100 protein-coding genes, 7 pseudogenes and 1 riboswitch (1 of these 108 cut by a window edge) are annotated in these 114,559 nt (G+C 63.7%); of the genes and pseudogenes, 64 read left to right on the top strand and 43 right to left on the bottom strand.

Annotated elements, in window-relative coordinates; all coding sequences use genetic code 11:
- Nucleotides 1-224 carry the 5' end (the start) of a GcvT family protein gene (locus IT775_RS06130; RefSeq protein ID WP_212700207.1) on the bottom strand. Its footprint begins 2,182 nt before the window's first position, so only the first 224 of its 2,406 coding nucleotides appear in the window; it begins with the start codon at nt 222-224; its stop codon lies off the left edge, out of view.
- A 182-nt stretch (nt 225-406) separates the two neighbouring features.
- Between IT775_RS06130 and IT775_RS06125 the strand changes: the two genes are divergently transcribed.
- The 4 genes from IT775_RS06125 to IT775_RS06110 all read left to right on the top strand — a co-directional run bounded on the left by IT775_RS06125 (nt 407) and on the right by IT775_RS06110 (nt 4,846).
- Nucleotides 407-1,078 carry a TetR/AcrR family transcriptional regulator gene (locus IT775_RS06125; protein ID WP_212700206.1) on the top strand — a complete coding sequence of 224 codons (672 nt, stop codon included), beginning with the start codon at nt 407-409 and terminating at the stop codon, nt 1,076-1,078.
- A gap of 594 nt (nt 1,079-1,672) precedes the next feature.
- On the top strand, nt 1,673-2,650 hold the full coding sequence (locus IT775_RS06120) for an ABC transporter substrate-binding protein (RefSeq protein ID WP_212700205.1): 978 nt from the start codon (nt 1,673-1,675) through the stop codon (nt 2,648-2,650).
- An 86-nt stretch (nt 2,651-2,736) separates the two neighbouring features.
- Entirely contained in the window at nt 2,737-3,786 is a 1,050-nt protein-coding gene (locus IT775_RS06115) for an ABC transporter permease (protein ID WP_212700204.1), read from the top strand.
- A 10-nt stretch (nt 3,787-3,796) separates the two neighbouring features.
- On the top strand, nt 3,797-4,846 hold the full coding sequence (locus tag IT775_RS06110) for a quaternary amine ABC transporter ATP-binding protein (RefSeq protein WP_212700203.1): 1,050 nt from the start codon (nt 3,797-3,799) through the stop codon (nt 4,844-4,846).
- A gap of 98 nt (nt 4,847-4,944) precedes the next feature.
- On the opposite strand, the gene IT775_RS06105 is transcribed toward IT775_RS06110, so the two are convergent.
- The 7 genes from IT775_RS06105 to IT775_RS06075 form a co-directional block, all read right to left on the bottom strand.
- Nucleotides 4,945-6,216, bottom strand: a complete 1,272-nt coding sequence (locus IT775_RS06105; protein ID WP_212700202.1) for a DEAD/DEAH box helicase — start codon at nt 6,214-6,216, stop codon at nt 4,945-4,947.
- A 632-nt stretch (nt 6,217-6,848) separates the two neighbouring features.
- Nucleotides 6,849-7,835, bottom strand: coding sequence for an NAD(P)H-dependent flavin oxidoreductase (locus tag IT775_RS06100; RefSeq protein ID WP_212700201.1), 987 nt, complete (start codon nt 7,833-7,835; stop codon nt 6,849-6,851).
- A gap of 7 nt (nt 7,836-7,842) precedes the next feature.
- Nucleotides 7,843-8,613 (bottom strand): enoyl-CoA hydratase/isomerase family protein, encoded by a 771-nt coding sequence (locus tag IT775_RS06095; RefSeq protein ID WP_212700200.1) that lies wholly within the window; start codon nt 8,611-8,613, stop codon nt 7,843-7,845.
- Between the two features lie 10 nt (nt 8,614-8,623).
- A complete protein-coding gene (locus IT775_RS06090; RefSeq protein ID WP_212700199.1) occupies nt 8,624-9,751 on the bottom strand; it encodes a CaiB/BaiF CoA transferase family protein in 1,128 nt (375 codons plus the stop codon).
- Nucleotides 9,748-11,895, bottom strand: coding sequence for a 3-hydroxyacyl-CoA dehydrogenase NAD-binding domain-containing protein (locus IT775_RS06085; RefSeq protein ID WP_212700198.1), 2,148 nt, complete (start codon nt 11,893-11,895; stop codon nt 9,748-9,750). Before IT775_RS06085 ends, IT775_RS06090 begins: the two co-directional genes overlap by 4 nt.
- A gap of 11 nt (nt 11,896-11,906) precedes the next feature.
- On the bottom strand, nt 11,907-13,115 hold the full coding sequence (locus IT775_RS06080; RefSeq protein ID WP_212700197.1) for an acetyl-CoA C-acetyltransferase: 1,209 nt from the start codon (nt 13,113-13,115) through the stop codon (nt 11,907-11,909).
- 29 nt (nt 13,116-13,144) lie between these two features.
- The gene (locus tag IT775_RS06075; RefSeq protein ID WP_212700196.1) at nt 13,145-13,795 is read right to left on the bottom strand and encodes a TetR/AcrR family transcriptional regulator; all 651 of its coding nucleotides are present in this window, start codon (nt 13,793-13,795) and stop codon (nt 13,145-13,147) included.
- Between the two features lie 204 nt (nt 13,796-13,999).
- Here IT775_RS06075 and IT775_RS06070 point away from each other — a divergent pair, with 204 nt between their 5' ends.
- The 8 genes from IT775_RS06070 (at nt 14,000) to IT775_RS06035 (ending at nt 22,595) form a co-directional block, all read left to right on the top strand.
- Complete coding sequence (locus IT775_RS06070; RefSeq protein ID WP_212700195.1) at nt 14,000-14,875, top strand: branched-chain amino acid ABC transporter permease; 876 nt, start codon at nt 14,000-14,002, stop codon at nt 14,873-14,875.
- A 4-nt stretch (nt 14,876-14,879) separates the two neighbouring features.
- The gene (locus IT775_RS06065; RefSeq protein ID WP_212700194.1) at nt 14,880-15,977 is read left to right on the top strand and encodes a branched-chain amino acid ABC transporter permease; all 1,098 of its coding nucleotides are present in this window, start codon (nt 14,880-14,882) and stop codon (nt 15,975-15,977) included.
- Complete coding sequence (locus IT775_RS06060; RefSeq protein ID WP_212700193.1) at nt 15,974-16,744, top strand: ABC transporter ATP-binding protein; 771 nt, start codon at nt 15,974-15,976, stop codon at nt 16,742-16,744. Before IT775_RS06065 ends, IT775_RS06060 begins: the two co-directional genes overlap by 4 nt.
- Nucleotides 16,741-17,505 carry an ABC transporter ATP-binding protein gene (locus IT775_RS06055; protein WP_212700192.1) on the top strand — a complete coding sequence of 255 codons (765 nt, stop codon included), beginning with the start codon at nt 16,741-16,743 and terminating at the stop codon, nt 17,503-17,505. The genes IT775_RS06060 and IT775_RS06055 overlap by 4 nt, the downstream gene beginning before the upstream one ends.
- A gap of 14 nt (nt 17,506-17,519) precedes the next feature.
- Nucleotides 17,520-19,364, top strand: coding sequence for an AMP-dependent synthetase/ligase (locus tag IT775_RS06050; RefSeq protein ID WP_246525367.1), 1,845 nt, complete (start codon nt 17,520-17,522; stop codon nt 19,362-19,364).
- 55 nt (nt 19,365-19,419) lie between these two features.
- On the top strand, nt 19,420-20,592 hold the full coding sequence (locus IT775_RS06045; RefSeq protein ID WP_212700190.1) for an ABC transporter substrate-binding protein: 1,173 nt from the start codon (nt 19,420-19,422) through the stop codon (nt 20,590-20,592).
- Between the two features lie 80 nt (nt 20,593-20,672).
- The gene (locus IT775_RS06040; protein ID WP_212700189.1) at nt 20,673-21,824 is read left to right on the top strand and encodes an acyl-CoA dehydrogenase family protein; all 1,152 of its coding nucleotides are present in this window, start codon (nt 20,673-20,675) and stop codon (nt 21,822-21,824) included.
- Between the two features lie 216 nt (nt 21,825-22,040).
- Nucleotides 22,041-22,595, top strand: coding sequence for a P-loop NTPase family protein (locus IT775_RS06035; RefSeq protein ID WP_212700188.1), 555 nt, complete (start codon nt 22,041-22,043; stop codon nt 22,593-22,595).
- Here IT775_RS06035 and IT775_RS06030 read toward each other — a convergent pair.
- Nucleotides 22,586-22,881, bottom strand: a pseudogene (locus IT775_RS06030) (Dabb family protein). The gene IT775_RS06035 and the pseudogene IT775_RS06030 overlap by 10 nt on opposite strands.
- Nucleotides 22,882-22,913: 32 nt before the next feature.
- Nucleotides 22,914-23,798, bottom strand: a complete 885-nt coding sequence (gene purU, locus IT775_RS06025) for a formyltetrahydrofolate deformylase (RefSeq protein ID WP_212700187.1) — start codon at nt 23,796-23,798, stop codon at nt 22,914-22,916.
- Nucleotides 23,799-24,319: 521 nt separating this feature from the next.
- On the opposite strand from purU, the gene IT775_RS06020 reads away from it, so the two are divergent.
- On the top strand, nt 24,320-25,567 hold the full coding sequence (locus tag IT775_RS06020; RefSeq protein WP_212700186.1) for an NAD(P)/FAD-dependent oxidoreductase: 1,248 nt from the start codon (nt 24,320-24,322) through the stop codon (nt 25,565-25,567).
- A gap of 35 nt (nt 25,568-25,602) precedes the next feature.
- Here IT775_RS06020 and truA read toward each other — a convergent pair whose 3' ends face one another.
- Nucleotides 25,603-26,370: a tRNA pseudouridine(38-40) synthase TruA gene (gene truA / locus IT775_RS06015; protein ID WP_212700185.1), complete on the bottom strand. Its 768-nt coding sequence runs from the start codon at nt 26,368-26,370 to the stop codon at nt 25,603-25,605.
- Nucleotides 26,371-26,513: 143 nt separating this feature from the next.
- Here truA and IT775_RS06010 point away from each other — a divergent pair, with 143 nt between their 5' ends.
- The 3 genes from IT775_RS06010 to IT775_RS06000 are packed head-to-tail and all read left to right on the top strand — an operon-like array spanning nt 26,514 to nt 29,361.
- Complete coding sequence (locus IT775_RS06010; protein WP_212700184.1) at nt 26,514-27,929, top strand: YcjX family GTP-binding protein; 1,416 nt, start codon at nt 26,514-26,516, stop codon at nt 27,927-27,929.
- Nucleotides 27,926-28,375: a GNAT family N-acetyltransferase gene (locus IT775_RS06005; RefSeq protein WP_212700183.1), complete on the top strand. Its 450-nt coding sequence runs from the start codon at nt 27,926-27,928 to the stop codon at nt 28,373-28,375. The genes IT775_RS06010 and IT775_RS06005 overlap by 4 nt, the downstream gene beginning before the upstream one ends.
- Nucleotides 28,372-29,361 carry a YcjF family protein gene (locus IT775_RS06000; protein ID WP_212700182.1) on the top strand — a complete coding sequence of 330 codons (990 nt, stop codon included), beginning with the start codon at nt 28,372-28,374 and terminating at the stop codon, nt 29,359-29,361. The genes IT775_RS06005 and IT775_RS06000 overlap by 4 nt, the downstream gene beginning before the upstream one ends.
- Nucleotides 29,362-29,729: 368 nt before the next feature.
- Here the strand turns inward: IT775_RS06000 and IT775_RS05995 are convergent, their stop codons facing one another.
- The 3 genes from IT775_RS05995 to IT775_RS05985 form a co-directional block, all read right to left on the bottom strand.
- Complete coding sequence (locus IT775_RS05995; protein ID WP_212700181.1) at nt 29,730-30,710, bottom strand: cyclase family protein; 981 nt, start codon at nt 30,708-30,710, stop codon at nt 29,730-29,732.
- A gap of 95 nt (nt 30,711-30,805) precedes the next feature.
- Nucleotides 30,806-31,699: a LysR family transcriptional regulator gene (locus IT775_RS05990; protein ID WP_212700180.1), complete on the bottom strand. Its 894-nt coding sequence runs from the start codon at nt 31,697-31,699 to the stop codon at nt 30,806-30,808.
- Between the two features lie 96 nt (nt 31,700-31,795).
- Nucleotides 31,796-32,443 carry a DsbA family oxidoreductase gene (locus IT775_RS05985; RefSeq protein WP_212700179.1) on the bottom strand — a complete coding sequence of 216 codons (648 nt, stop codon included), beginning with the start codon at nt 32,441-32,443 and terminating at the stop codon, nt 31,796-31,798.
- 398 nt (nt 32,444-32,841) lie between these two features.
- Here IT775_RS05985 and IT775_RS05980 point away from each other — a divergent pair, with 398 nt between their 5' ends.
- Entirely contained in the window at nt 32,842-33,810 is a 969-nt protein-coding gene (locus IT775_RS05980; RefSeq protein ID WP_212700178.1) for an efflux RND transporter periplasmic adaptor subunit, read from the top strand.
- Nucleotides 33,803-37,024: an efflux RND transporter permease subunit gene (locus IT775_RS05975; protein WP_212700177.1), complete on the top strand. Its 3,222-nt coding sequence runs from the start codon at nt 33,803-33,805 to the stop codon at nt 37,022-37,024. Before IT775_RS05980 ends, IT775_RS05975 begins: the two co-directional genes overlap by 8 nt.
- Nucleotides 37,025-37,064: 40 nt before the next feature.
- Here the strand turns inward: IT775_RS05975 and IT775_RS05970 are convergent, their stop codons facing one another.
- Nucleotides 37,065-39,125, bottom strand: a complete 2,061-nt coding sequence (locus tag IT775_RS05970) for an oxidoreductase (RefSeq protein ID WP_212700176.1) — start codon at nt 39,123-39,125, stop codon at nt 37,065-37,067.
- Nucleotides 39,126-39,146: 21 nt separating this feature from the next.
- Complete coding sequence (locus tag IT775_RS05965) at nt 39,147-41,204, bottom strand: oxidoreductase (RefSeq protein ID WP_212700175.1); 2,058 nt, start codon at nt 41,202-41,204, stop codon at nt 39,147-39,149.
- A 332-nt stretch (nt 41,205-41,536) separates the two neighbouring features.
- Here IT775_RS05965 and IT775_RS05960 point away from each other — a divergent pair, with 332 nt between their 5' ends.
- Both IT775_RS05960 and IT775_RS05955 read left to right on the top strand, forming a co-directional pair.
- Nucleotides 41,537-42,292, top strand: coding sequence for a cupin domain-containing protein (locus IT775_RS05960; protein ID WP_212700174.1), 756 nt, complete (start codon nt 41,537-41,539; stop codon nt 42,290-42,292).
- Nucleotides 42,293-42,325: 33 nt separating this feature from the next.
- Nucleotides 42,326-43,369 (top strand): GlxA family transcriptional regulator, encoded by a 1,044-nt coding sequence (locus IT775_RS05955; RefSeq protein WP_212700173.1) that lies wholly within the window; start codon nt 42,326-42,328, stop codon nt 43,367-43,369.
- A gap of 25 nt (nt 43,370-43,394) precedes the next feature.
- On the opposite strand, the gene IT775_RS05950 is transcribed toward IT775_RS05955, so the two are convergent.
- Nucleotides 43,395-44,186 (bottom strand): helix-turn-helix transcriptional regulator, encoded by a 792-nt coding sequence (locus IT775_RS05950; RefSeq protein ID WP_212700172.1) that lies wholly within the window; start codon nt 44,184-44,186, stop codon nt 43,395-43,397.
- Between the two features lie 130 nt (nt 44,187-44,316).
- Between IT775_RS05950 and IT775_RS05945 the strand changes: the two genes are divergently transcribed.
- The 6 genes from IT775_RS05945 to IT775_RS05920 all read left to right on the top strand — a co-directional run bounded on the left by IT775_RS05945 (nt 44,317) and on the right by IT775_RS05920 (nt 51,679).
- Nucleotides 44,317-45,444 (top strand): ABC transporter ATP-binding protein, encoded by a 1,128-nt coding sequence (locus IT775_RS05945; RefSeq protein ID WP_212700171.1) that lies wholly within the window; start codon nt 44,317-44,319, stop codon nt 45,442-45,444.
- 33 nt (nt 45,445-45,477) lie between these two features.
- A complete protein-coding gene (locus IT775_RS05940) occupies nt 45,478-46,638 on the top strand; it encodes an ABC transporter substrate-binding protein (RefSeq protein ID WP_212700170.1) in 1,161 nt (386 codons plus the stop codon).
- Nucleotides 46,639-46,659: 21 nt separating this feature from the next.
- Complete coding sequence (locus IT775_RS05935) at nt 46,660-47,511, top strand: ABC transporter permease (protein ID WP_212700169.1); 852 nt, start codon at nt 46,660-46,662, stop codon at nt 47,509-47,511.
- 11 nt (nt 47,512-47,522) lie between these two features.
- Nucleotides 47,523-48,341, top strand: coding sequence for an ABC transporter permease (locus IT775_RS05930; RefSeq protein ID WP_212700168.1), 819 nt, complete (start codon nt 47,523-47,525; stop codon nt 48,339-48,341).
- Complete coding sequence (locus IT775_RS05925; RefSeq protein ID WP_246525365.1) at nt 48,338-49,135, top strand: SDR family NAD(P)-dependent oxidoreductase; 798 nt, start codon at nt 48,338-48,340, stop codon at nt 49,133-49,135. Before IT775_RS05930 ends, IT775_RS05925 begins: the two co-directional genes overlap by 4 nt.
- Nucleotides 49,136-49,228: 93 nt before the next feature.
- Nucleotides 49,229-51,679 carry a GcvT family protein gene (locus IT775_RS05920; protein WP_212700167.1) on the top strand — a complete coding sequence of 817 codons (2,451 nt, stop codon included), beginning with the start codon at nt 49,229-49,231 and terminating at the stop codon, nt 51,677-51,679.
- Nucleotides 51,680-51,695: 16 nt separating this feature from the next.
- Here the strand turns inward: IT775_RS05920 and IT775_RS05915 are convergent, their stop codons facing one another.
- The gene (locus IT775_RS05915) at nt 51,696-53,933 is read right to left on the bottom strand and encodes a xanthine dehydrogenase family protein molybdopterin-binding subunit (protein WP_212700166.1); all 2,238 of its coding nucleotides are present in this window, start codon (nt 53,931-53,933) and stop codon (nt 51,696-51,698) included.
- A 1-nt stretch (nt 53,934) separates the two neighbouring features.
- Nucleotides 53,935-54,393, bottom strand: coding sequence for a (2Fe-2S)-binding protein (locus IT775_RS05910; RefSeq protein WP_212700165.1), 459 nt, complete (start codon nt 54,391-54,393; stop codon nt 53,935-53,937).
- A gap of 188 nt (nt 54,394-54,581) precedes the next feature.
- Between IT775_RS05910 and IT775_RS05905 the strand changes: the two genes are divergently transcribed.
- A complete protein-coding gene (locus IT775_RS05905; RefSeq protein WP_212700164.1) occupies nt 54,582-55,580 on the top strand; it encodes an AraC family transcriptional regulator in 999 nt (332 codons plus the stop codon).
- 143 nt (nt 55,581-55,723) lie between these two features.
- Nucleotides 55,724-57,190, top strand: a complete 1,467-nt coding sequence (locus IT775_RS05900) for a hypothetical protein (protein WP_212700163.1) — start codon at nt 55,724-55,726, stop codon at nt 57,188-57,190.
- Between the two features lie 75 nt (nt 57,191-57,265).
- Here the strand turns inward: IT775_RS05900 and IT775_RS05895 are convergent, their stop codons facing one another.
- The gene (locus IT775_RS05895; RefSeq protein ID WP_343231112.1) at nt 57,266-58,717 is read right to left on the bottom strand and encodes an MORN repeat-containing protein; all 1,452 of its coding nucleotides are present in this window, start codon (nt 58,715-58,717) and stop codon (nt 57,266-57,268) included.
- A gap of 152 nt (nt 58,718-58,869) precedes the next feature.
- Here IT775_RS05895 and IT775_RS05890 point away from each other — a divergent pair, with 152 nt between their 5' ends.
- Together IT775_RS05890 and IT775_RS05885 are read left to right on the top strand one after the other, a co-directional pair.
- The gene (locus tag IT775_RS05890; RefSeq protein WP_212700162.1) at nt 58,870-60,528 is read left to right on the top strand and encodes an NAD+ synthase; all 1,659 of its coding nucleotides are present in this window, start codon (nt 58,870-58,872) and stop codon (nt 60,526-60,528) included.
- Nucleotides 60,529-60,633: 105 nt separating this feature from the next.
- Complete coding sequence (locus tag IT775_RS05885) at nt 60,634-61,185, top strand: 2OG-Fe(II) oxygenase (protein WP_212700161.1); 552 nt, start codon at nt 60,634-60,636, stop codon at nt 61,183-61,185.
- A gap of 87 nt (nt 61,186-61,272) precedes the next feature.
- On the opposite strand, the gene IT775_RS05880 is transcribed toward IT775_RS05885, so the two are convergent.
- Together IT775_RS05880 and IT775_RS05875 are read right to left on the bottom strand one after the other, a co-directional pair.
- Complete coding sequence (locus tag IT775_RS05880) at nt 61,273-62,235, bottom strand: 1-phosphofructokinase family hexose kinase (protein WP_212700160.1); 963 nt, start codon at nt 62,233-62,235, stop codon at nt 61,273-61,275.
- A gap of 172 nt (nt 62,236-62,407) precedes the next feature.
- Nucleotides 62,408-63,328 (bottom strand): MBL fold metallo-hydrolase, encoded by a 921-nt coding sequence (locus IT775_RS05875; RefSeq protein ID WP_212700159.1) that lies wholly within the window; start codon nt 63,326-63,328, stop codon nt 62,408-62,410.
- Nucleotides 63,329-63,487: 159 nt separating this feature from the next.
- On the opposite strand from IT775_RS05875, the gene gltX reads away from it, so the two are divergent.
- Nucleotides 63,488-64,810: a glutamate--tRNA ligase gene (gene gltX / locus IT775_RS05870; protein ID WP_212700158.1), complete on the top strand. Its 1,323-nt coding sequence runs from the start codon at nt 63,488-63,490 to the stop codon at nt 64,808-64,810.
- A gap of 163 nt (nt 64,811-64,973) precedes the next feature.
- Here the strand turns inward: gltX and IT775_RS05865 are convergent, their stop codons facing one another.
- On the bottom strand, nt 64,974-65,432 hold the full coding sequence (locus IT775_RS05865; protein WP_212700157.1) for a CBS domain-containing protein: 459 nt from the start codon (nt 65,430-65,432) through the stop codon (nt 64,974-64,976).
- Nucleotides 65,433-65,666: 234 nt separating this feature from the next.
- A complete protein-coding gene (locus tag IT775_RS05860; protein WP_212700156.1) occupies nt 65,667-66,275 on the bottom strand; it encodes a gamma-glutamylcyclotransferase family protein in 609 nt (202 codons plus the stop codon).
- A gap of 144 nt (nt 66,276-66,419) precedes the next feature.
- On the opposite strand from IT775_RS05860, the gene IT775_RS05855 reads away from it, so the two are divergent.
- The 4 genes from IT775_RS05855 (at nt 66,420) to gcvP (ending at nt 71,745) form a co-directional block, all read left to right on the top strand.
- The gene (locus IT775_RS05855; RefSeq protein ID WP_212700155.1) at nt 66,420-66,866 is read left to right on the top strand and encodes an RrF2 family transcriptional regulator; all 447 of its coding nucleotides are present in this window, start codon (nt 66,420-66,422) and stop codon (nt 66,864-66,866) included.
- Between the two features lie 149 nt (nt 66,867-67,015).
- Nucleotides 67,016-67,102, top strand: a riboswitch (glycine riboswitch).
- Between the two features lie 165 nt (nt 67,103-67,267).
- Entirely contained in the window at nt 67,268-68,392 is a 1,125-nt protein-coding gene (gcvT, locus tag IT775_RS05850) for a glycine cleavage system aminomethyltransferase GcvT (protein WP_212700154.1), read from the top strand.
- 30 nt (nt 68,393-68,422) lie between these two features.
- Nucleotides 68,423-68,782, top strand: coding sequence for a glycine cleavage system protein GcvH (gene gcvH / locus IT775_RS05845; protein WP_212700153.1), 360 nt, complete (start codon nt 68,423-68,425; stop codon nt 68,780-68,782).
- A 116-nt stretch (nt 68,783-68,898) separates the two neighbouring features.
- Nucleotides 68,899-71,745, top strand: a complete 2,847-nt coding sequence (gene gcvP / locus IT775_RS05840; protein WP_212700152.1) for an aminomethyl-transferring glycine dehydrogenase — start codon at nt 68,899-68,901, stop codon at nt 71,743-71,745.
- Nucleotides 71,746-71,799: 54 nt separating this feature from the next.
- Here gcvP and IT775_RS05835 read toward each other — a convergent pair whose 3' ends face one another.
- Both IT775_RS05835 and IT775_RS05830 read right to left on the bottom strand, forming a co-directional pair.
- The gene (locus IT775_RS05835; protein WP_246525363.1) at nt 71,800-72,603 is read right to left on the bottom strand and encodes a cation efflux transmembrane domain-containing protein; all 804 of its coding nucleotides are present in this window, start codon (nt 72,601-72,603) and stop codon (nt 71,800-71,802) included.
- Between the two features lie 4 nt (nt 72,604-72,607).
- On the bottom strand, nt 72,608-73,474 hold the full coding sequence (locus IT775_RS05830; protein ID WP_212700151.1) for an inositol monophosphatase family protein: 867 nt from the start codon (nt 73,472-73,474) through the stop codon (nt 72,608-72,610).
- Between the two features lie 272 nt (nt 73,475-73,746).
- Between IT775_RS05830 and IT775_RS05825 the strand changes: the two genes are divergently transcribed.
- A complete protein-coding gene (locus IT775_RS05825) occupies nt 73,747-74,250 on the top strand; it encodes a hypothetical protein (RefSeq protein ID WP_212700150.1) in 504 nt (167 codons plus the stop codon).
- Between the two features lie 4 nt (nt 74,251-74,254).
- Here IT775_RS05825 and IT775_RS05820 read toward each other — a convergent pair whose 3' ends face one another.
- The gene (locus IT775_RS05820; protein WP_212700149.1) at nt 74,255-76,771 is read right to left on the bottom strand and encodes an ABC transporter permease; all 2,517 of its coding nucleotides are present in this window, start codon (nt 76,769-76,771) and stop codon (nt 74,255-74,257) included.
- The gene (locus IT775_RS05815; RefSeq protein WP_212700148.1) at nt 76,768-77,451 is read right to left on the bottom strand and encodes an ABC transporter ATP-binding protein; all 684 of its coding nucleotides are present in this window, start codon (nt 77,449-77,451) and stop codon (nt 76,768-76,770) included. The genes IT775_RS05820 and IT775_RS05815 overlap by 4 nt, the downstream gene beginning before the upstream one ends.
- Before the next feature lie 28 nt (nt 77,452-77,479).
- Between IT775_RS05815 and IT775_RS05810 the strand changes: the two genes are divergently transcribed.
- Nucleotides 77,480-78,130, top strand: coding sequence for an arylesterase (locus IT775_RS05810; RefSeq protein ID WP_343231111.1), 651 nt, complete (start codon nt 77,480-77,482; stop codon nt 78,128-78,130).
- Between the two features lie 249 nt (nt 78,131-78,379).
- On the opposite strand, the gene IT775_RS05805 is transcribed toward IT775_RS05810, so the two are convergent.
- On the bottom strand, nt 78,380-78,586 hold the full coding sequence (locus tag IT775_RS05805) for a cold-shock protein (RefSeq protein WP_212700147.1): 207 nt from the start codon (nt 78,584-78,586) through the stop codon (nt 78,380-78,382).
- A 229-nt stretch (nt 78,587-78,815) separates the two neighbouring features.
- On the opposite strand from IT775_RS05805, the gene trxC reads away from it, so the two are divergent.
- Nucleotides 78,816-79,247, top strand: coding sequence for a thioredoxin TrxC (gene trxC / locus IT775_RS05800; protein WP_212700146.1), 432 nt, complete (start codon nt 78,816-78,818; stop codon nt 79,245-79,247).
- Nucleotides 79,248-79,460: 213 nt separating this feature from the next.
- Here the strand turns inward: trxC and IT775_RS05795 are convergent, their stop codons facing one another.
- The gene (locus IT775_RS05795) at nt 79,461-79,781 is read right to left on the bottom strand and encodes an antibiotic biosynthesis monooxygenase family protein (RefSeq protein WP_212700145.1); all 321 of its coding nucleotides are present in this window, start codon (nt 79,779-79,781) and stop codon (nt 79,461-79,463) included.
- Between the two features lie 109 nt (nt 79,782-79,890).
- Here IT775_RS05795 and IT775_RS05790 point away from each other — a divergent pair, with 109 nt between their 5' ends.
- Together IT775_RS05790 and IT775_RS05785 are read left to right on the top strand one after the other, a co-directional pair.
- Nucleotides 79,891-80,535, top strand: coding sequence for a hypothetical protein (locus IT775_RS05790; protein ID WP_212700144.1), 645 nt, complete (start codon nt 79,891-79,893; stop codon nt 80,533-80,535).
- A gap of 83 nt (nt 80,536-80,618) precedes the next feature.
- Complete coding sequence (locus IT775_RS05785; protein ID WP_212700143.1) at nt 80,619-81,110, top strand: HugZ family pyridoxamine 5'-phosphate oxidase; 492 nt, start codon at nt 80,619-80,621, stop codon at nt 81,108-81,110.
- Nucleotides 81,111-81,179: 69 nt separating this feature from the next.
- Here IT775_RS05785 and IT775_RS05780 read toward each other — a convergent pair whose 3' ends face one another.
- Nucleotides 81,180-83,468, bottom strand: a complete 2,289-nt coding sequence (locus IT775_RS05780; protein ID WP_212700142.1) for a glycosyl hydrolase family 28-related protein — start codon at nt 83,466-83,468, stop codon at nt 81,180-81,182.
- Between the two features lie 93 nt (nt 83,469-83,561).
- Nucleotides 83,562-84,287 carry a DUF4336 domain-containing protein gene (locus tag IT775_RS05775; RefSeq protein WP_212700141.1) on the bottom strand — a complete coding sequence of 242 codons (726 nt, stop codon included), beginning with the start codon at nt 84,285-84,287 and terminating at the stop codon, nt 83,562-83,564.
- A 295-nt stretch (nt 84,288-84,582) separates the two neighbouring features.
- Between IT775_RS05775 and IT775_RS05770 the strand changes: the two are divergent.
- Nucleotides 84,583-85,747: pseudogene (locus tag IT775_RS05770) on the top strand (IS3 family transposase).
- Between the two features lie 35 nt (nt 85,748-85,782).
- Here the strand turns inward: IT775_RS05770 and IT775_RS05765 are convergent.
- From IT775_RS05765 to IT775_RS05745, 5 genes and pseudogenes are all read right to left on the bottom strand, one after another.
- On the bottom strand, nt 85,783-86,406 hold the full coding sequence (locus IT775_RS05765) for an ABC-type transport auxiliary lipoprotein family protein (RefSeq protein ID WP_212700140.1): 624 nt from the start codon (nt 86,404-86,406) through the stop codon (nt 85,783-85,785).
- A 6-nt stretch (nt 86,407-86,412) separates the two neighbouring features.
- Nucleotides 86,413-88,155 carry an MlaD family protein gene (locus IT775_RS05760; protein WP_212700139.1) on the bottom strand — a complete coding sequence of 581 codons (1,743 nt, stop codon included), beginning with the start codon at nt 88,153-88,155 and terminating at the stop codon, nt 86,413-86,415.
- A gap of 9 nt (nt 88,156-88,164) precedes the next feature.
- Entirely contained in the window at nt 88,165-88,935 is a 771-nt protein-coding gene (locus IT775_RS05755) for an ABC transporter ATP-binding protein (RefSeq protein ID WP_212700138.1), read from the bottom strand.
- A gap of 2 nt (nt 88,936-88,937) precedes the next feature.
- Nucleotides 88,938-90,017, bottom strand: a complete 1,080-nt coding sequence (locus tag IT775_RS05750; protein ID WP_212700137.1) for an ABC transporter permease — start codon at nt 90,015-90,017, stop codon at nt 88,938-88,940.
- A 151-nt stretch (nt 90,018-90,168) separates the two neighbouring features.
- Nucleotides 90,169-90,339, bottom strand: a pseudogene (locus IT775_RS05745) (transposase); the annotation flags it as partial.
- Nucleotides 90,340-90,538: 199 nt separating this feature from the next.
- Here IT775_RS05745 and IT775_RS05740 point away from each other — a divergent pair.
- From IT775_RS05740 to IT775_RS05645, 20 genes and pseudogenes are all read left to right on the top strand, one after another.
- Nucleotides 90,539-90,703, top strand: a complete 165-nt coding sequence (locus tag IT775_RS05740; RefSeq protein WP_212700136.1) for a DUF3309 family protein — start codon at nt 90,539-90,541, stop codon at nt 90,701-90,703.
- Nucleotides 90,704-90,786: 83 nt separating this feature from the next.
- Complete coding sequence (locus tag IT775_RS05735) at nt 90,787-90,966, top strand: hypothetical protein (protein WP_212700135.1); 180 nt, start codon at nt 90,787-90,789, stop codon at nt 90,964-90,966.
- 152 nt (nt 90,967-91,118) lie between these two features.
- Nucleotides 91,119-92,150 (top strand): TIGR00341 family protein, encoded by a 1,032-nt coding sequence (locus tag IT775_RS05730; protein ID WP_212700134.1) that lies wholly within the window; start codon nt 91,119-91,121, stop codon nt 92,148-92,150.
- A gap of 2 nt (nt 92,151-92,152) precedes the next feature.
- On the top strand, nt 92,153-92,635 hold the full coding sequence (locus IT775_RS05725; protein ID WP_212700133.1) for a DUF2147 domain-containing protein: 483 nt from the start codon (nt 92,153-92,155) through the stop codon (nt 92,633-92,635).
- Between the two features lie 505 nt (nt 92,636-93,140).
- Nucleotides 93,141-94,559, top strand: coding sequence for a F0F1 ATP synthase subunit beta (gene atpD, locus IT775_RS05720; RefSeq protein ID WP_212700132.1), 1,419 nt, complete (start codon nt 93,141-93,143; stop codon nt 94,557-94,559).
- Entirely contained in the window at nt 94,556-94,960 is a 405-nt protein-coding gene (locus IT775_RS05715) for a F0F1 ATP synthase subunit epsilon (RefSeq protein ID WP_212700131.1), read from the top strand. Before atpD ends, IT775_RS05715 begins: the two co-directional genes overlap by 4 nt.
- Nucleotides 94,957-95,265, top strand: coding sequence for an AtpZ/AtpI family protein (locus IT775_RS05710; protein ID WP_212700130.1), 309 nt, complete (start codon nt 94,957-94,959; stop codon nt 95,263-95,265). The genes IT775_RS05715 and IT775_RS05710 overlap by 4 nt, the downstream gene beginning before the upstream one ends.
- Nucleotides 95,262-95,549: a hypothetical protein gene (locus tag IT775_RS05705; protein ID WP_212700129.1), complete on the top strand. Its 288-nt coding sequence runs from the start codon at nt 95,262-95,264 to the stop codon at nt 95,547-95,549. Before IT775_RS05710 ends, IT775_RS05705 begins: the two co-directional genes overlap by 4 nt.
- Before the next feature lie 4 nt (nt 95,550-95,553).
- Nucleotides 95,554-96,306, top strand: coding sequence for a F0F1 ATP synthase subunit A (locus IT775_RS05700; protein ID WP_212700128.1), 753 nt, complete (start codon nt 95,554-95,556; stop codon nt 96,304-96,306).
- Nucleotides 96,307-96,597, top strand: a complete 291-nt coding sequence (locus IT775_RS05695; RefSeq protein ID WP_212700127.1) for a F0F1 ATP synthase subunit C — start codon at nt 96,307-96,309, stop codon at nt 96,595-96,597.
- A 3-nt stretch (nt 96,598-96,600) separates the two neighbouring features.
- The gene (locus IT775_RS05690) at nt 96,601-97,377 is read left to right on the top strand and encodes a F0F1 ATP synthase subunit B family protein (protein WP_212700126.1); all 777 of its coding nucleotides are present in this window, start codon (nt 96,601-96,603) and stop codon (nt 97,375-97,377) included.
- A complete protein-coding gene (locus tag IT775_RS05685; RefSeq protein ID WP_212700125.1) occupies nt 97,374-98,876 on the top strand; it encodes a F0F1 ATP synthase subunit alpha in 1,503 nt (500 codons plus the stop codon). Before IT775_RS05690 ends, IT775_RS05685 begins: the two co-directional genes overlap by 4 nt.
- Nucleotides 98,876-99,820: a F0F1 ATP synthase subunit gamma gene (locus tag IT775_RS05680; protein WP_212700124.1), complete on the top strand. Its 945-nt coding sequence runs from the start codon at nt 98,876-98,878 to the stop codon at nt 99,818-99,820. Before IT775_RS05685 ends, IT775_RS05680 begins: the two co-directional genes overlap by 1 nt.
- A gap of 76 nt (nt 99,821-99,896) precedes the next feature.
- A pseudogene (locus tag IT775_RS05675) lies at nt 99,897-100,667 on the top strand (IS3 family transposase); the annotation flags it as partial.
- A gap of 23 nt (nt 100,668-100,690) precedes the next feature.
- Nucleotides 100,691-101,014, top strand: a pseudogene (locus tag IT775_RS21645) (transposase); the annotation flags it as partial.
- Nucleotides 100,988-101,413, top strand: a pseudogene (locus tag IT775_RS21640) (IS256 family transposase); the annotation flags it as partial. The pseudogenes IT775_RS21645 and IT775_RS21640, both read left to right, overlap by 27 nt.
- A 118-nt stretch (nt 101,414-101,531) precedes the next feature.
- Nucleotides 101,532-101,768, top strand: a complete 237-nt coding sequence (locus tag IT775_RS05660) for a hypothetical protein (protein ID WP_212700123.1) — start codon at nt 101,532-101,534, stop codon at nt 101,766-101,768.
- Nucleotides 101,769-101,859: 91 nt separating this feature from the next.
- Complete coding sequence (gene nhaA, locus IT775_RS05655; RefSeq protein WP_212700122.1) at nt 101,860-103,179, top strand: Na+/H+ antiporter NhaA; 1,320 nt, start codon at nt 101,860-101,862, stop codon at nt 103,177-103,179.
- Between the two features lie 63 nt (nt 103,180-103,242).
- Nucleotides 103,243-103,845: pseudogene (locus tag IT775_RS05650) on the top strand (IS110 family transposase); the annotation flags it as partial.
- A 7-nt stretch (nt 103,846-103,852) separates the two neighbouring features.
- The gene (locus tag IT775_RS05645) at nt 103,853-104,383 is read left to right on the top strand and encodes a hypothetical protein (RefSeq protein ID WP_212700121.1); all 531 of its coding nucleotides are present in this window, start codon (nt 103,853-103,855) and stop codon (nt 104,381-104,383) included.
- Between the two features lie 142 nt (nt 104,384-104,525).
- Here IT775_RS05645 and IT775_RS05640 read toward each other — a convergent pair whose 3' ends face one another.
- From IT775_RS05640 to IT775_RS05630, 3 genes are all read right to left on the bottom strand, one after another.
- Nucleotides 104,526-104,705: a helix-turn-helix transcriptional regulator gene (locus tag IT775_RS05640; RefSeq protein WP_212700120.1), complete on the bottom strand. Its 180-nt coding sequence runs from the start codon at nt 104,703-104,705 to the stop codon at nt 104,526-104,528.
- 371 nt (nt 104,706-105,076) lie between these two features.
- A complete protein-coding gene (locus tag IT775_RS05635; RefSeq protein ID WP_212700119.1) occupies nt 105,077-105,937 on the bottom strand; it encodes a tyrosine-type recombinase/integrase in 861 nt (286 codons plus the stop codon).
- Nucleotides 105,938-106,270: 333 nt separating this feature from the next.
- Nucleotides 106,271-107,845, bottom strand: a complete 1,575-nt coding sequence (locus tag IT775_RS05630) for a lysine--tRNA ligase (RefSeq protein ID WP_212700118.1) — start codon at nt 107,843-107,845, stop codon at nt 106,271-106,273.
- A gap of 126 nt (nt 107,846-107,971) precedes the next feature.
- Here IT775_RS05630 and IT775_RS05625 point away from each other — a divergent pair, with 126 nt between their 5' ends.
- Nucleotides 107,972-108,400 (top strand): tellurite resistance TerB family protein, encoded by a 429-nt coding sequence (locus IT775_RS05625; RefSeq protein WP_212700117.1) that lies wholly within the window; start codon nt 107,972-107,974, stop codon nt 108,398-108,400.
- A 183-nt stretch (nt 108,401-108,583) separates the two neighbouring features.
- On the opposite strand, the gene dacB is transcribed toward IT775_RS05625, so the two are convergent.
- On the bottom strand, nt 108,584-110,074 hold the full coding sequence (gene dacB / locus IT775_RS05620; protein WP_212700116.1) for a D-alanyl-D-alanine carboxypeptidase/D-alanyl-D-alanine endopeptidase: 1,491 nt from the start codon (nt 110,072-110,074) through the stop codon (nt 108,584-108,586).
- A gap of 65 nt (nt 110,075-110,139) precedes the next feature.
- Entirely contained in the window at nt 110,140-110,739 is a 600-nt protein-coding gene (locus IT775_RS05615; RefSeq protein ID WP_212700115.1) for a nicotinate-nucleotide adenylyltransferase, read from the bottom strand.
- Between the two features lie 111 nt (nt 110,740-110,850).
- Between IT775_RS05615 and IT775_RS05610 the strand changes: the two genes are divergently transcribed.
- Nucleotides 110,851-111,726 (top strand): bifunctional helix-turn-helix transcriptional regulator/GNAT family N-acetyltransferase, encoded by an 876-nt coding sequence (locus tag IT775_RS05610; protein ID WP_212700114.1) that lies wholly within the window; start codon nt 110,851-110,853, stop codon nt 111,724-111,726.
- 41 nt (nt 111,727-111,767) lie between these two features.
- On the opposite strand, the gene IT775_RS05605 is transcribed toward IT775_RS05610, so the two are convergent.
- Nucleotides 111,768-112,559 (bottom strand): hypothetical protein, encoded by a 792-nt coding sequence (locus IT775_RS05605; protein ID WP_212700113.1) that lies wholly within the window; start codon nt 112,557-112,559, stop codon nt 111,768-111,770.
- Between the two features lie 99 nt (nt 112,560-112,658).
- On the opposite strand from IT775_RS05605, the gene ettA reads away from it, so the two are divergent.
- Nucleotides 112,659-114,314 carry an energy-dependent translational throttle protein EttA gene (gene ettA, locus IT775_RS05600; protein WP_212700112.1) on the top strand — a complete coding sequence of 552 codons (1,656 nt, stop codon included), beginning with the start codon at nt 112,659-112,661 and terminating at the stop codon, nt 114,312-114,314.
- Nucleotides 114,315-114,559 lie beyond the last annotated feature (245 nt).

The following is a 114,559-nucleotide window of genomic DNA, read 5'->3' as shown; positions in this document are numbered from 1 at the left end:
TCGATCTCGGACAGAAGGTCGATCGTGTAACCCTGCAGTGCCGCGATGTTCGGATCGGCGTTCAGCGCGTGCACCCCGCCGGCGGCGTGCCAGCTGGACCCGGCGGTCAGGACCTTGCGTTCGATCAGGCAGACGTCGGGCCAGCCGAATTTGGCTAGGTGATAGAGAACCGACGTCCCCACGATGCCGCCGCCGATCACCACGACACGATAATGCGACTTCATGATCCCTCCGAAAGGTTGATTCACCGCGACGGTAAGCGCGTGTTTTTTGCCTGTCTAGACAAAACTGTCCAGTACTCGGAACGGCTTTGGACATTTCTGTTCAGTTGTGCAAAATTCGGTGACCTGCCCGCCCGTCCGACAAGCCGAAAAGGCGGGTGTGTCTTTACCATCGGAGGTGTCGAATGCCCAAATCCCAGCCGGTGCCGTTGCATCGTGAAGATCCGGACAAGCCGGAACTGGTGGGGAACATCAAGGTCACCCGCGAAGACTGGCTCAACGTGGCGCGCGACATCCTGGTCAGTGACGGGGTGGGGGAGGTCAAGGTGCTGACCATCGGTCAGCGGCTGGGCGTTTCGCGATCCAGTTTCTACTGGTATTTCAAGAGCCGCAAACACCTGCTCGAGGCGCTGCTTGACGATTGGGAAGCGCGCAATACCGCCACCATCGTCAGCCATTGCCGGATGCCCGCCCGCAGCATCAACGCCGCCGTGTGCAATTTCTTCCGCTGTTTCATCGATCCGGACCTGTTCGATCAGGGGCTGGATTTCGCGGTCCGCGAATGGTCGCGGCGCAGCGGATCGGTGCGCCAGCGCATCGACGCGGCCGACAGCACCCGGCTGCAGGCGGTGCAAGAGATGTTCGAACGGTATGGCTATGCCCCGGACGACGCGGATGCGCGGGCTCGGATTCTCTATTACATGCAGCTTGGGTATCATGCGCTGGAAGTGCGCGAACCAATGTCGGCGCGTATCGACCGGCTGGAACAGTACCTTGTCGGTTTCACCGGTGTCGCCCCCGAGCCGGAAGACATCGAGGATCACAAGGCTTTCTGCCTGTCCGTCGGATCCGGGTGACGCCGGGGCCGCCGCGCTTGCTTGTCAGGCGGTGGCCAGGTCGCTATTTGACAAGCTATGTCGCTTCTGTTCCATTATCTGCCGTAAAGTGCCCTGAACAGGGGTGTCCAATGATGCAGCCTGATCCGGCGGATATGTGAAAACTGCTCTGTCAGGTTTTGGTTGCCGCGCATGGTCGAATGGCAAAGGAGGGCGAGGATACGGACATCAAGGTGCTTGTTGTGATGGCTGCGTCCTCGCCGCAAGGGACAGCATGAATGTCGTGGGCCAGGTGCCGGGGATGGGTGCCTTACCTCGGGGAAGGGAAAGGACTTTTTACATCGATGCCCTTGAACCCCTGAATCAAATGCTATTCCCTTAAGCCGAAGTGCGAGACAGCGACCAAATAGCGTTCTCCCCAGTCTGGCGGCTGAAATGGCCGAATTTCCCGGGCGTGGGTATCGTGGGGCCAAGCGTCGACGCGACGTCGGCGATTTCGCTGCTACTGCTTGATTACTCCCGATCCAATCGACTGCGATAATGCCCTGCCGAAACTGCGGCTTGGGAAATAGTCAAGAAAAATTCAATAATTACATCCAAATAGGAGGTATCCTGATGTCAAATAATCTACTCAAGAGCGGGGTCGCTGCGACCGCCATCGCCCTGTCCGCCGGCGCAGCGTCGGCCAGTTGCGGCGAAGTCACCATGACCGAAATGAACTGGGCGTCGAGCCAGGTCGTCTCGGGCGTGGCCAAGTTCATTCTGGAACAGGGCTATGGTTGCAGCATCGAGATGGTGCCGTCCTCGACCGTTCCGGCGCTGGCCTCGGTGGCGGAAACTGGCGAACCCGATATCGTGACCGAACTGTGGATCAACGGTGCGCCGTCCTATGAGAAACTGGAATCCGAAGGCAAGATCAGCACCCTGACCGACGTACTGTCCGATGGCGGTGTCGAAGGCTGGTGGGTGCCCGATTACATCGTCGCCGAACATCCCGAAGCCGGCACGCTGGAAGGCATCCTGGCCAATCCCGACCTGATCGGAAACCGTTTCCACCAGTGTCCCGAAGGCTGGGGCTGTCAGCGCGCCAACGCGTCGAAAACCAAGGCCTTCGGCGTGGTCGATGCCGGTATCGAGGTGTTCCAGCACGGTTCGGGCGAAACCCTCGCCTCGTCGATCGCGGCGGCCTATGAAAACAAGGAACCGTGGTTCGGATATTACTGGGGTCCGACTGCGATCCTGGGCAAATACCCGATGGTGAAGATCGACCTTGGCGACTACAACGCCGAAGTCCACGCCTGTGACTCGGACCCCGAATGCCCCAATCGTGGGGTCGGGAAATCGGAATATCCGGTCAGCCCGGTCAAAACGGTCGTGACCGCCGAATTCAAGGACACGCATCCCGCCGAAGCTGCGTTCATGAAGAACCTGTCCTTCACCAACGCGCAGATGAACGACATCCTGGCGTGGAAAGAAGCCAATACCGCCTCGACCGAGGAAGCGGCGGTCTACTTCCTGACCAGCAAGCCTGATGTCTGGGGCGCTTGGCTGGATGACGCGGCCAAGGAAAAGCTCGCAGCGCTTCTGAAGTAAACGACAAAGACACAAGGGCGCCCGGTGGGCGCCCTTCGCTTCTGCGGGGGAGGCCCCGCCAAGAATGAACAACAAGGGGATAGTAGATGGCCGCTTATGATTGGCTGTTCGGCGCATTGGGCCTGAAAGACTGGTGCGAACAAGAAGCGTCCGGCGGTCCGATGACCATGGCGCAGTTGCTGGCGCAATCGGGCAAGAAAGTCGAAGGAGCCGCCGAGGAAGCGGCGGGGTCCTTGTGGGATGCGCCGTTTCCGTCGCTCGATGTGCTGCACGAATCCTGCAGTTCGGTGGCGCGGACCCGGGACATGACGTCTTGGGTGGAAAACCTGTTCCTGTCGATCAAGGACCCTCTGAAGGTGGTGCTGGACCCGATTTCCCAACCGCTGAGCTGGGCGCTGGACGGGTCGCTGTGGCTGTTCCAGACGGTGCCGTGGTTCATCGTGATCCCGCTCTTGCTGCTGGCGGTCTGGGGCGCGACGAAATCGTGGAAACTGGTCGCCTTTGTCGCGATTTCATTCCTGTTCATGGCCTTCATCGATCATTACGTGCCTGCGATCCAGACCCTGTCGATCATTTTCGTCTGTACCGGCTTCAGCGTGTTGCTCGGGGTGCCAATAGGCATCTTGATGTCCCGCAGCGATGGCTTTCAGAGGGTGTCCCTGCCGGTGCTCGACATGCTACAGACGCTGCCGACCTTCGTGTACCTGATCCCGCTGATCTTCCTGTTTTCGGTGACGGAATCGAAACTCTACGGTATCGCGATCATTCTTTACGCGATCGTGCCGGTGATCCGGCTGACCGACCTGGGCATCCGGCTTGTCGACAAGGATGTGATCGAAGCCGCCGACGCTTTCGGCATGACCGACAAGCAGAAGCTGTTCGGCGTTCAAATCCCGCTGGCAATGCCCAACATCATGGCCGGCGTGAACCAGACCATCATGATGAGCCTGGCAATGGTCGTGATCGCGTCCCTGGTATCGGCCCCCGGTCTGGGTGTGCTGGTTCTGCGCGGTATCCGCAATTTGGAACTAGGCGTCGGTCTGGTGTCGGGCTTCGGCATCGTGCTTCTGGCGATTCTTCTCGACCGGGTGACCAAGGCATCGCTTGGTCGCATCAACGTCACCCAGAAACAGTAAGGAGAGGGACATGAGCAACGGACCCAAAGTCTCGATCCGCGGACTGTACAAGATCTTCGGATCGAATCCCCAAGCGATGCTGCCGCATGTCCATGGCGGCATGGGCAAGCCCGAGCTGCTGGATACCTACAACCACGTGCTGGGCCTGCAGGACATCAATGTCGACATGCAGGCCGGAGAGATCACGGTGATCATGGGGCTGTCGGGGTCGGGCAAATCAACCCTCATCCGCCACCTGAACCGGCTGATCGAACCGACCACCGGCGAGGTCATCGTCGACGGCGAGAACGTGCTGGACTATGACGAACAACAGCTGCGCCGGTTGCGCCGCGAAAAGATGTCGATGGTGTTCCAGAAATTCGCGCTGCTGCCGCACCGCACCGTGCTGCAGAACGCGGGCATGTCGCGCCTGGTGCGCGGCGAGGACGAGACCACGGCGGAAAGCCATGGCAGGCCGTGGCTGCAGCGGGTTGGGCTGGATGGGTACGAAGACCACTATCCGCACCAGCTTTCGGGCGGCATGCAGCAACGGGTGGGGATCGCCCGGGCGCTGGCTTCGGACAGCGATATCATGCTGATGGACGAAGCATTTTCCGCGCTCGACCCGTTGATCCGTACCGATATGCAGGATCTGCTTCTGGAACTGCAAAACGAATTGCAGAAAACCGTCGTCTTCATCACCCACGATCTGGACGAGGCGCTGAAGCTGGCCGATCACCTCGTGATCCTGAAGGACGGCTACGTGGTGCAGCAGGGCGAACCGCAGCATATCCTGCTCAATCCGAACGATCCCTACATTGAGGACTTCGTCAGCGACATCAACCGCGCGCGTGTGCTGCGCGTGCGTTCTGTCATGTCGCCGCTGAACGGGGAAACCGCGTTTGCCGGCGTCGTGGACGTGAACGACAACCTCGAAAAGCTGATCGAACTGTCTGGCGGCGACACGACGCATAACTTCAAGGTGCAGAAAAACGGCGAAGATGTCGGTATTCTGCATATGAAAGATCTGGTGCGGGCGCTGGTACCCACCCGGACGGGGGAAAAAGGCACTGTGCGCTAGGGGATATCCCGCCTGCCTTGAAGACATAAAAAACGCCAATGCTTGAGAAGCATTGGCGTTTTTCTTTGTCAGGTCCGCGGGGTTTCCCGCGCGTCGCGTCAGGCCGATTGCAGCTTGGCCGCGGCGGGTTTGCCGCCCCGGCGGTTGCGGTTGCGATTACGGTTGCGCGAATTGCCGCCGGGTTTCACGGCCCGCGCGGAGGGTTTGGCGGAATCCGGTTGCGCGCCGCCGCGATCCGATCCCCTGCCTTCCGGCGGGGTGGCGCCGAAGCGCAGGCCGACCAGCTTTTCGATGTCGCGCAGATACTCGCGTTCGTCGGAACTGCAGAAGGAAATCGCCACGCCTTCGCGCCCGGCGCGGGCGGTGCGGCCGATCCGGTGCACGTAGGATTCTGCGACGTTGGGAAGGTCGAAGTTGATCACCCGGGCGACGCCGGGAATGTCGATCCCGCGTGCTGCCACATCGGTGGCGACCAGAACGGTGACCTCGCCCGCGCGGAACGCCTTGATGGCGCGGTCGCGCTGGCCCTGGCTTTTGTTGCCGTGGATCGAGGCGGCGTTGTAACCGTCGGCGACCAGTTTCTTCATCAGCCGTTCGGCGGTGTGCTTGGTCCGCATGAAGACGAGGGTCAGCGCATCGGGATCTTCGGAGAGGATTTCCCGCAGCCGGCCCGGTTTGTCACCCTTGGGCATGAACTGCACCGACTGTTCGATCTTGTCGGCGGTCTTGCCCGGAGGGGCGACCTCGACACGGCGCGGATTGCTCAGGTAGCTGCGGCTAAGCTCTTCCATCTGTTTCGGCATGGTGGCGGAAAACAGCATGGTCTGGCGCGGCGACCCCAGCTTGGGGGCGATTTTGCGCAGCGCATGAATGAAGCCCATGTCCAGCATCTGGTCGGCTTCGTCCAGCACAAGGTTACGCACGGTGGACAGGTCCACCGCACCGCGATCCATCAGGTCGATCAGCCGCCCGGGCGTCGCGACCAGGATATCGGTGCCGCGCGACAGCGCGTTGATCTGGCGGTTGATCGACTGGCCGCCCACCACCGTCATGATCTTCAGCGGGGTGTTGTGCATCAGCGGGCGCATGTTGTCGGCGATCTGGCCCACCAGTTCGCGGGTCGGGGCCAGGATCAGCGCCTTTGCCGTTCCCGGCGCCGGTTTGCCCGGCTCGCCCAGCAGGCGGTCGATCATCGGCAGACCGAAGGCCAGCGTCTTGCCGGTGCCGGTCTGGGCCAGGCCCATGATGTCATGGCCGTCCAGCGCCAGCGGGATCGCCTTTTCCTGAATCTTGGTGGGTTGGGTGAATTCGGCACGTTCAAGCGCCTTGAGAAGCGTCGGGCCAAGGCCCAGCGAATTGAAATCTGACAAGTAATGTCCTTTCGGAGCGCGCAGACGTCCTCGGACGACCCGGCGCCGGGTTTCACAGGCCGCACGCATTGCGGCCCCAATCGGGGTTCGGCGGTGCCGCGGGATCACACAGGCGTTTCCCGTATGACCCGGCCCGTCCGGAGAACCCTGCGTGATGGGAACTGGTTTATCGCTGGTGCGCCCGAGGTATCGATGACCTGGCGCGGCGTGCTCACGCGGCAGCGCAGCGATGGACCCTATCTATGGATTGTTGCAGCAAAGTCAAGCGCCGCGGTTCCGGCGCGGTTTCCGGTGTGTGTCCGAAACACCGCTTTGGCTGTCCCGGACGGCTGACTTCGAACCCCGCCGCTTTGGTCTCGGTCGGCATCAGCGACGCCATTTAAGCGCTGCGCCTGCACTTCGCCCCCGCCAGAGCCACGAAAAGGAAACTGCACATATATCGGTTATCGGTGATGTGGCTCACCGGTCGGGCCTGCCTGCGAAACCCATCCGCTGCTTCGAAGATATCGGCTGACCTGGCGACCGGTCCCGAAACCTGAACGGGTCTTTTTCTTGGTGCAAATACCTTCTTGGTGCAAATACCCCAGGGGGGGCGCACAGCGGGGGGTAGAGCCCCCCAGCCCCCGGCGCCGTCAGCGATATCGCCCGACCTGCCCGGAAAGCCGCTCGAACGCCGCGAAATATTCCGTGGCGATGCGGTCGATCAGCTGGGCTGCGGGAACCACGTCCTTCACAGCGCCGATGCCTTGGCCCGATCCCCAGATTTCCTTCCAGCTTTTCGGCTTCTTGCGGTTCTCGCCGAAATTCATCTTCGACGGGTCCGAGCGTTCCAGGTTCTCGGGGTCCATCCCTGCCGCCGCGATCGACGGCTTGAGGTAGTTGCCCCAGACCCCGGTGAACAGGTCGGAATACACGATGTCCGAGGCGCCGCTTTCGACGATCATATGCTTGTAGCGGTCTTCGGCATTGGCTTCCTCGGTGGCGATGAAGGCCGACCCGGCATAGCCGCCATCCGCACCCATCGCCTGCGCCGCCAGAAGCGCGTCGCCGGTGGCGATCGATCCGGACAGAAACAGCGGGCCGTCGAACCAGGCTCGGATTTCCTGCACCAAGGCCATCGGCGACAGCGCCCCGGCATGGCCGCCGGCGCCCGCGGCCACGGCGATCAGCCCGTCGGCGCCCTTTTCGATCGCCTTGTGGGCGAATTTATCGTTGATCACGTCATGCAGGGTGATGCCGCCCACGGAATGGGCGGCCTCGTTGACCTCGACCCGCGCGCCGAGCGAGGTGATCCAGACCGGCACCTTGTGCTTGACGCAGATCTCGATGTCGCGCTCCAGCCGCCCGTTCGAGCGGTGCACGATCTGGTTTACCGCGTAGGGCGCTGCGGGATTGTCCGGGTTGGCCTGATTGTGCCGGTCCAGTTCCTCATTGATCCGGGTCAGCCATTGTTCCAGCAGGATCGGATCGCCGTCCTTTTCGCGCGCGTTGAGCGCCGGGAAGGACCCGACGATCCCGGCCTTGCACTGGGCGATGACCAGGTCGGGGTTGGAAATGATGAACAGCGGGCTGCCGATCAGCGGAATCCGCAGGTTTTGCAATTGGGCGGGCAGGGTCATCGGTATCTCACTTGCCTTGGAATTCGGGTTTGCGTTTTTCGATGAAGGCTTGAACGCCTTCGCGGAAATCGTCTGACTTGGTCAAAGCCTGCTGTTCGCGCGCCTCGGCGCTGAACGCCTCGCCGAACGACCCTTCGCCGACTGTGCGCAGGATTCGTTTCGCTGCCTGCGCCGCCAGCGGCGCGGCGCTGGCGATGCGGTCGGCAAGGGCGCGGGATTCGGCTTCCAGCTGATCCTCGGGCACGACCTGGTTCACCAGACCGTATTGCAGGCAATCGGCGGCAGGGATCTTCTGTCCTTCGATGATCGCCTGCAGCGCCCGGTGATAGCCCATGCCCTTCAGCAGCAGCCAGGTGTTGCCGCCATCTGGCACCAGCGAAATCGCGGCGAACGCCATGTAGAGCGAAGCGTTGTCGGCCATCACCACCATGTCGCAATTCATTGCATAGGCAGCCCCGATCCCGGCCGCCGATCCATGCACCTGCGCGATCCAGATCTTCGGCGACCTGGCGATGCCTTCCAGCGACGGGCGGTATTCGGTTTCCAGCATGTTGTCGACCTTGGGGTCGAGCCCGCCTTTCAGGTCGGCCCCGGCGCAGAAGCCGCGGCCTTCGCCCTTCAGGATCACCACCCGGATGGCGTCGTCGGCGTCGATTTCGGCCACCGCGTCGATCAGGGCCTTGCGCATGTCGGCGTTGATGGCGTTGAACGCCTCGGGGCGGGTCAGGGTGACGGTGGCGATGGCCCCGTCACGGGTGATGCGGATCACGTCGCTCATCTTTTCCTCCTCAGGTCAGCACGCCGCTGTCGCGGAGGCCGGCAATGGTGTCGGCGTCATAGCCCAGTTCGGCCAGAACGCTGTCGGTATCGGCGCCGGGGGCGGGCGGGGCGCCCACCGGGCCCGGCGGTGTCCGGTCGAAACGCGGCGCCGGGGTGACCTGCGTCACGCCGCCCACATCGGTGAAGACGCCGCGCGCCTGCATGTGCGGGTGCCCGGGGGCTTCGCTCCAGCTCAGCACGGGGCCGACACAGGCGTCGGTGCCGTCGAAGATCGCGGTCCATTCGTCGCGCGTTTTCGTCTTGAACAGTTTGGCATAGCTTTCGCGCCGTTGCGCCCATGACGTTTCGTCATATTGGGTCGCCTTGTGATGCTCCGGCAATCCGCCCAGATCAACCAGCTGGGAGAAGAATTGCGGCTCCAGCGGCCCGACCGAGACGTATTTGCCGTCGGCGCATTCATAGGTCCGGTAGAACGGTGCGCCGCCGTCGAGCCAGTTGCTTTCGCGTTCCTCGCCCCAGCGGCCGCGCGCGATCATCGCATGGACCAGCGCCAGCAGCGCCGGCGCGCCGTCGACCATCGCCGCGTCGATCACCTGCCCCTTGCCCGACGACTGCCGTTCGAACAGCGCCGACAGGATGCCCAGAAGCAGGAACATCGTGCCGCCTGCGTAATCGGCGGCGATATTGAGTGGCGGGATAGGCGGTTCATCCTTCTTGCCGATGGCGTTCAGCACCCCGGTCAGGCCCAGGTAGTTGATGTCATGCCCGGCCATCTGCGCCATCGGCCCGGTCTGGCCCCAGCCGGTCATGCGGCCATAGACCAGCCCCGGATTGCGGGTCTGGCAGGTATCGGGCCCCAGCCCCATCCGTTCCATCACGCCGGGTCGGAAGCCTTCGATCAGCACATCGGCCCGTTCGATCAGCCGCAGCGCGGCCTCGATCCCTTCCGGCGCCTTCAGGTTCAGGGCGACGGATCGCTTGCCCCGGTTGTTGATGTCAGTCGGGTCGGGCTTGCCCGATTTGCGGGTGATCAGCGTCACCTCGGCCCCCAGGTCGGACAGGAACTGCCCGGCCAAGGGGGCGGGGCCGAGACCTTCCATCTCGACCACCTCCATGCCCTTCAGAGGTCCGCTCATGCCGCCACGGCCTGTTTGCCGCGCAGGATGTCAAATGCGTCGGCATCAAGCGCGAAGCGTTCGCCGTAGCGGTCGACCAGTTCCGCCGCGCGGGCGGCGAAGGCATCGATGCCGATGCCCCGGATGAACTGGATGGCGCCGCCGGTATGGGCCGGAAATCCGATGGCGAAGATGCCGCCCAGGTTGGCCTCGACCTCGGTCCTCAGCACGCCTTCATTCAGGCAGCGCAGGGTTTCGATTGCCTGGCGATAGAGCAGCCGGTCGATGGCGTCCTGCACATCTATGTCCGCATTGCCCTTGGCGAACTGATCCAGCCCGGACCACAGCGCTTTCGACCCGTCGGCGGCGTATTCGTAGAACCCGCCGCCGTAATGCCGCCCGCCGCGTCCCTGTTCGATCATCGCGTCGCAGACGGTTTTCGACGCGGTGTTGTGCTTGCCGAAGCCGCTGTCGACATGCAGCCGTTCGTCGAGAGCCTTGTGCGTGTTGGCGACCTTCTGACTCAGCACCAGCGACACTTCGTCATGCACGGCCAAGGGGCCGACGGGCATCCCCGCCAGCCACCCGGCGCGTTCCACCGCCACCGGGTTCATGCCGTCGACCATCAGCGAAATGCCTTCATCCAGATAGGTGCCGAACACGCGGGAGGTGAAGAACCCGCGGCTGTCATTGACCACGATGGGCATGTAGCCGATCTGCTGCACGTAATCGTAGGCCTTGCGCAGCGTTTCCTCGCTGGTTTTTTCGCCGAGTATGATTTCGACCACCTTCATCTTGTCCACCGGGCTGAAGAAATGCAGCCCGATGAAGCGGCTCGGGTCGGGGCAGGATTCGGCGAGGATCGAGATCGGCAGGGTCGAGGTGTTCGAGCCGTAAATGCCGTTTTCGCCCAGCATCTTGAAGGTCTCGGGGATGACCTTTTCCTTCAGGGCGATGTCCTCGAATACCGCCTCGATGATCAGGTCGGTGTCCTCGAACGCACTGTCCTCGGTCGCCGGGGTGATCAGGTCGAGCAGAGCGTTCTTCCTGGCCTCATCCATCCGGCCGCGCTTGATCCGCTTGTCGGCCAGCATCGCGGTGTAGGATTTGCCCTTCTCGGCATTGTCCATCTCCATGTCCTTCAGCACCGAGGGCAGGCCCGCATTGGCATGGGCCCAGGCGATGCCGCTGCCCATCATGCCGGCGCCGAGGATGGCGGCGGACGAGGCCCGCCAATGATCGCCCTCGGGGCGGACCTTGCCGCCCTTGATCGCCTGCATGCCGAAGAAGAAGGTGGTGATCGCCGCCTTGCATTCCGGCGTGACGGCAAGCGCGCAGATGCCCCGGCTTTCGTTGCGCAGCGCCGCGTCGTACCCCATCCGCATTGAATTCACCGCGATGTCGAGGATCTTGGCAGGCGCGGGCAGCAGGCCACGGGTTTTCTGATACAGCACCGCAGGCGCGGCCACCGCGACCTGCCGCACCTTGGGGTGCAATGCGTCGCCGCCCGGATAGCGGAAACCCCTCTGATCCCACGGTTGCGTATGGGCGTCGGGATTGGCCTTGATCCAGGCCTTGGCGGCGGGGATCAGGTCGTCGGTGCTGTCCACCACGGCATCGACCATGCCTTCGCTCAGCGCTTTGGCCGGTTTCACCGGCTTGCCCTCGGTCAGGTGGGGCAGTGCCCTTTCAAGGCCCAGCAGCTTGGTCAGCCGCACCACGCCACCGGCACCGGGCAGCAGGCCCAGCGTCACCTCGGGCAGGCCGACAACGGCGCCCTTCACATCGGCGATGATGCGGTGGTTGCAGGCCAGGCACAGTTCGTACCCGCCACCCAGGGCCGCGCCGTTGATCGCCGCCACGACCGGTACGGGCAGCTGTTCTAGCTCGCGATAGGGGCGCTTGTTTTCCTCGATGTAATGGAACGTCTCGGCGTCCGCCTTTTCGATCCCGAGGATCAGGCGGAGATCGCCGCCCGCGAAGAAGGTTTTCTTGGCCGAGGCGAAGACGACGCCTTTCAGGTCGTCTTCGGCCCGCAGCTTGGTTAGAACCTCGTCCATGCCGGGCACGTAGCGTTCGTTCATCGTGTTGGCCGACTGGCCCTGCATGTCCATGGTGACGATCACGATGCCGTCGGCATCTTTTTCGTAAATGAAATCAGTCATGTCCGTCCCCCTCAGACCCGTTCGATGATGCTGGCGATACCCATGCCGCCGCCGACGCACATGCAGATCAGCGCGCGTTTCTGGTTTCGCCGTTCCAGTTCGTCCAGCATGGTCGAGACAAGGCAACCGCCGGTCGCGCCCAGCGGGTGGCCCATGGCGATGGCGCCGCCCACCACGTTCAGTTTCTCGTCCGGCACGTCGAGATCGCGCTGCAGCCGCAACGCGACGCTCGCGAAGGCTTCGTTGATTTCCACCAGGTCGATGTCGTCGATGGTCAGGCTGGCCTTGGCCAGCGCCTTTTTTGACGCGGGGCCGGGGCCGGTCAGCATGATGGTAGGATCGGTCGCGGTCAGCGCGATCGACACGACCCGGCCGCGCGGGGTCAGGCCCAGGTCCTTGCCTGCCCGTTCGTTGCCCAGCAAGATCAGCGATGCACCGTCGACGATGCCCGACGAATTGCCGGGGGTATGGACATGGTCGATCCGTTCCACGTCGGTGTATTTCGCCAGCGCGACCGCGTCGAAACCCATCTGGCCGGGGATGGCGAAGCTGGGTTTTAGCGCCGCCAGTTTCTGCATGTCGGTGCCCGGCTTGATGAAATCGTCCTTTTCGAGGATCACCACGCCGTTTTCGTCGCGTACCGGCACAACCGAGCGGTCGAACCAGCCGCTGTCGCGGGCATGGGCGGCGCGTTTCTGCGATTCTACAGCGAAGGCGTCGACATCGTCGCGGGTCCAGCCTTCGATGGTGGCGATCAGGTCGGCGCCGATGCCCTGCGGCACGAATCCGGTCTGGATCGAGGTTTCGGGGTCTTCGGCGAACGGCCCGCCATCGGCGCCCATCGGCACCCGGCTCATGCTTTCATAGCCGCCGGCGCAGACCACGTCTTCCCAGCCGCTGGCGATCTTGGCGGCGGCGGTGTTGAAGGTGTCCAACCCGCTGGCGCAGAACCGGTTGACCTGCGCGCCGGGCACGTTTTCGGCCCATCCGGCCTTCTGCAGCGCGACCTTGGGCAGCACCGCGCCCTGTTCCATGACCGGCGACACGCAGCCCAGCATCACGTCGTCGACGCGCGACGTATCCAGATCATGACGCTGCTGCATTTCATCCAGCAGCGTGGTGACGAGGTTGATCGGTTTTACCTCGTTCAGGGAACCATCGGCCTTGCCCTTTGACCGGGGGGTTCTGATTGCATCGTATATGTAAGCGGTTTCCGCCATCGGGTTCTCCTCCCAAAAACCTAGTTAGATCAGGCCGTTGCTTCCGGCCGTGCAAGACCTTGCGCCACGTCTGAAAAATCCAGTCGCGGCAGCGGGTCGAAATCCACGGATGCCAGGCGGCGCGCTTCGCGCCGGCCGATTCCCATCGCTCGCAGATATAGTTCCGCGATTTCGGAACTGGACTTGCGCCAAGTCACTGTCCCTTGCAGCACCTGCGAAATCGATCCCATCATCGCGCCGCCGCCAAGCGTCGTGATCGAATGAATCTGGTCACGCGGGAAATCGAAACGGCCGCTTCTTTGCCCCCTGAGCAGGATGTCGGCCGGTTCCAGCGCCCATATCTTGCCAAGCTGCGGTTCGGTCATCGCGAAGAGCGCGATAAACCGGCCCCAATCGGGTTCATCATGCACCCGCCTGATCAACTGGCGCATGAGCGTGGCAATGCTGAGCGCGGGATCTTCATCCGCGTTCGAAAGCGATCGGATGCTGTCGCGCAATTCCTGAAAAAGCATCCCGCAGGTGATGCGGAACAATTCGTCGGGATTTTCCAGGTTGTTGTAGATCGTGCCGCGCGACAGTCCGGCCTCTTTCGCCAGGTCGCTGATGGCGATCTGCATGGTGCCCTGTTCGGCAAACAGCCGCATGGCGGCGTGGATGATGCGGGATTTGACGTTTTTCATCGGGGATCAATCATTGAAGTTGACAGAAATTGAACACCCGTGTTTAGATAATGTCAACAGCGTTCATTCGGTCAAGGGAGGAGACGGCATGGATGCGAACTGCGCCGGGGCCCGGACGGCCCCAATCCCGCGCATGCGGGGCAATGTGTCAAACGCCCTTTTCGTTAAGGCGGCCGCCGGAGCTGCGACGGGGAAGGGGATCGGATGGAACTGATTCAGCTGGTAATCGGTGGGATCGCCACCGGGTGCGTCTATGGGTTGGTCGCGCTTGGTTTCGTGCTGATCTACAAGGCCACCGAAGGGGTGAACTTCGCCCAGGGCGACATGATGATGCTGGGCGCCTTCGTTGCGCTTGGCCTTGTGAATTCGGACTATTCGGCGCTGCCATTCATACCGGGTGTCATACTGGCGGCCGCGATCATGGGCGGGGTCGGCTATGGCGTCGACCGCTTCGTGGTGCGGCAGATTTTCGGTCAGCCGCAATTCGCGCTTGTCATACTGACCATCGCGATGGGGTTCGTGTTCCGCTTCGCCGCAGGCGCGATCTGGGGCTTCACGCCGCTGGTGCTGGAAACCCCGTTTGCCGGGCGCAGCCTGCAATTCGGCGGCGTCATCATCGGTTACGAGGATCTCGTCACCATCATCGTGACCGCGCTTCTGACGATTGGGTTGTGGCTGTTTTTCCAGTACACGCGGATCGGGCTGGCGGCGCAGGCCGCGTCGCAGAACCAGATGGCGGCCTATATCGTGGGCGTGCCGGTGCGGCGGATCAATTCGACGATCTGGGCGCTTTCCGGCGCGGTGTCGACCATCGCGGGGGTGCTTTATGCCTCAAATGGGGCGATCGATCCTAATATCGGGTTGCTGGGGATCAAGGCCTTCGCCGCAGCCGTGATCGGCGGATTCGGCAGCCTGCCCGGCGCGCTTCTGGGCGGAATCCTGATCGGCGTGGTCGAACCCGTCGCGGCGCGTTACCTGCCCAGCGGCATCAGCCAGATGAGCCCCTACATCATCATGCTTGCGGTGCTGATCACCCGTCCCAATGGGCTTTTCGCCCAGATCTACGCAAAGAAGGTCTGAGCCGATGAGAGTGATTTTCAAGACAAGCTACGACAACGATATCGATCTGCACGAAGACTGGTGGGACCGCGGCAAGATCATAGCGCTGGTTGCGGTGATGGCGGTGCTGCCCTTTCTGGTGGGGGAATATTACCTGGCCGAGGCGACCAATACGCTGATCTGGTCGCTGGCGGGGATGGGGTTGATGGTGCTGGTCGGCCATACCGGGCAGGTCAGCCTTGGCCACGCGGCCTTCATGGCGATCGGGGCCTATACCGACGCGGCGTTGATGAATGTGGGCGTGCCGTGGATCGTCGCCTTCCCGCTGGCGGGATTGACGGCGGGGCTGTTCGGGGCGCTGGTGGCGATCCCGGCGGTGCGGATGTCGGGCATCTATCTGGCCATCGCCACGCTGGCGCTGTTCGTCATCGTGGAGGAGATGATCATCATCATGGAGCCGATCACCGGCGGGGTGGGGGGCATCTTTGCCCCTTCGATCACCATCGCCGGGGTGGATTTCGACCGATACGCCAGCCTGAACAATTTCTACTGGCTGTGCCTGGCCTGCGTGGTGGGGATCACCTGGGCCTATGCCAACCTGCTGCGCAGCCCGACCGGGCGCAGTTTCCTGGCGGTGCGTGACAGCGAGGTGTCGGCGCGGGCGCTTGGCATCAACGTGACCCGCACCCGGGCGCTGGCCTTCGGCCTCAGCTGCGCGATGACGGGGTTGGCCGGGGCGCTGATGGGGCACTACATCAGCTTCTTCAATTACGAACTGTTCTCGATCTTCATCTCGATCAACCTGCTTCTGGTGGTGACGATTGGCGGGCTTGGTTTCATCCAGGGGGCGTTTTTCGGTGCCATCTTGATCACCGCCGTGCCGCAGCTGATCGCGATCTTGCGCGACGGGCTGAACAGCACCACCGGGATCGACCTTGGCTCGGTCCCCGGTCTCGATACGCTGATCTTCTCGGCCATCCTGGTGGGCTTCATCATCTACGAACCGGCCGGGCTTTATGGCCGCTGGCTGAAAACCCGGGTCTGGTTCCAACTGTTCCCGCTGGCCCGGCGCGACATGTTCCGCCGCCAGAAATCATACCTGAAGACGGAGAGGATGCGATGAGCCTTTTGCAAGTCGAAGACCTTGCCATCCATTTCGGCGGGGTGAAGGCGGTCGACGGCGTGTCCTTCAGCGTCGAGGCGGGCGAGGTGTTTTCCATCATCGGTCCGAACGGGGCCGGGAAATCGACCATCTTCAACCTGATTTCGCGCTTCTACAAACCGACGCGCGGCACCATCCGCTTCGATGGGCAGGACATCACCCACCTGTCGGCGCACCAGATCGCGCCCTTGGGCATCGCGCGGACCTATCAGAATATCGAACTGTTCGATCATTCCACCGTTCTCGACAACCTGCTGATGGGGCGCCACACGCACCGGTCCACCAACTGGGTGCAGGACACGCTGTTCCTGCCCAAGGTGCGCCGGGCCGAGCGTGGGCATCGACAGAAGGTCGAGGAGGTGATCGAGTTCCTCGAACTCGAAGCCTATCGCGACAAGCTGATCGCCGGCCTGCCTTACGGTGTGCGCAAGGTGGTCGAGATTGGCCGCGCGCTGGCGATGGGGCCGAAGATGATCCTCTTGGACGAACCGGCCTCCGGCCTGTCGGTGGAGGAAAGCCAGGACGTCGCCTACTGGGTCGAGGACATGCGCCGCGACATGGGGCTGACCGTGCTGATGGTCGAACATGACATGAGCCTTGTGAACCAGGTCAGCGACCGGGTTCTGGCGGTGGCCAATGGCGAATCCCTGGCGATGGGCACACCCGCCGAAGTGCAGGCCGATAAGCAGGTGCAGGCCGCCTATCTGGGGACGGAGGTGGATGCATGAGCGTTCTGGACATCCGAAATGTGGAAACCTTCTACGGCGCGATCATGGCATTGCGCGGGGTGTCGCTGACGGTGGAGCAGGGCGAAATCGTCACCATCCTCGGCGCCAATGGCGCGGGCAAGACGACGCTGATGAAAACCATTTCCGGCCTGATGGACCCCGAAAAGGGCAGCATCGATTTCAACGGGGTGCGGATCGACGGGATGGAGCCGGACAAGATCGTCGCGATGGGCCTGGCCCATGTGCCCGAAGGGCGCGAGGTGTTCCCCTACCTGACGATCGAGGAAAACCTGCGCATGGGTGCCTATACCCGCCGCGGCGCCGATATTCGCGACGATATCGACATGGTCTACAGCTATTTCCCGATCCTGAAGGAACGCCGCGCCCAGTCGGCCGGGTTCCTGTCGGGCGGGCAGCAGCAGATGCTGGCCATCGGCCGGGGGCTGATGGCGCGGCCCAAGTTGATGCTGCTGGACGAACCCTCGCTGGGCCTGTCGCCGCTGCTGACGCAGGAAATTTTCGCCATCATCAAGCGGCTGAATACCGAACAGGGCGTGACCATGCTTCTGGTGGAACAGAACGCCAACGTGGCGCTGCACACGGCGCATAAGGGGTACGTGCTGGAAATGGGCCGGATCGTGATGGCGGGCAGTTGCGAGGAACTGCGCGCCAGCGATGACATCCAGGAATTCTACCTCGGCCGGCAGGAAGAAACCCAACGCGGGCAGAAACGCTGGAAACGGCGCAAGACGTGGAGGTGACGGGCATGGTTGAAATGACGACAGACATGATCATCCCCGACGACGCGCCCATCGCGATGGATGGCTGCGACACGGTGGTGAAGCTGTGGGCGAAGCGGTGCCACGAACTGGGCGATCAGACCGCGCACCGGGAAAAGCAACTGGGCGTCTGGCAGGCCTATAGCTGGACCGATTACTATCAGGGCGGCAAATGGGCCGGGCTGGGATTGCTGGCGCTGGGATTGGAAAAGGGCCAGCCGGTGCAGATCCTGTCCGAGGACCGGCGCGAATGGCTTTACGTCGATCTGGGCGTGGCGGCTGTCGGGGGTATCCCGTCGGGCGTCTACACCACCGACAGCGCCGAACAACTGGCCTATCTGATCAACGATTCCGGTGCGCCGTTCCTGTTCGTGGAAAACGATGAACAGCTCGACAAGTTCCTAAAAGTCCGTGATCAGATGCCGGGGCTGCGCAAGGTCATCGTGTTCGATCGGGACGGGTTGGCCGGGTTCAGCGACCCGCAGGTGATGTTCTGGGACGAATTGATGACGATTGGGCAGGCCGAGGAACAGGCCAACCCGAAGAAGTTCGAGGCGACGCTGGAGGCGGTGAAGCCCGACGACGCGCGCATGCTGATCTATACCTCGGGCACAACCGGGCCGCCCAAGGGCGCGATGATCACCCATCGCAACATGATGTATCAGGGATTTGCAGGCGAACAGACGCTTGAATTCTATCCCACCGACGAATTGCTGTGTTTCCTGCCGCTGTGTCACGTTCTGGAACGGCTGATTTCGGTCGAATTCCCGATCCTGTCGGGGTGCAAGGTGAATTTCGCCGAAAGCCCCGAAACGGTGTTCGACAACCTGCGCGAAGTCAGCCCGCATTCCTTTACCGGGGTGCCGCGGATCTGGGAAAAGATCTACAGCCGTATCAGCATCATGCGGTCCGAGGCCGGATGGATCGGGCGCACCGCCTTCGACTGGGCGGTGGCAGCAGGCATGAAGAAAGCGCAGGCCAAGGAAGACGGCAGGCGGCTTGGCGCGTTCGACAGCCTGAACCTCGCGCTGGCCGATCTTCTGGTGCTGCGTAATCTGCGCAACCTGGTGGGGCTGGGCCGGACCCGCCGCTGTACCACCGGGGCGGCGCCGATTTCGCCCGATCTCTTGCGCTGGTTCGAAGCGATCGACGTGCATCTGCTTGAAGGTTACGGCATGACCGAAACCGCCGGTGTCGCGACGGTGAACACGCTGGCCTCCAACTTCGTCGGCACCGTCGGCGAGGTGTTGCCGGGCACGCAGGTGCGCATCGCGCCGGACGGGGAAATTCAGCTTAAGGGACCGGGCATCTTTGCCGGCTACTGGAAGAAGCCGGAAAAGACCGCCGAAACCTTTACCGAGGACGGTTGGCTGAAAACCGGCGATGTCGGCATGATGGACAATCACGGCGCGCTGAAAATCACCGGGCGATTGAAGGACATCATCATCACCGCGGGCGGCAAGAACATCACTCCCGCCGAGATCGAAAGCAAACTGAAGTTTTCGCCTTACATTTCAGACGCGGTGGTGATCGGGGATCGGCGTAAATACCTGACCTGCCTGATCATGATCGACCAGGAAAATGTCGAACGTTTCGCGCAGGACCGGCAGATTCCCTATGCCGACTTCGCTTCTCTGACCCGTGCAAAGGAAGTGGTCGACCTGATCGGCGACGTGGTGAAGGAGGTCAACAAATCCTTCGCCCAGGTCGAACAGATCAAGGATTTCCGCTTGATCGATATTCTGCTTACGGCGGAAGATGAGGAACTTACTCCGACGATGAAGCTCAAGCGGAATTTCGTGAACTCGCGTCACGCCGCCTTGATCGAGAGCATGTACTGATCCGGCCGGGGAGGGTCGGGCCGGTTATTCGAATAACGATAAGGGAGGAAGACCAATGAAGATCTGGAAAGGAATTGCCGCCGCCGCGGCGCTGTCGCTGGGGCTGTCGGCACCGGCGGCACGGGCCGAAACCGGGGTGACGGATAGTGAGATCAAGATCGGCGGGGCGCATGACCTGTCGGGCATCTTCGCGCCGTTTTCGGTTCCCGCGGTGAAAGCCGCGCAGCTTTACTTCGACGAAATCAATGCCGCTGGCGGCGTGCATGGCCGCAAGATCACCTATACCGTCGAAGACCACGGATATCAGGTGCCCAAGGCGGTTCAGGCCGCCAACAAGCTGATCAATCGCGACGGCGTCTTTGCAATGCTGCTGAGCCTCGGCACGCCGCATAACATCGCGATGTTCAAGCTGATGGAACCCAAGGGTGTGCCGAATGTCAGCCCGCTGACCGCCGCGCGGCAGATGGTCGATCCGCCGGCACCGTGGAAATTTGCCGGCACCGCCGCTTATTTCGACGCGGTGAAGGCGACCACGGAATACATGGCGGCCGAGCAGGGGTCGAAAACCTTCTGCCTGATGTACTTGCCGACCGATTTCGGGGTGGAAATTCAGAAAGGCTTGATCGACGGTGCCGCCGCCTCGGGTACCTCCTATGGGGTCGAAACCAAGCACAAACCGGACGAAACCGACTTCTCGGGCGCGCTTGGCAAGATCCGCGAAGGCGGCTGTGATACCGTCGGGCTCGCGCTGGGTGTCAGCCAGGTCATCAACGTGATCGCAACCGCCAACAAGCTGGGCATGAGCGACCTGAAATTCCTGCTGTCCTCGGCCGGGTTCCATACCGTGGTGGCCAAGGGGCTGGCGGGACAGGGTGTCATGGGGGGCGTCTATGCCGGGGCCGGCTGGCAGGACCTCGAAGCGCGTCTGTCCGATCCGGCGGTGGCCGGCTGGGTCAAATCCTATACCGAAGCAACGGGTGAAAAATTCCCCGGTACCGGCGCTTTGCTGGGCCGTTCGGCGGCGGAGTTGATGGTGCGCGCGCTGGAAGCGGCCGGACCCGACCTGACCCGCGAGAATTTCATCAAGGCGATGGAAGGGCTGAGCTATGATGATGTGGTGGCTGGCAGCATGGTTTCGATGAGCCCCGAAAACCACGTTGCCGCAACCTCGATCTATGTCTCGGCGGTCGAAAACGGATCGTGGAAACTGATCAAGACCATCGAATGAAGGTCTGACCGGCGGGGCGTATGTCGCCCCGCCCCTTTTCCCACACACAACAACAAACTTGACGAGGCAGGAGGCATCCGGTGCTGAAACGGACCCTTTACGACGAAGAACATGAAATTTTCCGTAACTCGGTGCGCAAATGGGCCCAGGCCGAGGTGTTTCCGCATATCGAGGAATGGCGAGAAGCCGGTTGCGTCAGCCGCGAGGTCTGGCGCAAGGCCGGCGAACAGGGATTCCTGTGCATGTACGCGGATGAAAAATACGGCGGGCTGGGGCTGGACGATTTCCGTTATGACATGATCCTGTGCGAGGAAATCAACCCGCGCGAACCGGGGTTCTTCATCGGGCTGCACAACCGCATTGTCGGTCCCTACCTGCACAAGCTGGGCAGCGAGGAACAGCGCGAAAGGTTCATGCCGGGTATCGTGTCGGGCGAAACCGTTCTGGCCATCGCGATGACCGAACCGGGCACCGGGTCGGATCTGGGCGGGGTCAAGACGCGCGCCACCGACATGGGCGATCATTGGCTGTTGAACGGGTCCAAGACCTACATCTCGAACGGGTTGCTGGCCGGATTGGTCGTGGTTGCCGCGCGCACCGGCGAGGGGCATGAAATCGGGCTGTTTCTGGTCGAGGAGGGCATGGAAGGGTTTGAGCGCGGCCGCAACCTGAAAAAGATGGGGCTGAAATCGCAGGACACGGCGGAGCTGTTTTTCGACAACGTCAAGGTTCCGAAGGAAAACGTGCTGGGCGACCCCAAGCGCGGGTTCAAGACGATGATGATGAACCTGGCCGAGGAACGGATTATCGGCGCACTGGGATTTGTGGCGCGGGCCGAATACGCCTTCGGCATCACGAAGGACTACGTGATGGAGCGGCGCGCCTTCGGCCAACCGGTCGGGACGTTCCAGAATTCACGCTTCAAGATGGCGTCGATGCGGACCGAACTGGATGCCGCCTGGGCGCTGACGGATCATTGCGCGCGCGAACATCTGGCGGGCGAGCTGAGCGCGGAAATGGCGGCGGAGGCGAAGCTCTACACCTCCGAGGTCGAAGGTCGGGTGGTGGACGAATGTCTGCAGCTGCATGGCGGTGCGGGGTTCATGGACGAATACGAAATCTCCCGGCTCTACAGTGATGCGCGGATCAGCCGGATCTATGCCGGGACCTCGGAGATCATGCGCGAAATCATCGGCCGCGGATTGGGATTGGACGAACGCGGGCGGAACTGAAAACGGCCCGAATCAACAGAGAGGCGTGTGTTGGCTATGCTGCACTTGCACGGTTGCTTCCCGCGTCTCTCGCGACTTTGGCGTGTGTTTCCCTTTGAAATCGCCGGGGAATGTGCATGTTTCGCAAGGGAACTGTAAAAACAGTTTGAGCATTTTGCAGGTGCAGCATTAGCCTGAAACCCCAAGGGGCACAAAGGATTGGGGCTGAACACGGATATGGGGCGAAGGATCTATATCACCGGTGCATCGGGGGCCGGTGTGACCACCTTGGGGCAGGGGCTGGCGCGGGCGCTGAACCTGCCGCATGCCGATGTCGATGATTCCTACTGGCTGCCGACCGATCCTCCCTTCACTCAGAAACGCCGCGTCAATGACCGCCTGACCTTGCTGCGGCGTGCCTTGGAGCATGATGGATGGGTGCTGAGCGGATCGTTCGACCGCTGGGGCGACCCGCTGTTGTCACAGGTTGACCTGGTACTGTTCGTCACCGCTCCGACGGGCATCCGGCTGGCCCGCCTGCGCGCCCGCGAACGGGCCCGGTTCGGCGACAGGATCGAGGAAGGCGGCGACATGGCCGCCATTCATGCGGGGTTCATGGCTTGGGCCGCGCGCTATGACGATCCCGGTTTTTCCGGCCGCAACCGCGGGCGGCACGAAGACTGGTTGCAATCGCTTCGTTACCCAGTGCTGCGGATCGACGGCACCCGACCGACGGAGGAACAGGTCAAGACGGTGCTGGATCACCCGGCGCTGACGGCAAGCTACGCCTGATCGGTCAGGAAATCCGCCGCGATCCGCATGTCGCGCAGCGGCCGCACGATGTCGATCGACCGCTGATACAGCGGATGCGCCTTGAACGCCGCCAGCTGCGCCGCGTCGTCGAATTCGCCATAGACCACGAAATCCGGCTCCGGTCCCGCGATGAAGTCGGATTTGGCATTGCGCCGATTTCGAAATGCCGCTTGTGCGGAATCTGCGTCAGCAGGGACAGGCCGTCGAAAACGGTTTCGCGGTCCTTCGGATCGCGGGCGGTGAAAAAGACGATATGGCGGATCATGGGGCGGGTTGTGGCCCGCCCCGCGCCGAAGATCAACCCATCCGTTCCGACGCGTAGGACCCGGGCGAGGCCGGGAAAACGACCGTCTTGTTGCCGTTCAGGAACACCCGGTGATGGATATGCGCGTGGATCGCGCGGGCCAACACCTGGCTTTCCACGTCGCGGCCCAAAGACACGTAATCGGACGGGCTTTGGGCATGGGTGACGCGGACGATGTCCTGTTCGATGATCGGCCCCTCGTCCAGGTCGGCGGTGACGTAATGCGACGTTGCCCCGATCAGCTTCACCCCGCGCTCAAAGGCCTGCTTGTAGGGGTTCGCGCCCTTGAACGAGGGCAGGAAGGAATGGTGGATGTTGATGATGCGTCCCGACATCTTCTGGCACATTTCATCCGACAGCACCTGCATGTAGCGCGCCAGCACGATCAGTTCCGCGCCAGTGTCCTCGACGATCGCCATCTGCTGGGCTTCGGCCTGGGCCTTGTTGTCCTTGGTCACCTTGATGAAATGGAACGGGATGTCGTGGTTCACCACGACTTTCTGATATTCCATGTGGTTGGAAATCACCGCCACGATATCGATCGGCAGCGCGCCGATGCGCCAGCGATACAGCAGGTCGTTCAGGCAATGGCCGAAGCGCGACACCATGATAACGACCTTCATCTTGCGCTTTTCGTCGTGGAAGTCATAGGCCATGCCCTTGTCGTCCGCGACGCTCTGGAAGGACTGGGAAAGCTCTTCCAGTTCCTTGCCCTTTTCGCTGCGGAAACTGACGCGCATGAAGAAATTGCCGGTTTCCGCGTCGTCGAATTGCGAACTGTCGGTCAGGTTGCAGCCGTTGTCGGACAGGAAATTGGCAATCGACGCGACGATACCGCGCGAGGATTTGCATTTCACGGTGAGGGCGTAATCGGTCATCTGGGGTCCATGCGTTTCCGGCCCTGCGGGCCGCTGTTTGGGATCGGCCTTCGTGGTAAAGGGCGCGGTTTGGCACGACAATCGTGGAAATGTCCCTCTCGGGGGCGATGTGCGGTTGTTACCAGAATAAAGCGCGTCGGAATTTTCCGATCGGATACAACCGGCACTTTGCGGGGAATTTTCGCCAAAAAGGGGCCTCCTCGACGAGCTGCAGGCCATGGTCGAGGAGGACGCTGAGTAATTGCATCCCGGATGCGAATGCAAAACAGTGGATGACGCGCGTGACCTGCGGTCTGTTCCCCCACGTCGATCCCCCGTTTAGGAGAGAAAGAGAGGAAGGACCGGTCGCAAGAGACGGATCAGGCCGGGGCCAAGCGCGTAGCATCCTTGCTGCGGGGGGTGCCAAGCAAGTCACGTGCCAAGTTTTCGCTTCAGGCGAAAAAATCCGGCCCGCCGTGTCGCCCGTATTTCGCCCGCCGGGGTTTGCCGCTACGCTTCGGGCGGAATCGAAAGGGTAAGGCATGGCTGCAAAACGGATCATCGTTGTCGGGGCGGGGATTGTCGGCGTATCGACGGCCGTGTGGCTGCAACGCGACGGGCATGAGGTGGTTCTCGTCGATCGCGCGGGGCCGGCCGAGGGCGCGTCTTTCGGCAATGGCGGGGTGCTGGCCTCTGCATCGGTCGTTCCGGTGACGACGCCGGGGCTGTGGCGGAAAGCCCCGCGCATGGTGCTGGACCCGGACAGCCCGCTGTTCCTGCGCTGGTCCTACCTGCCCCGGATGCTGCCTTGGCTGGCGCGGTATCTCAGTCATGCCAACGATCGCGACGTGCGTCGCACGGCGAAGGCGCTCTATCCGATTGTCGGTGACAGTCTGGCCGATCACCGGGCGCTGGCTGAAGGGACCGGGGCCGAGAAATGGATCACGGAGGCCGATTTCGTCTATCTGTATCGGTCGCGCCGCGACTATCTGGCCGATGCCTACGAATGGAAGTTCAACCGCGAATACGGCTTCGCACCGGTCGAATATGAAGGCGATGCCTTGCGCGCATACGACCCGGCCTTCGGTGACACGATGGGGTTCGGCGCGGCGATGCCCAATCATGGCCGGATTTCCGATCCCGGCCAGTATGTAAAGGATCTTGCCGCGCATGTCGTTGATCGGGGCGGGCAATTGGTCACCGCCGACGTGACCGGGCTGATCCGCGACGGCGGCAGGGTCGTGGGCGTGCAAAGCAGCGAAGGCCCGCTGCGCGGCGACGCGGTGTTGATCGCCACTGGCGCATGGTCAGGGCCGATGTCCAGTGCCCTGGGGCTGAAAATGCCGCTGGAAACCGAACGCGGTTATCATATCGAACTGTGGAACCCGTCTGTTATGCCCCGGTCGCCGGTGATGATGACGACGGGATCTTTCGTTATCACCCCGATGGAGGGCCGCTTGCGCCTGGCAGGCATTGTCGAATTCGGCGGGCTTGAAGCGGGACCGTCGCGGGCGCCCTTCAGATTGCAGATGAAGCAGGTCAAGGCCGCGATGCCCGGGCTGACGTGGGATCGGGCAACCGAATGGATGGGCCACCGTCCGACGCTGACCGATTCCGTGCCGGTGATCGGCCCGGCTCCCGGCCATCCGGGGGTGTTCATGGGATTCGGGCACCAGCATGTCGGGCTGACCGGCGGGGCGAAGACCGGGCGTCTGCTGGCGCAGATGATCGGCGGCAAGCCCCCCAATATCGACATGTCACCCTATGATCCGGGCCGGTTCAGGGCGTGAATTGGTCAGGCGAGCACGGGCGGAATACGCCCTTCTCAGCCGAACGGATCTTCGGGGTATTGCACCCCGGCCAGATAAAGCCCCTGCGGCGGGCAGACCGGGCCGCAGGCGGCGCGGTCGCGCGCCTCCAGCGCGGCGCGCACGTCTTCGGGCGCCCATGACCCGGCGCCGACCCGTTCCAAGGTGCCCACGAAGCTGCGCACCTGGTTGTGCAGGAAGGACCGGGCGCGCAGGAAGAAACGCAGTTCGGGGCCGGACCAGCCATCGACCTCTTCGATCGTCAACTCGTCGAGCGTCTTGACCGGGCTGGCAGCCTGGCAGATCGAGGAGCGGAATGTGGTGAAATCGTGCTTGCCGATCAGATAGGCGGCGGCCTGGCGCATCGCGTCCGGGTCGAGCCGTTGCGACACCTGCCAGACCAGCCCGGCATCGTGGGTGGCGGGCGCGCGGCGCATCAGAAGCCGGAACACGTAACGCCGTTCCAGCGCCGAGAACCGCGCATGCCAGTCGTCGGGCACAAGCGCCGCGCGGCGGATCGCCACCGGCTGCGGTTTCAGGTGGTAATTCAGCGCCTCGGACAGGCGGAACGGGTCCCAGTCCTTTTGCAGGTCGCAATGCGCCACCTGCGCGATCGCATGCACGCCCGCATCGGTGCGCCCGGCGGCGGCGATGGTGTGCGGCCCCGGTTCCAGCTTGGCCAGCGCATCCTCGATCGCCCCCTGTACCGAGGGCTGATCGGCCTGGCGTTGCCAGCCGGCGAAAGGGGCGCCGTGATATTCGACTTCGAGGGCAAATCTGGGCATGGCGCGCCCTTACCGCAAATTCTTCGCCTTGGGAAGCGGCGGGGCAGTTTGGGTGTTTTTTGCCAAGATGAAACGCAGGTGGTTTTGCCGGCGCTGCTGTGTACTTATGTTGGAACGAAAGAGAGATTTGAAAGGCAGGGCCCTTGGTCATCACCACTTTGGCGGACAGCCTGACCCGGCAGGTTGAGGCGGTCGGCGATGCGATTTCGGAAACCCTGTTCGAACCGGTGATCCGGCTCGGGGTGACCGGGCTGGCGCGGTCGGGCAAGACCGTCTTCATCACCTCTCTGATTGCCAACCTGATGGATCGCGGGCGGATGCCGCAGCTGGTCGCCGCCGCCGACGGGCGGATCGAGGCGGCGTATCTGCAGCCGCAGCCCGACGACACGGTGCCGCGGTTCGATTTCGAATCCCATCTGGCGGCGCTGACCGGGCCGGACCCGCATTGGCCCGAAAGCACCCGCACGATATCCGAACTGCGCCTGTCGCTCAGGGTGCGGCCCACGGGGCTTCTGTCGGGGCTGCAGGGGCCGCGCACGGTGCATCTGGATATCGTCGACTATCCAGGTGAATGGCTGCTTGACCTGGGACTGCTGGAGAAAAGCTACGCCGACTGGTCGCGGGACATGCTGGACCGGCTGGCGGTGCGGGATTCGGCGCGGACCTATCTGGACCGGATCGGGGCGGTGGAACCCGAGGCCGCGCATGACGAGGTGGTGGCGCAGGATTTGGCGCGCGCCTACACCGACTATCTGCACCAGGCGCGGGCGGAGGGCTATTCCGATTGCACCCCGGGGCGGTTCCTGCTGCCCGGCGACCTGGCCGGATCGCCGGTTCTGACCTTCGCGCCGCTGCCGGTGGATGGTGCCTCCAAGCGGGGATCGCTGCACCGGGAAATGGAACGGCGGTTCGAGGCTTACAAATCGCGCGTGGTGAAACCGTTCTTCCGCGATCATTTCGCCCGTATCGACCGGCAGGTGGTTCTGGTCGATGCCTTGGGGGCGATTCATTCCGGGCCACGCGCGCTGGAAGACCTGCGGCTGGCGATGGGCGATATCCTGGGCGCGTTCCGGCCCGGACGGGCGGCATTGCTGACGCGGCTCCTGGGGGGCAAGCGGGTGGAAAAGATCCTGTTCGCGGCCACCAAATCCGACCATCTGCATCACAGCCAGCATGCCCGCCTGACCGCGATCATGGAAGCGTTGCTGCGCGAGGCGCGCGACCGCGCCGATTTCGCCGGGGCCGACACCCAAGCGATGGCGATCGCCGCGCTGCGCGCCACCACCGAGGAAACGCTGACCCATGACGGCCGGCAGGTGGATTGCGTGCGTGGGCGGCTGTTGGAAACCGGCAAGCAGGCGGCGTTCTATCCCGGTGCCTTGCCCGAGGACCCGGCGCGTCTGTTGTCGCCGGCGCGCAAGGGGGCCGGGGCGTGGCTCGATGCCGAATACGAGGTGATGAAATTCGCCCCTGCGGCGTTGAACCTGAAGCCGGGCGAGGGACCGCCGCATATCCGGCTCGACCGGGCGGCGCAGTTCCTGATCGGGGATCGGCTATGAGCGTCGTCCTGCGTCCCGCGCGTGCCCTCGATGCCGGGCAGACCGGCGAGATCCTGCATCTGTTCAACAGCGGTGCCGACTGGATGCCGAAGCTGCATTCGCAGGCCGAAACCATCGCGTTTTGCGGCGCGATGATCGATCGCGGCTGGGTCACGGTGGCGGAACGCGATGGCCGCGTGATCGGGTTCCTGGCCCGTGACGGCATTGAGATTTGTTCGCTCTACCTGCGGCCGGATCAAACCGGGCAGGCGGTCGGCAGGCGGTTGCTCGATTCGGCGAAATCCGCAAGCGACACCCTGCAGCTCTGGGTGTTTCAGGCCAATACGGGCGCGCGGCGGTTCTATGCCCGCGAACGCTTCACCGAAAGTGGCCGCAGCGACGGGACGCGTAATGATGAAAACCTGCCCGACATCCAGATGATCTGGCGCAAGGAGACCACCGCATGACGAACGGACCGATCCTGATCGATCTGGAAAACGCGCCCGAGGCGCCGGGCCCCGACAGTGCGCCGCCGATTGGCGACGAGGGTCTGCCGCAGGCGGCGGCGATGCATTCGGTGCTGAGCACGGCCGGGCGGAAACCGTCGCGGCTGGCGCGGTGGATCTGGGGGCTGGCGCTGTCCTTCATCGGGGCGGTGGTATCGGTGGCGGCATGGGATTTCGTGACCGGGCTGATCGCGCGATCGCCGGTGCTGGGCACGGCGGTGGCGCTTCTGGGCATCGCCCTGCTGCTGGCGGTGGCGGTCGCGGTGATCCGCGAACTGGCGGCGTTTTCGCGGTTGGCGCGGATCGACAAGCTGCACAAACAGGCCGAGGAGGCGCTGGCGCAGGACGATCTGGACAAGGCGCGGCAGGTAGGCGGCAGCCTGATGCGGCTATACCAGTCGCGGGCCGATCTCGACTGGGCCCGGGCGCGGTTCGAGGAGAGGCAGGGTGAACAATTCGACGCCTCCGCGCTGATGGACCTGGCAGAGGCCGAGCTTCTGGCGCCGCTGGACAAGGCGGCGCAGGCCGAGGTTCAGGCCGCGGCACGGCAGGTGGCGACGGTCACGGCGCTGGTGCCGCTGGCGCTGGCCGACGTGGCGGCGGCGCTGACCGCGAACCTGCGGATGATCCGGCGGGTGGCGGAAATCTACGGCGGCCGGTCGGGCACCTTGGGTAGCTGGCGGTTGATGCGGGCCGTCATGGCGCATCTGGTCGCGACCGGCGCCGTTGCGGTCGGCGACGATATGCTGGGGTCTCTGGCCGGCGGCGGGTTGATGTCGAAACTGTCGCGCCGGTTCGGCGAAGGCGTGGTCAACGGCGCGCTGACCGCGCGCGTGGGGGTGGCCGCGATGGAGGTCTGCCGCCCGCTGCCATTTGCCCGCAAGCGTCGCCCGTCAGTGTCGGCGCTGGTGTCGCGGGCGTTGACTGGGCTGTTTTCGAAGGGATAGAGCGGCGCGGCCCCAGGCGGGCGGAAAGCCTTACATGATCCGCCCGTCGGGAGCTGATTCTCAGCAGCCCCCAGTATTTGTAGACGCTCGGACTGGCAAATTGGGATCGGGGGCAAGCGCATGCGTCACTGCGAAATTTCTGTGGCGACGCGTTTGACAAGGATGCGGTCGGCCGGGATGCCGACGGGCTGTTCGGGGCTGGTGTTTTCTGGTTGTCGCCGTGCTGCACGGCCAAGGCTCCGTTTATGCGAATCCTGGCCGTGCATGCCGCTCATCCCCGGCAAGCCGGTACCTTTGGAAGGCCCCGCTTCATCGCGCGGCCAAAGGTGCGCGAATTGTCAGAAACGAACGGCTTTCCGCAGTCCAGGTCATTTGATCGGCAGCGCGATCGGGCGCATCGGGGCCGCATCGGCACCGCGCAGTTTCAAAGACCCTCCGATGAAGGCGAATTCGTGGATGTCCTGTGCGGCCAGCTCCTCGAGGTAGACCAGTTCCATGATCGGAACGCCCTGCTGCGCCAGCAAATAGGTGTGAACCGGCACATAGTTGCCTTCGATTTCGGACGGGAAAGCCTCGAAGCTGAGATTGTCGGCGCCCACGATCATCGCGCCGGATTCTTCCGCCAAGAACGCCGCGGCCTCCATGCCGAGCCCCGGCGCGGCATTCATAAAGGCGTCCGCATCCTCGTACGCCGCCATACGGCCGGTACGGATCAGCACCACATCGCCCTTCTGCAGGGTGACTTCCTGAGCGGCCAGCGTTTCTTCGAGGTCGGCGCGGGTGATGCGGTAGTTGTCGGGCAGCATCTCGAGATCCTTGGCGCCGGCAACATCGATCAGCACCCCCCGAGCGATGATCGGCGGGATGGTTTCGGCGCCGGTCACGTTCCAGCCGGTATCGCCCAGATGGTCGTCGGCGCGGAAGCCATTGTAGATCTCGCCGTTCAGGCCAAAGTGGTTCAGCGCATCGATATGGGTTCCGGTATGCGCATACATCGAAATCGCCGAGCCGGTATAGCTGACATGGGCGTTCATCTCTTCGCCCAGATGCATCGGGTCCGACTTGACCGTACCGCGCGGGGTATGGGTCATCCACATCTGGTAACGCGGATCGCCGGCCGCGTGCCAGCCGGGCATGCCGATGAAATATTCCACCGACAGGTCGTAGGCTTCTCCGCCTGAAACGCGCGACAGGATCGCGGCGCGGGACGCTTCGGTCATCAGGTTCAGGGCACCCAGTTCATCCTGTGGTCCCCAAGGGCTTTGACCGACGGTGGCCGTGCCGGCGGCCTGAAGCGGCGCACCGAGCAAAAGACCCATTGCGGCGGCGAAAAGTGTTGTCTTGATCATCATAACTTCCTGTTGCTGGTAAGAACCGGCTTCACTGTGTGGCTATGATGGGATCGGTTTAAGCAGGGCCGTCGAAAGACACTCTTACGCCTGTGTCAGGAATGCGTTGACAGCTCGCGCGCCAAGAAACCGATGAAGGCGGAAACCTTGGCGTCCGTGCTCAGCCGCGAGGCCGCCAGCGTGTAGATCGTGCGTTCGGGAAGCCGCCATTCCGGCAGCAACCGCTTGATCAGGCCGCGTTTCTCAAGCGGGTCGGACAGGAAGTTCGGCAGGGTGCCAATGCCCATGTCCGCGACGATCATGTCGCGCAGAACCAGACTGCTGCTGAGGCGCAGATGCGGTGATATGGGAACGGAAACTTGCCCTTCCGGTCCCGTCAGGTCCCATGACAGCGGCGTTTCGGCGAGGCTGTAGCAAAGCGTGGTATGCGCCTTCAGATCCTGCGGGGTTTCGGGATTGCCATGATCGGCAAGATAGCCCGGGGAGGCAAAGATGCCTTGGTGCACCGGCATGATCTTATTGGAAATCAAACCGGAATCCGGCAGCTTGGCGCGGATGCGAATGGCTACGTCAAAGCCGCCTTCGACCATGTCGAGCACATTGTCATCGAAAATGAGCGACAACTGCACGTCGGGATGCTGCTTGGAAAAGCGCGGCAACAGGCCGGCCAGAACCGTGGTGCCAAAGGAATGGGGCGCATTGATCCGCAACAGTCCACGCACCACCTGCGCGCCCGAACGCACCCGTTCCTCGGCCAGGCCGACCGCCTGGAGAATCCGGTCGGCCTCTTCGTAATACAGCCGGCCATGTCCGGTCAGGGACATGCTGCGGGTGGTGCGGGTGATCAGGCCGCAGCCAAGGCTTTCTTCCAGCAGCTTCAGATCACGGCTTAGCAGGCTGGGCGAGACGCCAAGATCTTCGGCCGCGCGGGCGATGCTGCCCCGGTCGACGATCCGGCAGAAGGCCCGCATGACGCTCAGCTTGTCCATAGTTTGCTCCACTGGTACGTGCCCATAAAACACTATGTCCGCCGCTTCACAAACCATTGCCTGCTGCGCGGCCCTGCGCCGGGGCGGGCGGTGGCCTCAAAGGTGCTCCAAGTGGCGGCTGACCGCCCGGATATGGGTGCGCAATTCCGCAATCGATCCGGTCATGAGCCGCGTGCCCGTCGCGGTGACAATCAGGGTCGGCACGGCTTGTACCCGATCCAGATAGGCCTGGCGGCGGTCTGCCTCGACCTTTTTGGCGACCGCCGGATCGTTCAGCAGCCGTTTGAACGTTTCCGGCTCCAGCCCAATTTCCTGCGCCAGGTCCAGCAACACTTTCGGATCGGCGATGTTGCGCGCTTCGCTCAGATGCGCCAGCTGTATGCGGTCGAACATGTCCCAGTGCCGTTCCTGGCCGCCCAACACCTCGGCCGCCTTGCAGGCCAGCGCCGCCGTCATGCCATGCGGATAGTCAAAGGGTGCCGCACGCATGGCGTCGATATTGATCAGCTCGGGCCGGTCGCTGGCTTCTCGGCAATGGTGCCAATGTCCGAGGATCGTATCGCGGGCCTGTTGCGGGCTGCCCCATCGCATCGCCATTTCCTTGCGGCTGGCCTGCAGAACAAAGGTCCGGTGGCGGATGTCTAGTTCGAACTCCTGCGCCAACAGGCGCAAGCGCGAAGAAAGGTTGAAACACCAGGCGCAGACGGTGTCGTGATAGAAATCGATTGCTATTGGGGTGCTCATTTCGCGCGCTCCTGCGGCTGTCGGTCATCGGTGGGTCGGATCGGTCAGGCGCGCACCGTCGGGCACAGGGCCGAACCGGGAAGGAAAGGAAGGGCCGAACAACTCATCGATGCCTGCTGACTGAAAAAGGGTGGGCGCATGAATCCAACGCAGCATTCGAACGATTAAGCCCGATTATAGAAAAACACTCTTGCACCAGCGTCAGGACCGGGTGGAGTGCTTGCGCCCGTTTTGTCGCCGCTTCATGTTCGGAGGCCAGAAGGATCGGCACCGGATTTTTGTTCCGGTGCACGGCCCTCAGAAGCGATGCAGCGTGAGTTTGCGTTATGTCAAAGAAATGTGCGGGGGCTGGCGATAGCGTCCACGGGACGCCCAAACCTGCATTCAGGGGAAACATGATGAAACGATTTTTCGTTCTATTCTGCCTATTTGCGGCACCGCTTTCAGCCGAGACGCTGGAAGTGACGCCGGAAACCGTGACGGAATGGAAACCCGTTTATGGTCAAATCGAAACCCGCGACAGGGTGCCTGCGCGGGCACGGATCGGCGGCACGATCAACGAATTGCTGGTGACCGAAGGCGACCGGGTCGAGGCGGGCGCGCGGATCGCGGTGATCGAGGATGACAAGCTGGCCTTCCGCATTGATGCGATCGATGCCCGGCTCGACTCGGCGCGTGCCCAGCTTGCCACCGCGCAGACCGATCTGGACCGCGGCGAACAATTGTTGGAACGTGGCGTGATCACCACCCAGCGGATGGATCAGCTGCGGACCCAGGTTCAGGTGCTTCAGGGCGAGATTTCGAGCCTCTCATCGGAACGGCTGGTGATCGAACAACAGATCACGGAGGGCGCGGTTCTTGCCCCTGAAACCGGGGTGGTGTTGCGGGTGCCGGTGGCGCGTGGATCGGTTGTGGGACCGGGCGAGGCCGTGGCGGAAATCGGCGGTGGCGGCGCTTTCCTGCGTCTCGCCGTACCGGAACGGTTCGCCGGTGCGCTGGCCGAGGGCGATGTGATCGAAATTGGCCAGGACGGCGAAGCCCGGCAGGGCGAGTTGGTCAAGCTTTACCCGCTTATCGAAGGCGGCCGGGTGCAGGCCGATGTGGAAGTCGACGGATTGGATACCCGTTTTGTCGGCAGGCGGCTGCCGGTACGGCTGCCGGTGGCCGAACGCGAGGCGCTGCTGGTGCCCGACGAGGCCCTGGAACGGGTCGGTGGCATCGACCTGGTACAGGTCGAAACCGCGCAGGGGGTGCTGAAGCGGGCAGTCGTTCCCGGGGGGCTAGTTGTCCGGGATGGGCGCGCTTGGCGCGAAATTCTGACCGGCCTCAATGCGGGCGACGTGATCGTGGTGGATGGACATGAGTGAACCTTCAGGTCAGGCCCCTTCGGGCGCATTGGGGATCGCCGGGCGGCTGACGCGCGGTTTCATCACCTCGCCTCTCACGCCGCTTCTGCTGCTGGCTTCGCTGGCCGTGGGGATGATCGCGCTGATCAGCCTGCCGCGCGAGGAAGAACCGCAAATTTCGGTGCCGCTGGTCGACATCCACGTGCAGGCCGACGGGCTGCGCGCCGAGGATGCGGTGAAACTGGTGACCGAACCGTTAGAAACCATCGTCAAGGGGATCGACCAGGTCGAACACGTCTATTCCGACACCCGTGACGATCAGGTCATGGTGACCGCGCGCTTCATGGTTGGCGTGTCCGCCGATACCGCGATCCTGCGGGTGCGCGACAAGATCCTTGCCAACCTGGATCGGATCCCGGTGGGGATACCGCAGCCGCTGGTGGTCGGGCGCGGCATCAACGACGTGCCCATCGTGTCGCTGACCTTCTCGGCCGCTGCCGATGCCGGGGCCGTCGATGCTGCGCAGCTGACGCGGATCGCCCGCGAGGTCGAGGTGAAGCTGGCCCAGATCGAAAATGTCGGCCTGACCTACCTGACCGGCGCCACCGACGAGGTGCTGCGCGTCGCGCCCGATCCCGAAAAGCTGGCGCTGCAAGGCATCACGTTGCAGCAGCTGGCGGGCAAGGTGCAGGGCGCCAATTCCGCCGCCCCGGCGGGGCGGTTGCGCGACGGCGGCGAACAGATCCCGCTGGTGATCGGCAAGACGCTGGCGACCCCGGCGGAAATCGGCAATCTGGAACTGACCGCGCGGGATGGCCGCACCGTTTATGTCCGCGACGTGGCCGACATTTCCTTCGTCACCGGGCAGGAAGAACACTATGTCACCACTCTGGAACGGGACGAGGACGGCAATATCAGCCGCGAACCGGCGGTGACGCTGTCGCTGGCCAAGCGTGCCGGAGCCAACGCGGTGACCGTGGCCGAGGAAATCCTCCACAGGGTGCACGAGATGCAGGGCGAACTGATCCCCGACAGCGTCGCGGTCGAGGTCACCCGCGATTACGGCGAAACGGCGGATGAAAAGGCCAACGAACTGCTGTTCCACCTGGCGCTGGCCACCGTGTCCATCGTCATCCTGGTGCTGCTGGCGATCGGCTGGCGCGAAGCGATCGTGGTGGCCATCGTGATCCCGGTCACCATCCTGCTGACGCTGTTTGCCGCCTATATCATGGGCTACACGCTGAACCGGGTGTCGTTGTTCGCGCTGATCTTCTCGATCGGTATCCTGGTCGATGATGCCATCGTGGTGATCGAAAACATCGCCCGCCACTGGGGCATGAAGCGCGAAGACCAAAGCCGCTTCGGCGCCGCGGTCGCCGCGGTCGCCGAGGTCGGCAATCCCACCATCGTCGCCACACTGACCGTGGTGGTGGCGCTGCTGCCGATGCTGTTCGTGTCGGGGCTGATGGGGCCCTACATGAGCCCGATTCCCGCCAATGCCTCGGCGGCGATGATTTTTTCGTTCTTCGTGGCGGTGATGATCACGCCGTGGCTGATGCTCAAGGTCGCAGGCCGCGCGCCTTTGCATCACGAAGAGGGCGGATTTCCCGGCGGTCGTCTGGGGCGGTTCTATGCTTCCATCGCGCGGCCGGTGATCGCCTCCAAGGGGCGTTCCGCGCTGTTCCTGCTGGTGGTGGTGGGGCTGTCCTTCGGGTCGCTTGCCGCGCTTTTCACCAAGGACGTGACGGTGAAGCTCTTGCCCTTCGACAACAAGTCGGAACTGGCCATCGTCGTCGACCTGCCCGAAGGCGCCAGCGTCGAGGCGACCGATGCCGTGCTGCAAAGCGCCGCGCGGGTCGCGATGGACCTGCCCGAGGTGATTTCGGCCCAGGTCCATGCCGGTACCGCGGCGCCGTTCAACTTCAACGGGCTGGTGCGGCATTACTATCTGCGCGGGCTGCCCGAACAGGGCGATGTGCAGCTCAACCTGTTGCCGAAGGGCGAACGCGACCGGGTGAGCCACGAGATCGCGCTGGAACTGCGCCAATTGCTGGCCGATCAGGTCGAGGTGCCCGAGGGCACCGTGGTCAAGGTGGTCGAACCGCCGCCCGGCCCGCCGGTGATCGCGACCCTGCTGGCCGAAATCTATGGCCCCGACGCCGAGGTCCGGCGCGAAGTGGCAAGCCTGGTGCGCAAGGCGTTCGAAGACATCCCCTTCGTGGTGGACGTCGACGACAGCTATGGCGAACGGTCGCGCCGGTTGCGGGCCGAACTGCGCCCCACGGACATGGATTTCTACCGCGTTCAGGAAAGCGACGCTCTCGACACGCTGCGCATGCTGAACGGGGAAACCACAGTGGGGTATTCGCATCGCGGCGACGGCCGCCGGCCGATCCCGATCGTCATGGCGCGCGCCAAATCGGACCGGGTGATGGACGCCGAGGCGCTATCGACGCCGGTTCCGGCCAACGCGCTGCCGGGAAACCGCGGCGTGGTCGAACTGGGCGACGTGGTGGACATCGCCGAGGAGCGTGCCTCCTTCCCGGTGTTCCGGCACAACGGCTATGACGTGATCATGGTCACCGGCGAATTGGCCGGCGACTTCGAGGCGCCGCTTTACGGTATGCTGGAAGTGGCCAAGCGTCTGGACGCGGTCAACTGGCCCGAGGGTTACAAGCCCACGATCCGGATGAACGGCCAGCCGGAAACCACCGATCAGCCGGTGCTGCTGTGGGACGGCGAATGGGAAGTCACCTGGGTCACATTCCGCGACATGGGGGCGGCCTTCGGGGTGGCGCTTCTGGGGATCTATATCCTCGTGGTGGCGCAGTTCGGCAGCTTCCGCCTGCCGCTGGTGATCCTGACGCCGGTGCCGCTGACCTTCCTCGGGATCATGCTGGGCCACTGGCTGTTCGGGGCGCCGTTTTCGGCCACGTCGATGATCGGCTTCATCGCGCTGGCGGGGATCATCGTGCGCAACTCGATCCTGCTGGTGGATTTCATCCGTCATGCGGACCCGGAACGACGGGTCACCATCGACATCCTGATCGAGGCGGGGGCGACCCGGTTCAAGCCGATCCTGTTGACCGCCATCGCGGCGATGATCGGGGCGGCGGTGATCCTGTTCGACCCGATCTTCCAGGGGCTGGCGATTTCGCTCTTGTTCGGACTGGCGTCCTCCACCGCCTTCACGGTGCTGGTGATCCCGGCGATCTATCGCATCGCCAAGACCTGACAACGCGATCCGGGCGGGCCAAGCGGCCCGCCCTTTTCAATTACCCCACATCGACGCGGTCATGTTTCAGCGGTTCGTCCGGATCGACCGCCGCGTCCAGCTCGCGGGCATAGCGGTGCCCGGCGTGGGTGGCGGCGGCGATGATGCCCGGCGCTTCGCAATCGCCGATTCGCTTCAGGGTGAAGGGCAGGGCGTCGGGATCGCCGCCCGCCCGTGACAGGATGTCGTGATAAAGCCCGTCATTGGGCCTGCGCTGCGTCACCATCACCACCGATGACACCGGCAATTCCTTTTCGGCGCCGCTGTATTCGCAGGTCAACACCGCATGCTGACCGTCGAAGCGGGTCAGGCTGTGGGCCAGTTCGATCCCGCCGCCTGCACGCATCAGGTGGCTGCGTATCCGCCAGCGTTCCGAGGTCTTCCCGGCCCAGTCCGACACGGAATCGGACGGGGTGCAAAGCGTCACCGGAACCACCGCCTGCTTCACCCGCTCGGCGATCACCCCGCCGAGGTAATAGTTATCTTCGTCGTAAACCAGCGTGGCCCCCGAGGGCATCCGCCCCGCCATGATATCGTCGGCAGTCAGGATTTCCGGCGTGGTTCCCGGCGCGGCGATGGAAACGAAACGCTCGCCATCGAAGCGGTCGCGTCGCCAGGTCGCGCCGGTGGCGATGGCGACGTGATCGGCGCCGACATCTAACACATCCTCGGCGCTCAGCGCGCTTTCGCGGAACACCTCGACATTGGGCAGATCAAGCAGCGCCTGTTCGCGGTAATCGCGCACGCGGGCATATTCGCTCATCCCCGGCAGGGCGCTTTCGCGGGTGACGCGCCCGCCCAGATCGCGCGACGCCTCGGCCAGCATCACCTTGTACCCGCGCGCGCCAAGCGCCCGGGCGGCTTCCAGCCCGGTCGGCCCGGCGCCGACGATCAGGATCTTGGCCTGCGATGTCTTCGGGGCGATCTTTTCGGGATGCCAGCCGCGCCGCCATTCCTCGCCCATCGTGGGGTTCTGGGTGCAGCGGATCGGCACCCCGATCGTGTCGCCGGAATAGCAGATGTTGCAGCCGATGCATTCGCGGATCGTTTCCGGCCGGCCCTCTTCGATCTTTTTCGGCAGGAACGGGTCGGCGATCGACGGGCGCGCCGCCCCGATCAGGTCGGTCACCCCGCGTTTCACCTGGGAAACCATCGTGTCGGGCGAGGTGAAGCGGCCCACCGTGACCACCGGTTTCGAGGTCACGCTTTTGACGAAATCCATGTAGGGTTCCAGCGGCGCTTCCTTCACGAAGCGCGACACCCCCATTTCCAGCGAATAATCGGCGATGTTGATGTCCCACAGATCCGGCAGTTCGGCCAGCATCTCGAACATGTCGCGGCGTTCGCCATGGATCGGTACGCCGTCCTCGCCGGTCTTTTCGTCGGCCGCGAAGCGCACCGCCACGGCGCAGCGGTCGCCGACCGCGTCCTTGGTTTCCTCGATCAGCTCGCGCACCAGACGGGTGCGGTTTTCCAGCGATCCGCCATATTCGTCGCCGCGCGTGTTCACCCGCGGGTTCAGGAAATTCGACAGCAGGTAGCCGTGCGTGGCGTAGACATAGACGATGTCGAACCCGGCATCGCGGGCGCGCAGGGCGGCCTTGCGGTGCCAGCGGCGCAGGGTGCGGATATCGGTTTTGTCCATCGCGCGGGTCTGGAACGGGTGTCCGGCGAGGTTGGGGAAACTGCCGATATCCATCGGCACTTCCCGGGTATGCAGGTTCGCGGTGCGCGCGCCGCCATACCACAGCTCGGCCCCGGCCAGGGCGCCGTGTTCGTGCACCTTTTCAGTCATCAGCGCATGCGCTCGGATATCGCCATCATCCCAGAGCGAGGCAGACGGATGCGGCAAGTCGTCGGAACTGGGATGGATCGAGTTGTATTCGGTGCAGACAACGCCCCAGCCGCCCTCAGCTTTCACGCCGCGCATTTCGGCCAGCGTGCGCGGGCGCAGCCAGCCCATGCCGGTGCAGTGTGGCACCTGGTAGAACCGGTTCTTCGCCGTCACCGGCCCGATCTTCACCGGTTCGAACAGGATGTCACAGCGCGGGTCGCGGGCCATTTTTCGTTCCTTTCCTGCGGATCAGTCGTTCGACAAGGCGGGCAGTTCGCGCCGGAACGGCACGCCCTCGGCAACCGGTTCGCCCAGTTCGCGGGCGTAACGATGCCCGGCATAGACGGCAGCGGCAATCGTCCCCGGGGCCAGGCAATCGCCGATCCGGGTGACAGATTTCGGCCCCGACACGCCATCCGCCGTCAAGTCGTGGTACAGCCCGTCCACGGCTTCGCGCATGGTCACCATCACCACCGCGGTGCAGGCCAGGGGGTGCATCTTGTCGGTGAAGACGCAGGACAGCTCGACCCGGTCGGCCTGAATGGCGGCGAGGTTGTGCAGCGGCACGATCTTGATGCCCAGCTCGATCAGGCGGGTCTGAATCCGGCCCTGTTCCATCGTGTTGTGGGTCCAGTGCGACACATCGGCGGCTGGGGTGACATAGGTCACGTCGAACCCTTCCAGCCGCAGTTTTTCGGCCATCAGCCCACCCATGTAGTAATGGTCGTCGTCGAACACCACGACGGGGCCTTTTTCGGGCCGCCGACCGGCCGAAACCTCGTCCGGGGTCAGCACCACCGCATCCGCATCGACCGGGATCGGTCGGCGGTTGGCGCGCCCGATGCCACTGCGCACCCATTTCGACCCGGTGGCGATCACCACGTGATCGGCGTCGAATTCCAGTACCTGCTCGGCCGTCAGGCGGCTGTCGAAGAACAGCTCTACATTGGCCATCTGGCTGATCTGGTACTGCCGGTAATCTGCCACCCGCCGCCATTCGGACAGGCCCGGCAGGCGGCTTTCCACCGCCACCCGGCCGCCGGCCTCGATCCCGGCCTCGGCCAGGGTCACGGTGTACCCGCGCTGACCAAGGGCGCGGGCGGCTTCCAGCCCCGAAGGCCCGGCACCGACGATCAGCACGGTTTCCTCGGCGGTCTTTTCCTTGATCTTTTCGGGGTGCCAGCCGCGCCGCCATTCCTCGCCCATGGTCGGGTTCTGGGTGCAGCGCATCGGCACGGCGAGGTAATCGCCACTGACGCACATGTTGCAGCCGATGCATTCGCGGATATCCTCGATCCGGCCTTCCTCGACCTTCTTAGGCAGGAACGGATCGGCGATCGACGGCCGTGCCGCGCCGATCAGGTCCAGCGCACCGCTCTTGATCAGCGACACCATCGCGTCGGGCGAGGTATAGCGGCCCACCCCCACGACGGATTTGTTCGTCACCTTCTTGACGAAAGACACATAGCTGTCCTGGAACCCCTGTTCGGTAAAACGCGACGGTGCGCTGTCATTGGCCCAGTCGCTGATATTCACGTCCCACAGGTCGGGCAGGTCGGCCAGCATCTCGACGATGTCGCGCCCCTCGCCGTCGCAGGTCAGCCCGCCGGACCCGCGCAGTTCGTCCACCATCAGTCGGATCGCCACCGCGCAGGTGTCGCCGATCGCTTCCTTGGTGTCCTGCAGCACCTCGCGCAGCAGTCGCACGCGGTTTTCCAGCGACCCGCCATATTCGTCGCCCCGGTCATTGCGGCTGCGAGACAGGAAATGCGTGAAGGTGGTCATGTCGTGCCCGGCATACAGGTAGACGATGTCGAACCCCGCCTTCTTGGACCGCAACGCCGCCTCCACATGCATCTTGCGGAAGGCCCTGATATCGGCCTTGTCCATCGCCCGGACCTGGATCGGGTCTATCAGGTCGACCGGGCGCGCCGAGGGGCCCATCGGAACCTCGCGGCTGTAAAGGTTCGATGCCCCGCCACCCAGATGCGCCGGTTCGATCCCGGCCAGCGCCCCATGCGCGTGGATCTTGTCGACCATCTTGGCCAGGACCGGGATGTCGCTGTCATCCCAAAGCCGCCCCTCGGGGATCGGGCTGAGTTCCGAGGTGTGGCTGATCTCCACCTCCTCGGTGTTGACGACGCCCCAGCCGCCCTCGGCCTTGATGCCGCGCATTGCCGTCATGCTGGAGGGGTATTGGTGCCCCATCCCGTTGCAATGGGGCACCTGGTAGAATCGGTTCTTGGCGGTCACCGGACCAATCTTCACAGGTTCGAACAGGATGTCGTAACGGGGGTCGCGGAGCATGTCGGTCCTTTTGTTTTACGGCGGCGTCAGAAGGTTACAAGAAGGGGCCTTGGGCGGTCGGGTCCGGTCTCAGGCCCCTGAAATGGCGCCGGAAATTCCTTCCGTCATGCCGGTCCGGCGCTGCAAGGCGCTGCTGTCGCGGAACGAATGCCATTTGGACAATAATCGCTTCTGCACTCTAGCAATTGAATGATCATTCAATCGTTGTGTTGATTTTTGCCGCAAGTCAAGTCAGGATTTGATCAAATGCGTCGCGGCGCCGGATGTCACCCGGACAGGTCCGTCAGATGCGCGCTGTGCGACCGCAGGGCGGCCTTGGGAGGGTGCAGAACATGACAGCGAGCCGGAAAGTCATTCTTCTTGAACCGAACGGTCCGCCCGGAATCTGGCTGGCGGAAATGGAATGCGACCCGGCCGATTTCCAATCGCCGCTGCCGACCCAGCACCTGCATGTCTATTTCAGCGACGAAGACCTGGGGCTGACCGTCGGCGTCTGGGATACCACCACAATGCAGGAAACCTTCGGGCCTTATCCCGGCGACGAATTCATCTGGGTGCTGGAGGGTGCATTCGAGATGATCGATGGCGATGGCACGGCGGTCGGGGTCAAGCAGGGTCAAAGCGCCCTTTTCCGCAACGCGATTCCGATCAGCTGGAAACAGGATGGGTACCTGAAGAAATTTTTTATGACCTACCTCGACCCGATGGCCGATACGCCGCAAATCGACAGCGCGGAAGGCGGCGTGCGGGTGATGGATCCGCAGGTTCCTTTGATGCTGCTGGACGGCACTGCGCCGTTCACCATCATCGGCCCCCGGCCGGTGCAGCGCGCACATATCGAATTCACCAATGATGCGGGCAACATGTCCGTGGGGGTCTGGGAAAGCGATGCGATGGTGAGCGAGATGCAGCCCTTCCCGGTGCATGAATTCGTCCAGATGCTGGAAGGCGAGGTCACCATCACCGCAGAAGACGGCACCGCCCAGACCTTCCGCGCGGGCGACTGTTTCTTCGTGCCCAAGGGGGCGGTCTGCAGCTGGAATATCAAGGCATACGTCAAGAAATACTTCGCCGTTCTCGACACGTGATCGCCGAGAGTGCCAACCAAGGAGTTATCTGATATGACCGGCTCCAATGCGATTGTCGCCAACCTGGGCTTCCCCGGCAAGGAAACCAAGGTACGCGAATCCGTCTCACCCCAAAGGCCCATCGCAATCGACGTGCTGGTCCAGCCCGGTTTCGTCGCGACGGAGGTCGCCTCGGTCGTCGACACCCTGCGGGTCTGCAACCGGGTCAGCGGCAGGGAACTGTTTCGCTGGACCTATTGTTCGACGCAGGAAGGCGGCATCGAAGGGGCAGGGGGGCTTTGCGTGAACGCGGTGGCGTTCGACGATCTGCCCGCCGTGCCGGATTACCTGATCGTTGCCGGCAACCGTGCGCATCGCTTCCTCGACAGGCCGTCCCTGGCCCGTATCCGCACGGCGCGGCAATCCCACGCCAAGGTCATCCTGCTGTCCGAGGCCGCCGCCGAATTTATTTTCCAAAACCGAGGCGCCAGTTGCCCGATGACGACGCATTGGGAAAACAAATCGGTTCTTGTCGAACAGTTGGCCGGGGCCGACATTTCCGACCGGCTGGTGGAAAGCCACGACGGCACGATCACTGCGGCGGGCATGTCGGCGACGCTGGACATGATGCTGAACCTGCTTTCCGACCATGTCGCGCCAGTGATCGTCAGGACGGTGTCGGCGATCTTTCTCCATGACAACATCCGCCCCGGCGACATGCTGCAGATCAGCCCGCGTTCGACCACGCTCGGCCCGTTCGACCCGGCGCTGAAAACGGCGATCACGGTGATGGAACGGAACTTCGATACCGACATGAGCATTGCCGATCTGACCCGGCAGTTGGGGATCAGCCCGAAGGCGCTGGAGCGCAAATTCCGCAAGGCTTTCGATACAACGCCTTACCAGTTCCTGATCAACATGCGCCTGGACAAGGCGCTGAAGCTGATCGACACGACAGATCTATCGCTGATCGAGGTGGCGGTAAGCTGCGGTTTCACCGATGCCGGCCATCTGGCCAAGCATTTCAAGGCCCGTTGCGGCGTGTCTCCGACGACCTTCCGAAAGCGTAAAATGCATCTGGGGCTGCAGGATGCCTGAGTGTGGCGGGCGCCGCGCGCCCGGATCAGGTCGAGCTTTCGATCAGGGTGTCGATGAATTCGGAAAACAATTCGCCCTGCGACCGGATATGCAGCTTGGAATAGATGTTACGCCGGTGGATCCGCACCGTGCCGGGGGCGATTTCAAGGATCCGTCCGACCGCTTCGGCGGAATGGCCCTTCAGGGTGAACTCGACCACCTCGCGTTCGCGCGGGGTCAAGACGCCCTTGCCGAAGGTCTGAAACGCCAGTTCAAGGCTCTTGTGCAGTCCGTATTCGGTCGTTTTGCCGCCGGGGACACCGAAGTTTTCAGCCAGCCCGCGCCAGTGCTTGCTGCAGGCGGCGTTCACCACCGGCCAGTAGCTGCGCAATTCACGGACTTCCTTGGCCGAAAACGCCTTTTCTGCCCGCATCAGCGAAACCACCACAACCGCGTTGTCGGGCAGGTTGATGAAATACCCGATTTCCTCCGCAAGTCCCGTCTGGACATAATAGTTGCGAAAATATTCACCCTGATAGAAGCGGTCCGGCGCCAGATCGCGCAGCCGGTACAGCCCCGAATCCACCGGCGTCGTGCTGGCAAGGTAGAACGGATCGAGCAGATAGGGCCCCGCCTGGTAATCCTCGACGAACGCCCGCCGCTTGCCGCGCGGGAAGTCGTCGTAAAGGTCCAGCGGCCGGGCAGAGCCGAGGTAGCCGAACACGACCGTGTAGTCGAAGGGGGCTATGCCTTTCAAAGAATTGGAAAGTTTTGCCGCGAAGTCATCGGTGTCGATCGCCGATATCAAGTCGCCGGTTGCCTCGGCCCAAGTGGTCACTGCGGTCCTCCCTCCATCCCGGCTATCAAAAAAGCACTACCTAATTCGTGGTATATACAATGAAACGGGATTTTCTTACGATTTTCTCAAATCAGATGATATGCCACCCAACAGGGAAACAATCAAGAAAATGGACAAGGGTGAATATACCCCGGGCCGCGACACGGGCGGCAAGAAAATCATCGCCGAGCTGCGGGGCGTTTCGAAGCGCTTCGGCGCGGTGCTGGCGGCGGACGATTTGAACCTGGCGATCGCGGAGGGCGAATTCCTGTCCTTCCTCGGTCCGTCGGGCTGCGGCAAGACCACCGCGCTGCGGATGCTGGCGGGATTTGAGGCCCCGACCGAAGGTGAGGTCCTGATCGACGGTGAGGTTGTGAACACGCTCGACGCGCATCTGCGCCCGGTGAACATGGTGTTCCAGCAATACGCCCTGTTCCCGCACCTGACCGTGGCGCAGAATATCGGCTATGGCCTGAAACAGCGCCGTCCGCGCCTGCCCAAGACCGAAATCGCCGAAAAGGTGGCCAATGCTCTCGAACTGGTGCAGCTGCAGGGGTTCGAGGACCGCCGCATCTGGGAAATGTCCGGGGGCCAGCAACAGCGTGTCGCACTGGCCCGCGCGGTGGTGAATGAACCGAAGCTCCTGCTGCTCGACGAACCTCTGGCCGCGCTGGACCGCAAGCTGCGCAAGGAGATGCAGATCGAGTTGCAGAACATCCAGCGCCGGCTTGGCATCACCTTCATCCTCGTCACGCATGACCAGGAAGAAGCGCTGTCGATGAGCGATCGGGTTTGCATCATGCGGGCGGGCAAGATCGAACAGATCGGATCGCCGCAGGACCTCTACGACCGGCCGCGCAACCGCTACGTGGCGGGCTTCGTCGGCTCGACCAACTTCTTCGACGGCAAGGTTGCCGGTGTTTCCGCGCAGGTCGCGACGGTCACGCTGAGCAACGGCCAGGACGTGACCGGCGAGGCGGTGCATGACGTCCGCCCCGGTCAGGACGTAACGGTCAGCGTCCGTCCTGAACAGATCCGCCTCAGCGCCACGGCCGGCGAAGACAGCCTTCAGGTCACGGTGCTGAACCGGATCTTCCTCGGCGAACACACGGAATACCTGGTGCGGCATGACAGCCTTGGAGAATTCCTCGTGCTGGCTCCCAGGATCGCGGAATTGAACGAAGGGCCGTTCAATACGGGTGACGTGCTACGGGCCTTCTGGGATCCCGGCGCGGCGCTCGTTCTGGAAAATACCTAAAGCCAATAAAAACTCTTCACAGGGAGTATCCAAATGCAACGCGATGATAAACCAATCACCAAGAAGCAGTTCATGGAAGAACTGTACCGCTACAAGAAGGGGTCGGTCAGCCGTCGTCATTTCCTTGGCGTGACCGGTCTCGGCATGGCCACCGCCGTCATGGGGGCCGCAGTTCCCGGCTTGCGCCCGCGCCCGGCCTTCGCCGCCGGCGATATCGGCGACCGCGTGGTGCTTGCGACCTGGCCGAACTACCATGACCCGGCAAACTTCGAGGCCTTCACCGAAGCCACCGGCGCCTATGTGCAGGTCAACGTGTTCGGGTCGAACGAAGAAATGCTGGCCAAGCTGCAGGCGGGCGCCACCGGCTGGGACGTTTTCGTGCCCACCAACTACACTATCACCACCTATGTCGGCGAAGACCTGATCGAACCGCTCGATACCTCGCTGATTCCGAACTACGATCCCAAGGCCTATGACTCGCGCTTCTCTGATGCCGGATCGGTCGACGGCAAGCTCTACGCGGTGCCGAAGGACTGGGGTACCACCGGTTTCGTTGTCAACACCAAGCATACCAACGGTGTGAAGGTCGACAGCTGGAAACAGTTCTTCGACATGACCAAGAACGAATTCTCCGGCCGTACCATGGTGCATGACTACCAGCTGACCACCATCGGCAACGCGCTGAAATATTTCGGCTATTCCTTCAACTCGGTGGACGAGAAGGAACTGGCCGACGCCGAGAAGCTGCTGATCGAATGCAAACCGCACCTGTTCGCAATCTCGTCGGACTACCAGCCGTCGATTCGCAACGGCGATGCCTGGATGTCGATGGCCTGGACCGGCGACGGCAAGCAGCTGAACAACGACATGCCCGAAATCGCCTATGTCCTGGGCAAGGAAGGCGGCGAAATCTGGAGCGACTACTACGCCGTTCCCAAGGGTGCCCCGCACCGCGCCGCAGGCTACGCGCTGATCAACTTCCTGCTCGATCCGCAGGTCAACGCCAAGGAAGTTCTGGCACATGGCTACCCGTCGGCGGATGCGCATACCAACGCGCTGCTGCCCGAAGAACTGCTGAACGATCCGATCCTCTACCCGGCGCAAGAACTGCTGAATGCGCTGGAATTCGGCGCGGCCGTGACGCTGACCGACCCGAACCGGGCCGAACTGATGGCCCGCTTCAAATCGGCCTGATCTGAAAACGACGAGAACGACATGACACAACGCACCCGCAATCTCTTGCTGCTGGCACCTGCCGGAACCTGGTTTCTGGTCATGCTGATCGTGCCGCTGACGGTCGTTCTCGTTTTCAGCTTCGGCGAACGCGGGGCCTCCGGTGGATATGTCCCCGCGTTCACCCTGGAACAATATGCCAACCTGCCGGCTCGCTGGGCGGCGTTCAAGAATACCCTGATACTGGCGCCGGTCGGTACGCTGGCGGCGCTCGTGATCGCCTATCCGCTGGCCTATTACCTGGCCGTCCTGGCCAGCCCGAAATGGAAGACCATGCTTCTGGTGCTGGTCATCGTGCCGTTCTGGACCTCTATCCTGATCCGTTCCTACGCCTGGATCTTCCTGCTGGGCGGCCGCGGCATCCCGGCGCTGCTGGCCATGATCGGCATCGAGGACGTGCGGTTGATCAACACCCCCTTCGCGGTGCTGGTCGGGATCGTCTATGGCTACCTGCCGCTGATGGTCTTCCCGATCTTCGTCAGTCTCGACCGGCTGGACAAAAGGTTGCTCGAAGCGTCCTCGGACCTCGGCGCGACCCGTATCCGGACCTTCCTGCAGGTGACGCTGCCACTGTCGCTTCCCGGCATCGCCACAGGCAGCCTTCTGGTCTTCATCCTGCTAATGGGCGAATACCTGATCCCCGCGCTGCTGGGTGGCGGCAAGGTGTTCTTCGTCGGCAACGCCCTGGTCGACCTGTTCCTGCAATCGCGTAACTGGGCCTTCGGCTCGGCGGTGGCGGCGACGCTGGTGATCATCATGTTGATCAGCGTGACGCTCTACATGCGGCTGATCAGCAAACTTGGCGCGCAGCGCGAAGACGTGTCGTTGATGTGAGGATCTGAGTGATGCGGCTATATTCCATTTTCGTCTACCTGTTCCTCTATATCCCGATCGGCGTGATCGCGATCTTCAGCTTCAACGCCGGCCGCCATGCCAGCCAGTTGCAGGGGTTTTCGACCCAGTGGTACGGCAAGGCGCTGAACAACCCCTTCGTCATGGACGCGCTGCAGACCAGCCTGACCGTGGCCTTCTTCTCGGCCCTCTTCGCCAGCCTGTTCGGCACCATGGCGGCGGTGGCGTTGCAGGGGATCAAGGGGCCGCTGCGCACCGTGTTCGACGGGCTGATCTACATCGCGGTGATGATCCCCGGGATCGTCATCGGCATCGCCACGCTGATCGGGCTGGTGACGCTGTTCGACCTGATCAACCCGGCCATCGCCGCCGTCTGGCCCGAAGGGGTGACGGCGCCCAAGCTCAGCATGGGCATGGGATCTCTGATCGCGGCGCATACGATGTTCACCATGGCGCTTGTCGTCATCATCGTGCGGGCGCGCCTGGCGGGGATGGACCGGTCGCTGACCGAAGCGTCCTCGGACCTCTACGCCACGCCGATGGCCACCTTCCGGCAGGTGACGCTGCCGCTGATCCTGCCCGGCGTCCTGGCCGGGTTCCTGCTCAGCTTCACCTTCAGCTTCGATGATTTCATCATCGCCTTTTTCGTCGCCGGGTCCGAAACCACGCTGCCGATCTACGTGTTCTCGTCGATCCGGCGCGGTGTGACGCCCGAAATCAACGCCATCGGTACCTTGGTGCTGGCGGCGTCGCTGATCATGTTGGTGACCGCGCAGATCCTGCTGCGGCGTGGAGAAAAGAGAAAGACATGAGCGTTCATGAAAGAGTGAAAACGCCGGCCGAGATGGTTTCGCTGCAAGACCGCGTGGCCTTCGTCACCGGTGCCGGGTCAGGGATCGGGCGCGCCGGTGCTCTGGCAATGGCCCGGTGCGGGGCGCATGTGGTCGTGACCGACCGCGACGAATCGCTGGCCCGCGAGGCCGCGGAAGAGATCGCCACAGCGGGTGGCATGGCCACGGCACAGGGGGTCGACGTGACCGATTCCGCAGCGCTGGAAGCCGCGATCCTGCAGACGGCGGAGCAGCATGGCCGGCTCGATATCTTGCATTCTCATGCCGGCATCCAGATCGAGGGCAAGCTGGAACAGGTGGCGCCCGGCAACATGGATGCCAGTTGGAACCTGAACGTGCGCGCCCATTTCGTGGCCGCCCGTGCGGCGATTGGCCCGATGAGAAAACAGGGCGGCGGCAGCATCATCATCACCGCGTCGAATTCCGGCGTGCAATACGACCGCGAAATGATCGCCTATGCCACCACCAAACACGCGGCGGTGGCGATGACGCGGCAGATGGCGGCGGATTATGCGGGTGACAACATCCGCTTCAACGCGCTTTGTCCGGGTTTCATCGACACCCCCTTCAATGCCGGGTTCGAAGTGCAAATGGGCGGCCGCGCCGCGCTGGAAAGCTATATCTCGGACACGATTCCGATGGGCCGCTGGGGCACCACCGGCGAAATTGCCGATGCGATCGTTTTCCTCGCCTCCGACATGTCGACCTTCGTGACCGGTCACGCGCTGGTCGTCGATGGCGGTGAATGCATCTAGACAGGAATCGCCGGGCCTGACACTTTTTCCGGACCTGACGATCCCTGAAATTTCCAACAGATCCGGCGGTTTGCCGAAAAAACGGGTGCGCCCATGACTGATCTTCCCACCAAGGCCCGCGTTGTCATCATCGGGGGCGGTATTTCCGGCTGCTCCGTCGCCTATCATCTGGCCGAACTGGGCTGGACCGATATCGTCCTCTTGGAACGCAAGCAGCTGACATCCGGCACCACATGGCACGCGGCCGGTCTGGTCGGTCAATTGCGCGCCAGCCAGAACATGACCCGGCTGGCGAAGTATTCCGCCGATCTCTACACAAGGCTGGAAGCCGAAACCGGGCTGGCCACCGGGTTCCGGCAATGCGGGTCAATCACCGTTGCGTTGACCGAGGAACGCAAGGAAGAAATCCTGCGTCAGGCCAGCATGGCCCGTGCCTTCGACGTCGAGGTGAACGAACTTTCCCCCGACGAGGTCAAGGCGCTTTACCCGCATATGAACATCGACGGCGTGGTCGCGGGCGTGCACCTGCCCAAGGACGGGCAGGCGGATCCGGCCAACATCGCGCTGGCGCTGGCCAAGGGCGCGCGTGCGCGCGGCGCGAAGATCGTCGAACAGGTCAAGGTCACCGGCGTGACCGAAGCAAACGGCCGGGTGACCGGCGTCAACTGGCAAAGCGCCGGGGACGAGGGTCATATCGCCGCCGACATGGTGGTCAATTGCGGCGGCATGTGGGGCCGCGACCTGGCGGCGCAAAACGGCGTGACGCTGCCGCTGCATGCCTGCGAACATTTCTACATCGTGACCGAAAACATCCCCGACCTGGCCCAAATGCCGGTGCTGCGGGTGCCGGACGAATGCGCCTACTACAAGGAAGACGCGGGCAAGATGATGCTTGGCGCGTTCGAACCGGTCGCCAAGCCTTGGGGCATGAACGGCATCAGCGAAGATTTCTGTTTCGATCAGCTGCCCGAGGATTTCGATCATTTCGAACCGATCCTCGAAATGGGCGTCAACCGGATGCCGATGCTGGCCGAGGCGGGCATCCACACCTTCTTCAATGGCCCCGAAAGCTTCACCCCCGACGACCGCTATTACCTGGGCGAGGCGCCCGAACTGAAAGGCTACTGGGTCGCCGCCGGGTACAATTCGGTCGGCATCGTGTCCTCGGGCGGGGCGGGCATGGCGCTGGCCCAGTGGATGAACGACGGCGAACCGCCGTTCGACCTGTGGGAAATCGACATCCGCCGGGCCCAGCCGTTCCAGAAGAACCGCCGTTACCTGCGCGAACGGGTCAGCGAAACGCTGGGCCTGCTCTATGCCGATCACTTTCCCTACCGGCAGCCCGAAACCGCGCGTGGGGTGCGACGCTCGCCGCTGCACGAACACCTGAAGGCCAAGGGCGCGGTTTTCGGCGAAACCGCCGGGTGGGAACGCGCCAACTGGTTCGCCGATCCGGGCCAGGAACGCGAATACCGCTACAGCTGGAAGCGGCAGAACTGGTTCGACAACCAGCGCGCCGAACATATGGCGATGCGGACCGGCGTCGGGCTGCTCGATATGACCTCCTTTGGCAAGATCCGCGTCGATGGCCGCGACGCGCTGGCCTTTATGCAGACAGTCTGCGCCAACCAGATGGATGTCGATCCGGGCCGCATCGTCTATACCCAGATGCTGAACGCGCGCGGCGGCATCGAATGCGACCTGACCGTGACGCGGCTGGCCGAAAACTCCTTCTTCCTCGTCGTGCCCGGCGCCACCTTGCAGCGCGACCTCGCCTGGCTGCGCCGCCATGTCGGCGACGCGGCGGTCACCATCCTCGACGTGACCGCGTCCGAAGTCGTGCTGCCGCTGATGGGGCCGAAGGCGCGCGATGTTCTGGCGCAGGTATCGCCCAACGATTTCTCGAACGAAGCCCACCCCTTCGGCATGGCGCGCGAGATCGAGATCGGCATGGGATTGGCCCGCGCCCACCGCGTGACCTATGTCGGCGAACTGGGCTGGGAAATCTATGTCAGTTCCGATCAGGCCGCCCATGTCTGGGAAAGCATCGTCGAAGCGGGCGAACCGCTGGGGCTGAAGCTGTGCGGGCTGCACGCGATGGACAGTTGCCGGATCGAAAAGGCGTTCCGCCATTTCGGCCATGACATCACCGACGAAGACCACGTGCTGGAGGCCGGCCTGGGCTTCGCGGTGAAGACCAAGAAGGGCGATTTCATCGGCCGCGACGCGGTGTTGCGCAAGCGCGAGGAAGGGCTGGGCCGCCGCATGATGCAGTTCCGCCTGAAGGACCCCGAACCGCTGCTGTTCCACAATGAACCGATCCTGCGCGACGGCAAGATCGTCAGCTTCGTCACCTCGGGCAATTACGGTCACGCGCTTGGCGGCGCGATCGGCATGGGCTACGTGCCCTGCCGCACCCCGGGCGAAAAGGCCGATGACCTGCTTGGATCGACCTACCAGATCGACGTCGCGGGCCGGATCGTCGAGGCGGAGGCAAGCCTCGCCCCGATGTACGATCCCAAATCCGAACGCCCCAAGGCGTGATGCCGGGCCGCGATGGTCAGACGAAATCGACGAACTGGTTGAACGGCATTTCGCGCAAGCGTTTGCCGGTCGCCGCGAAGATCGCGTTGGCCAGCGCGGGGGCGGCGGGCGGCACCGGGGGTTCGCCGATGCCGCGCACCTTGCTGCCGTTTTCCAGCCCCTTCACGAAGATCTCGGGGCACTGGTAATTCCGCATACCTTCCGCGTCCCAGAAATTGGCCTGTTCCGCCATGCCGTCGGCATAGGTGATCCGGCTGTTCATCGCATGGCCAAGCCCGAAGACGACGCCGCCCTGCACCAGGTTTTCGAAATTCACCGGGTCGACCACCTGGCCCACCTCGGCAGCGACCCAGACCTTGTCGATGCGGATGCCGTCATCGGTGTTGGTGACCTCGACCACCTCCGCCGTGGGCACGCCGAAACTTTCCACGAAGGCGACGCCGCGGCCCTTCCCCGGGGCCAATTCGCCGCCCCATGACGACATCTCGGCCACCGTTTCCAGAACCTTGCGCGACAGGTCGTGGTTCATCATCCGGATGCGTTCCGCCATCGGGTCGGCCCCGGCCTCGTGGATCAGTTCGTCGAGGAAGCTGTCGAAGAAGAACCCGGCCCCCGCCGCCCCGACCGACCGCCAGGACGATACCGGCGCCAGTTCCGGCACCCGATAGCCCCGCACCCGCAGGTTCGGCAGCGCATAGGCGTTGTTCCACGCCCCGGCGACGATCTGCATGTCCGGCCCCGGCACCGGAATGCCGGCCCGGCCCATCTGCGACGTCATCACCGAAGGCGACGCGATCGACAGGTCCATCGCCACCACCTTGCCGTCGGCGACCGTGCCCTTGCCGCGCGCCATCGCGATGTGGCGGGGGAAGTCATGGGCGAAATCCTCCTCGCGCTTGTAGGTCAGCTTGACCGGCGTGCCGGGCATCTGCTTGGCGATTTCGGCCGCCTGCTTGAGGTATTCGAATTCCAGCCGGTGGCCGAAACTGCCGCCGATGAACTGGTTGTGGAATCGCACCTGAGCGGGCTTGTGGCCGGTCACCTTGCCCACGATCTGCTGCAACAGGCGCGGCACTTGCTGACCGGACCAGACATCGACAGCCTCGTCCGTCACCCGGATCACCGCGTTCAACGGTTCCAGCGGCTGATGCGCCACGTAGGGCGAACGGTACTCGGCTTCGAACGCGCCTTGGGCCGTCGCCGCCGCCGCATCGCCTTCGTCGCGCCATGTCTTGTCGAGCTGGTCCTTGGTGAACGACGCCGCGACCTCCGCCCAGTGATCGTCCTGTTCGGCGGGGTAGGGCGCGGGGCCCCAGTCGCAGTCTATCGCATCCGCCGCCTGGAAGGCGCGCCATGTGTTGTCGGCCACCACCGCGACGCCGCCGGTGATCGGCAGGATGGCCTTCACCCCAGGCATGGCTTTTGCCGCGCTGTCGTCATAGCCGTTGATCGCGCCGCCCTGGCGCGGGTTCATCCGGACCGTGGCATGGACTATGCCGTCGATCTGCAAGTCGATGCCATAGCCCTGCGTGCCGGTCACCTTCGCCAGCATGTCCAGCCGCTGCATCGGCTTGCCAATCAGCCGCCATTCGGACGGGGCACGCAGGCTGACATTGCGCACCGGGTCCAGCCCGGCGGCGATACCGGCCAGTTCGGTGTATTTCAGCGCTGTCCCGTCGGGCAGTTGCACCGCGCCGTTCGCCGTCTTCAGCCGCGCCACCGGAACGCCGGTCTGTTTCGAGGCCGCCAGCTTCAGCGTTTCGCGCGCCACCGCGCCGGCTTCGCGCAGCTTGACGAAACTGTCGGGCATGGCGCTGGACCCGCCAGTCATCTGCATCCCCAGAAGCTTGATCGCGCCGCCCATCACGCCGCGCGTGGTTTCTGCTAGAAAACTGTCGTCGCTGGCCATGAAGGGCGCACCCTCGGCGGCCATCGCGGTGTTCCAATAGGCCTTGTCCGGGGCGCCGAAACTGATCTCGAACTGGCCGAACTCTATATCCAACTCCTCCGCGATCAGCGCCGCCTGGGCTGAGGCGACACCCTGGCCCTTGTCCGCATGGGGCGTGATCAGCGTGACCTTTTCAGCATCGATCAAAACCCATGGGTTGAAGGTGGCCGACCCTTCGGCCAGCCCGTACTCCAAAGGATTGGCATAGGGCGTTTTTACCCGGTAGACGCCGAAGGCCACGCCGCCAAGGATGGCGGCCGACCCGATCAGGAAGCTGCGGCGGGCGATTTTTCCAACACGGCTCATCTCAGGCCTCCTGCATCTTGGTCGCGGCGGTTTTCACCGCTGCGCGAATCCGGGGATAGGTGCCGCAGCGGCACAGGTTGCCCGACATCGCCTCGTCGATATCGGCGTCGGACGGATCGGGATTGTTCGCCAGCAGATCGGCGGCCTGCATGATCTGGCCCGACTGGCAGTAGCCGCACTGCGCCACCTGGTGTTCGGCCCAGGCCTCTTGCACCGCGTGCAGCGCCGCCGGATCGCCCAGCCCCTCGATCGTGGTGACGGCCCCCGTAACGTCGCCGACGGGGGTCTGGCAGGACCGCACCGCCACCCCGTCGATATGCACCGTGCAGGCGCCGCAGGCGGCAACGCCACAGCCGTATTTCGTTCCGGTCAGCCCGATCTCGTCGCGCAGTACCCAGAGCAGAGGCATCTCGGCCTCGACATCGACCTCGTGCGAAGTCCCGTTCACCACCAGTTTCATCCGCGTTCTCCCGCGCTAATCCGTCAATTCCCCTCAAGATAGCGCTGCAATCGCTTTATTAAACTTGCGGATCGTGCCAAAGTTATAACTTAGGGCGCCAACGCGCTGGCGCTGTATGGATCGCGGGGGGCGGCATTGCCTATCCTGTCGCTGGTTGCGGCTGATGAACCTGTGGAATGTGAGCGCCGATGAGCCAGAAAAAACGCTATCCCGTCGCCAAGATGACGCGGCAATTCTGCGCCATGCTGAAGATCGACGAAGACCGCCTGCTGCGCCGCGTCGGCCTGGCGCCGGATTTCCTCGATCACGAAGGCAAGGGCGTGACGGCGCGGGAATTCTACGCGCTGTGGCAGGCCGGGTTCGACGAGGTCCGCCGCGAAGACCTGGCGCTGAGCCTGGGCCGGCAATTCGCCCAGGCGCCCTACGTGCCGGCGATCCTGGCCTTTTCCTGCAGCCCGAATATCGAAATCGGCCTGACCCGGCTGGCACTGTTCAAACCGCTGGTCGCGCCGGTCCGGCTGCGCGTTCGGCGCGCGGGCGACACGGTTGCGCTGGATATCGGGTCGTCGGACCCGGATGCGCCGATGCCCCCCGGCGTGTCTGCGTTCGAACTGGTCTATTTCCTCGAATGCGCCCGCCGCTTCACCGCAGAACATATCGTGCCGCTGGCCATTCACATGCCCGATGGTGGCGGGCCGCGAGCAGGGTTGGAGGATTTCTTCGGCGTGTCGCCGCAACCGGGGGACACGGCGCGGATGGTGCTGCGCGCGGCGGATGCCGAACGGCCGCTGATTTCGCATAATGATGATTTCTGGGCGATGCTGGAGGTCGACCTGCGCCGGCAGCTGCCCGAACGTGACGCCCCGGTATCGATCGCGGATCGGGTGCGCGCGACGCTGGTCGAATTGTTACCCAGTGGCGTTGCCTCGGCCGATGCGGTCAGCGCGCTTTTGAACATGAGCAAGCGCAGCCTGCAGCGCCACCTGAAGGCTGAAGGAGAGACGTTCCAGACGCTGCTTGACGCGACGCGGTCGGAATTGTCGCTGCGCTACCTGTCGCAGGGCGACATGAGCGTCGAGGAAATTTCCTACCTGCTGGCTTTCCGCGATCCGAATTCATTTTACCGCGCCTTCCAGGGCTGGACCGGCATGACCCCGATGCAGGCGCGGGGACGGATTTTGCAGTAGGCCGGGCCGTTGGCAAGGCGCTCGGGCATGCGCTATCCCGATGCGTTGACAGGCATTTTTACGCCGCCTACGCTCCGTGCGATGATTTTGATGACGCAGGCCTTTTGATCCTGGCTCCGGGGCCATCCTGAAGGAACATGACGATGATGAGATCTGGCCTGCCTTGGCTCGGGGCCTTGCTGCTTCTGCTGTGGCCATTGTTTCTTTACAAGGGGCCGATCGCCTTTTCCGATACCAAGCCCTACCTGAATGGTGCCGCCACCGGGGTGCGGGTGGTGCTGGGCATCGAGGCCGGGCTGGTCGCGGAAGGCATGCAATCCGATCCCGGCGGCCCGGTCGCGGCGGAAACCGCCGTCGAAACGTCCCCGGCAACGAAACAGGATCAATCCGTTTCCTCTGCCCGGTCGCCGTGGTTCGGGGGCTTCCTGCTGGGATCGGTACTGCTGGCCGACGGGGCGGGGCCGGCTTTGGTTCAGGCGCTGGTCGTGCTGACGGTGATCGCGCTGACGGCCCGCAACGTCCCGGGGGCCGGAACCAGCGCCCCCTATCTGGTCATGGTTCTGGCGGCGGTCACGCCGCTGGCGCTATACACCGATTACATGATGCCCGACCTATCCGCCGGGGTGGCGATCCTTGCGGTGGTCAACCTGATGGCGTTCGATGCGCGCATCGGATGGGGGCAGCGGGTGGTCTGGGCGGTGCTGCTGACGGGAACCATGCTGTTTCACACGAGCCACGTTCTGGTCGCCGGAAGCCTGGCGCTGGTCGCGGCGGGGCTGGCCCGGCTATTGACCGGCCGTTTCCCGGCGCGCGGGCTGATCACCGTGCTGCTGGCGGTGCTGGTTTTCGCAGCCGGGCAGGGCAGCGTGACCCGGTTGGTGGAGCGCCATTACGGCGCCGCACCGCTGCGCCCGCCCTTCCTGACCGCGCGGTTGGTGGCCGACGGGCCGGGCTTCGACTACCTGTCCTCACATTGCGCCGATCCCGCCTTCGCGATCTGCGGCTTTGTCGACCGGATGCCCGCCGCCAGGCTGCGCGCACGGGATGCGGCTTGGTACAGCAACGTTCTGCTGTGGTCGGACGACCCGCACAGGGGAATATATGAAGCCGCTGGTCCCGACATCCGGGCGCGGCTGTCGCAGGAACAGATGCGGTTCGCCGTGGCGGTGTTGCGTCACGATCCTGCCGGCGTGATCGGGGCGGGGCTGTCGAATACGGTGGCCCAGTTCTTCCGCTGGCGTGTCGATGAAATCGGCGCGCTGCAACCCGTCCGTTTCGTCGATGCCCCGCTGATCGATCCTGCCCCGCTTTTGGCATCGCTGCCGGGGCTGTCCTATGAGCCCGTCAGGCTCAGCCGGGTTTACCGTATCAGCACCGGCATCGCGCTGGCCGCTGCGGCGTTGCTACTGGGCGTGGCGCGACATCGCGGTCCCGCGCGCGAAGCGGTCGCGCTGGTGATCCTTGTGCTTGTGGGGCTGATGCTCAATGCCGCGGTGACCGGGGGGCTGTCGGGCGTGGATGACCGGTATCAGAGCCGGGTGATCTGGCTGCTGCCTTTCGCGGTGATGCTGGCCGGGCTGGCATGGGCGCGCGGGCTGCGGGACGGATAGGGTGCGCGCTTTTAACAAAGGCCTGCCGAACGGCAAAGCGTCGCCCGCGTCGCGGCTTCCCGGACGCTGCCGGTGTCACTCCGTCGGCTGGGTTTCCGGTTCGGGCTGCGGTTCTGTCCCTTCCGCCTGAAGAGCGCCGTTCTGCCATGTGCCGGTCGCTTCCTGCCCGGTGGCATAGCGCATCGTGCCTGCGCCCTGACGCTTGCCGTTTAGGAAGTGACCTTCGTAGACATCGCCGTTGGAATAGGTGGCGATGCCTCTCCCCGAGATTTCGCCGTCCTTCCATTCGCCCTCGTAGCGGAAGCCCCCGGTCATGGTCAGCGTCCCCATGCCGTCGCGCTTGCCGCCCGCGAACTGGCCCTTGTAGACGGTGCCGTCGGGATAGGTCGCGGTGCCCTCGCCATGGCGCTGGCCGTCCTTCCAGTTGCCCTCGTAACGGTACCCGTCGGCATGGGTCATGATGCCGAACCCGTCGTTGCGCGCGTTGACGAAACCGCCTTCATAGCTCATCCCGTTGGGATAGGTGGCCTTGCCCTGGCCGTCGATCACCCCGGTCTTCCAGTCACCCTCATAGGTGGCGCCATCTGGGTAGGTGATCTTGCCGATCCCGTCGGCCAGCCCGTCGCGGAACTGGCCGGTATAGATCGACCCGTCGGGATAGGTGACGGTGCCTTCGCCCTCGATCTGACCGGCGGTCCAGTTGCCTTCGTAACGGTATCCGTCGCTGCCGGTGAACACGCCGTGGCCGTGGCGCTTGTCGGCCTTGAAGGCGCCGACATAGGTGTCGCCGTTGGCATAGGTGACCATGCCTTCGCCTTCGCGGCGGCCTCCGGCCAGTATGCCTTCGTAAACGTCGCCGTTAGGCTGGGTCAGTTTGCCCTTGCCGTTGATCTGCCCATCTTTCCACAGACCGGTGTAAACCAGCCCGTCGGGCATGGTCAGCGTGCCCTGGCCCTCGCGGGTGCCGCGCCGGACCTGGCCGTCATAGACCGCGCCATCGGGATAGGTGATCTTGCCCAGCCCTTCCTTGACGCCGTTGACCCAGTCGCCCTCGTAGACGTATCCGCCGGGCGATTGCATCGTGCCGCGGCCGTGATGCATCGCGTTGCGGAAACCCCCTTCGTAGCGCACGCCGTTGGCATAGACGGCAATGCCCTGTCCGGTGATCTTGCCGGCCAGCCATTCGCCCTCGTAAGTGCCGCCGTCGGCGAACACGATCTTGCCGAACCCCTGCGGCTTGCCCTTCTCGAAATCGCCCTCGTAGACCGATCCGTTGGGAAAGCGCGCCACGCCCTTGCCCTTGATTTCGCCATCGACCCACTGACCGGTATATTCATAGCCGTTGGGCAGCCGGTAGGTGCCGGTGCCGTGCTGCAGCCCGTTGCGGAAGGTGCCCTCATAGACGCCGCCATCGTCATATTGCTTGCTCAGGACCTGCCCGTCCTGCGCCGCACCCGGCGACGCGAGCAGCGCCGCACCGCTGAAGAGACTTGCAAAAACGATCCGCTTCTTCGTCATGTTCGCCATCTGCTGTTCCCGACGCGCTTGCCGTTTCCCCGTTGAAACAGTTGGGAAACTAGAGGACAGCCCCCGGGGTGACAATGTGTTTTGGCGCAAATCGGCTTTCCCTCGCTCACCGATCTGATAAATCGGGGGAAAGGCCGCAAGGGAACGGGACATTGGCAGACAGATTTCGCATCACGCTGGCGCAGCTCAACCCGACGATGGGCGATCTGGCCGGCAACGCCGCCAAGGCATGTGACGCCTGGGAAACCGCGCGCGACGCCGGGGCCGACATGGTGGCGTTCCCGGAAATGTTCATCACCGGCTACAACACCCAGGACCTGGCGATGAAACCTGCCTTCCACCGCGCCGCTATGGACGCGGTGGACAAGCTGGCGGAGGACTGCGCCGACGGTCCCGCGATCGGCATCGGCGGCCCTTGGGTGGACGACGGCAAGCTCTACAACGCCTACTTCATCCTGAAGCACGGCAAGGTGGCGCACCGGGTGCTGAAACATCACCTGCCGAATGAGACCGTGTTCGACGAGGTCCGCATCTTCGACAGCGGCCCGCTGGCGGGGCCCTATGCGCTGAACGGCGTGCGCATCGGCAGCCCGATCTGCGAAGACAGCTGGTACGAGGACGTGGCCGAAACGCTGGCCGAGACCGGGGCGGAATTCCTTCTGGTGCCGAACGGGTCGCCCTATTTCCGCAACAAGCTGGAAGTGCGGCAGAACCTGATGGTGGCCCGCGTGGTCGAAACCGACCTGCCGCTGATCTATCTCAACCTCGCCGGCGCGCAGGACGATCAGGTTTTCGACGGCGGCACCTTCGCGCTGAACCCGGGCGGTGAACTGGCACTGCAGATGCCGCTGTTCGATGAAGATATCGCCCATGTCGACCTTGTGCGGGGCGACGAAGGCTGGCGCATCGAACCGGGCGCCAAGGCGCATGTTCCAGACGACATGGAGCAGGATTACCGCGCCATGGTCACCGCCCTGCGCGACTATTGCGGCAAGACCGGGTTCGGCAAGGTGCTGCTGGGCCTGTCGGGCGGCATCGACAGCGCCATCGTGGCGACCATCGCCGCCGACGCCCTGGGGCCGGAAAACGTGCGCTGCGTGATGCTGCCGTCGGAATACACGTCGCAAGGATCGCTCGACGATGCCAAGCAGGTCGCGGAAAACCTCGGCTGCCGTTACGATTTCGTGCCGATCGCGGAAAGCCGCGGCGCGGTCACCAACACGCTGGCGCCGCTGTTCGAGGGCCGGGACGCCGACATCACCGAGGAAAACATCCAGTCGCGGTTGCGCGGGCTGCTGCTGATGGCGCTTTCCAACAAGTTCGGCGAAATGCTTCTGACCACCGGCAACAAGTCCGAGGTCGCGGTCGGCTACGCCACCATCTATGGCGACATGGCGGGAGGCTACAACCCGATCAAGGACATGTACAAGACCCGTGTCTTCGACTGCTGCCGCTGGCGCAACGCCAATCACCGCGACTGGATGCAGGCGCCCGAGGGCGAGGTAATCCCGGTGTCGATCATCGACAAGCCGCCCAGTGCCGAACTGCGCCCGGACCAGAAGGACGAAGACAGCCTGCCGCCCTACGAGGTGCTGGACGGTATTTTGATGCTGCTGGTCGATGCCGAGGCCTCGGTCGAGGACTGCGTGCGCGCGGGCTATGACCGCGACACGGTCAAGCGGATCGAGCACCTGCTTTACATCAGCGAATACAAGCGGTTCCAGTCGGCGCCGGGCACCCGTCTGAGCCCGCGGGCGTTCTGGCTGGACCGGCGCTACCCGATCGTCAATCGCTGGCGCGATCCGTCCTAGGCAGGCGGTTCAAAAACGACCACGAGGTCGCGATCCGGCCAGCGCGCGGGATGCGAATTGTGTTTAGCCATGTCACCCTTCGGAAGTTTAGGAAAGGTGATTCCCGTGTTGAACGTGCATTCGATCCCCGGGGCGTTTTCGCCCGATGAATGCGACCGTGTCCGATCCCTGGTTGCACAGCAGCCAGCCAATGACGCGCGGCTGGTCGGGCTGACCCGCGATCACAATATCCGCCGCGCCGACCTGGTCTGGTTGGACGACGTGCCCGAAGCCGACTGGGTGATGGACCGGATCATCGACCTGGTGCGCACGGCCAATCGCGATGTCTTTGATTTCGATTTGCGCGAATTCGCCGAAAGCCCGCAGGTGGCGCGCTACGGCGCCGAAAGGGAGGGCCATTTCGGATGGCATTCCGATATCGGCGACGGCGCGCTGGCGGCCAAGCGCAAGCTGACCATGGTGGTGCAATTGTCTGCCTCCGACGACTATGATGGCGGCGATTTGGAAGTCATGCCAAGTGCCCATGTCGTGGCCGCCAGCCGCAACCGTGGCTGCGCGACACTGTTCCCCTCGATGCTACTGCATCGGGTGACGCCGGTCACGCGCGGCGAACGGCATTCGCTGACGATCTGGGCGCACGGCCCCGCCTTCAGGTAGCGGGCTGGGGGGCTTTGCCCCCGTCTGTGGAAATCCCAAGAAATTTTCACCGATTCCCCCGGGATATTTATCGAAAGGAAGAAGGAATCAGGCGGTTTCCGCCGTTAGCGGTTCAACCTTGCACAGGGGCAGAAGCCGGTCCGCGTCGGCGCGGGTGCACAGCTCGGTCGCTTCGGTCATCACCGCCGCCGTGGCCGCCGCGGTGCCGTGGCGCAGCGCCTCTTCCGGCGGCAGGCCGCGGGCCAGCGCCAGGATGAAGCCGCCGACGAAACTGTCGCCGGCGCCGATCTTGCTGCGTACCGGAACCTCGGGGGCGCCACAGTGGAAGCAACCCTCGGCCGTGGCCATCACCGACCCGTCGGCGGCGCGGGCGACCACGGCGATTTCCGCAGCACCGCTTTGCACCAGCCCGGCGGCGAAACCGGCGCTGGCAGCGCGCGAGGTCAGGGCGCGCCCGGCGATGTCCTGCGCTTCGAACCGGTTCATCCGCAGCAGCGTGACCGGCCGGGCGGCGGGGATGCAAATCGTCTTCAGTGCGGTGCCGGACAGATCGGCGATCAGCCGTGCGCGCCGATGCGCCAGCGCATCGCCCAGGCAGTCGGGGAAATCATCGGGCACCCCTGGGGGCATTGAACCGCTCAGCACCACGAAGCCACGGTCCGGCACGGTGTCGGCCAGCATTCCCATTAGGTCGGTCAGATGCGCCCCGGTCCAGTCCGGCCCGGGCATCACGAAACGGTATTGCCCGCCACTCGACCGGTCGGTCACGGCAAGATCCAGCCGCGTGTCTCCCGGCGCGGAGATGGGCAGCAGGTCAAGCCCTTCGTGCCGCAGCAAGCCGCATAGCGTGTCGCCCAGCGGTCCGCCCACCGCCACCAGAACCCGGCTTTGCCCGCCCAGCGTCCGGATCACCCGCGACACGTTGATGCCGCCGCCGCCGGGATCGTTGCGCGGGGCGTCGCAACGCAGCTTGGGCCCCGCCGAGACGTGGTCGGTGGCGGTGGCCATGTCCAGCGCCGGGTTGAGCGTGATGGTAAGGATGTCCTGCATGCAACGATCCCTTGGTTCGCATGCAACATGGCACCGGCGGTGCCACCGTGCCAAGGGCCGATTGGCCGCGCGCGCCCGGCGGCCAGCCGGTGAAAAGAATAAAACGCCCCCGCCCGCGACATCTGAAAGGGGAGGAAACAGGGCAGGCGGGGGGCTGTCTCGGAACCCGGGGTTACAGCATGTGTTGATAGCTGGCGGCGATGTAGCGGAACCCGTCGCCGCGGGGATCGACATAGCCCAGTCCGGGGAACGGCATGTGATAGCCGATGAACGGGATCTTGTCGGCGGAGAGCATGCCCAGCAGGCGCCGCCGCGTGGCCGCCGCCGCCGCCTTGTCGCGGTCGAAGCGCACCTCCCAGTCGGGATAGGCCAGCGACCAGACATGGTGGTTGGTGAAATCGGCACCGAGCAACAACTGTTTCCCTTCGCTTTCCAGCATGTAGGCCATGTGCCCGGGCGTGTGGCCGAAGGCGGCCATCGCGGTGATGCCGCCGGCGACGCTGCCACCGTCCCCGAGCATGGTGGCCTTTTCGGCCAGCGGCCGCACCTTTGCCTCGAAGCCTTCGTTTTCCATCGCCGCCCAGCTGTCGAATTCGGTCGATCCGGTCACATAGGTCGCGTTGGCGAAGGTTTCGCCCGCTTCGCCCATCAGCCCGCCGATATGGTCGCCATGCATATGGGTGATCACTACCTTGTCGACCTGGCCTGCGTCGTAACCGGCCGCGTTCAGCGCGCCGGTGATGCCTTCCGGATTCAGCCCGGTGTCGAACAGGATCAGCTCGGCCCCGGTATTCACCACGGTCGGGGTGAAGAAGAACTGCGCCATGTCGGCGGGGATGTGGTTGGCGGCGGAGACCTCGGCGAATTCCTTTTCGCTCACGTTCAACCCGAAGATCTTCTGCGGCTCGGGCACAGTACGGGTGCCTGCCAGCAGAGTGGTGACTTCGAAACCGCCCAGCCGGAAGCGGTTGAAGCGCGGCGGGGTGGCGCCCAGCATATCGGCGGCGGCGGAAAGCGGCCCGGCGCTGGCGGCTGCCAGAGGCAGGGCTGCGGCCCCGGTCAGTAGATTGCGGCGGGTCAGTGATGTGGTCATTCTGATCTCTCCCTGAAACGATGCTGATGACGGCAACGATAGCGCGCGCACCGGTTGTTCCTCTTGATTTCACGCGAACGTGAATGGGAGGGCGGCATGCGCGCCATTCTGGACAAACGCCCGCGCCTGTGACATGGGACCGGGCAACAGGAGATTGCCATGACCACCACCCGTTTCGCCCCGTCGCCGACCGGTTACATCCATGTCGGCAACCTGCGCACCGCGCTGATGAACTACCTGATCGCCCGCAAGGCCGGCGGTACCTTCATCCTGCGCATCGATGACACCGACCCGGTGCGGTCGAAGCAGGAATATGTCGACCAGATCCAGCGCGACCTGGAATGGCTGGGCCTGACCTGGGATCGGATCGAACGGCAGTCGGAACGGCTCGACCGTTACGCCGAGGCCGCCGACAAGCTGCGCGAGATCGGCCGGTTCTACGAATGTTTCGAAACCCCGACCGAACTGGACCTGAAGCGCAAGAAGCAGCTCAACATGGGCAAGCCGCCGGTCTATGACCGCGCCGCGCTGGATCTGTCTGAGGAAGAAAAGGACAAGCTGCGGGCGGACCGCGGCGGGTATTGGCGCTTCAAGCTCGATCACGAACGGATCGAATGGAAAGACGGCATCCTCGGCGACATTTCGATCGACGCGGCTTCGGTGTCCGACCCGGTGCTGATCCGCGCCGACGGGCAGGTGCTTTACACCATCGCCTCGGTGGTGGACGACACCGAAATGGGCGTCACCCACGTGGTGCGCGGATCGGACCACGTGACCAACACCGGGACCCAGATCCAGATCATCCGCGCGCTTGGCGGTAACGTGCCGGAATTCGCCCACCATTCGCTGCTGACCGGCCCGCAGGGCGAGGCGCTGTCGAAGCGGCTGGGCACGCTGGCGATCAAGGACCTGCGCGAGCAGGGGGTGGAGCCGATGGCGCTGCTGAGCCTGATGGCGCGGTTGGGGTCGTCGGACCCCGTCGAGCTGCGCGGATCGATGGACGAACTGATCGAAGGCTTCGACATCTCCCGCTTCGGCGCGGCGCCGACCAAGTTCGACGAACAGGACCTGTTCCCGCTGACCGCGCATTACCTGCAGACGCTGCCCTATGCGGCGGTGGCCGACGAGATCGCGGCGCTTGGCGTGCCGGCCGATCTGGCCGAGCGGTTCTGGGCGGTGACGCGGGAAAACATCACCATCCGCGCCGACCTGAAGGGATGGTGGGAGCTGTTCCGCGACGGCGCCGAACCGGTGATCGAGGACGAGGACCGCGACTTCATCGCCGAGGCGATGAAGCTGCTGCCCGAGGGGCCGTTCGACGGCGACACCTGGGGCAACTGGACGGCCGAGGTGAAGGCCGCCACCGGGCGCAAGGGCAAGGGCCTGTTCATGCCTCTGCGCAAGGCGCTGACCGGCAAGAGCCACGGTCCGGACATGGGCGACGTGATGCCGCTGTTGCAGGTGGTGCGCGCCCGCGACTGATCTTCCGAATTTCCGAACCGGAGAAGCCCCGCATTCCTGGGAGGATGCGGGGCTTTCCTTTTTTCGGCACTGGGTGGAAGGCAGCAGGGCCAAAACGGGGGCTATGGCCGTTGCTGCAGACCCAGGCCGAACCGTGAATGTCGCGGCGGGTGATCCGCCCGGATCAGACCAGTTCTTCGTGCAGCTGGGGCAGGGCCTTGTCGATGATGCCGACGTTCTGCATCGCCAGGTAGCTCAGTTCGTCCACCAGTTCGCGGATGCCGATGCAGCCGGTCACGATGCCGCCGCGCACCACCGGAAGATAGCGGACATTGTTCTGCATCATCTTGGCCATCGCGATCATGATGCTGTCATCGGGTTCGGCGAAGGCGGGATTGGCTTCCATCACCTCGCCCACCGGGGTGGTGGCGGCGCGGCGGTGTTCGCCGATGCAGCCGCGCACGACCTCGCGTTCGCTGATCATGCCCAGCAGGCGGTTTTGCGCGTCGATCACCGGCAGCCCGCCGAGTTCGCGATTGTTCATGATCTTGCAGGCCTGGCGCACCATGTCGTCGGCCGAGACGGCGAACAGGCGGCGCTTGCGGATCACCTGCTGGACGGTCTTCATCTTGTTCTTGGCCATTCTTACCCCCTTCGGAAAACCCTTCGCGCCTTGTGTGGCAGGTCGGCGCCGATTGGCCTTCTCTGATTTCTTCAAATCATGCGGAGTTTTCGAAAATCGATCCGGGTACCCGCTTTCCCACTATTTACAACGGCGGGCCGGGCATGAACTTGACCGGCCCATTGGTATGGGGTGGCGCAGCAAAAGGCGGGGGTGGCCAACTTACGGGGTGATGCCGGCGCGTCGCCGTACCGGTTATTCGCCGCGGGCCCGGTGCAGGACCTCGGTATGGGCGGCGGTCAGCGGCACGCGCCGCGCCTCGATATCGTCCAGCTTCCGGTCGACCAGCCGGATTTCCGCAGATGACAGGGCCTGGTGGCGCGGGTATTGCGGTGCCGCCCGGTCGTCGAGGATCGGCGCGTCCCAGCCATCGGTGGTGGCGAAGAACCGGTCTACGCCGTCTTCGCCGAATTCCTGGTAATATCCCTGCACCACCACGTCGAGGTAGCTCAGCAGGATCGGATGCGCCATCGACGGCGCACCATGCTTGCCCTCGGGGATCGAATAGATCGCGGCCTTGGGGGCGAAGGGCAGCGGATGATCGTCGAGATCTCTCAGATCGACCCGGTCATAGGCGTGTTCGCGCGCGTCCAGCGCCCGCCAATCGCCGTTGGGCACCCCGGCGATCAGGCCTTCGATACGGGCGCCGGGATCGGGAATCGCGGTCAGGAAGGCGACCGGGCGCAACGCGGTGTGGCGCCAAACCCTTCGCCACCCGGTAGCGCAGGCGCGATGAGCCTCCCCGTAAGAGTGTGTTTTGCGGTTAACGAGCGACCCATAGCCAAAGAAAAATGCGTTTGTCATCCGATTAACCTATTCAGATGTTGATCAAATTCAATCCATCGAATCTAAATACCGGTGGGAAATGATCGATCGCTTGATCGAATTCATTCTGCGGCGGTACTGACGGAGGTCACTCAGTCGCCGCAGAGGAGGAGGGAGCTAAGTTTGCGGATCACCAAGCGCACGAATATCGCGATACGAATCCTTATGTTTTGTTCGGCCCATGGCGACCGGCTGGTCACGAAATCGGAAATCGCGGAACGGTGCAACGCCTCGGAAAACCATCTGGCTCAGGTGATCAACCAGCTTGGTCAACTCGGGTATCTGAGGACACAGCGGGGGCGCAACGGCGGTATCACGCTGGCCCGCAATCCCCAGGAAATCCATATCGGCGACGTTTTCCGGGAACTGGAGGCGTCGGTGCCGCTGGCCGAATGCTTTGCCGATGACGACAACACCTGCCCGCTGATCGATGCCTGCCGGCTGAAGCTGGCCATCGCCGACGCGGCCGAGGCGTTCTATCAGCATCTCGACACGATCACGCTGGATTCTCTGGTCTGCGGCAATGACCACCTGCTCCAGATCATGTCGCCTATTACCTGCGATCGCTGACAATCCGCCCGAAAAAGAGTGCGGGCCTCTGTCCGGCTCTGATCCGGATGCCTGCGACGGCCCCTGAACGGGCGGCGGGGCGGTGAAACTGACCGCCAAGATTTCAAAAACGACCTCTTGCCGAAAGAAAACGTCTGGGCTAATCACGGGACAACCGATCGGGAGAACCGGCTTTGCCGGTGCCGAAGGAGCAACCGCCCCGGAAACTCTCAGGCCCAAGGGACCGATCGGACCGACAAACTCTGGAGAGTGGCGCCGCAAGGGCGTCCGCCGAAGGGATAGCGATCTCAGGCAACAGGACAGAGGGGGCATCGAAACGCGCGAGGGCCCGCCCCGCGCAGAATTGATGCCGGAACGGGGCTTTCATCGCCGGACCGGAAGCGACAAGGATCGGAACGGCCATGAGCGATTTGATTTCCCTGCCATTGGACGCGTTGCACCGCGAATTGGGCGGCAAGATGGTGCCCTTCGCGGGCTATGACATGCCGGTGCAATACCCCGCGGGCGTGATGAAGGAACACCTCCACACCCGCGCCCATGCCGGGCTGTTTGATGTCAGCCACATGGGCCAGGTGATCCTGCGCGCCGCCGACTTTGAGACCGCCGCGCTGGCCCTGGAAAAGCTGGTGCCGGTCAACGTGGCCGGGCTGGCCGAAAACCGCCAGCGCTACGGCTTCTTCACCAATGATGAGGGCGGCATCCTCGACGACCTGATGTTCGCCAATCGCGGCGATCACATCTTCATGGTCGTGAACGCCGCCTGCAAGGACGCCGATATCGCCCATCTGCGCGCCGGCCTGCCATCGGACGTGACGCTCGAGGTGATCGCGGACCGCGCGCTGCTGGCGCTGCAGGGGCCCGAGGCCGAGGCGGTGCTGGCGGCGCTGAACCCGGCGGTCGCGGAGATGAAATTCATGGATGTGGCCACGGTCGAACTGGCAGGCGCCGAATGCTGGGTTTCGCGTTCGGGCTATACCGGCGAAGACGGCTACGAAATCTCGGTCCCCGTCGCGGCCGCCGAGGCGCTGGCGCGCGCGCTGCTGGCCGATGACCGGGTGATGCCGATCGGGCTTGGCGCCCGCGACAGCCTGCGGCTGGAAGGCGGTCTTTGCCTCTACGGTCACGATATCGACACAACGACCAGCCCGGTCGAGGCCGGACTGAACTGGGCGATCCAGAAGGTCCGCCGTTCGGGCGGCGCCCGCGAAGGCGGCTTCCCCGGCGCCGACCACATCCTGTCGGAACTGCATAACGGCGCCGAACGCGCCCGCGTCGGTCTGAAACCGCAGGGCCGCGCGCCGATGCGCGAAGGGGTGGAGCTGTTCGCCGGCGAAGAGAAGGAAACGCCCATCGGCACGATTACGTCGGGCGGTTTCGGACCGTCGGTCGAGGGACCGGTCGCGATGGGCTACGTGCCCATTGATCTGGCCGCCCCCGGTACGGTTATCTATGGCGAGGTGCGGGGCAAGCGGCTACCTGTCGAGGTCGTGTCGCTGCCCTTCGTACCGGCGCGTTTCAAGAGATAAGATTAGGCTTACAGAAAAGGGACCAGGCCAATGAAATTTACCGAAGATCATGAATGGCTGCAGGTCGATGGCGACTTGGTCGTCGTCGGCATCACCGAACACGCCAGCACCTCGCTGGGTGACGTCGTCTTCGTCGAACTGCCCGAGGTCGGCACCAAGGTCGCCAAGGGCGACGAGATCGTGGTGATCGAAAGCGTCAAGGCCGCCAGCGACATCGTCGCGCCGGTCGACGGCGAGATCGTCGAGGTCAACGAAGCGATCGTCGACGAACCCGGCAAGGTGAACGAGGATCCGCTTGGCGAGGCCTGGTTCTTCAAGATGAAGATCGACGACGTTGCCGTGCTCGACGATTTCATGACCGAGGACGAATACAAGGCGATGGTCGAGTAAGGCCGCCTTGGAAACATGATGGCACCGCGCCCCCCGCGGAGGGGGGCGGTGCCAGCCTCCGGCGGGGGTATTTGCCGCCAAGAAAAAGCCCGCAAGCGCAAACCGAGGAGCCTGGCATGCCGTTCCAGCCAACCGATTACCTGCCTTATGATTTTGCCAACCGCCGCCATATCGGCCCGTCGCCCATCGAGATGGACGAGATGCTGAAGGTGGTCGGCGTTGACACGCTGGAACAGCTGATCAGCGAAACCATGCCCGAAACGATCCGCCAGCAGGCGCCGCTGAGTTTCGGCAAGGCGCTGTCGGAACGCCAGATGCTGCGCCGCATGCGCGAGGTGGCCGACAAGAACAAGGTTCTGACCAGCCTGATCGGCATGGGCTATCACGGCACGGTGACGCCGCCCGCGATCAAGCGCAACATCCTGGAAAACCCCGCATGGTACACCGCCTACACGCCGTACCAGCCGGAGATTTCGCAGGGCCGCCTCGAGGCGCTGCTGAATTACCAGACCATGGTCAGCGACCTGACCGGGCTGGAGATCGCCAACGCCTCGCTGCTGGACGAGGCGACGGCGGCGGCCGAGGCGATGACGATGGCGCAGCGGGTGGCCAAATCCAAGGCCAAGGTGTTCTTCGTCGATGAAAACTGCCATCCGCAGAACATCGCGGTGATGAAGACCCGCGCGGCGCCGCTGGGCATCGAGGTGATCGTCGGCGCGCCCGAGGATCTGCAGGCCGACAAGGTGTTCGGCGCAATCTTCCAGTATCCCGGCACTTATGGCCACGTGCGCGATTTCACCGGCCTGATGGACGCGCTGCACGAAGCCAAGGCGGCGGGGATCGTGATCGCCGACCCGATGGCGCTTGTGCTGCTGAAGGAACCGGGCGCGATGGGCGCCGATATCGCCGTGGGCTCGACCCAGCGTTTCGGTGTGCCGCTGGGCTATGGCGGCCCGCACGCGGCCTACATGGCCTGCCGCGACGCCTACAAGCGGGCGATGCCGGGCCGGATCGTCGGCGTGTCGGTTGATGCGCGCGGCAACCGCGCCTACCGGCTGGCGCTGCAGACCCGTGAACAGCATATCCGCCGCGAAAAGGCGACTTCGAACGTCTGCACCGCGCAGGCGCTGCTGGCCGTGATGGCCTCGATGTATGCCGTGTTCCACGGCCCGCAGGGGCTGAAGGCGATCGCGCAGAAGATCCACCGCAAGGCGGTTCGTCTGGTGCAGGGGCTGGAACAGGCCGGGTTCAAGGTGGAACCGGAAACCTTCTTCGACACCGTCACGGTCGAGGTCGGCCCGCTGCAGCAGGCGGTGCTGAAATCCGCCGTCGACGAGGGCATCAACCTGCGCCCGGTCGGCACCACCAAGGTCGGCATCACGCTGGACGAAGCGGCGGTGCCCGAAACCATCGAGGCGGTCTGGCGCGCCTTCGGCATCACCCGTGCCGACGATCAGCCCGGCGACTGGCGGCTGCCCGACAACGCGCTGCGCGAAACCACGATCCTCGATCACAAGATTTTCCACATGAACCGGGCGGAAACCGAGATGATGCGCTACATGCGCCGTCTGGCCGACCGCGACCTGGCGCTGGACCGTGCGATGATCCCGCTGGGGTCGTGCACCATGAAGCTGAACGCGGCGGTCGAAATGGAACCGATCAGCTGGCCGGAATTCACCGATATCCACCCCTTCGTTCCGTCCGATCAGGCCGCCGGTTATCACGAGATGATCAACGACCTGAGCTCGAAGCTCTGCGATATCACCGGCTACGACGATTTCTCGATGCAGCCGAATTCCGGCGCGCAGGGGGAATATGCCGGGCTGCTGACGATTTCCGCCTATCACCGCGCCAACGGGCAGGGGCACCGCAATGTCTGCCTGATCCCGATGAGCGCGCATGGCACCAATCCGGCCAGCGCCCACATGGTCGGCTGGAAGGTGGTGCCGGTAAAGTCGATGGAAAACGGCGACATCGACCTCAACGATTTCCTTGCCAAGGCGGCCGAGCACAGCGAAAACCTTGCCGGCTGCATGATCACCTATCCCTCGACCCACGGCGTGTTCGAGGAAACGGTGAAGGAAGTCTGCGCCATCACCCATGAACATGGCGGCCAGGTCTACATCGACGGCGCCAACCTGAACGCGATGGTGGGGCTGTCGCGCCCCGGCGATTTGGGCGGCGATGTCAGCCACCTGAACCTGCACAAGACCTTCGCCATCCCGCATGGCGGCGGCGGCCCCGGCATGGGGCCGATCGGGGTGAAATCGCACCTGGTGCCGCACCTGCCGGGCCATCCGGAAACCGGCGGCGAACAGGGGCCGGTTTCGGCCGCGCCTTACGGGTCTGCGTCGATCCTGGCAATCAGCTGGGGCTATTGCCTGATGATGGGCGGCGAGGGCCTGACCCAGGCCACCCGCGTCGCGATCCTGTCGGCCAACTACATCGCCAAGCGGCTCGAGGGGGCGTTCGACGTTCTCTACAAGGCGCCGTCGGGCCGGGTGGCGCATGAATGCATCATCGATACCCGTCCCTATGACGAAAGCGCCGGGATCAGCGTCGACGACATCGCAAAGCGGCTGATGGATTGCGGTTTCCATGCTCCGACGATGAGCTGGCCCGTCGCCGGCACGCTGATGATCGAACCGACGGAATCGGAAACCAAGGCCGAACTGGATCGGTTCTGCGACGCCATGCTGGCGATCCGCGCCGAAATCCGCGACGTGGAAGAGGGCCGGATCGACGCGGAAAACAATCCGCTGAAGAACGCGCCGCACACGGTCGAGGACCTGGTCGGCGACTGGGACCGGCCTTATACCCGCGAACAGGGCTGCTACCCGCCGGGCGCCTTCCGCGTCGACAAGTACTGGGCGCCGGTGAACCGGGTCGATAACGTCTATGGCGACCGTCACCTGGTCTGCACCTGCCCGCCGATGGAAGACTACGCGGAAGCCGCGGAATAAAAGAAAAGCCCCGCTCCGGCGGGGCTTTTTGCTACTGGGGGCGGGCGGCCGTGATCACCCGGCGCTGCGCAATTCCTGCCTCGCGTGCCGGATGATGATCCAGGCGGAATGCAGGAACAGCCCGGCGATGGCGAAGGCGGTGATCAGGTCGGGCCAGCGTTGCCCGGTCCAGCCCACCGCCAGCGCCGCCACCACGATGGCGGCGTTGCCGATCGCGTCGTTGCGTGAAAACAGCCACACCGCGCGCAGGTTCGCGTCGCCTTGGCGGTGCGGCATCAGAACCAGCGCGGCGGCGACGTTGACCACCAGCGCGATTAGCCCCATCACGCCCATGATCCCGGCCTCCACCGGGGCGCCGGTAAAGACCTTCACCGCGGTGTTGCCGATCACGCCCAACCCCATCAGGGCCAGGAATATCCCCTGCATCAGCGCGGTGCGGGCGCGCCATGCGGGCCGCCAGCCGGTGGCGATCACCGCCAGCAGCGTGATCAGCCCGTCGCCCACGAAATCCAGCGCGTCGGCCTTCAGCGCCTGCGACCCGGCGATGTAACCGCCGATCGCCTCGGCCACGCCGTAGCCGAGGTTCAGGATCACCACGATCCACAGTGCCCGCCGATAGGCCGGGTCAAGATGCGCCGGGCCCGCGCCCTGCAGGCGTTCCAGCCCGTAGCCCGCCTCGGTCACGCTCTGTTCTATCCGGCTCAGGAGCGGCTCGGCCGCGTCGCTCAGGTGCAATTCCTGCGTGCTGAGCGAAATCTCGGGATCCCGCGCGCCCGCCGCCCGGGCGGCCTTTTCCACCTTGGCGGCGCAGGATCCGCAATCCATGCCGATCACCCGGTAGCGTACTTGCGCTGTCATCGGTTCAGCCCTTCAGCATGCGCAGCCGGTCCGCGACCGTGTTCCACACGTCCTCGTTCGCGGCGGCAAGCAGATAACCGTCCCTGATCGCGATATCGTATTCCCGTCCGTCCAGCATCTGTACATAGCCGCCCGCGCGTTCGCAGATCAGAACGCCGGCGGCGTGATCCCACGGGTTCAGAACCCCCGACAGGCAGAAATCGACGCTGCCCTGCGCCAGCATCCGGTATTCGTGGCACGAACAGCGCAGCGTGCCGGTGCGGCCGAAATCGGGCAATGCCTCGGCCAGTTTCGGCTGCACGTCCTTGTCCATCAGGTAGAAATGCAGATAGCCCGACAGATCGCCGAGGGGCCCGCCCTTGGCCGTCCGCATCCGCCGGTGCGGCCCGCGCGCGCCGAACATCATCGCGCCGGTTTCGCTGTCGGCGGTGATCCAGTCGTCCATGATCGCGTCATAAAGCATCCCGAAGACCGGCCGCCCGAACCGCGTGGCGGCCAGGATCACCCCGAACACCGGCAGCCCGTGGGCGAAATTCCACGTCCCGTCGACCGGATCGATGATGAAGGCCAGTTCCGCCTTGGCCGCCTCGTGGCGCAGCTCGGGGCGGGCATGGGCGGCTTCCTCGCCGATCACATGGGCGTTGGGGAACATCTGCAGGATGCCGCGCGCAATCATCTTCTCGGCCTCGGTGTCGGCCTCGGTCACAAGGTCGTTCGGCCCCGACTTGGTGCTGATCTGCCCGGCGCTGAGGTTGCGGAACCGCGGCAGGATTTCCGCCCGCGCCGCACGGCGCACGATATTGACGAGGCTTTGCTGCTGCGCCTGGGTGAGCGCGGTGAGGGGCAGGGGAAGGGTGCTGTGATCGGTCATCGGATCGGTCTCCCGGGGGTGAGCGGACAGGTGCCGCATGGGTGACAGGTGAGGCGGCGAGTCGCAAGCGCGCGAACCCGACATTCCGGCCCCCTTGGTTCCCGTGTCGCAAACCGGCCCGCCGCTTGGCGGCATCCGCCATGTGCGGTGATGTTAAGGCATTTCGTTCATTATACAAAATCCGACGTGGCCGGGGCTTGATGCAGGTCATTGTGGGTGACGGCCACGGAAAGTTGAATGGACCGGACCGCTGAGCAAGGGAGGGTCCGACAATGACAGGCATGGCGGGTATCCTGTTTCTTACCGCGCTTCTCGTCTCGCCCTTGGGTTCGGGCGGCAAAACGCCGTCCGGCAATGTCCCCGGCAGCGGCGCGGACGCAACCGTGCAGCCGGTGGCGGGCGATGTCGCGCAGGAGGTCACCATCAGGGTTCGCATCCTGCGCCGTGCCCCGGCCGGAAACCTGATCCGGATCGCGGGCAGCACTACCGGACAACCGGTCAAGACCGTCGCCTTCCGCTTCGAAATCCAAGGCGCGCCCACCGGCAAGTCCTACCAGCTGTGGTTCCAGGACATGGGGATGAAAGCCGACGGCTTGCCGCCAGCCCCGATCCCGGATGCCCAATACCGGTTCAGGATCGACGAGGCGGGGAACTGGACGCCGGAAATCCCCGGCTTCGAAGCGATCGATTTCGCCAGGGGGGAATGGATGGAGCTGCGGATCAAATCCACGGATGGCAAGGAGGTCAAGGCGGCCCGTTTCACGCCGTTCCGATAGGGGACTATTCCCGCCCCCTCAGCGTCGCCACCGGCCGTGCGTTCAGCGCCGCCCAGGCGAACCCGATCCCGGCCAGCAGCGTCGCCATAACGCCCCCCGCCACGATGCCGAGCGCCGAGGGCCAGATCACGGCGAACCCGGTGTCCATCACGAAATGCATCACCGCCCAGCCGCCAGCGATCCCCGCCGCCAGCGCCACCAAGGCCGCGCCCGCGCCCAGAAGCGCCGCGCGCAGGGCGAAGCTCGTCAGGATCCTGCCCCGTGTCGCGCCCAGCGTTTTCAGCACCGCCGCCTCGTAACGCCGCGCCGGTGCGCCCGCCGCCGCCGCGCCGATCAGCACCAAAAACCCGGTCAGCAACGTCGCCGCCGCGCCCCAGGACGTCGCCGCCGCGATCCCGTCCAGCAGCCCCGACACCCGGTCGATCGCATCGCGCACCCGGATCGCGGTGATGTTCGGATAGCTTGATGTCAGGTCGTTCAGGATCGCCGCCTCGGCGGCTTCGGTGGCATAGACGGTGGCGATGAAGCTATGCGGCGCGCCGGCCAGCGCGGCTTCGTTCATCGCCAGGATGAACCCCATGCCGGCAGTGGAAAAATCGACCTCGCGGAAGCTCGTCACGGTCCCGGTGATGTCGCGGCCAAGGATGTTGATCGTGATGTTGTCGCCCAGGCCCAGCCCCATTTCGGCGGCTTCCTCGGCAGCGAAACTGATCTGTGGCGGACCGGTATAATCCGCGCCCCACCACTCGCCCGCCGTGACCTTGGTGTTTTCCGGCTGCGCCCCGGCATAGGTCACGCCGCGGTCGCTGTGCAGCACCCAGTGATCGCCCGCCACGTCCTTCGCCGGTTGCCCGTTGATCTTGGTGATCACCCCGCGCAGCATCGGCGCGTGTTCGATCCGGCTGACCTGATCGTCGCCCTGCAAACGGGTCAAGAAGCCGCCGACCTGGTCCTTCTGGATATCGACGAAGAAGAACGACGGCGCCTTGTCCGGCAGGTCGCGGGCAATCGCGCCGCGCAGGTTGCCGTCGATCTGTCCCACGGCGGCCAGCACGGTCAGGCCCAGCCCCAGCGACAGCACTACCGGCGTCGCTTCGTCCCGCGCCGCGCCGATCGCGGCCAGCGCCCACCGCCATGCCGCCCGCCCGCGCGCGAGGGGGGCGCATGCACGGGCAAGGCGGCGCAGCCCCGCCGCCGCCAGCGCCAGCGCGAAGAGCGCCAGCATCACGCCGCCCGCGGTCCACAGGGTCAGTGTCCACGTGCCCGAAAACAGCATTGCCACCGCGATCAGAACCCCGGTCAGCGCCGCCGTGATCAGCACGTAACGCCACGGTGGCAGCGCCCGCGCGCCCGCCATCGCGTCGCGAAACAGGGTCGCCGCGCGCACCTCGCCGGTGCGCGCCAAGGGCCACAGGGTGAAGATCAGCGCGGTCAGGGCTCCATAGACCGCCGCCTCGGCCAGCGGCGCGGGGTAGAGCGCGAAATCGGCCGGAACCGGCAATTGCGCGCGGATCAGCGGCCCCAGCAACATCGGAACGCCGCCGCCCAGCAACACTCCCAGTACGATGCCAAGCGCCGACAGCGCCCCGATCTGCAGGAAATAGATCTGGAAAATCAGCTTCTGATCTGCCCCGAGGCTGCGCAGGGTGGCGATCACCTGCGTCTTGCCCGCCAGATAGGCACGTACGGCCGAGGATACCCCGACACCGCCCACCGCCAGCCCGGAAAGACCGACGAGGATCAGAAACGCGCCCAGCCGGTCCACGAAGGTCGCGATGCCCGGCGTGCCGTTGCGCGCGTCGCGCCAACGCAGCCCGCTGTCTTCGAAAGACGCCTTCGCCTGACGCTCCAGCGCCGGCAGGTCGGCGCCTTCGGGCAGGTCCAGCCGGTACTTGGTGGAATAAAGCGTCCCCGGTGCCAGCAGGCCGGAATTGGCCAGATCGTCCGACCGCACCAGCGACCGCGGCCCCAGCATGAACCCGTCCGCCGCCCCGTCCGGTTCGCGGGTCAGCGCCGCGCTCAGCACGAAGTCCTGCGTGCCCAGCCGGAAGGTGTCGCCGATTTCAACGCCAAGCTGGGAAATCAAAAGCGGGTCCAGCACCGCGCCGGGAAGGCCCTGCCGACCGGCAAGGGCCTGTTCAAGCGGCATTTCAGGGGCCAGTTCCACCGCGCCCACCAGCGGGTAGGCATCGTCGACCGCCTTCACCTGCGTCAGCGCGCGGGCCTCGCCCGCCACCGCCATCGACCGGAAATCGGCCACTTCGGACACCGCCAGCGCCCGCGCCTCCATCCAGCCGCGTTCCGCCTCGCTGGCGAAACGATAGGTGAATTCCATCTCCGCGTCGCCGCCCAGCAGCGCCGCGCCCTCGCGCGCCAGCCCGGCCTCGATCCCGGACCGTATGCTGCCGATCCCGGCGATCGCCGCCACGCCCATCACGAGGCAGGCCAAAAAGATGCGGAACCCCTTCAGACCGCCGCGCAGTTCGCGCCGGGCCAGCCGCGCGGCGATGCCCAGGCTCATGCCGCGGCCTCGCCGTCGATGCGCCCGTCGCGCAGCCGCACCACCCGGTCGCAGCGCCGCGCGAGTTCCGGCGCGTGGGTGACCAGAACCAGCGTCGCGCCGTGCCGGTCGCGCAGCCCGAACAGCAGATCGATGATCGCAGCGCCGTTGGCTTCGTCCAGGTTGCCGGTGGGTTCATCCGCCAGCAGGATGCGCGGCCGCGGGGCGCTGGCGCGCGCCAGCGCCACCCGCTGCTGTTCGCCGCCCGACATCTGCGACGGGTAATGGTCGGCCCGCGCCTCGAGCCCCACCGTCTTCAGTTCCTCCATCGCCCGGTCGAATGCATCGCGATGGCCGGCCAGTTCCAGCGGTGTCGCGACGTTTTCCAGTGCCGTCATGGTCGGGATCAGGTGGAAGGATTGGAACACGATGCCCATCGCGTCGCGGCGGAACCGGGCCAGCTGATCCTCGTCCATCGCCGTCAGGTCATGGCCAAGCGCCTGCACCTGTCCCGATGTCGCCCGTTCCAGCCCGCCCATCAGCATCAGGAGCGAAGACTTGCCGGACCCGGACGGTCCCACCAGCCCGAGGCTTTCGCCGCTCTGGACATCGATGGTGATGCCATGGAGGATTTCCACCCGACCGGCATTGCCATCGAGCGAAAGAGTTGCATCTGTAAGGGAAAGAATGGGGTCAGACATGCGGTTCTGCAATTCATTGAAAACTTTAGTGTCATATGGGGCCGGGCGCCTGCGGGGCAAGGTGTTGGCGAGCCTGCTGCTGATATCGGCGCACCCCGTCCTTGCCGCGCCGCCGGCGCTGATCGCCTTCGGCGACAGCCTGACCCAGGGCTACGGACTGATCGAACAGGATGGTTTCGTGCCGCAGTTGCGCGCCTGGCTGGCCGATCACGGCGCCGAGGCGCGGGTGATCAACGCGGGCGTGTCGGGCGACACCACCACCGGAGGGCTGGCGCGGATCGACTGGTCGCTGACCGCGGACGTGCAGGGCATGATCCTGGCGCTTGGCGGCAACGACGTGCTGCGCGGCACCGATCCGGCCGTCACCCGCGCCAATATCCGCGGCATCCTGCAAGTGGCGCAGGACAAGGGGGTCGAGGTGTTGCTGGTGGGTCTGCGCGCGCCGGGCAATTTCGGGCCCGACTACCAACGCGAAATCAACGCGATCTGGCCCGAACTGTCGGCCGAGTTCGGCACGCTCTACGCCGAAAGCTTCTTCGAGGGTTTGGGTGAAACCGATCCGGCCATGCTGGGCGACCTGTTTCAGCCCGACGGGCTTCACCCCAATGCCGACGGCGTGCGGCTGATCGTCGAGGGGCTGGGTCCGAAGGTGATCGAGCTGATCGAACGGTTGGATTGACCTTCCGGATTTTCCCCGCCCGAATAGCGGCGCTCCGCGCCGCCGGGCAGCGCCCGACCGCCCACACGGGCGGGCGCTTCTTCACGGTTCGTGCGACGCAGATACGTTTGATGTGGCGGATGGATAAACTGCCAAACACTGAGGTTTGCGCGCCCACCCGCGGTCGGGCGCTGCCCGGCGTTACTGCTGCGGGCCTCAATAAAAAAGCCGCCCCTTGGGGCGGCTTCGATCTCCGGTAACGCCTGAGCGTTACAGCAGCGCCAGGTCCACGGCGCTTTCGCGGCCGTCGCGGCCCGATTGCAGCTCGTAGCTGACTTTCTGATCGTCGGCCAGGCCGGTCAGGCCGGAACGCTCGACCGCCGAAATGTGAACGAAAATGTCCTTGCCGCCATCGTCGGGGGCAATGAAACCATAACCTTTGGTGGTGTTGAACCACTTCACGGTGCCAGTGGGCATTCCGTAGTCTCCTTTATTTTGCTGCCCGCGGAAGTGCGGCAGCCCGGCTCGTCAGTACAAGATCGAATAACTGAGCCGGTAAATGGCCGTGGTCGATAGAGAGTAACGTCGCAGTTGAAAATATGGGGCGACATCTGATTCATGGCAAGAGCGATGTTGAGATTTGCTCTTGTTTCAAGGTTGTTGCCTCTTATATGCGCAAGACAAGATGTGTTTGAGGGAGCCCGTCATGGCGTCGAAGAAAATCACCTGTCTGGACTGCGGCCAGGTCAACCGCGTCCCAGATGACAAGCTGTCCGCCGGTCCCAAATGCGGCACCTGCGGCGCCAAATTGATCCCTGCCAAGGCGGTCGAGGTCGACTTCGCCACCCTGCAGAAAGCCGCCCGCAACGACGACCTGCCGCTGGTGGTGGATTTCTGGGCGCCTTGGTGCGGCCCGTGCCGGATGATGGCGCCGGAATTTTCCAAGGCCGCCGGGGCGCTGAACGGCCAGGCCCGGCTGGTCAAGCTGAACACCGAAGCCCACCCCAAGGCCGGCACCGCCTACAACATCCGCGGCATCCCGACCATGGCCGCCTTTGCCGGCGGGCGCGAACGGGCGCGGCAATCCGGGGCGATGCCGGCCCCGGCCATCGTCGATTGGGTTCACAAAGCGGTCTGATACGTCTGGAACTGACCGGCCCGGAACAAGGCGACTCGCGCCGCCGGGCCGCGCCCTCCCGCCCCCCCTTGGGAGGGCGCATTGGTGACGTTGGATGCGGCTTGGACGTCGTTGGGGGCGGCAGGATAAACTGACAAACACGAAGGTCCGATGCGCCTACCCGAAGGAGGGCGCGGCCCTGTGTTGCACCGGGCAGCCCGAAAGGCGCGTTGCTCAGTCGAAACTGCGCGCCACGTCGTACATGACGGGTTCGAACGTCTTGCACAGGCCAGAAATCTCGCGGTTGCGCCGCCGCATCTCGTCGCTGCGCAGCATGGCCTGGAAATCCTCGCGGCTGCGCCATTGCGAATAATTGGCAATCCGCGTCTGCGCGTCGTTCACATGCAACCCGGCGGAAATGAAACCGGGCTGTTTCGAAATGAAATTCTCGTAGGCATCCGACAGCGCGTCGAGCAGATCCTGGCAGGTGCCCGGCGTCATTTCAAAGGTGGTGATGACCGTCTGGAAATCACTGTTTTGCGAAATCGTGGGCATGTGGTGTCCTCCCCTAAGCCCCTCCAGCCTAGCACCGGTCGCGGGTAATCCAAAATCTGCCGGTGGTAATCGGATATTTTTTTAAAATTTTTCTCAAGCTGGTGCTATCATGAATATTATGCACCGCATTCTCGCATTCATCTTATGTCTGCTGCCGGTTCCGGCCTTGGCAGGGGCATGGTTGCGCGACGAGGGCCGCGGGTTCTATTCATCCAGCGCCTATCTTCTCGAAACCGGGTCGGGCGGACAGAACTATGCCGGGATCTACCTTGAATACGGCATGACCCCGCGCCTGACCGCCGGGCTGGATCTGGGGCGTGGGGTGTCGGGGGATACGAAATCCATCGCCTTCCTGCGCTGGCCGCTGGGGGCCGCGACCGGGGCGCACCGTTTCGCGATCGAAGCCGGTTTGGGCGAAATTGCGGGCAACCCGACCTTCCGGCCCGGCCTGTCCTACGGTTATGGTTTCGGGGGTGGTTGGGTGTCGCTGGAAACCGCGGCGGAACTGAACCTGCGCACCAACCTGACCGACTACAAGGCCGACCTGACCTTCGGGCTGAACCGCGGCAGGCGCGACAAGCTGCTCATGCAGGTGCAAAGCGGCAAGGCGGCGGGCGATCCGGCCTTCCTGCGCCTCGTGCCCTCGATCACCCGGGACATCGGCCGGGGCTGGCAGATCGAATTCGGCTTCGCCCAGGAAGTGACCAGCAGCAAGGACCGGGGGCTGAAACTGGGCCTGTGGAAAGAATTCTGAGCCTCGGCAGGGCCCGGCTTCGCGCCGATGATTACTCTGCCGGACCGCTTGCGATCCGGGCCGCTGGCGCCTAGCTTGCCGCCATGCCCGACCTGATCCGCCCCACCGATGACGAAGCCCGCGCGCTGGCCCGCTCCCTGATCGACGCCGCCCGTTTCGGCGCGCTCGGCGTGACCGAAGCCGAAACCGGCCTGCCGCTGGTGGCGCGTGTCGCCGTCGGCACCTCGCCCGCTGGCCGGCCGCTCAGCCTGGTGTCGGATCTCGCCCATCACACCCGCGCGCTGCAGGCCAATCCGGCCTGTTCGCTGCTGCCGGGCGAACCGGGGCAAAAGGGCGATCCGCTGATCCATCCGCGCCTGACGCTGCAGGCCACCGCCCGGTTCCTGCGCCACGGGCAGGACGGGCATGAGGATCTGGCCGCGCACTACCTGCAAGGCCATCCCAAGGCCAAGCTCTATATCGGCTTCGCCGATTTTTCCTTCGTGCTGTTCGAGGTGACGCGGGCCTATCTGAACGGCGGCTTCGGCAAGGCCTTCACGCTGACGCCCAGCGATCTCGGCCTGAGTTCCGGATAGCGCCGCCCCCCGGCGCGCACCGGGCGAAGGCCCGACCGCGCGGTCGGGCCCTCCTCCGACCACCGCAGATCAAACATTATCCATCCGCACCGTGACCGAGACGTCGCCGCTGACCGGCTCGGACCAATGCAGCGTGACCTGATCGCGGCCCGCTCCCTGTTCCACCGCCACGTAGGGCTGATCGTAATTCGCCACGTTGGCGGCGTTCTTGATCTTCGACCGGGTCACCAGTGCCTGCACGTTCTGGGCATAGCCGCCGAAGGGCAGGGGACCTGCGCAATCCACCGTCCAGCTGCCCGCGACGGTGTTCTGCGCATGCTGCACCACCGCCGGGTTGGCGATGCCCTGGCCGATGGCGTTGAACATGTTGCCCTGCACGGTGATGTTGCGCATCCGGCTGTAATCCAGATCGGCATAGCTGGTGTCGACATAATCGACCCGGTTCAGCGTGCCGTGGATCGACCGGAAGATGTTGCCGGTGACGTTCAGCCCGCTGATGAAATGGCCGGTCCCGTGCGGCTTGACCACGATGAACCGGAACCAGGGCGCCGATCCGATCGACTGGAAGATGTTGTCGGTGATGTTCAGCGCGCTGAAGGAATATTCGTTGCTGAACGCCGGTTCGTGATCGTGTTCGTTGGTCCATTCGATCGAACAGTTGTCGATGTAATTGCCGTTGATCGTGGCGCGGTTGTGCGGGCTGGTCAGGATCAGCCCGCCGGTGCGCACGCCCTCGTCCTCGTCGTCGCCCTGGAACCAGTGGTTGCCGGTGATGATCGAACTGGTGCCGCCCAGCACCGCGAAATGGCGGAACTGCGTCACCCGGTTGTTGCGCAGCTTGACGTCGTTGGAATTGGCGTTGAGAGCGACCGTCGTGCGGTCCTGCACCCGCATCCCGGTTTCGTTCGACAGGAATTGGCAGCGGTCGATCAGCATCCCCTGGCAGCCTTCGCCGATCGAACTGACGGCGCGGTCCTTGGGAGAGGTGAAGAAGCAATCCTTCAGGTGGAAAATCAATCCCGCCGGGGCCAGCATGACACCGCTGGCCCGGCCGTTGCACTGGAACTCTATATCCGACATGGAAAACTTGGACAGCTTCGCGAAGCCGCTGAAATCCATGATGTATTTGTAGCGGGTGAACGTGTAGCTCTGCGTCCCCACCGCATCGAACAGCGGCGCCGACAGGGTGATTTCCTGGGTCGCCACATTCTTGTCGCGGACATAGACCTCGCGCCCGACCCCATTGCCGGTGATCAGCGCGCCGATGGGAATGTTGGCGATATTGGCGACGTTGCTCAGCCGCAGCGGATCGGACGCCACATAGCTCGCGGTCGAGGTGAAGACCTCGGTGTCCCAGTTGCTCGATGCCTCGCAGTAGAACTGGCCGTTGCGGATATGGCGGCGCTGCGCGAACTGGGTCCGGTTGGGCACCGCCGCCTGCATGTCGATCGGTCCGTCGACGCTGATCCGCCGGCCGCCGAGGTCGAGCGATTCATGATCGGAATTGTTCAGCAGCGACTGGAACGCCTTGCGGAACCCCTGCATCTCGTCGCCGAACGCGTCGATATAGGTGGGCAGATCGAAGCTCTTGGTCAGCGACAGGATGGCGCTGTCGGGCATGGTGACGGTGCCCTCGAACTGCACCGGGTTTTCCAGCGTTACGCTGGAGCCGAGGTAATAGCTTCCCGCCGACACCAGCACCCGGCGCCCCTGCGCGGCGGCGTCGGCGGCTTCGAACGCGGCCGCGTCGTCGGTGGCGCCGTCGCCCGCCGCACCGTAATCGCGCACGTCGACCCAGTTCATCAGGTTGCGGTGGAACACCTGGGTGACATCCTCGATCGCGATGTCGTCGATCCGCACCACGCCGCCGTTCGCCCCGGTCAGGTCCAGCCCGAAATGGCCGAACACCGGCACGTTGCCCCAGACCATGTCGACGCCGCCGCGATTGCCCGACCCGACGATGGCGCTGACCTCGACCACCCGGCCGTAATCGCTCAGCGTCACGCCCGGGCCGGTTTCGGTCAGCCCGCTCACATGGGCGCCGCCGCCATCCCCCGCCCAGCCCGCGATGCGCACCGTCGGCAGGTTGCCGCTGATCGCCTTCACCCGCGCGGTGATCCGCAGGTAGGTGCCCGGGAAAAGCGGCGTCTGCCCCATGTAGCGCAGTTTCTGCGTGGCCGCGGTTTTCTGCAGTTCCAGGCAGCCGGAGAAATCGGCATCGGCGGGCACATAGGCCGCGTTGGCCGCGTTTTCGTAAGTGTCCGACCCCGGCGTGCCGTCGCCGCTCGACCAGACGTCCAGCCCGGCCTCGAATGCGGTGGGCATGAACACCACACCGTCGGTAATCGCCTTGTTCATCCTTGGTCCTTTCCCCTGGCCCTTTCACGCGGTCAGCGGGATAGCAGGGCAGGGGTTAACGGCGGATGAGACCACCGCGCCGAAACGGCCGACTCAAAGCACGAAGCGGAACGCCCGGCGCAGTTCCGCCACCGCGTCGCGGTCGTACCAGCGGCCATGCGCCAGGATGATCCGCTCCGGGCCCCAGCCGATCATCCGTTCCACCGCGTCGCGCAACCGGTCGCGATGCCCGGCAAAGGTCAGCCGCATGTCGCGCGGCATCTGCCCGTCCGGGTCCTGTATCCCGGCCAGCCGGGTGGCGATCCGCATCCACCAGGGCAGTTTCGCCGCCTCGAAATTCTCGATCAGGTCGGTCAGGATCAGCGTGCGCGACGCGCGGTGGAAAAACACCGCCTCGCGATGGACCTTGCTGCCCTCGACGATCATCTGGTCGATCTGCCCGGCCCAGTCCTCTGGCGCGTCCGGCCCGAGATCGCGATCGAAGCGCAATTCCATGCCGCGCCCTGCCGCCCGTTCCCGTACTCCCGGCGCGGCCCAGGCCAGCGCCCCGGGAAACGCCGCCTGCCACTGGCCGATATAGGCGTAGTGGATCCAGTTCGGCGCGATCAGGTGCCGGACCGGGCCAAGCGCGTTCAGCTCGGCGCGCAAATCCTCGGTCATCAGGGTCGGCGAATGCACCCAGAGCCCGCCATCTGCCAGCCGCACCACGGTGGCACGGGTGGAAAACGGCATGCCGTAGAACCGGATCGCCGGCCCGTCGATCAGCCACAGGTCCGGGGCCACGGGTTTCAGCGTGTTGAGCGGGTCATAGACGGTCATCGCGGTCTCCCTCGGGACTGCCGCAGAGTGGCCGGTTCATCGCGCCCGGGCAAGGCCCGGCGGCGGCCGCCGGATCATCCGCGCCTTTGGCGAAGGCCTCATCCCTCGGAAAAACGCTTCCAGAATGTTCCTTCGGACCTCGCTTCCGGCGGGAGTATCGTCAATCGAGAAAGTCTTTTTTCTTCAATTTGATATGGTACACTTTGAAACGGCTATCCACTCAATGATCCACACTCGGGATTGGACTTACCCGGAAAAAGTGGAGAGCACCAACTGAGGAACCAGGAGGTGTTCTTTGTCCCGTTGGAAACGACCGACGCCGGAATTTCGGCGTGAAGCAGTTCGGTTGGCGCTGACCAGCGGACGCACACGACGTGAAATCGCAGATGATCTCGGCATTGGCCTCTCAACGCTGACGCGATTGGGGGAGGCAGGATCGCGATGCCGAGGAGCCTGCGGAAGACCAGGCCGATCTCCGGGCCGAGCTGAAGCGGCTGCGCAAGGAGAATGTGGTGCTGAAGCAGGAGCGCGACATACTAAAAAAGCCGCAGCCTTCTTCGCGAAAGACGCAAGTCGATGAGCTGTGCCTTCATCGAAACGGAGAGGGCCAGCTTTCCCATCAGCCGCATGTGCCAGCCTCTAGGTGTCAGCCAGAGCGGCTTCTTTGCGTGGCGGGAACGCCCGGCCTACCAGCGCCAGCGGCAGGATATGGTCTGCCTCGCCCTTATCCGCACGGCCTTCGCTTTGTCGAACGGCACCTGTGGCAACCCGCGGATGCACCGGGATCTGATTGACGACGGGCACCGGATCGGGCGTCACCGAACGGCCCGGCTGATGCGCGAGAACGGCCTCGTGGCAAGGCAGAAGCGGCGGTTCAAGCGGACGACGGACAGCCAGCATGCCTGGCCGGTCGCCCTCAACCTGATCGCCCAGGCCTTCCGGGCCGAGAAGCCAGATCAGAAATGAGGCGCTGACATTTCCTACATCTGGACGGCGCAGGGCTGGCTCTACCTCGCGGTGGTCATTGATCTCTACTCGAGGCGGGCCGTGGGCTGGGCGACGAGTGACCGGCTGAAGCGCAGCCTCGCCGTCGAGGCTCTGCGGCACGCCATCGTGAACCGCAATCCCGCACCCGGGTTGGGTCATCATAGCGGCCGTGGCAGCCAATATTGCTCTGTCGGTAACCAAGCCGAGCTTAGGAAACGCGGCATTCTGTTCTCGATGAGCGGCAAGGGGAACTGCTACGACAATTCGATGGTCGAGACCTTTTTCAAGACCATCAAGTTTTCAAGACCATCAAGTCGGAACTGATCCGGCCGGTCGCCTGGCAAACCCGGGAACAGGCTGAAAACGCCATCGCCAGATACATCGACGGGTTCTATAACCCAGTCAGGCGACATTCATCGCTTGGCTTCAAAAGCCCTATCGCATTCCTGCGCGGGGCTCGCGAAGTGAGCTAAACGCTCTCCACTAAATCCGGGTAAGACCACTCGCGTCACGCCCCCGTTTTCCGGACCAACCAGGTGACTACATCGGTCAACTGCTGTGTCATGGCCGCATCGAAGGCGGTCGTGATCAGCTCCGCCGAGGTGCCGGTGACCGCCACCGCGTTGCTGAAGCCGCGCGACGACACCACGGACCCATCGGAGCCGCGCAGCAGGGTCAAGGTCATGCGAATGACCACCATCGGTTCTTCGCCGACAAGCTCGGCCTGGAACGCCTGCAGATCGGTCAATAAGACATAATCCGGCGACGGACCCGTGCCCGCGGCGGACACCAGACCGAACCGGCCCGAATTGGCCAGCGATCGCACCAGCAGCAACTGGACGTGCTCGGTCGCCTCGTTGACCCAACGCGCCCCCGGCAGCGACTGGATTTCCAGCGGCGTCGGCTTGATCGCGATGCGGTCATTGTTCAGCGCCCCGGTCGCGGTCGGCAACGCGACTTCGAGCAGGCGCCGGCCGCGCGGCGCGGGCACCGTTTCCGCCGGCAGCGGCGTCAGTTCGAACGTGTTGAGCGGCTTTGACGCCGATTGGATGCCGGCCAGGCCGCTGCACCCGGCCAGGGCCAGAACCCCCAGTCCGAACACGGCGGTACGAATAGCGATGCGAAATGTCATCTCGGCCTATCTCCTGAATTCGGGAATGTTGTTGCCGAAGAAGAACCGCGCGGGGTCGCGTTCCATCTTCTTGGTCAATTGTTCCAACCGATAGACCAGTTGCTGCGCCTCGCGCGCGAACTTGGTGAATTCCGGCAGGCCGGTTTCGGCAAAGCTGCGGATCGGCGGCGTGCTGGCGCTGACCGTGGCGTCGATCTGCTCGATCACGTCGAGCGCGCGCGCCGTGGCTTCGCGCAGGTCGCCGGTGACGGCAGGGATGTCCTCGGCCAGGGTCGCCATCGTCGTTTCGAACTGGCCCGCCGCCGTGCGGATATCCGAAATCGCCGGGCTCAGGTCAGACGTGATGGCCGTCTCGGCCTGGGAAAAGGTGCGCTTGGCGACGTCCAGCGTTTCTTCGGTCACCGCCAGCGCGCTGTCCAGGTTGGCCAGCGTGCGGTTGGCGTTCTGCAAGGTTTCGGTCGCGGCCTTCAGCGTTTCGTCGCCACTGTCGACCAACGGATCGATCCGGTCGGTAAAGGCCGAGACATCTGCCGAAACCTGGTCCATCACGCGGGTCGCGGCGGTGACCGCGTCCCGGATTTCGGTGACGGTTTCAGGAATGTCCTTCTGGAACACCGCGTCGATCCCGGAGATCGAGTCCTGCACCGATTTCAGCGTCGCGCGCGCGTCGACCACCAGCGCGGTGCCCTCGCCGTCCACCAGCCCCTGGAAATTCACCGATGCGCTTTCGACCGCGGCCAGCGAACTGCGCGCTTCGGCCAGCGTGGCATCGAGCGTCGCGATGGTGGTTTCCAGTTCGACAAAACGCTGCGTCGCCGCGTCGGCCGATCCGCCGAGCTGCGCCAGCACCTTGTCCAGCTGGACCCGCACATCGTTGGTGGCCGTGTCGATCGACCGGATGGCGGTGCTCAGATCGTCCGCGATCTGCGGCACGCGGTTCTGGACGAAGCTGTCGACGCCGTTGATCGTGGTTTCAGCCGAGGTGAAGGCGGCGGTGGCCGACCGCATCGTCGGCTCCACCTCGTTCAACGCCAGCTTCGCCGCATCCAGCGTGTCGTTGAGCTTGAGCAAAGAGACCTGCACCGTCTCGCCGATCTCGTCAAGCCGACCGGTGAACTTGGAAATCTCGGCGGTGCCCTCTGACACGGTCGTCGAAATGTCTGAAAAATCCGTCAGCGCCTGGTCAAGCTGCCCCGACGCACGATCCAGGTTGCTCAGCAGGTTGGACACCGATTGCTGGTTTTCCGGGCTGAGAAAACTGCGGAATTCGCGGATCGCGTCCACCGCTTCGGCCACCAGGTCGGGGGCGTCTTCGGTCAGGGCCTGAACGGCCGACCGTTCCGAGGGGATCAGCGGGATCTGCGTCGGAGCGGCCACCTTGCGCAGCAGCGCAGCCCCCGGGCTGCCGCCGGTCAGCGCAACGAAGGACACGCCGGTCACGCCTTGCGAATTCAGCTGCGCGGTGCTGTCGGTCTTGACCGGGGTGTCGGCGGTGACCTCGATCCTGACCCGTACCTTGCCGGATCCTTCGGCATCCAGTTCCAGTCCGATCACTTGCCCCACCGACAGCCCGTTGAACCGCACGTCGGCCGCCATCCCCAGGCCCGACACGCTGTCGAACAGGATCTCGTACTGCGCGTATTGCCGGTCGATCTCGACCTTCGCGAACCAGACCAGCAGCCCCAGCAGCCCCAGCACGCCGAGGACCGTCACGGCGCCGATCAGAACGAAATTGGCCTTGGTTTCCATTTAAAACCCTTAATCCCCGAAACCGGCCGCCCGCGCCCGGGGCCCATGAAAGTATTCGTGAGCCCACGGATGGTCCACCGTCAACATATCCCGCATGGTGCCCGTCACAAACACCCGCTTTTCCGCAAGCACCGCGATCCGGTCACAGATCGCGTGCAGGCTGTCCAGATCATGCGTCACCATGAACACCGTCAGACCCAGCGTGGTTTGCAGTTTCGTGATCAGCGCGTCGAAGGCGGCCGCCCCGATCGGATCCAGCCCGGCGGTGGGTTCGTCGAGGAACACGATCTCGGGATCGAGGGCCAGCGCCCGTGCCAGCCCGGCCCGTTTGCGCATCCCGCCCGAGAGTTCCGACGGGTACTTGTCGCTGGCATTCGGCGGCAGCCCGACCATCGACAGTTTCAGATCGGCCAGCGCCCGGCGCGTCGCCGCCGACAGGTCGGTCTGTTCCCGCATCGGCACCTCGACATTTTCCCGCACGGTCAGCGACGAAAACAGCGCACCGTCCTGGAACATCACGCCCCAGCGTTGTTCGACGCTCTGGCGCACCTCTTCGGACGCGCTCAGCATGTCGGTGCCGAACACCGCGACGCGGCCCGCCTGGGGCCGCAGCAAGCCGACGATGGCGCGCAGCAGCACCGATTTACCGGTGCCCGACCCGCCGACCACGCCCAGCACCTCGCCGCGGTACACATCCAAGTCGAGCCCGTCATGCACCACGTGATCGCCGAACTGCGTGCGCAGTCCGCGGACCTCGATGATTGGTTCGCGCGCGTCCATCGTCACACCCCGACAATCGAGAAGAAGATCGAAAACATCGCATCCGCCACGATCACGAGGAAGATCGACAGCACCACCGATGTCGATGTCAGCCGGCCCAGGCTTTCCGCGTTGCCGCCGACCTTCATGCCCTCGTAACAGCCCACGATGCCAATGATGACGGCAAAGAACGGCGCCTTGATCAGGCCGACGGCGTAATGCCACACGTCAACGGAATCATAGAGCCGGGTCTGGAACATGCCCGGCGACACGCCGAGTTCGATCCACGACATCAGCGCGCCGCCGAACAGCCCCATCACATCGGCCACGAACCCCAGCAGCGGCAGCATGATCGCGATCGCCAGGACCCGGGGCAGCACCAGCACTTCGACCGGGTCGAGCCCGAAGGTCTGCATCGCGTCGATTTCCTCGCGCATCTTCATCGACCCGATGGAGGCGGTGAAGGCCGCGCCGGACCGGCCGGCGACGATGATCGCGGTCAGCAGGATCCCCAGTTCGCGCAGCACCGAGATCGCGATCAGGTCGACGACGAAAACCTCAGCCCCGAACTGGCGCAGTTGCACCGCGCCCTGAAACGCCATTACCACCCCGATCAGGAACGCCATCAGGGACACGATGGGAACCGCCTTGAGCCCGATTTCGTGCATGTGATGCACCAGCGAGGTGAACCGCAGCCGCCCCGGATGCAGCAGCAGCCCGCCGAACCGCGCCACCACCGTTCCCAGGAAGCCCAGGATCTCGACCAGGCTCCGGATCCCTTCCCAGGTCGATTTTCCGAGGGTTTCCAGCCAATCGAACAGATCGTGATGCCTGGGGCGGGCGTCCGGTGGGGCAGGGATGTTGCCGCGCACCACCTCCAGCAGATCCGCGTGCACCTCCGAGGCGCCGACGATATCGCAGCGGCCTCCTGCGTTCCTGATCCGCGCCTGCAGATCGATCAGAAGCCAAGCCCCGGCCGTGTCCAGCACCTTGACCGGCGACAGATCGAAAGTCACGTCCAACGAGGCCTCTGCCGCCGCCAGTTGCGCCCGTAGCGCATCGACTTGCGCCACGACGATCCGGTCTGGAAGGGTCACGTCCATGCTTTCTCGCGATTGCCTTTCAACACTTTACCGGGTCCGAAACACGACAAGGATGACAGAGTTCGTGACAAGGGTCCACGGCCATTGATGGCCCGCGAGACAGTATCGCCGCGCTGGAAACACCGCCCGCGAAAGCAAAGCTTGCCTGCGCGCGCAGCCGCTTCATGTCCGTGGGCAGCATCCCCGCGTACTTCCTCTTCCAATTGAAATAGGTCGCCTAGCTGATCCCCGCCTTTCGGCATATCTCGGCAACCGGCGCGCCTTCTTCGCCCTGCTTGATGATGAACGCTTTCTGCGCGTCCGTGAACTTCGATGCTTTCATGCGTTTCCGCTCCTCTCTCAGCCAAGGATTCGTCACGGAAAACTCTAGCCAAAATCGAGGGCGTTTTCGGGGATCACATCATGGCCGGTTCGGAACCCGGATCGGCATAAGTTCTTCGTCGAGCGCCCATCAAGTGCTATACAATTCGAGCATTAAAGGAACATTTTGTTTGGCTGCATGCCCTAATTGGAGATCGACTATGTCACTTGGAACCATTCTCATCATCATCCTTGTCATCTTTTTGCTTGGCGGGTTCAGCGGCCGTTTTGGCGGTTACGGCTACGGCTTCGGGCATGGCGGCATCGGTATCATCGGTATCATCCTAATCGTTCTCGTGGTCCTGGTCTTGATGGGTCGGCTTTGATCTGTCAGGCGCGGGCAAAGGAAAAAGGTTATTTGGGCAAGGGACGTCAACGATGAGGTCCCGACAAACTAAGGAGCGAAGACATGCCGCTCTGGCAACGATTACTGATCACGGTCGCAACCATGCTGGTGACGAGTTTTCTGGCCGGCCTTTCGTGGCGCTGGCTCTTCAACACGGACATTCCAAGCTATCTGAGCGGGATGGTCGGCGGCGTAACAGCAGTGCCGGTTTGGGAACTGCTTAAGCGGGTACAAATACGGTGATGCCGTATGCAGGCGCGGTATCTCCAAATGCGCAGAATGCGTCTGGGACAGTAGCGCGATCAGGCTTGCCCCGGCGCGTGACGGGGCCCAGCGACAAGACTGGCGCGCAGTTGACGAAGTGGCGTGACCGGACGAGGAAAGGATGACACCCGATGGCGCTCCGCCTGATAGAATTGGTGCTGCACGAGGAGGATAGTGCCGACCTTCGCGCGCTTCTGAAGGACTACAACGTGCTTGAACACCGGCAGATCCGGTTAGAGAACGAGGAAGTTCTGGTGCGCATCCTGCTGGATTCCGAACAGAGCGAGCCGGTGCTGGATTTGTTGGAGAAGCGCTATACCGGGAAGGAGGGCAACCGGGTGGTGGTGGTGCCTATCGAAGCGACATTGCCACGCGCCCCGGTCGAGCCAGAACCGGAATCGGCTGCGCCGTCCGAAAAATTGCCACCCGGGGAAGAACCGCCTAAAGAGAAAACCCCCGAGCGGATCGGTCGCGAGGAACTGTACGAGGACATCAAGAGCGGCGCGCGACTGTCGCGAGTCTATCTGGCGATGGTTGCACTATCCACAGTGGTGGCGGCCATTGGCCTGTACAACAACAACGTGACGGTCGTCATCGGGGCCATGGTGATTGCGCCTCTGCTCGCCCCGAACGTGGCGTTGTCGCTGGGAATCACGTTGGGTGACCTGTCGCTGCTTCGGCAGGGGATGCTGACGGCACTGGCAGGGATTGCGGCGGCGCTGGTTTTATCCGTACTCATCGGGGTGCTGCTGGACGTGGATCCGACATTGTCCGAAATGGCCTCGCGCACCCGGGTGGGCCTGGGCGATATAGTATTGGCCCTGGCGTCGGGCTGCGCCGGCGCGCTGGCGTTCACTGCAGGGGTCTCGGCAACATTGATCGGTGTGATGGTTGCGGTTGCATTGTTGCCGCCGCTGGTGACGTCGGGTTTGCTGCTTGGCGGCGGACATCCAAGCCTGGCCACGGGTGCCTTTTTATTGTTCCTGGTGAATCTGATATGCGTGAATCTGGCGGGTATGACGACGTTTCTGGTGCAAGGCATCAAACCGACGAATTGGTGGGAGAAGGATCGGGCCGTGAAAGCCACGCGCATTTCCATCGTTCTTTCGGTGGTTCTGTTGGCGATACTGGTCGGAATGATCGTGCTGACACGAAGGGGGTGAACATGATCAGGACAATGGCGCTGAGGGGGCAACGGACCTGCGGGCATATGTTGGTTTGGTTGTGCACGGCTCTGCTCTTCGCGCTGCTGGCGACAGTCTCGGTAGGGGAAGAACGTCAGACGCCGGTCGGCGTCTGGCTGCACGCAAACAAGCGCATTCAGGTCGAGATTTTTCCCTGCGACAACCGGCTGTGCGGGAAAATCGTCTGGTTCAGATGGCCCAACGACGCGCAAGGCCTGCCGCTGACCGATCTAAAGAACGATGATCCAGCGCTACGCTCGCGGCCCCTACTGGGGCTTACCGTCCTCAGCAACCTTCGCCATACCGGCGAAAACAGATGGACGGGCGGTCGAATCTACAACCCGGACGATGGCCGGAGTTACGGAGCGCAGATGTCGATCCAGGACGATAGCACGTTGTGCGTGCGGGCCTACGTTATCTTCCCCGAATGGGGAGAGACGTTCATTTGGACCCGCGTTCGGTGACGGTAGCGCTGTCAGCTGTCGACGGCTCGGCCGGCGCAAGGGGTGAACTGAGTGTCAGACCATCGTTGCGGATTATGGCCATCTGTCCAGTTGCGGGCGTTACACCTAACCGCTGACCCCGGTGAAGGTCACACAGACTTTCCGAGAACGGTGGGGGTTAACGCCACCGGGCCGGTCAGGACCGTGGCGAGGCACTCGGGTGGCGCAGGCGGTTCCGTGATCAACCAGCATGGCGCTTGCCGGAATGGCTGCGTGACAGGTGCCGCGAATTTTGCCTATGATGAGGGTATTGAAGCCGGAGGCCGGGCCAAGGGGGCTGTATCGAACGGGCAAGATATGTGCACCCTGTTCATGTCGGCCGAAACCAGTGCCGGGCGCAATCGGGATACGGCTGGCCAGACGTTGCGTCGATTACCAGGCGATCGATCCTCTCCAGTTCCCCGTCCGGGCGCGCTGTTGCGGCAAAGGGCTGACGAACAAAGCCATTGGAAAGGCGACGACGGAAATGGCGGATACTGCGACGGATACTGCGATCGCCAGCGCGGCTGACGCCGCCGCTGCACATGTCATCCGCGTGTCGGGGCAGATCGTCGAATTGCGGTTCCACGGGCAGCCCCCCAGGGCGCAAGACCTTTTCACCGGGCTCGATGACCCCGATCTGCGTGTCGAGATCGCGGCACTTCCCGGCGGCGGGGTGGCGCGGGGGCTGGTGTTGTCCGCCGGGCGCGCGGTGGCTCTTGGTGCCCGGTTGCAGGCCGTCGGTCACGGCATAGAGATGCCGGTGGGGCGGGCAACGCTCGGGCGGATGCTCAACCTTTTCGGTGAACCGATCGACGGCGGGCCGCCCCTGACGGATGCGCCCCGCCGCGCGATCCAGCAGGCGCCGCCGGCGCTGAGCGAAAGGATCACCACCGCGGAGATCTTCGAGACTGGGATCAAGGTGATAGACCTGCTCTGCCCGATCGAGCGCGGCGGCAAGGCGGGGCTTTTCGGCGGCGCGGGCGTCGGCAAGACGGTGCTGATCGCCGAGATGATCTACAACATGTCGGGCGTCTATCAGGGCGTCAGCCTCTTCTGCGGCATCGGCGAACGCTCCCGCGAGGCCGAGGAGTTCCACCGTGAAATGAGCGAGGCCGGGGTGTTGGACAACACCGTCATGGTCTTCGGCCAGATGAACGAGCGCCCCGCAGTGCGGTTTCGCGTCGGCCACGCTGCGATGACGGTGGCCGAGCATTTCCGCGACGAGATGAACACCGATGTGCTGGTGCTGATCGACAACATCTACCGCTTCGTCCAGGCGGGGATGGAGGTGTCGGGCCTGCTTGGTCAGATCCCGTCGCGGGTGGGCTATCAACCCTCGCTCGCCACCGAAATCGCCGAGCTGGAAGAACGGATCTGTTCTACGCCTTCGGGCGCCATGACCTCGATCCAGGCGGTTTATGTGCCCGCCGACGACTTCACCGACCCCGCCGCGACCCATGTCTTCGGTCATCTCTCGGCCTCGGTCGTTCTGTCGCGCAAGCGGGCTGCGCAGGGGCTCTTTCCGGCGGTCGATCCGTTGGAATCGACCTCGAAGATGCTGACCCCCGGCGTCGTCAGCGCGCGCCATGAACGGGTCGCTCGCGCGGTGCGCCGTACGCTGGCGGAATACGAAAGCCTCAAGGACATGATCGCCATGCTGGGGCTTGAACAGCTTTCGGTCGATGACCGCCGGACCGTCGCGGTGGCACGGCGGCTGGAGCGTTTTCTCACCCAGCCCTTTCACGCCACCGAACAGTTCACCGGCGCGCCGGGCCGCCGGGTGCGGCTGGAGGATACCATCGAGGGCTGCGACCAGATCCTGTCGGGGGCGTTCAATGACCTGCCCGAACGGCATCTCTACATGATCGGACCGATCGAAGAAGTCGTCAGGGGGGACGAATGATCCTGCCCCCCAAGCACATGCACCTCGAAGTCTTCGTCCCGACCGCGCGGCTGGTGAACGCCGCCGCAGCCAAGGTTGTGGCCGAAGGACCGGAGGGGCACTTTGGCTTGTTGCCGCGCCATCTCGACATCGCCGCAGCGCTGGTGCCGGGATTGTTGGTCTATGTCACCGCCGCGGGCGAGGAACGTTTTCTGGGCATCGATGAGGGCGTGTTGGTCAAGTGCGGCATCAATGTACATGTCTCGGTCCTCGCTGCCTTCGAGAGCGATGACCTGACCTCGCTCCGGGCCGAGATCGCGGATCGCTTTGTCGACCTCGACGACCACGAGCGCAAGGCCCGTACCGCGCTTGCCCGGCTCGAGACCGGGGCCATCCGCCATATGCTGGAGTTCGAGCGATGAGCGAGTCCGACGAAAATCTGGAGGAGACGGTCGGCCGCAAGGCCGAGCGGCACGAACGGGCGCGGCAGGAAGGCCGGCACACGGTCTGGTTCGGTTTCGGCATGTTCGGGCTTGTGGGATGGGCGGTGGCGGTTCCAACACTTGCGGGCGTGGCCTTGGGGCATTGGCTGGACAAGGTCTTTTCCGGTGCGCCGTCTTGGACGGTGATGGGGCTCCTGGCCGGCGTGGGGCTGGGATGCCTGAATGCGTGGTGGTGGGTGAACCGCAGCGGCGGGCACGGCAATGGCGGGGGAGACGCGCGATGACACTGGCGACCGGCGGCGAACTGATATTCGGAGTGTTTGCAGGCATGGCGCTTGCCGCGCTGCATCTGATGCTGCTGCGACGCGCCGCGGAACGGCTGGGAAAGGGTGGCGGCGTCGGTGCGCTGCTCGGTGGTGCGGTGCTGCGGCTGGGTCTCGTCCTGGCCGGCTTTGCCGCGGTGGCCTGGCTGGCGCCGCAGCCGGGGTTTGCCCTCGTCGCCGGTTTGTGCGGCTTTGCGCTGGCCCGTACCCTGATCCTTCGGCGCGTCCAGCGGACCCGGAGGTGACGCGATGCAGATTTCGCCAGACAGTCAGATCCTGTTCCTGCTGCCGGCCGGCCCGCTTGGCGATCTGCCGGTTTCGGCGACGATCGTCAACAGCTGGATCGTCATGGCCGTTCTGGTGATCGCTGGGCGGCTGGCGACCTGGCGGATCGGCCCGGCGACTCCGACCTCGCGGTGGCGGCTGGCGGTGGAGCTGTTCATCGAGATGATCCGCAACCAGATCCGGGCGATCGGCGGCGATGATCCCGGGCGCTATCTGCCGTTCATCGGAACGCTGTTCCTGTTCACGCTGGTCTCCAACCTGCTGGGCGTCATTCCCGGCTTCATGTCGCCGACCGGTTCGCTGTCGACCACGGTCGCGCTTGCGCTGTGCGTGCTGGTCGCGGTTCCGCTTTACGGGATCGCCGACAACGGTGTGCTGGGGTATCTGCGCCGTTACATCACGCCGACGCCGCTGATGGCCCCGTTCAACGTGATCGGCGAGATTTCGCGGACGATCGCGCTGGCCGTGCGCCTCTATGGCAACGTGATGAGCGGCACCGTGGTGGTGGCGATCCTGCTGTCGGTCGTGCCATTCTTCTTCCCGGTCGTGCTTCAGTTGCTCGGCCTGCTGACCGGCGTGATCCAGGCCTATATCTTTGCCGTTCTCGCCATGGTCTACATCGTCTCGGCCAGCGGGCAGGAACCCGGCGCCGCCGAAAACCGTCCCGCCGCAGACGGAGACGGCCCGCATGATACACCTACGGAAAGGAAACGTTGAATGGATGCCATAACCATCATCGCTGCCGTTTCGATTGTGACCGCCGGTCTGACGATCGCGATCGGTTCGATCGGCCCGGCCCTGGGCGAGGCGCGGACCGCCGCGCAGGCGCTGCAAGCCATCGCACATCAGCCGGACGAGGCGAATACGATCACGCGGACGCTGTTCGTCAGCCTCGCGATGATCGAGTCGACGGCGATCTACTGCTTCGTCGTGGCCATGATCCTGCTGTTCGCCAACCCGTTCTGGACCTGGGTGATCGAGGCCGCGAAGACTGCCGGGGGGAACTGATCAGTGCAGATCGACTGGCTCACGGTGTCCGCCCAGATCGTGAACTTCCTGGTTCTGATCTGGCTGCTCCAGCGCGTACTCTACCGCCCGTTGGGCCGCGCATTGAAGGCGCGGGAGGAGGAGGTCGGTCGCAGCCTGCGCGAGGCCGAAGCCGCGCGCGCCGAAGCCGACGCCGAGGCGCAGGCGCATCGCGAAGCCCTGCAGCAGATAGAAGAGGCGCGGGCCGCCCGCCTGGAGGCGGTCGAGGAAGAGGCCGAGATCCTGAAGGCCGAGATGACCGTGAAGGTCCGCGACGATCTTGCCTTGCGCCGCACGGCCTGGCAGGAGCAACTCGCAGATGAAAAGGCCGCCTTTCTCGACCGGCTGCGCCGCCGCGCCAGCGAGGCCTTCGTGACGCTGGCCCGCCGCGCCCTGTCCGAGATGGCCGACGAGGATCTGGTGGATCGGATCGCGCGGGTCTTTGCCCGGCGCCTTTCCACCCTCGACGCCGACGAGTTGCAGCATCTGCAAACCGCAGCCGGTCACGGCGATACGCCGCTCGTCCTTTCCTCCTTCCCATTGTCGCCCGAGGCGCGGACGCTGGCGGCCGAGGCGGTCGGCCGGGTGCTGCACAAGGATGTCGACATCGACTTCCGTGAAGAGGCAGAACTGGAATGCGGCATCGTCCTGGCGGTCGGCTCGCGCCATATCGGCTGGACCCTTGGTGAACATCTCGACATGCTCGAAGCCGATGTCGCTGCCCTGCTTGACACCCGCGTAACGCCGGGGGACGAGACATGACATTGCAGGGAATTGCTGACGCGCTCTTCGACGAGATCGAGAGCCGAAGCGCCCGTGCCCCGCGCCTGTCTTCTCTGGAACGGGGCACCGTCACCCGTGTGCTGCGCGGGGTGGCATACGTTGAGGGCTTCACCGAGGTATCCTCGAACGAAATCATCGCCTTCGAGGGCGGGGCGACAGGCCTGGCGCTGGATTTGACGCTGAAACAGGTGGGGATCGTTCTGCTGGATGACCCGAGGGGGTTGCGCCCCGGCGACCATGCAATGCGGACCAAGCGCGTGGCCTCGGTGCCGACCGGGAACGCGCTTCTGGGTCGAGTGATCAATCCGCTCGGGCGGCCGCTTGACGAGCGTGGACCCGTTGCCACCGACCGGACCGGGCCGGTCGAGCGGCCGGCCCCCGCGATCATGGAGCGCGCGCCTGTCGCCCGTCCGCTGCAGACCGGGATCAAGGTCGTCGACGCCCTGGTCCCGATCGGCCGCGGCCAGCGCGAACTGATCATCGGCGACCGTCAGACCGGCAAGACCGCGGTAGCGCTCGACACGATCCGGAACCAGGCGGGGACCGGGGTCGTTTCGGTCTATTGCGCGATCGGCCAGCGCGGCGACGCGGTCGCGCGCGTGGTCGCCCGGCTGAGCGAAAGCGGCGTCATGCACAACTGCGTGGTGGTGACGGCGGCCGCCGAGGAGCCGCCTGGCCTGCAATACATCGCCCCCTATGCCGCGACCGCGATCGCCGAAAGCTTCATGCGCGCGGGGCGCGACGTGCTGATCGTCTATGACGACCTGACCCGTCACGCGCGTGCTTATCGCGAGCTGTCGCTCCTGATGCGGCGCCCACCGGGGCGCGAGGCCTATCCGGGCGACATCTTCTACCTTCACGCCCGGCTCCTGGAACGCGCCACCCAACTGCGCGACAGTGCCGGCGGCGGGTCGCTGACCGCGCTGCCCATCATCGAGACGCAGGCGCAGAACCTGTCGGCCTATATCCCTACCAATCTCATTTCCATCACCGACGGGCAAATCTACCTTTCGCCGACGCTGTTCCGGCGCGGGCAATTGCCCGCGGTGGATGTCGGCCGCTCGGTTTCGCGCGTCGGCGGCAAGGCGCAACTGCCCGCCTTCCGCGCGGTGGCCGGGCCGCTCAAGCTCGCCTATGCCCAGTTCGAAGAGCTTGAAGCCTTTGCGCGGTTCGGAGCCAGGCTGGACGACGACAGCCGCCGCCAGCTGGAACGCGGCCGGCGCGTGCGCGAGGCGCTGAAGCAGAACGAGGCGGCACCGTTGCCCGTCGCCCATCAGATCGCGTTGCTGCTGGCCGTGACCGAGGGGGTGTTCGATTCCGTTTCCATCGACGGGATGGAGGCGGCCGCCGCTCATGTCACCAATGCGGTGAACGCAACCGGGGAAGCCGGAGAGATCGCGGCCGGCGCCCCTCTCGAAGGCGCGCGGCGGGCGGCAATCCTGTCCGCGGCGCGGGCGGCCCTCGGCCAGGAGGTGTGATGGCCACGCTCGAGGAACTGTCCCGTCACATCGAGAGCGCCGAGGAGCTGCAATCGGTGGTGCGCACGATGAAGACGATCTCGTCGGTGGCCATCCGCCGCTACGAACTGGCCGAGCAGGCGATGGCGCGCTACCTGGAGACGGTTGAGATGGGCCTGCAGGTCGTCCTACGCGCGCGCGACGGTGCCGAGGCCGAACCTCCCGCCCGCGGGCACGGCCGCACCGCGGTGATGCTGGTTGGTTCCGAAATCGGCCTTTGCGGAGCTTTCAACGAAAAGCTCGTGGATTTCGCACTGAGCAACCTTGCCACGGCCGACACCGCGGCCGAAAATCGCCTCGTACTGACGATCGGGGCGCGTGCAGATGCAAGCTGGCGCGCCCAGGCCGAGCCGCCGGACGGCCATGAGCAGGCCCCCGCGACGTTGGAGGCGCTCTCGCGCACGGTGGATGCGGTGCTGACCCGCCTCGATCACTGGCAGGAGAGCGAGGGCGTGGTTCGGCTGGTGCTGTTTCACCACCGCCCTGGCGATAACGGGGCGGTTACGCCGGTGCAGGCCCCCCTGCTGCCACTCGATCCGGTCTGGCTTGCCGGGCTGCGCATGCGCCGCTGGCCGTCGCGCCGCCTGCCTGTCCCAGTCGGTGCGCCGGAGGCGCTCTTTCGCGTGCTGGTGCGCCAGCTCCTGTTTGCCCGCGTCTCAACCGCGATCATCCAGTCTCAGACGGCCGAACATGCCGAGCGTCTCAAGGCCATGCAGGCGGCCGACCACAGCATTGCCGAGAAGATCGATGATCTGCACATCGTGCACCGGCGGATCCGGCAGGAGGCGATCACCTCGGAACTGCTCGACATCGTCTCGGGCTACGGTGCCATCATGGATGAGAAATCTGAAGAGGCGACGACGGAGGGGGAAGCGCAAGGCGCCGTCCGGGCATCGTCAGACTAACCGAACTGCTCGGGTCATTTTGGTCTTCCCCCACTGAAGTGGTCCGCCGTTATGTTTAGGAAAACGGAGGACCATAATGTCTACGAAACGGCACAAGCCAGAAGAGATTATCACGAAGCTGCGGCAGGTTGAGGTACTTGTCGGACAGGGAGCGACACGCGTGGATGCGATGCGCGAAGTTCGCATAGCAGAACAGACCTATTACCGTTGGCGCAAGCAATATGGCGGTATGGGAACCGACCAGCTCAGGGAACTCAAACGCCTCCAGAAGGAGAATGAACGGCTGAGAAAGGCCGTCTCGGATCTGACGCTAGACAAGCTGATCCTGGCAGAGGCAGCAAAGGGAGTGAGGGCCGTCTCGGAAACGGTCCAGTGGACCGTTTCAGGCCGGAACGGGCGGAGCCCCTGAGCCCCGCTCGCCGCCGTGCTTGCATCAATCACCTCCGCGCCCGGTTCCGTCTGTCCGAGCGACGCGCCTGTCGTGTCCTGGGGCGGCACCGATCCACGCAGAGGAAGGTTCCGCAAGGCCGGGCCGACGAAGCACGGCTGGTCGCGGACATGATTGAGCTGGCACGCCAGTTCGGCCGTTACGGCTATCGTCGCATCGCGGCTCTGCTGAGAGATGCGGGCTGGGAGGTGAACGACAAGCGCGTCGAGCGCCTATGGCGGCGAGAGGGGCTAAAGGTGCCAATGAAACAACCGAAGAAGGGACGGCTCTGGCTGAACCCTCTCGGGACATTGCTTCGCAATGCCCTGCCGGGCAATGGACGGATCATGTGTCCGGCTGCGCCCCTGGTCAGCCCCCATTTGCTGGTCCGGTTTGATCATTAGGAGCAGGACTAACGAATCTGCTTGAGGCCGCCTGTCTGCGTGGTTCAAGCCCCCAAACGAAGGGGGCAAGATGAGCGGCATTTCTGGCTGACGGACGAACAGATTGAGCGACTGAGGCCGTTCTTCCCGAAGTCGCGAGGCAGGCCACGAGTTGATGACCGGCGGGTTCTGAGCGAGATAATCTACGTCAAGAAGAATGGGTTACAGTGGAAGGACGCGCCTTCGGTTCATGGCCCGTCCAATATGCTCTACAACCGTTTTGTTCGCTGGTCGCGCACGGGAGCGTTCGCGCACATCTTCGTGGAACTGGCCCGGCCCGGGCCGGACCGCGACACGATCATGTCGGTGATGAACGAGCTGAAGAACCGCGGGGTCCAGGACATCCTGATCGCCGTCGTCGATGGGCTGAAGGGCTTCCCGGAGGCGATCTCGGCGGCCTTCCCGGAAACCACGGTCCAGATCTGCATCGTGCATCTGATCCGGCATTCGATGAACTTCTGCAGCTGGAAGGATCGCAAGGCGGTCGCTGCCGATTTGCGCTCGATCTACCAGGCCCCGACCGCTGCGGAAGCCGCCCGGAAACTCGATGCCTTCGAAGAAAAATGGGCCGGAAAATACCCCTCGATCGGCCCGGCCTGGCGTCGGGCGTGGCAAGAGGTCATCCCTTTCTTCGCCTTCGAACCGGCAATCCGGAAGATCAAATACACCACGAACGCCGTGGAAGCGCTGATTGGCCTCTCCCGCACTGTTGTTGATGCACGAAAACGTCGGTGCGACGGCTGCTTGCCATCAATCCAGAATATCGCATTTTCTGAAAGGGTGGTGAAGTTCGTCAGGCCCGCCGTATCCTGAAGGTATTTCAGTTGAAAGGACTGCCCCGATGCGGGATCATACGGATTATTCGGGCTTGGCTGCACTTTCGATCCGCGAAGCGCCGCTGCCTGCCCTGAGCGATCACGAGCTTCTTCCCGAGAGCGAGATCGTAGGCATCCTCCGGGACGCCGCAGCGACGCACGAGAACGCCTTCGGCACGGATCCCGAGAGGAAGATGCGCCGAGCCGTCGCCGAACTGATCAACCGGAATATTGCCGGCGGGAACTCATTTCGAAGGCGGTGAGCAGGTTGGAGCCGTTGCCTCGGACGCTCCCCGGGCACTCAGGCTCAGAGTGGCCCAAACCATTGCAAACAAGAAAAGGCACAAAGTATCCATGGTCGATCAGCAGGACGCAAAATTGCCCCATGAGGCCGCCGACAGGATAACGAAGCCCTTCGCCCGCTTTCTGAAGATCGAAGCGGCGGCGGGTGGGCTCCTGCTCCTGGCCGTGCTGCTCGCGATGGCACTGGCCAACTCGCGTTGGGCAGAGGCTTTCCTGGCATTCTGGGAGACGCCCATTGGCCTGACATTCGGTTCGCTGGATTTCACCCGCTCCTTGCGCCACTGGATCAACGACGGGCTGATGACCTTCTTTTTCTTCGTACTTTCACTCGAACTCAAGAGGGAGATCGTTCTCGGAGAACTGAGAAATCCTCGACAGGCTGCGCTTCCTTTCGCAGGCGCCCTGGGGGGCATGGTCGTGCCGGCCTCTCTGTATCTCGCGTTGATGACCGGACAACCCGGGATCCACGGGTGGGGAACCGTGATGGCGACCGATACCGCGTTCGTGATCGGATGCCTTGCGCTTTTCGGGGGGCGGATCCCTCCAACCCTGCGTCTGTTCCTGCTTTCTTTGGCGATTTTCGATGATGTCGGGGCGATACTCGTCGTCGCTTTCGGCTATGGAGAAACCATGAATTGGTCGGCGCTCGGGCTCGGATTGCTGGGGATTGGCGTGGTCGCGGGCTTCTCGCGATTTGGGGTCAGAAGCGTCCCGATCTACTTCCTGCTGGGAGGCGCGATCTGGCTGAGCTTCGACGCCTCCGGCATTCATGCGACAATCGCCGGTGTGATCCTTGGACTGATGACGCCAACCCGCGTTTGGGTGAGTGATGCACGTTTGCGCGCGATTTTGGGACGTGTGCTGGCCTATCCGTCCGGCGAGCATTGGAGCGGAGACACCGCAGACCGCCATGATCTCCTTCAGGCCGGCAGAGCGGTCTCGGAATCCCTTTCGCCTGTAGAACGGCTCGAAACGATGCTGCACCCGTGGGTGGGCTTTGCAATCATGCCGATCTTCGCGCTGGCAAACGCCGGTATCACGATTCACGGCGCCGATTTCGGACAATCGGTCTCCTTGGCGATCATTGTCGGGCTGGTGTTGGGAAAACCGATTGGCGTTCTTGGGTTCAGCTGGCTCGCCGTCCGTTCCGGCCTGGCGGTGCTCGGGCCCGGTCTGTCGTGGCCCTTTGTCGTGGCCGGTTCCTTTCTCACAGGAATTGGTTTCACGATGTCGCTGTTTATCGCGGGCCTGGCGTTCGAGCCGGCGATGCTCAACGCCGCGAAGCTCGGGATTCTCTCGGGGTCAGCCATCGCAGCGGCAGCAGGGACCCTGATACTGGTTCGGCTGACATCTCTCGCAGCCCGGGCGTGAGGCGCAACATGAGACAACGACCCAGGTCGACTTCGCCCGGCGGTTTCTATCGTGTGATTCGGACTGGACGCGTCACTGGCCAAGACCGCAATTTGCGTGGTCAGCGAACACGGCAAGATCATCAAGGAGGCTGATGCTGCGAGTGAACCCGAGACGTTGGCGCACTGGTTGGGCGATCTGGACGGAAGCATTGCCGCGATCGGCCTTGAGGCAGGCCCGTTGTCGCAATGGCTACATAGTGGGTTGGCCGAAGCGGGATTGGATGCTGTCCTCATGGAAACGCGCCAGGTGAAGGGCGCCTTGAAAGCCATGCCGATCAAGACAGACCGCCGCGATGCCGAAGGGATCGCGCGCTTGCTGCACCTCGGATGGTTCCGTCCGGTTCACTGCAAGTCAGTCGCGGCGCAAGAGGTCCGTGCCGTGCTCGGGGCCCGGAAGCCCATCCAGCAGGGCATGATCGCTTTGGAAATGTCGCTGAGGGGCCTGTTACGGAACTTCGGCCTCAAGGTTGGCGCGATCTCTCGTGGCAGGTTCGAGAGCCGCATTCGAGAACTGGCGGATGGTGACACCATGCTGGAGACCGCAACAGGGCCAATGCTACGAGCCAGGGCCTCCCTTCGCCAGGAACTCGCAGTCCTAGAGAAGCAGGTGCGCCAGCTCGCCCAAGTCTCAAGTGGCCCGGCTCTCGCCAACCGGCGGAGAGGTGGTTTTCCGAGAGCCTCCCTTCCACACCCGTGCTACCGCGCTCGCCCGAATCCGCACTCTCCTGGCTGGCCACGTGGCGGAGGAGCTTTTATTCGGAGCGGCTGCGAGTGGGGCGGGTGAAGGTCCCGCCAGTGACTTGGCTCAAGCGACCATGTTGGCGTGCAAAATGGAAACCGAATTTGGATTCGGAAAAGGCGGATTGGTGTGGCAATCGTCGCAATCCGACAGGCTCATTGCTCTCATCCCCTGGCTGCGTCCCAGGATTCAGCAGCATCTGTCCGACGCGTCAGCGCAGGCCCGTGCCATCCTGATGAAGAAGATCAATGCGGTCGAACTGATCGCTACTGCGCTTATCCAAGAACGTGAGCTCAAGAGCGAAAGGCTGGAGCAGCTAATGTCGATTCAGGATGCCCTGATGTCGAGTTTCGCGAATGAAATCGGCCCTCCTGGAACCGCGGCGGGCACTGTCATTCCGTTTCCAAAGCGCGGAGAGGGGTGATCAAGAATAGGTAACGGGTAGGGCTTTCTTCATAGCTTCCGTTAACGGTTGAGAAAGAAACCAATGATCCGCCAGACAAGAGAAAGCCGGATGACGCGACCGCGGCATCCGGCTTTAATCCATGATAGGCATCGCAAACCAATCAGATGGTTTCTCGCTCCCTGATCCAGGCTTCGATGGCGCTTTGCCGCCAACCGATCCTGCGCTCGGTCAGTCGGATCGGTGCTGGAAAGCGATCGCAATCCAGAAGTCTGTAGATGCTCGACCGACTAAGGCCTGTGATGCCCTCAACCTCCTGCCGTCGTAAAATTCGATCATTCATTTTCTGTTTTCCTTATCAAATGATGAGCAAAATCTAGCAAATTGAGGTTTCGGCAGGGTTTAAGTTTTATCGGTTTTACCCGTCACAAACCTCGCCCATGCTTTCATTGGTTCTCGCCGCTTCTCGAGGTAGCTCGTGCGATTGTAGGCCCGCTCGACTTCGGGTCCGACTGCGTGCTGGAGAATGGTTTCGGCGACCTCGCGCTGGATATTCGTTTCGTCGGACAGCCAGGTTCTTAAAGAGGTTCGAAACCCGTGTGGACGGGCCGCGAGATGGCGTTCCACCATTAGATTGCGCATTTCCATTGGTCCGATCGGGTTCCCGTCCGGACCAGAGAACACAAATTCCCCTGAGGCGATGGAACGTGCCAGTTACAGAACATGCAAGGCTTCATTGCTCAAGGGAACATCGAATGGTTTCGTCAGGCCTCGACGGCCTTTGACGTTCTTAGCCGGGATCGTCCAGACACTGCCTTCAATCTGTTCGAACTTCATGTAGCGAACGGAAGCGGATCGCACGCCGGTGAGGAACAGCATGCGAAGGGCGAGCTCCACTGCGCTGGTGTCGCTAAGCGTCCTGTAAAAGCTTGGAACCTCACTCCAGAGCATTGCAGGGATGTTCCGGTTTTGCTGTGCTGGTTTACCGAGAAGGATCCTGGCCTTCTCGATAATTTGCAGGTCGACATCGTGATTTTGCGCGACCGCGTGCTGGTAGACCACCGTCAATCGGGACAGAGCCTTGCGCGCGCTTTCGCGCCGATCGTGCCAAATGTTTTGTAAAGCATCCTTCAGATCGTGCTGGTCGATCTTCGCAATTGGCATCTTCCCCAATCTGGGCAGGATGTAGAGCCGAAGCGGACTGAACCATTTGCCGTCATCGCCATTGTGCTTCAGCGTCTTGCGATGCACCCCGTAGGCCGCCTCGGCGATGGCGCCAAGCGTGCTTTCAACGCGCTTCAGTTTGCCCTGCTCGATCCTTCGGGTTTTAATCGGATCGATCCCGGACCTGACCTGTCTGCGAACATCCTCTGCCGCGCAACGGGCTTCTCGCAGGGGCACGTGACGGAGAGAACCGAGACCCATTTCTCGGGAGCGGCCCCATAGTGTGAATCGAAACGTCCATTGCGCACCGCCATCGGGCCGTTTGACAAGCCATAGTCCTTCGCCGTCCGCGTACTTCCCTGAGGGAAGGCTCTTCACCTCCGCTGCTGTCAGCCTGTTTGAAAGTCTCAAATTTTATCTACCTCCGTATCTACATGCAGCTTCAAGGCTTCCCGAAACCTTGTGGGAAGCCGTGCGAACCCTAATCCACTGGGATTAAACCAGGTTTAAAAGGCGTGGGAATTCGCTGGAACTGCTGATACGGAGAAGTTAGCCTCCGGCGGGAGTATCGGGGCCAAGAACAAGCATGTAAGCGCCTTCACGCTTTTTCTTGGCGAAAATACCCCGGCGGATTGGGGGCAGGCCCCCAATCCGCTTCGCCCCTGGGCGGAGCAAAAACGGCGCGCCCTGTAAGGGCGCACCGCTTGGGTCCGGGAAGGAGGTGTGGTCGGCAGGGTGCCGGGCTCAGCCCAGCTCGCCCGCCAGCGCCTTGTCGATCAGTGCGATGGTTTCCTCGACACCGTAAAGCGCGATGAAGCCGCCGAAGCGCGGACCCTGTGATGCCCCCAGCAGCACCTCGTACAGCGCCTTGAACCAGTCGCGCATCGGGTCGAACCGTTCGCGGCCCACCGAGAACACCAGCCCCTGCAGTTCCTCGGCATCCAGACCGCCGTCCCAGACGGCCAGCTTGTCGCGCAGTTCCTGCAGCGCCTCGCGTTCCAGATCGGTCGGCGCGCGGAACACCTTGGTCGGTTTGACGAAGTCGTTGTAATAGCGCACCGCGAAGCCGGCCGCCTGATCCATATCGGCATTGGTCTCGGGGCTCGCCTCGGGCGCGTAGCGGCGGATGAAGCCCCACATGGTTTCGGTGTCCTCGGCCCCCGAAACAGACGCCAGGTTCAGCAGCATCGAGAACGGCACCACCATGGTCGATGCCGGCGGGTTGCCGTTATGGATGTGCCAGACCGGGTTGTTGACCTTCTGCGCCGCGTCCTGACCCTCGAAAGCGCGCAGCTGCTGGTGATATTCGTCCACCGCCTTGGGGATCACGTCGAAATGCATCCGCTTGGCGGTCTTGGGCTTCTGGTACATGAAATAGGACAGCGACTCGGTCGAGGCATAGGTCAGCCATTCGTCGATGGTCAGCCCGTTGCCCTTCGACTTGGAAATCTTCTCGCCGTTTTCATCCAGGAACAGCTCGTAAGTGAAGTGTTCCGGCTTCTTGCCGCCGAGGATTTCGCAGATCCGGTCATAGATCGGCGTGTTGGTCGAATGGTCCTTGCCGTACATTTCGAAATCCACGTCCAGCGCCGCCCAGCGGGCACCGAAATCGGGCTTCCATTGCAGCTTCACGTTGCCCCCCGTGACCGGCAGGGTCCATTCGCGGCCGTCTTCGTCGTCGAAGGTGATGGTGTAGTCGGTCGCATTCACCTCCTTCATCGGCACGTAGAGAACGCGGCCGGTTTCGGGGTGGATCGGCAGGAAGATCGAATAGGTCTGCTGGCGCTCCTCGCGCAAGCTCTTCAGCATCACCTTCATCACGTCGTCATAGCGTTCGACGGCGCGCTTCAGCACCTCGTCGAACTGGCCCGACTTGTAGAATTCGGTGGCCGAGTAGAATTCGTATTCGAACCCGAACGTGTCGAGGAACCGGCGCAGCATCGCGTTGTTGTGGTCGCCGAAACTGTCGTATTCGCCGAACGGGTCGGGCACGGCGGTCAGCGGTTTCTGGATGTTTTCGTGCAGCAGTTCCTGGTTCGGCACGTTTTCCGGTACCTTTCGCATGCCGTCCATGTCGTCGGAAAAACAGATCAGCCGGGTCGGGATGTCGCTGATCAATTCGAAGGCGCGGCGGATCATCGTGGTGCGCGCCACTTCGCCGAAGGTGCCGATATGCGGCAACCCGCTGGGTCCGTAACCGGTCTCGAACAGAACGTGGCCCTTCGCGGGTGCCTGTTTCTCGTAACGCTTCACCAGCTTGCGGGCCTCCTCGAAGGGCCAGGCTTTCGATTTCAGGGCGGCGTCACGCAATTCGGACATCGGTTATCTCCAACAGGTCAGGGTCCGCCCGCGCCCCATGCGCGGCAGACCGACGCTTCCTATTGCGGCGGCGCGGCGCAGTCAATATTCTGCCCGTGCAACATGTGTCCCTGGAAGGCGTAGACTATGAAAACCGAACCGATCGCTCATCCGCTCAGTCCCCAAGACTGCCTCGTCGCGCTGATGATCGCCATGTCCGCCTCGGATGAAAACATGCGGACCGCCGAACTGCTGAAGATCCAGAACGCGGTCAACCACCTGCCGGTCTTCGCCGCTTACGACATCGACCGGATGCAGCAGATGGCGCAGACCGTGTTCGACCTGTTTTCGGAAGAAGACGGCCTCGACGCGCTGTTCGGGTTGATTCGCGACAACCTGCCGGAACATCTCTATGAAACGGGCTATGCGCTGGCCTGCGACGTGGCGGCCGCCGACGGCATGATCCCCGAAGCGGAACTGCGCCTGCTCGAAGAAATCCGTTATGAGCTGGATATCGACCGGCTGCATGCCGCCGCGATCGAACGCGGCGCCCGTGCCCGCCACCTGAGCGGCTGATTTCCGAGTAGAGCCACGGCCCGGAACAAGGCCGAAGGCCGCCGGGCCAGCGCCAGTCCGCCCCCCGGGCTGGCGCTTTGGAGGGACTTGCTCGGATGCTGATGGGACGCGCGGGTTTGGCGACCATAAACTGCCATTCTAAAAGGGTGGTTGCGCCATCCCGCGGACTGGCGCCGCCCCGGCTCACGCCCCGTACATCGCCCCCCAGCGTTCCAGCAGCTTCTGCTGCAGCCGCTTCGATTTGCGGTTCCAGCTGCGCCCGCCCTGGGGGCGTTCGCGTTCGCTCTTGCTCAGCTTGTTGCGCCGCGGCTGGTCCGCGGTGAGGATGGCAAAGGCCAGCTCGGTCCCGTTCCTGTCGGTGACATACCCGGCAAGGCAGCTGGCGAAATTCAGCGTCCCGGTCTTGGCCACCACCGTCAGCGGATGCGCCTTGTTCGGCTTGCCGTCCTCGTGCCGCAGGGGGATCTGTTTCAGGATCGGTTTCAGTTGCTCCTTCGCCAGCGGCGTGTTCAGCGCCGCCACCATGTCGCCCGCGTTCATCCGTGACGTGCCGCCAAGGCCGGAATGATCGACGAACCGCGCGTTCTTCATGCCCAGCCGTGTCTTGGCCCAGTGGCTCATCGCGGCAGCCGATGCTTCCAGAGAAACCGGCTTGTCGCCCGCCACCGTCGTCGCCGTCATCCCGATCATTTCGGCGGTCAGGTTGGTGGAATATTTCAGCATCGCGCGCAGGATCTCGCGCAGCGCCGGGCTCTCGTGGCTCACCAGCGTCTGTCCCTCGGGCAGCGTCGCCGACACGCTTTCGTTCTTCAGAACGATGCCATGGGCGCGGGCCAGCGTGCGGAACACGTCGCTGGCATATTTGTCCGGCCGCCGCACCGGCAACCAACGCGCGCCGCCATTGCCCAGGGCCCCGCTCGCCACGGTCCAGTGATCGGTGCCGCCGCGCTGTTCATAGGTGTAGACCGGGACCTTGCGGTTCTTCACCGCGATCTTCGCCACCGCCACCTCGGGGCGGTACTTGCGGCTGCGCGCATCCATCGTCACGCCCCAGCCGGACCCAGCCCGGCGCCATTCGAAATGCACCCGGTTGAAATTCAGCGCCAGGCCGCAGATCGCCGGGTTGTAGCCGGCATGATCCGGCTGGCCGTTGTCGATCGTGCGGATATAGGGCAGGGCGCCCGCCCAGACCTTGAAATTGCCGCGCACCTCGTGCACCCCCGCCGCCTTCAGCTGCCGCGCCATCGACGCCAACCCGTCGGTGTCCAGGGTCGGGTCGCCGCCGCCCGCCAGCACAAGATCGCCCTTCAGGACGCCGTTTTCCACCGGTCCGGTGGCGATCAGGCGGGTTTCGAACCGGTGTTCCGGTCCCAACCTTTCCAGCGCGTACATCGCGGTGATCGACTTGGTCACGCTCGCCGGGGGCAATCCCAGCGTATCGACACGGGTTTCCAGGACCTTGCCGGTGCCGGTGTCAGCCACCGCGAAACCGACCTGTCCGCTCAGCCCCGAGGCGCGGATCAGCGCCTCGGCGGCCGGAACCCCCTGTTTGTGCAATCCCTTCGGGCGCAGTACGGGCCGCAGCGATGCCGCTGGCGGCGCGGCCAGCGCCGGACCCGCCGAAAACGCGGCGAGCAGGGCGAAGAAACTGCGTCGTGAAACCGTCTGAACCATGCAACAGAGCCTAACCCCAGCCGCGGCTCAGGGACAAGCGCCGCAAACCACGCGCCGTCGTCAAATTAGCCCCAATCGCCCCGTTCGCGGATCATTGTTGATGACACGGAAACCATCGGCACGTTGAGGAAACACCAGCACGGCGCCGGGCAGCGGCCCAGCCTGCGGCTGTCGCGTGCCGGCAGCCGGTAGTCGCGGAACACCCGCGCCGCTTTCGACGCCCGCGCCGAAATCCGCTGCCGGGGCCGCGCCAGCACGCCGATGGGCACCCGCGCCATGATGTCCCGCCAGTCCTGCCACTGGTCGAACTGCACAAGGTTGTCGGCCCCCATCAGCCAGACGAAATTCAGGTCGGGCCGCTGCTGCTGCAGTTGCGCGATGGTCTGGGCGGTATAGCGGGTGCCGGTCTGGGCCTCGAAATCGCTGATCGCGACGCGCGGGTGATCCATCACCTGCCGCGCATGGTCCATGCGTCGCCGCAAATCCGCCGGACCCTGTTGTTTCAACGGGTTGCCGGGGCTGACCAGCCACCACACCTGGTCCAGGCCGAACCGTTTCAGCGCTTCGCGGGTGATATGGGCATGGCCTTCGTGGGCCGGGTCGAAAGACCCACCCAGCAGCCCGATCACCTGTCCGGCGCGCGCATATGGCAATTCGTAACGCATCGCGTTTCCTTGGCCTTTCGCGGCGCGCGCTGTCAACCGCCCATGCGCGGCTTGACGGGCGGAAATGGTTGTTTTAGGTGAATTAAAAATAGTTTACTCGAGTCAACGAACATGCCGCAAGACCCCGTCGCCCGCATCCGCCGCTTCAACCGTGCCGTCACCCGCGAAACCGGCGCGCTGGATCAATCCTTCCTGGGGCGTGGCCGCCCGCTCGGGCCGGCCCGCGTGCTGCATGCCATCGGCCCGGACGGCACCGATCTGGAAGCGATCCGCGATTACCTCGATCTGGAAAAGGCGTTGCTCAGCCGGTTGCTGAAATCGTTGCAGGAAGAAGGACTGCTGGAACTCGACAGGGACCCCGCCGATGGCCGCCGCCGCATCGCCCGGCTGACCGAAAAGGGCAGGGCGGAACAGGCCGCCTATAACGCGCTGTCCGATGATCGCGCCCGCGCCCTGCTGGAACGCCACCCCAAGCCCGAGGCGCTGCTGGCGGCGATGGATCTCGTCGCCTCGGCGCTTGGCCGCGACCGGATAGCCCTGGCCGAGGCCGATCCGCGCAGCGACGACGCCGTCTACTGCCTCGGCGAATACTACGCCGAACTGAGCCGCCGGTTCGAAACCGGCTTCGACGTCAATCTCAGCTGCGACCCCGACGCCACCGACATGATGCCCCCGCGCGGCAGCTTCCTGATCGCCCGTTCCGACGGGCTGCCGCTGGGCTGCGTCGGGCTGAAGGGCACCGACAAGGGCTACGGCGAGATCAAGCGGCTCTGGGTCTCCCCCGCCGCGCGCGGCTTGGGCCTCGCCCGACGGTTGATGGAGGCCGCCGAGGGGGCCGCCCGCGACCTCGGCATCGCGCTTCTGCGGCTCGACACCAACTCGGCCCTGCCCGAGGCGGTGGCGCTCTACCGCAATACCGGCTGGACCGAGATCGAGCGCTTCAACGACGACCCCTACCCGGATCATTTCTTCGAGAAGCGGTTGTGAGAGGAAAGTCTAAGGAGACTCCATAAATTCAAGCGGATTCACTAGCGGTCATCTTGTCTCAAGTACATTAAGGGTAGTTTCATTTTCGCTGAGTCAGCGATAAATTCCTCGTCACAAGAGTACTGTACCAAGTTGTCGCGTGCTTTGTTGAGAAGCCTTATAAAAATTTCACCAGCCATCTCATGGAATGCGTTGACCACGTGGTTCGCAGCAGGTGCTAGCCATTTTAGGTAGCCCTCGAACTTTTCTTGAGGTGTTCCTGAACCGTAGGCCTCAACAAATTGGGTGTTCAAGAATGCTCCGAACACCATATCATCCACAGCGGGAAAAACCGAATTTGCTTTCGTTCGGTGAAATAGGAAGCGTTCTTCCGAGGAACTTGAAATATTATCCAGCCATTTCTCAACCTCAGATGTTGGACAGTGACCACCAAGGTGGTTTCTCATATACTTTGCCAGCACAAAATATTCGCTATCGGTAAACTGCTTCGTCCTCCGTCGCCAGATTTCGGATATGCTTGTTTTTATTTCACTTAGTGGCTTCTTATTGTATCGACGCCCTAAAGCTTTTTGAAACCCGCCTTGGGCATTGACCGCTTCTACAACTTTTAGGTTCAGCATTCTAAGCAGCATATGCGATCTGGCCCTTGCCACCTTGCGGAAAGCGGGATGATCCGGATGCGGTTCCATCGACATGAGCCACAGATGTTGAAGTTGCATTATTTCATCTGCTGCTAGAGCTAACACAAGGAAGGCTGAGGTTACTTCTTTGCCGAGTTTTTTCCTGTCTTCACTCGTTAAATGCATCTCTAAAAATTCGATACTATCAGTCATAGTCGTCCCTTTGTGCCACTGTATGGCAAGCATTGCCCCCACCCCTGCACTCAGCTATCACACCGTCCAACGTGAATTCCCTGCAACGGAGCGACCCTGATGGCCTCTTACCAGTATGTCTACCACATGTCCGGCGTCTCCAAGACCTATCCGGGCGGCAAGAAATGTTTTGAAAACATCAACCTGAACTTCCTGCCCGGGGTCAAGATCGGCGTCGTCGGCGTCAACGGCTCGGGTAAATCGACCCTGATGCGGATCATGGCCGGCATCGACAAGGATTATCAGGGCGAAGCCTGGGCCGCCGAAGGGGCCAAGGTCGGTTACCTGCCGCAGGAACCGGAACTCGACCCGTCGCTCGACGTGCGCGGCAACGTCATGCTGGGCGTGGCCGAGAAGAAGGACATCCTGGATCGCTACAACGACCTGGCGATGAACTACTCGGATGAGACCGCCGATGAGATGGCCAAGCTGCAGGACGAGATCGACAGCCAGAACCTGTGGGATCTGGACAGCCAGGTCGATATCTCGATGGAGGCGCTGCGCTGCCCCCCCGATGATGCCGACGTGACCTCGCTCTCGGGCGGTGAAAAGCGCCGGGTGGCCCTGTGCAAGCTGCTGCTGGAATCGCCCGACATGCTGCTGCTCGACGAACCGACCAACCACTTGGATGCGGAAACCATCGCCTGGCTGCAGCAGCACCTGATCGATTACAAGGGCACCATCCTGATCGTCACCCACGACCGCTATTTCCTCGACGACATCACCGGCTGGATTCTGGAACTCGACCGCGGCCGCGGCATCCCCTACGAGGGCAATTATTCCAACTGGCTGGAACAGAAGGCCAAGCGGCTGTCGCACGAAGCCAAGGAAGACAAGGCGCGGCAGAAGACGCTGGAACGCGAACTCGACTGGATCCGCCAGGGCGCCAAGGCGCGGCAGTCGAAATCCAAGGCCCGGATCGCGGCCTATAACGATCTGGCCAACCAGTCCGAGCGCGAAAAAATCACCCGCGCCCAGATTGTCATCCCCAACGGTCCGCGTCTGGGATCGAAGGTGATCGAGGTCAACGGGCTCAAGAAACACATGGGCGACAAGCTCCTGATCGAGGATCTGTCGTTCGACCTGCCGCCCGGCGGCATCGTCGGCGTCATCGGCCCCAACGGCGCCGGTAAGACCACCCTGTTCCGCATGCTGACCGGCCAGGAACAGCCCGACGAGGGCACGGTGGAATACGGCGACACGGTGAAACTGTCCTATGTCGACCAGTCCCGCGACGACCTGAACGACAACGACACCGTATGGGAAGCGATTTCCGGCGGCGCCGAGCTGATCGAACTGGGCGACGCCCAGGTCAATTCCCGCGCCTATTGCTCGTCGTTCAACTTCAAGGGCGGCGACCAGCAGAAGAAACTGTCGCTGCTGTCGGGCGGTGAACGCAACCGGGTCCACATGGCGCGGCTTCTGAAGGAAGGCGGCAACGTCCTGCTGCTCGACGAACCGACCAACGACCTCGACGTCGAAACCCTGCGCGCGCTTGAAGACGCGCTGGTCGATTTCGCCGGCTGCGCCGTGGTCATCTCGCACGACCGTTTCTTCCTCGACCGGATCTGCACCCACATCCTCGCCTTCGAGGGCGACGCCCATGTCGAATGGTTCGAGGGCAACTTCGAGGAATACGAGGAAGACAAGAAGCGCCGCCTCGGCCCGGACGCGCTGGAGCCGAAACGGCTCAAGTACAAGAAGTTCACGCGGTGAGACTGAAGTAAAAAAACACGCGGTAAAACGCTTCAATTGGGCGGGGTTTTCCCCGCCCTTTTTCTTTTGTGCTGGCAGGAGGCAGGAATTTCGAATTGGCGCCCTTGCGGGGGAGGGCTTGATCTCAAAGTAGTGGCTCTTGAAATGGTACAATGATAGGTTCGTTTCTAGGGTCAGGACTCATAGCCAATAGATGACGGTTGCAGCGAGCGCGATTGCGGAGAGGAAGACCTTCGGGCACCTGT

This window comes from Thalassovita aquimarina, assembly GCF_018219815.1.
In the GTDB taxonomy this organism is placed as follows: Bacteria; Pseudomonadota; Alphaproteobacteria; order Rhodobacterales; family Rhodobacteraceae; genus Thalassobius; species Thalassobius aquimarinus.
Note: the sequence above shows the minus strand (reverse complement) of the source record. Positions and strands in the feature narration are given on the sequence as shown.

Excerpts from the sequence above, each read along its gene's own strand:
- IT775_RS06125 (WP_212700206.1), top strand. The coding sequence starts at position 407 with ATGCCCAAATCCCAGCCGGTGCCGTTGCATCGTGAAGATCCGGACAAG.
- IT775_RS06120 (WP_212700205.1), top strand. The coding sequence starts at position 1,673 with ATGTCAAATAATCTACTCAAGAGCGGGGTCGCTGCGACCGCCATCGCC.
- IT775_RS06115 (WP_212700204.1), top strand. The coding sequence starts at position 2,737 with ATGGCCGCTTATGATTGGCTGTTCGGCGCATTGGGCCTGAAAGACTGG.
- IT775_RS06110 (WP_212700203.1), top strand. The coding sequence starts at position 3,797 with ATGAGCAACGGACCCAAAGTCTCGATCCGCGGACTGTACAAGATCTTC.
- IT775_RS06100 (WP_212700201.1), bottom strand. The coding sequence starts at position 7,835 with ATGACCCTGCCCGCCCAATTGCAAAACCTGCGGATTCCGCTGATCGGC.
- IT775_RS06095 (WP_212700200.1), bottom strand. The coding sequence starts at position 8,613 with ATGAGCGACGTGATCCGCATCACCCGTGACGGGGCCATCGCCACCGTC.
- IT775_RS06090 (WP_212700199.1), bottom strand. The coding sequence starts at position 9,751 with ATGAGCGGACCTCTGAAGGGCATGGAGGTGGTCGAGATGGAAGGTCTC.
- IT775_RS06085 (WP_212700198.1), bottom strand. The coding sequence starts at position 11,895 with ATGACTGATTTCATTTACGAAAAAGATGCCGACGGCATCGTGATCGTC.
- IT775_RS06080 (WP_212700197.1), bottom strand. The coding sequence starts at position 13,115 with ATGGCGGAAACCGCTTACATATACGATGCAATCAGAACCCCCCGGTCA.
- IT775_RS06075 (WP_212700196.1), bottom strand. The coding sequence starts at position 13,795 with ATGAAAAACGTCAAATCCCGCATCATCCACGCCGCCATGCGGCTGTTT.
- IT775_RS06070 (WP_212700195.1), top strand. The coding sequence starts at position 14,000 with ATGGAACTGATTCAGCTGGTAATCGGTGGGATCGCCACCGGGTGCGTC.
- IT775_RS06065 (WP_212700194.1), top strand. The coding sequence starts at position 14,880 with ATGAGAGTGATTTTCAAGACAAGCTACGACAACGATATCGATCTGCAC.
- IT775_RS06060 (WP_212700193.1), top strand. The coding sequence starts at position 15,974 with ATGAGCCTTTTGCAAGTCGAAGACCTTGCCATCCATTTCGGCGGGGTG.
- IT775_RS06055 (WP_212700192.1), top strand. The coding sequence starts at position 16,741 with ATGAGCGTTCTGGACATCCGAAATGTGGAAACCTTCTACGGCGCGATC.
- IT775_RS06050 (WP_246525367.1), top strand. The coding sequence starts at position 17,520 with ATGACGACAGACATGATCATCCCCGACGACGCGCCCATCGCGATGGAT.
- IT775_RS06045 (WP_212700190.1), top strand. The coding sequence starts at position 19,420 with ATGAAGATCTGGAAAGGAATTGCCGCCGCCGCGGCGCTGTCGCTGGGG.
- IT775_RS06035 (WP_212700188.1), top strand. The coding sequence starts at position 22,041 with ATGGGGCGAAGGATCTATATCACCGGTGCATCGGGGGCCGGTGTGACC.
- purU (WP_212700187.1), bottom strand. The coding sequence starts at position 23,798 with ATGACCGATTACGCCCTCACCGTGAAATGCAAATCCTCGCGCGGTATC.
- IT775_RS06020 (WP_212700186.1), top strand. The coding sequence starts at position 24,320 with ATGGCTGCAAAACGGATCATCGTTGTCGGGGCGGGGATTGTCGGCGTA.
- truA (WP_212700185.1), bottom strand. The coding sequence starts at position 26,370 with ATGCCCAGATTTGCCCTCGAAGTCGAATATCACGGCGCCCCTTTCGCC.
- IT775_RS06005 (WP_212700183.1), top strand. The coding sequence starts at position 27,926 with ATGAGCGTCGTCCTGCGTCCCGCGCGTGCCCTCGATGCCGGGCAGACC.
- IT775_RS06000 (WP_212700182.1), top strand. The coding sequence starts at position 28,372 with ATGACGAACGGACCGATCCTGATCGATCTGGAAAACGCGCCCGAGGCG.
- IT775_RS05995 (WP_212700181.1), bottom strand. The coding sequence starts at position 30,710 with ATGATCAAGACAACACTTTTCGCCGCCGCAATGGGTCTTTTGCTCGGT.
- IT775_RS05990 (WP_212700180.1), bottom strand. The coding sequence starts at position 31,699 with ATGGACAAGCTGAGCGTCATGCGGGCCTTCTGCCGGATCGTCGACCGG.
- IT775_RS05985 (WP_212700179.1), bottom strand. The coding sequence starts at position 32,443 with ATGAGCACCCCAATAGCAATCGATTTCTATCACGACACCGTCTGCGCC.
- IT775_RS05980 (WP_212700178.1), top strand. The coding sequence starts at position 32,842 with ATGAAACGATTTTTCGTTCTATTCTGCCTATTTGCGGCACCGCTTTCA.
- IT775_RS05975 (WP_212700177.1), top strand. The coding sequence starts at position 33,803 with ATGAGTGAACCTTCAGGTCAGGCCCCTTCGGGCGCATTGGGGATCGCC.
- IT775_RS05970 (WP_212700176.1), bottom strand. The coding sequence starts at position 39,125 with ATGGCCCGCGACCCGCGCTGTGACATCCTGTTCGAACCGGTGAAGATC.
- IT775_RS05965 (WP_212700175.1), bottom strand. The coding sequence starts at position 41,204 with ATGCTCCGCGACCCCCGTTACGACATCCTGTTCGAACCTGTGAAGATT.
- IT775_RS05960 (WP_212700174.1), top strand. The coding sequence starts at position 41,537 with ATGACAGCGAGCCGGAAAGTCATTCTTCTTGAACCGAACGGTCCGCCC.
- IT775_RS05955 (WP_212700173.1), top strand. The coding sequence starts at position 42,326 with ATGACCGGCTCCAATGCGATTGTCGCCAACCTGGGCTTCCCCGGCAAG.
- IT775_RS05945 (WP_212700171.1), top strand. The coding sequence starts at position 44,317 with ATGGACAAGGGTGAATATACCCCGGGCCGCGACACGGGCGGCAAGAAA.
- IT775_RS05940 (WP_212700170.1), top strand. The coding sequence starts at position 45,478 with ATGCAACGCGATGATAAACCAATCACCAAGAAGCAGTTCATGGAAGAA.
- IT775_RS05935 (WP_212700169.1), top strand. The coding sequence starts at position 46,660 with ATGACACAACGCACCCGCAATCTCTTGCTGCTGGCACCTGCCGGAACC.
- IT775_RS05930 (WP_212700168.1), top strand. The coding sequence starts at position 47,523 with ATGCGGCTATATTCCATTTTCGTCTACCTGTTCCTCTATATCCCGATC.
- IT775_RS05925 (WP_246525365.1), top strand. The coding sequence starts at position 48,338 with ATGAGCGTTCATGAAAGAGTGAAAACGCCGGCCGAGATGGTTTCGCTG.
- IT775_RS05920 (WP_212700167.1), top strand. The coding sequence starts at position 49,229 with ATGACTGATCTTCCCACCAAGGCCCGCGTTGTCATCATCGGGGGCGGT.
- IT775_RS05915 (WP_212700166.1), bottom strand. The coding sequence starts at position 53,933 with ATGAGCCGTGTTGGAAAAATCGCCCGCCGCAGCTTCCTGATCGGGTCG.
- IT775_RS05910 (WP_212700165.1), bottom strand. The coding sequence starts at position 54,393 with ATGAAACTGGTGGTGAACGGGACTTCGCACGAGGTCGATGTCGAGGCC.
- IT775_RS05905 (WP_212700164.1), top strand. The coding sequence starts at position 54,582 with ATGAGCCAGAAAAAACGCTATCCCGTCGCCAAGATGACGCGGCAATTC.
- IT775_RS05900 (WP_212700163.1), top strand. The coding sequence starts at position 55,724 with ATGATGAGATCTGGCCTGCCTTGGCTCGGGGCCTTGCTGCTTCTGCTG.
- IT775_RS05895 (WP_343231112.1), bottom strand. The coding sequence starts at position 58,717 with ATGGCGAACATGACGAAGAAGCGGATCGTTTTTGCAAGTCTCTTCAGC.
- IT775_RS05880 (WP_212700160.1), bottom strand. The coding sequence starts at position 62,235 with ATGCAGGACATCCTTACCATCACGCTCAACCCGGCGCTGGACATGGCC.
- IT775_RS05875 (WP_212700159.1), bottom strand. The coding sequence starts at position 63,328 with ATGACCACATCACTGACCCGCCGCAATCTACTGACCGGGGCCGCAGCC.
- gltX (WP_212700158.1), top strand. The coding sequence starts at position 63,488 with ATGACCACCACCCGTTTCGCCCCGTCGCCGACCGGTTACATCCATGTC.
- IT775_RS05865 (WP_212700157.1), bottom strand. The coding sequence starts at position 65,432 with ATGGCCAAGAACAAGATGAAGACCGTCCAGCAGGTGATCCGCAAGCGC.
- IT775_RS05860 (WP_212700156.1), bottom strand. The coding sequence starts at position 66,275 with ATGACAAACGCATTTTTCTTTGGCTATGGGTCGCTCGTTAACCGCAAA.
- gcvT (WP_212700154.1), top strand. The coding sequence starts at position 67,268 with ATGAGCGATTTGATTTCCCTGCCATTGGACGCGTTGCACCGCGAATTG.
- gcvH (WP_212700153.1), top strand. The coding sequence starts at position 68,423 with ATGAAATTTACCGAAGATCATGAATGGCTGCAGGTCGATGGCGACTTG.
- gcvP (WP_212700152.1), top strand. The coding sequence starts at position 68,899 with ATGCCGTTCCAGCCAACCGATTACCTGCCTTATGATTTTGCCAACCGC.
- IT775_RS05835 (WP_246525363.1), bottom strand. The coding sequence starts at position 72,603 with ATGACAGCGCAAGTACGCTACCGGGTGATCGGCATGGATTGCGGATCC.
- IT775_RS05830 (WP_212700151.1), bottom strand. The coding sequence starts at position 73,474 with ATGACCGATCACAGCACCCTTCCCCTGCCCCTCACCGCGCTCACCCAG.
- IT775_RS05825 (WP_212700150.1), top strand. The coding sequence starts at position 73,747 with ATGACAGGCATGGCGGGTATCCTGTTTCTTACCGCGCTTCTCGTCTCG.
- IT775_RS05820 (WP_212700149.1), bottom strand. The coding sequence starts at position 76,771 with ATGAGCCTGGGCATCGCCGCGCGGCTGGCCCGGCGCGAACTGCGCGGC.
- IT775_RS05815 (WP_212700148.1), bottom strand. The coding sequence starts at position 77,451 with ATGTCTGACCCCATTCTTTCCCTTACAGATGCAACTCTTTCGCTCGAT.
- IT775_RS05805 (WP_212700147.1), bottom strand. The coding sequence starts at position 78,586 with ATGCCCACTGGCACCGTGAAGTGGTTCAACACCACCAAAGGTTATGGT.
- trxC (WP_212700146.1), top strand. The coding sequence starts at position 78,816 with ATGGCGTCGAAGAAAATCACCTGTCTGGACTGCGGCCAGGTCAACCGC.
- IT775_RS05795 (WP_212700145.1), bottom strand. The coding sequence starts at position 79,781 with ATGCCCACGATTTCGCAAAACAGTGATTTCCAGACGGTCATCACCACC.
- IT775_RS05790 (WP_212700144.1), top strand. The coding sequence starts at position 79,891 with ATGAATATTATGCACCGCATTCTCGCATTCATCTTATGTCTGCTGCCG.
- IT775_RS05785 (WP_212700143.1), top strand. The coding sequence starts at position 80,619 with ATGCCCGACCTGATCCGCCCCACCGATGACGAAGCCCGCGCGCTGGCC.
- IT775_RS05780 (WP_212700142.1), bottom strand. The coding sequence starts at position 83,468 with ATGAACAAGGCGATTACCGACGGTGTGGTGTTCATGCCCACCGCATTC.
- IT775_RS05775 (WP_212700141.1), bottom strand. The coding sequence starts at position 84,287 with ATGACCGTCTATGACCCGCTCAACACGCTGAAACCCGTGGCCCCGGAC.
- IT775_RS05765 (WP_212700140.1), bottom strand. The coding sequence starts at position 86,406 with ATGACATTTCGCATCGCTATTCGTACCGCCGTGTTCGGACTGGGGGTT.
- IT775_RS05760 (WP_212700139.1), bottom strand. The coding sequence starts at position 88,155 with ATGGAAACCAAGGCCAATTTCGTTCTGATCGGCGCCGTGACGGTCCTC.
- IT775_RS05755 (WP_212700138.1), bottom strand. The coding sequence starts at position 88,935 with ATGGACGCGCGCGAACCAATCATCGAGGTCCGCGGACTGCGCACGCAG.
- IT775_RS05750 (WP_212700137.1), bottom strand. The coding sequence starts at position 90,017 with ATGGACGTGACCCTTCCAGACCGGATCGTCGTGGCGCAAGTCGATGCG.
- IT775_RS05740 (WP_212700136.1), top strand. The coding sequence starts at position 90,539 with ATGTCACTTGGAACCATTCTCATCATCATCCTTGTCATCTTTTTGCTT.
- IT775_RS05735 (WP_212700135.1), top strand. The coding sequence starts at position 90,787 with ATGCCGCTCTGGCAACGATTACTGATCACGGTCGCAACCATGCTGGTG.
- IT775_RS05730 (WP_212700134.1), top strand. The coding sequence starts at position 91,119 with ATGGCGCTCCGCCTGATAGAATTGGTGCTGCACGAGGAGGATAGTGCC.
- IT775_RS05725 (WP_212700133.1), top strand. The coding sequence starts at position 92,153 with ATGATCAGGACAATGGCGCTGAGGGGGCAACGGACCTGCGGGCATATG.
- atpD (WP_212700132.1), top strand. The coding sequence starts at position 93,141 with ATGGCGGATACTGCGACGGATACTGCGATCGCCAGCGCGGCTGACGCC.
- IT775_RS05715 (WP_212700131.1), top strand. The coding sequence starts at position 94,556 with ATGATCCTGCCCCCCAAGCACATGCACCTCGAAGTCTTCGTCCCGACC.
- IT775_RS05710 (WP_212700130.1), top strand. The coding sequence starts at position 94,957 with ATGAGCGAGTCCGACGAAAATCTGGAGGAGACGGTCGGCCGCAAGGCC.
- IT775_RS05705 (WP_212700129.1), top strand. The coding sequence starts at position 95,262 with ATGACACTGGCGACCGGCGGCGAACTGATATTCGGAGTGTTTGCAGGC.
- IT775_RS05700 (WP_212700128.1), top strand. The coding sequence starts at position 95,554 with ATGCAGATTTCGCCAGACAGTCAGATCCTGTTCCTGCTGCCGGCCGGC.
- IT775_RS05695 (WP_212700127.1), top strand. The coding sequence starts at position 96,307 with ATGGATGCCATAACCATCATCGCTGCCGTTTCGATTGTGACCGCCGGT.
- IT775_RS05685 (WP_212700125.1), top strand. The coding sequence starts at position 97,374 with ATGACATTGCAGGGAATTGCTGACGCGCTCTTCGACGAGATCGAGAGC.
- IT775_RS05680 (WP_212700124.1), top strand. The coding sequence starts at position 98,876 with ATGGCCACGCTCGAGGAACTGTCCCGTCACATCGAGAGCGCCGAGGAG.
- IT775_RS05660 (WP_212700123.1), top strand. The coding sequence starts at position 101,532 with ATGCGGGATCATACGGATTATTCGGGCTTGGCTGCACTTTCGATCCGC.
- nhaA (WP_212700122.1), top strand. The coding sequence starts at position 101,860 with ATGGTCGATCAGCAGGACGCAAAATTGCCCCATGAGGCCGCCGACAGG.
- IT775_RS05640 (WP_212700120.1), bottom strand. The coding sequence starts at position 104,705 with ATGAATGATCGAATTTTACGACGGCAGGAGGTTGAGGGCATCACAGGC.
- IT775_RS05630 (WP_212700118.1), bottom strand. The coding sequence starts at position 107,845 with ATGTCCGAATTGCGTGACGCCGCCCTGAAATCGAAAGCCTGGCCCTTC.
- IT775_RS05625 (WP_212700117.1), top strand. The coding sequence starts at position 107,972 with ATGAAAACCGAACCGATCGCTCATCCGCTCAGTCCCCAAGACTGCCTC.
- dacB (WP_212700116.1), bottom strand. The coding sequence starts at position 110,074 with ATGGTTCAGACGGTTTCACGACGCAGTTTCTTCGCCCTGCTCGCCGCG.
- IT775_RS05615 (WP_212700115.1), bottom strand. The coding sequence starts at position 110,739 with ATGCGTTACGAATTGCCATATGCGCGCGCCGGACAGGTGATCGGGCTG.
- IT775_RS05610 (WP_212700114.1), top strand. The coding sequence starts at position 110,851 with ATGCCGCAAGACCCCGTCGCCCGCATCCGCCGCTTCAACCGTGCCGTC.
- IT775_RS05605 (WP_212700113.1), bottom strand. The coding sequence starts at position 112,559 with ATGACTGATAGTATCGAATTTTTAGAGATGCATTTAACGAGTGAAGAC.
- ettA (WP_212700112.1), top strand. The coding sequence starts at position 112,659 with ATGGCCTCTTACCAGTATGTCTACCACATGTCCGGCGTCTCCAAGACC.